Genomic DNA, 115,343 nt, shown 5'->3' with positions numbered 1-115,343 from the left:
GCCTGTAATGACCACATCCGTGTGGTCGGTCGCATGAACCTGTGAGGTGCATTGAGCGGATATCTAACTCGCTCGTGGCCGCCTCTTGCCTAGTTCAGGCGATTCGCTAAGCGTTACTCTGCTTTCAGGCCATCGGCCGATACAGCTTTAACGCCTTTGATTTTCTTGGTGATATTCACCGCGGTGGTTTTCTGCGCTTCAGTCACTGCGACGGTCGACGACAGGGAAACTACACCCTTGTTGGTTTCGACTTTGATGTCGGTGCCAGGAATGCCTTTCTCGGTTACCAGGTCAGCTTTCACTTTGGTGGTAATCCAAGTGTCCGAGGTGGACTCTTTGGCGTCAGCCGCTGCGCTTTTGGTTTTGTCGACGTTGTCAGCCTTGGTAGCGCCGCCAGCCATCAGGCCGTCAGCCGAAACGGCGGTTACGCCTTTGATTTTTTTGGTGATCGCTACAGCAGTGGCTTTCTGTGCGTCGGAGATAGCCACTGTCGAGGACAGGGAAACCACGCCTTTGTTGGTTTCAACCTTGATGTCCGAACCTGGAATACCTTTCTCGGTCAGCAAGTCGGATTTGACTTTGGTGGTGATCCAGGTATCCGAGGTAGCCTCTTTAGCCTTGGTCACTTCACCGGCTGCCAGAGTCATTGGAGCTTGGGAAGTCTGTGCAAAGGCCACGTTAGCACCCATGGCCAGGGTCAGAGCGGTAGCAGTAGCGAGAGCGAACTTCTTCATACGAGTAACTCCTGTTTTATTAAAAGTCTGCAGTGTGTGAACCTTGATGCTGCAGCGTTAACAGGGTTGTTGCAGGCAGTGTGCCAAGTCCCGAATCAATATTAAACCGTTATAAAACAACGACTTATAAAATCACCATTTTTTCGAAATCGTGCAACTTGCATGAATTCGATCGTGCCTGCATGCAAGTTGCGGCTTTTGGATTTTAGTAAGCACCTGATTTTCCGGCATTTTCCCGCAGACATAAAAAAAGGACTCCGAAGAGTCCTTTTTCAGCGTACAGCGACGGGGTGATTTAAACGCCCGAAGCCTTGGCTGCTGCTACGTCCTTGATGGACAGCTTGATACGGCCGCGGTTGTCCACGTCCAGTACCAGCACTTCCACTTCCTGGCCTTCTTTCAGGATGTCGGTCACTTTCTCAACGCGAGCATCGCTCAGCATGGAGATGTGAACCAGACCGTCCTTGCCAGGCAGGATGTTGACGAATGCGCCGAAGTCGACGATGCGCTCAACCTTACCGACGTAGATCTTGCCGATCTCGGCCTCAGCGGTGATACCCAGGACGCGCTGACGTGCCGCTTCAGCCGCTTCCTTGGTTTCGCCGAAGATCTTGATCGAGCCATCGTCTTCGATGTCGATCGAAGCCTTGGTCTCTTCACAGATCGCACGAATCGTCGCGCCGCCTTTACCGATAACATCACGGATTTTGTCGGTGTCGATTTTCATCGCGATCATGGTCGGAGCATTTTCCGACAGCTCGGTACGGGACTGGCCAATGATCTGGTTCATCTGACCGAGGATATTCAGGCGCGCTTCCAGGGCTTGGCCCAGAGCGATCTCCATGATTTCTTCGGTGATGCCTTTGATCTTGATGTCCATCTGCAGCGCGGTAACACCTTTGGCGGTACCGGCTACTTTGAAGTCCATGTCGCCGAGGTGGTCTTCGTCACCCAGGATGTCGGTCAGGATGGCGAACTTCTCGCCTTCTTTAACCAGACCCATGGCGATACCGGCAACCGGTGCCTTCATCGGTACACCGGCGTCCATCAGAGCCAGGGAAGCACCGCAGACCGAAGCCATGGAGCTGGAACCGTTGGACTCGGTGATTTCCGACACAACACGAATGGTGTACGGGAACACGTCGGCGGCAGGCAGCATGGCTGCAATCGAACGACGGGCCAGACGGCCGTGACCGATTTCGCGACGACCAGCGCCACCCATGCGGCCACACTCACCTACCGAGAACGGAGGGAAGTTGTAGTGCAGCATGAACGGGTCTTTTTTCTCGCCTTCCAGGGTGTCCAGCAACTGTGCGTCACGGGCAGTACCCAGTGTTGCAACAACCAGAGCCTGGGTTTCGCCACGGGTGAACAGGGCCGAACCGTGGGTTTTTGGCAGAACGCCGACTTCGATGTTCAGCGGACGTACAGTGCGAGTGTCGCGACCGTCGATACGAGGCTTGCCGTTAACGATGTTTTCGCGAACGGTGCGGTATTCGATTTCGCCGAAGGCTGCTTTGACTTCGCTGGAAGAAGGCTGGCCTTCTTCACCGGACAGCTTGGCAACAACCTGGTCCTTCAACTCACCCAGGCGAGCGTAGCGGTCGGCCTTGATGGTGATGGTGTAGGCGTCGGAGATGGCTGTGCCGAACTCGGAACGGATAGCGCCCAACAGTGCGGTAGCTTCTGGCTGAGGAGCCCAGGTCCAGGTTGGCTTGGCAGCTTCAGCGGCCAGTTCTTTAACAGCGTTGATCACAACCTGGAACTCGTCGTGAGCAAACAGTACCGCGCCCAGCATCTGGTCTTCGGTCAGCTCTTTGGCTTCCGATTCAACCATCAACACCGCTTCCGAAGTACCGGCAACGACCATGTCCAGGCTCGACGCTTTCTGTTGTTCGTAAGTCGGGTTCAGCAGGTAGCCGGTGCTTTCGTGGAATGCAACGCGGGCAGCGCCGATCGGGCCATCGAAAGGAATACCGGAGATGGCCAGGGCAGCCGAGGTACCGATCATCGCAGCGATGTCCGGATCGGTCTTCTTGCTGGTGGAAACGACGGTGCAGACAACCTGCACTTCGTTCATGAAGCCTTCTGGGAACAGCGGACGGATCGGACGGTCGATCAGTCGGGAAGTCAGGGTTTCTTTCTCGGAAGGACGGCCTTCACGCTTGAAGAAACCACCAGGGATCTTACCGGCAGCGTAAGTCTTTTCCTGGTAGTGAACGGAAAGAGGGAAGAAGCCTTTGCTTGGATCAGCGGTCTTGGCGCCTACAACGGTCACCAATACGGTGACGTCGTCGTCAACGGTGACCAGCACTGCGCCGGAGGCTTGACGGGCGATACGGCCTGTCTCGAGGGTAACGGTCGACTGACCGAACTGGAATTTTTTGATAACCGGGTTCACGGTGTCCTACCTTCTTTGTGGCTCTTGGGGAACTTGTCTTCTTGCGAAATTCTTGGGCAATGTCGGGAATCGGCCCAACGCCTGTCCAGGGTAAAACGTGTATCCAGATAAAACTTGAGGCTGGAAGCCTGCCATGGGCCAGCGGGAAACCCACTGACACACGACAGCCAACCAACCTCTAGCGCAATCGCTTATTAGCGACGCAGACCCAGGCGACCGATCAGAGTCTGATAACGACCCAGATCCTTGCCTTTCAGGTAGTCCAGCAGCTTACGACGCTGGTTTACCATGCGGATCAGACCACGACGGGAGTGGTGATCTTTACCGTTGGCCTTGAAGTGACCTTGCAGCTTGTTGATGTTGTGGGTCAGCAGTGCAACTTGCACTTCTGGCGAACCAGTGTCACCAACAGCTTGCTGGTAGTCAGCTACGATTTGAGCTTTTTCTTGAACGTCGAGAGCCATGAGGCAATCCTTTTTTCAGGAAACCACCCAAAGGGCGGTTTCAACAGGCCAGGGACAAATCCCTGTATCTAAAAATGAGTAGTGACCATGCCTGTTAACAGCCACCCTCGTTCGGTCATTCTGACCGAATCAGTCGACGCGGCGCGATGCGCCCGTCTTCGCTCACTTCACCGATACCGATAAAGCGACCGTTGTGATCTTGTACCCGCACCATGCCGAACTTCGGGGCATCCGGTGCACGTACTGGCTGGCCGTTAAGCCAGTAGAACGCGCTATGCTCCGAAAAGTGCAGCAATGGCCAATCCAGCAAACCGCTGTCCGATGGCATCAGGAAGCGATCAACCGCTTCGTTGCCGCCTTCGGCATGTACGGCTTCCAGCTCTTCCAGCGTGACCGTCTGGGCCAGGGTGAAAGGGCCTGCCTGGGTGCGTCGCAGTTCTGCAACGTATGCGCCACAGCCTAGTAGCTCACCGATATCTTCCACGAGGGTACGGATATAGGTGCCTTTGCTGCAGTCCACCGCCAACCGGGCAGTGTCGCCTTCAGCGGCGAGCAATTCCAAGCGCGCAATAGTAACAGAACGCGGTTCGCGCTCCACCACTTCACCTGCACGTGCCAGCTTGTAAAGAGGCTGGCCATCACGCTTGAGAGCCGAGTACATCGGCGGTATCTGACTGATTTGCCCACGAAAAGCAGGCAAAGCCGCTTCGATATCAGCACGACCAACGGTCACTTCGCGAACCTGCAGAACATCACCTTCGGCGTCTGCCGTGGTGGTGGTCTTGCCCAGTTGCATCAGGGTTTCGTAACCCTTGTCGGAATCGAGCAGGTATTGCGAAAACTTGGTGGCCTCGCCGAAGCACAACGGCAACACGCCGGTGGCCAAGGGGTCGAGGCTGCCGGTGTGCCCTGCCTTCTCGGCATTGAGCAGCCAGCGAACCTTCTGCAACGCCGCATTGGAGGTAAAGCCAATGGGCTTGTCGAGCAGAATGATGCCGCTGACGTTACGACGGATACGTTTGACCTGAGCCACCGATTACTCCTTGGCGTCTTCAGGCGTGGCGGATACCGGATGCTGATTGTCTTCAGCCACGGCCCGCTCGATCAGTGCCGACAGGTGCGCACCACGCACGACGCTTTCGTCGTAGTGGAAGTGCAACTGTGGAACGCTGCGCAGCTTCATTTCACGGGCCAACTGCATGCGCAGGAAGCCTGCGGCAGAGTTGAGCACCTTGATGCTTTGCGCGATTTCTTCGCTGCTGTCCTGGCCCATCACGGTGATGAAGATCTTGGCGTGACCAACGTCACGGCTGACCTCAACGGCGGTGATGGTGACCAGGCCAACACGTGGGTCTTTTACTTCACGACGGATCAGCTGTGCCAGCTCGCGCTGCATCTGATCGCCGATACGTTGGGTACGGCTGTATTCTTTTGCCATGTCTTGTTACCTGTTACTGCCACACGGTGAAACCCGTGGGGTCTGAAAGCGGCAAACGCCCGGCCTGACAAAAGCCAGACCGGGCGTTGCGTTTAGAGTCCGAACACGGCGCCAGGCATTTGCATGCCCGGGCGCCGCGTGGCCCTTGAAGTGCGCGAGTTAGAGGCTGCGAGCAACCTGAACCTTCTCGTAGACTTCGATCTTGTCACCCGCCTTGACGTCGTTGTAGCTCTTGACGCCGATACCGCACTCCATGCCGGCACGTACTTCGGAAGCGTCATCCTTGAAGCGGCGCAGGGATTCCAGCTCGCCTTCGAAGATAACGATGTCTTCACGCAGAACACGGATTGGACGGTTACGGTGCACAACACCTTCGATAACCATGCAACCGGCGATCGCGCCGAATTTCGGCGAGCGGAACACGTCACGCACCTCGGCCACACCCAGGATGTTCTCCCGAACGTCGCTGCCAAGCATGCCGGTGAGGGCTTTCTTGACGTCTTCGATGATGTCGTAGATGACGTTGTAATAACGCATGTCCAGGCCTTCCTGCTCGACGATCTTCCGTGCGCCAGCATCGGCACGCACGTTGAAGCCGAACAGTACAGCGTTGGAAGCCAGTGCCAAGTTGGCGTCGGATTCGGTGATACCACCGACACCGCCACCGACAACACGCACTTGCACTTCGTCGTTACCCAGGCCGTTCAAGGCGCCGTTCAACGCTTCGAGGGAACCACGAACGTCAGATTTGAGGACGATGTTAAGCGTCTTCTTCTCTGCCTGGCCCATGTTCTCGAAGATGTTTTCCAGCTTGCCGGCGTGAGCACGGGCCAGCTTGACTTCGCGGAACTTGCCTTGACGGAACAGAGCCACTTCACGGGCTTTCTTCTCGTCCGACAGCACGCTCATCTCGTCGCCAGCGTCCGGGGTACCGTCCAGGCCGAGGATCTCGACAGGGATGGAAGGACCGGCTTCCTTGATTGGCTTGCCGTTCTCGTCGAGCATGGCACGTACACGGCCATAGTTCGAACCGACCAGGACCATGTCGCCTTGGCGCAGGGTACCGTCTTGAACCAGAACGGTTGCAACCGGGCCACGACCTTTGTCGAGACGCGATTCAACCACAACACCACGACCCGGGGCCGATGGAGTGGCTTTCAGTTCGAGAACTTCGGCTTGCAGCAGAACAGCTTCGAGCAGTTCGTCTACACCGGTACCGACTTTCGCCGAAACCGAAACGAATGGCGTATCACCGCCCCACTCTTCGGAAGTCACGCCGTGAACCGACAGTTCGCTACGGATGCGATCAAGATCGGCGCCCGGCTTGTCGATTTTGTTCACTGCAACAACCAGTGGAACACCAGCGGCCTTGGCGTGCTGGACAGCTTCAATGGTCTGCGGCATTACGCCGTCGTCCGCTGCAACTACCAGGATCACGATGTCAGTCGCCTTGGCACCACGGGCACGCATGGCGGTAAACGCGGCGTGACCAGGGGTGTCGAGGAAGGTGACCATGCCGCGTTCGGTTTCAACGTGGTATGCACCGATGTGCTGGGTGATACCGCCGGCTTCGCCTGCAGCTACCTTGGCACGACGGATGTAGTCGAGCAGCGAGGTCTTACCATGGTCAACGTGGCCCATTACGGTCACGACTGGCGCACGGGAGAAAGTCTCGCCTTCAAACTTCAGGGACTCGGCCAGGGAATCTTCCAGGGCGGTGTCACTGACCAGGGTCACTTTATGGCCCAGCTCTTCAGCAACCAGTTGGGCAGTTTCCTGGTCCAGTACCTGGTTGATGGTCGCTGGGGTACCCAGTTTGAACATGAACTTGATGATTTCAGCAGCCTTGACCGACATCTGATTGGCGAGGTCGCCAACAGTGATGGTCTCGCCGATCTGCACATCACGCACGACAGGGCCGGTTGGGCTCTGGAAACCGTGGGCGTTGCGTTTCTTCAGCTTGGCCTTGCCGCGACCACCGCGACGGAAGCTGTCGCTTTCTTCGTCGGTAGTACGTGGAGCAACGCGTGGCGCTGGCGCCTTCTCTTTGACCGAAGCACGATGTGGAGCGTTTTTGCGCTCACCATCACCACTGCCACGACGATTGTTATCGTCGGCACGTGGTTTGTCCGGACGACGAGGTTCTTCGCGTTTGCGAGCGTCGGCTGCAGGAGCCGGCGCGGCGGCAACCGGAGCGGCCTCACGAACAGCTTCAACAGGCGCGCTAGGCGCAGCAACGGCCTCAGTGTTAGCAGGTTGCGCAGCAGCAGGCTGGCGACGCGCTTCTTCTTCGGCGCGACGCTTGGCTTCTTCTTCAGCCTTCTGACGAGCAGCATTTTCTACTGCGCGACGTTCTTCCAGTTCGCGTTTGCGCTCGGCTTCGATTTCTTCCGGGCTGCGCTGTACGAAGACTTTCTTCTTGCGTACTTCAACGCTGATGCTCTTGCTGCCAGCAACACGCAGGGTGCTGGTGGTTTTGCGCTGCAATGTAATCTTGCGCGGTTCTTCCACTTTCGCCTTGTGGCTGCTCTTCAAGTGAGTCAGCAAAGACTGCTTCTCACTATCGCTCACACCTTCGTCGGCGGCGGTGTGCGGCAGACCTGCCTCACGCATCTGCTGCAACAGGCGCTCTACCGGTGTTTTGACCTCATCGGCCAGTTGTTTCACCGTGACTTGCGTCATGCACTTCTCTCCTCAGGCCGCGCCTAATTACTCGAACCAATGGGCTCGGGCGGCCATGATCAACTTGCCGGCACGATCATCGTCAATGCCGTCGATGTCGAGCAGGTCGTCAATAGACTGCTCGGCCAGGTCTTCGCGGGTAATTACGCCGCGCACCGCCAGTTCCATCGCCAAATCCTTGTCCATACCCTCAAGCGAGAGCAGGTCTTCGGCCGGATGGGCGTCTGCCAGCTTTTCCTCAGTAGCGATGGCTTTAGTCAACAAACGATCCTTGGCCCGAGCGCGAAGCTCGTTGACGGTGTCTTCGTCAAAGCCGTCGATGTTGAGCATTTCTTCCAACGGTACGTAGGCAATCTCTTCCAGGCTGGTGAAGCCTTCATCTACCAGCACCTGTGCCAGGTCTTCGTCGACTTCCAGCTCGTCGATGAAGTTGCGCAGGATGTCACCGGTTTCTGCTTGCTGCTTAGCCTGGATGTCCGATTCGGTCATCACGTTCAGGGTCCAGCCGGTCAACTGGCTGGCCAAACGTACGTTCTGACCACCGCGACCGATGGCCTGAGCCAGATTGTCTGCGCCAACGGCGATGTCCATTGCATGGGCATCCTCGTCAACGATAATTGCCGCCACTTCAGCAGGCGACATTGCATTGATCACAAACTGCGCCGGGTTATCGTCCCACAGGACGATGTCCACACGCTCACCGCCCAATTCGCCCGACACTGCCTGGACGCGCGAACCGCGCATACCAATGCAAGCACCCTGCGGGTCGATGCGTTTGTCCTTGGAGCGGACCGCGATCTTGGCGCGCGAACCCGGATCGCGGGACGCAGCCATGACTTCGATCAGGCCTTCGGCAATTTCCGGCACTTCGATGCGGAACAACTCGATCAGCATTTCCGGCGCGGTACGCGACAGGATCAACTGAGGGCCGCGGTTCTCGGTGCGGATTTCCTTGAGCAGTGCACGCAAGCGCACACCAACCCGGAAAGTTTCGCGGGAAATGATGTCTTCGCGGGCCAGCAACGCTTCAGCGTTGTTACCCAGGTCGACGATCACGTTGTCGCGGGTGACTTTTTTCACGGTGCCGGAGATGATTTCCCCCAGGCGCTCGCGATAAGCGTCAACGACTTGAGCGCGCTCGGCTTCGCGGACCTTCTGCACGATGACTTGCTTGGCAGTCTGTGCAGCGATGCGGCCGAACTCGATGGATTCGATCTTTTCTTCGACGACATCACCGACCTGTGCGCCCGGATGCGTTTCAGCAACCTTGCTCGGCCAGGTTTCGATGGCCGGATCATCAAGATCGGCTTCTTCGACGACCGTCCAGCGACGGAAAGTCTCGTAGGCACCGGTGTGGCGGTTGATTTCCACACGCAGATCAACTTCGTCTTCAAAACGTTTTTTGGTAGCAGTGGCCAGAGCCAGCTCCAGCGCTTCAAAAATCACGTTTGCCGGTACGCCCTTTTCATTGGATACCGACTCAACAACCAGCAGTACTTCTTTGCTCATCGTACGCCTCGCCTTTCGCAAGCCATTGGATCCGCGGGATCCGCGTCTCAGTCAAAACTGGGAATAATGTTGGCCTTGTCGATCATATCGATCGGCAACAGGAACTCATGGTCTTCTACCTGCACCACGACGTCCTGCTCTTCTACACCGCGCAGAAGGCCCTGAAAGTTGCGTCGCCCTTCAAAGGGAGAGCGCAGCTTGATCTTCACTTGTTCACCGGCAAATTTTGCAAACTGATCAATAGTGAACAGTGGGCGTTCCATGCCAGGCGAGGAAACTTCGAGGGTGTATTCAACGGAGATCGGATCTTCAACATCCAGGACACCGCTGATCTGACGGCTGACAATGGCACAATCGTCCACCAGCACGCCGCCCTCTTTATCGATATAAACGCGCAACATTGAGTGGCGACCTTGAGCCGAAAACTCAATACCCCAGCATTCATAGCCTAGGGCCACGACCACCGGGGCCAACAAGGCCTGCAACTCTTCTAGCTTGCTCGACACCTGAACCCCCTCGTGCATGTATGTGCATGCTGTGCAAAATAAAAAAATGGGCGAAACGCCCATCCTTGAAACGCCGTCGAACAGCGGCGTTGAAAGTGTCCAGCTAACAAAAAGCCCCTTAAAAGGGGCTCCGCTAAAACTGGTTGCGGGGGCCGGATTTGAACCGACGACCTTCGGGTTATGAGCCCGACGAGCTACCAGACTGCTCCACCCCGCGACAAAGCTGGGGCGGAAGTATACGACCGATCCCTTACAGGGTCAATGTAACCTTCCACCTACAAGAAAGCCCGCAACAGCGGGCTCTCCTGATAATTGGTACCGAGAAGGGGACTCGAACCCCTACACCCTATGGGCACAACCACCTCAAGGTTGCGTGTCTACCAATTCCACCACCTCGGCAATACAGCGTTTACAACCTTCTTACTTCTGCTCTTGAGCTGGAGGTACGTCAGTCGCTGGAGTAGCCGACTTTTGCTCTTGAAGCACCGGGACATCATCAGAAGCCGGTTTTGCTTTTGGTACTTCCAACACTGCTGGGTTTGGGAGACCTACTTGAGTCAGCACATGAGCTTTCTCTTTAGCAAAGTAACCTAACCCTAAGCTGGTTATGAAGAAACCGGCGGCAAGTATAGCAGTAAACTTACTAAGAAAGGTAGAGGAACCTTGGCTTCCGAACACAGTATTTGAAGCACCTGCCCCGAAAGACGCACCAGCGTCCGCACCTTTACCCTGCTGCAGCAAAACCAGAGCAACTACGCCCAGTGCACCCAGCAGATGAAAAACAACGATGACTGTTTCCAGCATTTTTTCAGTTTCCCGCGGCGCGACAAATCGCACCGAACTCATCTGCATTCAGGGAAGCTCCACCAATGAGCCCCCCATCGATATCCGGCATGCCGAACAGTTCGACCGCATTGGCCGCCTTCACGCTGCCGCCGTATAGAAGCCGCACACCTTGCGCGACCTCAGAATTCTCTGCCGCCAACTGCGCGCGGATGGCTGCGTGCACATCCTGCGCCTGTTGCGGCGAAGCAGTCAGCCCGGTGCCAATGGCCCAGACCGGCTCGTAAGCGATTACTGCATTTGCAAAGGCACCGACTCCCAGCTCCTCGATGATGCTGCCCAGCTGACGCCCGACAACTTCAAGAGTTTTACCGGACTCACGCTGCTCAAGGGTCTCCCCTATGCACAACACCGGAATCAAGCCACAAGCCTGTGCCGCTGCGAATTTGCGATTCAGTGTCCCATCACGCTCGCCCATGATCTGGCGGCGCTCGGAGTGCCCAACAAGCACCAGGGAACAACCTGCATCAACCAGCTGACTCGGTGCAATCTCACCAGTCAACGCACCTTGCATGGATTCCACCGCAGAGTTCTGCGCGCCGACCTGGATCGACTTCCCTTTCAAGCCATCAATCACTTGATTGATATACAAACAAGGCGGGAATACCGCGACATCAACACCGCTAGGCAAGGCCAAGTGACGAAGGCCGTTGATCAGCTCAGCGACACTGGCGCGGGTACCGTGCATCTTCCAGTTACCAGCTACCATAGTGCGACGCATGCTGTACCTCGTCGGTCAAAGTGGGCGCAGATGTTACCCAACCACATCATCACTGGCAAGCCGAATTCAGGCGCAAACTTCAGTTACCAGTTTTGCCAGCTCTTCGGCATAGCCGCGAACCTGTGTTTCGTCCTCGCCTTCGACCATGACACGCACCAGAGGCTCTGTGCCCGACTTGCGCAACAAGACCCGGCCACGACCCGCCATGGCGGCAGTGACGCGCTCGCTGGCCTCTTTCACAGCCGGATGCTCGATAGGGTTGTCACCGCCTGCAAAGCGCACGTTGAGCAGTACTTGAGGGCACTTGCGCAGCGCCTGCCGTGCCTGGGCCAGGCTTTCTTCGCGACGACGCAGCGCCAGCAGCACTTGCAGCGCCGCGATGATCGCATCCCCGGTAGTCGTGTGCTGGAAGCAGACGATATGCCCGGAGTTTTCACCACCCACCTGCCAATTACGCTCCAGCAGATCAGCGATCACGTAGCGGTCACCGACATTGGCACGCACAAACGGAACACCCAGATCTGCCAGGGCCAGCTCCAGGCCAAGATTGCTCATCAAGGTGCCGACGACACCACCTTGCAGCTTGTTACGCTCGTGCAGATCACGGGCAATAATGAACAACAGGTCGTCACCATCAACAATTGCACCCGTATGATCGACCATCAAGACCCGATCACCATCACCATCGAACGCGATACCCAAGTCAGCATGCTCAGCCAGCACAGCCGCCTGCAACTGCCCCATATGGGTCGAGCCGCAATTGTCGTTGATGTTCAAGCCATTCGGCTGGGCGGACAGCACAGTAACGTTTGCGCCAAGCTCTTTGAACACACTCGGCGCCACCTTGTAGGTCGCACCGTGAGCGCAGTCGATGACGACTTTCAGCCCGGCAAAATTGGTACTGCTCGGCACGCTGCTTTTGCAGAATTCAATGTAACGACCAGAAGCGTCGTTAATCCGCGAAACCTTGCCCAGCTTGCTCGACTCGACGACGGTCATCGGCGCATCCAGCAACTCTTCGATCATGTGCTCGATCTCGTCCGGCAGCTTGGTGCCCTGGCCCGAGAAGAACTTGATACCGTTGTCATCGTGAGGATTGTGCGAAGCACTGATCACAATACCGGCTTCAGCGTGGAAGGTCCGCGTCAGGTAAGCGATCGCTGGCGTAGGCATCGGCCCCAGCAGCATCACATCAGCGCCGGCAGCGGACAGCCCTGCCTCCAGCGCCGACTCAAACATGTAACCCGAGATACGCGTGTCCTTGCCCACCAGGATGCGGCAGGCACCCATGCTGCGGAACGCCATACCGGCAGCCCAGCCCAGCTTGAGCATGAAATCGGGAGTAATCGGGAATTCGCCGACCCGACCGCGAATGCCATCGGTGCCAAAATACTTTTTAGTCATAAGTGCTCCATCATTCTTATTCGGCTGATTCAACCGCTGCGATCATTCGCACCACATCTATCGTCTCGGCCACGTCATGCACGCGCAAAATACGTGCACCCTTGACCACGGCAAGTGCCGCAAGTGCCAGGCCGCCATGCAGCCGCTCACCCACCGGACGATTCAAGGCCAGACCTATCATGCTCTTACGCGAAACCCCGACCAACAAAGGGCGACCAAGGGCATTCAGGGATTCCATATGCTTGAACAGGCTCAAATTGTGCTGCAAGGTCTTGGCAAAACCAAATCCGGGATCGAGGATTATCCGCTCGGGGGCAATCCCCACTGCGGCGCATTGAGCCATGCGCTCGGCAAGGAAATCTTTCACTTCACCGACCAGGTCGTCGTAATGCGGGTCGTCCTGCATGGTGCCCGGCTCACCGAGCATATGCATCAGGCAAACCGGCAACCCCGTGGCGGCAGCCGCATCCAGAGCTCCATCGCGCTGCAGGGAACGCACATCGTTGATCAACCCTGCGCCCAACCGCGCGGTTTCACGCATGACGGCCGGTGTCGAGGTGTCGACAGAGATGATGACATCCAGCTCTCGATGGATGCGCTCGACAATCGGCGCAACACGCTCCAACTCCTCAAGGGGAGAAACCGCGCGAGCCCCGGGACGGGTCGACTCGCCGCCCACGTCAATCAAGGTCGCCCCGGCAGCCACCATGGCTTCCGCATGGCGCAACGCAGCATCAAGCTGACTGAAGCGACCGCCATCGGAAAAGGAGTCAGGGGTTACGTTAAGAATGCCCATCACGTGCGTACGGGCCAAATCAAGAACCCGGCTGCCGCAAGGCAACCGGGTCGAGGACAACGCAGAAGTCATTTCAAACCTTAATGGTCAGCAGCCGGGCCGCCGATTGGAGCTTCAGGGCGTTCGTTCTGTACCACTGGAGGCGTGCCCGAAGTACCCGAACCACCTTCCCAATCGCGAGGCTCGCGAGGCGTACGACCGGCCATGATGTCGTCGATCTGATCGGCATCAATGGTCTCGTACTTCATCAGGGCGTCAGCCATGGCGTCGAGCTTGTCGCGGTTATCGGTGAGGATCTGCTTGGCCGTGCCGTAGCATTGGTCAATGATGCTGCGCACTTCGGAGTCGATCAGCTTGGCTGTCTCACCGGAGAAGCTGGCCGCTTGACCGCCACCGCCGCGACCCAGGAATACTTCGCCTTCTTCCTCGGCATACATCAAAGGACCGAGTTTTTCCGAAAGACCCCACTTGGTCACCATGTTCCGTGCAATCTGACTCGCACGCATGATGTCGTTGGACGCGCCGGTGGTAACACCATCAAAGCCCAGGGTCATCTCTTCCGCGATCCGGCCGCCATACAGCGAGCAGATCTGGCTGATCAAGGCTCGCTTGGAGAGGCTGTAGCGATCCTCTTCCGGCAGGAACATGGTAACGCCCAGCGCCCGGCCACGAGGAATGATCGACACTTTGTAGACCGGGTCATGCTCAGGCACGACGCGACCAACAATGGCGTGACCAGCTTCGTGATAGGCAGTGTTCTGCTTCTCTTTCTCGGACATGACCATGGACTTGCGCTCGGCGCCCATCATGATCTTGTCTTTCGCCAGTTCGAACTCTTTCATTTCAACGATGCGCTTGCCGGTACGTGCGGCAAACAGCGACGCTTCGTTCACCAGGTTGGCAAGGTCGGCACCGGAGAAGCCTGGAGTGCCACGGGCAATCACGGCCGGAGCCACGTCGTCGCCCATTGGCACTTTGCGCATGTGCACTTTCAGAATTTGTTCACGACCACGGATGTCCGGCAGACCGACCACAACCTGACGGTCGAAACGGCCTGGACGCAGCAGCGCAGGGTCGAGTACGTCTGGACGGTTGGTGGCGGCGATCACGATGATGCCGTCGTTCATTTCGAAACCATCCATCTCAACCAGCAACTGGTTAAGCGTCTGCTCACGCTCATCATGACCGCCACCCATGCCAGCGCCACGATGGCGACCAACGGCGTCGATTTCATCGATGAAGATGATGCAGGGCGCGTGTTTCTTGGCCTGTTCGAACATATCGCGAACACGGCTGGCACCGACACCGACGAACATTTCGACGAAATCGGAACCGGAAATGGTGAAGAAAGGTACTTTGGCTTCGCCGGCAATGGCCTTGGCCAGCAGGGTTTTACCGGTACCTGGCGGGCCAACCATCAGCACGCCGCGAGGAATACGGCCGCCCAGGCGCTGGAACTTGCCCGGATCACGCAGGAATTCAACCAGTTCGCCCACTTCTTCCTTCGCTTCGTCGCAACCGGCAACGTCAGCCAAGGTAGTTTTCACCTGGTCTTCGGAGAGCAGGCGTGCCTTGCTCTTGCCGAAGCTCATCGGCCCGCCCTTGCCTCCCGCACCACCTTGCATCTGGCGCATGAAGAACATGAACACGGCGATGATCACGAGGATGGGGAAGCTGGCCACCAGGAGCTGGGTCCAGATGCTCTGCTGCTCAGGCTGCTTGCCCTCGACGACTACGTGGTTATCCACCAGGTCGCCGATCAGGCCATTGTCCTGGATTGCCGGACGGATGGTCTTGAAGCTGTCGCCATCGTTGCGCTTGCCGGTAATCACGTAGCCATCAACTGCTACGCGCTCGACCTTGCCATCCTTAACTTGCTGGATGAAGTCGGAATAGTTGAGGGTCTGCGGCTCGTTAGGGCTGGAGAAGTTGTTCATCACCGTCACAAGGACAGCCGCGATGATCAACCACAGGATCAGATTCTTTGCCATATCGTTCAATTAACTACCCTCTGAAGCAAGCTCCGCTACTGGCGCGTGCTTCGCATGATATTCACCGGCCTAACTTACTACATTACCTACAACTCTGGCAGGCGCCGTCTGTAACCCTTTGTGAAACTTTGACTACACAATATTCGTAAAGCTTCGTGACGAAAGCGATATAAAAAAACCTATCGCCTCCGTCGAATTCCTCAAAAACGCTCTTCACTGGCAGCGCCTTCAATGCCACGGAACCCGCGACCCAGCAAATACTGCTCACGGGACCTGTCCCGGGAAGAGTCAGGCTTGCGTGTCTGTACCTTGTCGAACAGCTTGCGGATGTTCTTGTGATACTCGTCGAAGCCTTCACCCTGGAAGACCTTGACCAAGAAGTCACCACCCGGACGCAGTACCCGTCCCGCCAGATCCAGTGCCAATTCGCACAGGAACATGGCTCGCGGCATATCAACAGCCGGTAATCCACTCATATTGGGGGCCATATCGGAAATCACAAGGTCTACCTGCGAATTTCCGACCGCCTCGAGGATCTGTGCCAGCACTTCGTCCTGGGTAAAATCGCCGTGAACAAAGGTCACGTCGGGGATGCTGTCCATTTCCAGGATATCGGAAGCGATTAAACGACCTTGCCCACCAATCAGACGACTGGTCACCTGGGACCAGCCACCCGGGGCGGCACCCAGGTCGATAACACTCATGCCGGGGCGGATCAACTTGTCCTTTTCCTGGATCTCCAGCAGCTTGTAGCTGGCCCGGGAACGGTAGCCATCCTTTTGCGCCATTTTGACGTAAGGGTCGTTGAAATGCTCTTGCAGCCACTTAAGGCTAGTTTTGGAACGGGCCACGGGCCACCTCGAAAATAAAACGGGTCGTGATTAACTGGGCGGTCCCGGACTCGCTCGGGTAAACTGGCCGCCGCTTTTTACAAGATCAGACGCAGGGGTCAGATTATGCCGCTCACTCAAGAGCAGAAGAAACAGTACAAATCCATTGGCCACCATCTGAAACCAGTTTTGATTGTGGCTGACAACGGTTTGACTGAAGGTGTGTTAGCCGAGCTTGAACGCGCATTGGGCGATCACGAGCTGATCAAGATCAAGGTCAGCATCCTTGATCGCGAGGCGCGCCTGGCAGCCATTGCAGAACTGTGCAAGGCTGGCAAAGCGGACCTGGTTCAGGTCATCGGCAAGATGGCACTGCTGTATCGCAAGAACTTCAGCGCCAACAAGCAACTGTCGAACGTACACCGCTTCAAGTGAAACAAGGGTCACGGGCGTGCTTCGCACGCCCTGCCGCTCCATCCTGGCGCCGGCTGTACAACCAGCACCAATCCGGAAAACCCTAGCACAAGATAGCTGAACAGCTGCCAGCGCAACGCTTCCGGCAGAAAGATGCGTACCACGCAAAACATCGCGCACGCATACAGCGCCATCAACAGCAGTTGCCCGCGAATATCCCGCCACATACTCTCCAAGCCTTCGGCCTTGATCAGCACCAGCGCCTGAAGCGTCACGCACGCCGCTGCAAACCCCACCAGCAACGCGCTTAATAATCCGCTGACCTCATCGATCAGCAACGGTGCCAGGCCAATCAGGCCCAGCGCCGGCAGTACACCAATATGTAACAGCCATAGGCCGCCAACCCAAAGCATCTGGGCAAACTGCCAAAGCATGGCGCCCGCACGAAGCGGGCGCCGTCTTTCAGATGTGACGAACTTCGACAATCTCGTACTCGATCACGCCACCAGGCGTCTTGACGGCCACCACATCACCCTCTTCCTTGGCAATCAAGGCGCGAGCCAGCGGCGAACCGACGGAGATCTTGCCGAGTTTGAAGTCGGCCTCGTCTTCACCCACGATGTGGTAAACCACGCTTTCGTCAGTCTCGACGTTGGCGATTTCCACGGTGGTGCCGAAAATCACCTTGCCGGTATGCGGGATGGTCGTGACGTCGATAACCACCGAGTTCTGCAGGCGGCCTTCGATGTCACGGATCCGCGCCTCGACCATACCTTGCTGCTCACGGGCAGCATGGTATTCAGCGTTTTCCTTCAGGTCACCCAATTCCCGGGCCGTACCGATGTCCTGGCTCAGCTTCGGACGGACGACCTTGGTCAGGTGGGCGTGTTCTTCTTCCAGGGCTTTTGCGCCCTGGACGGTCATTGGGTATTTGATCATGCCTTCAATCCTGCGTGTAGATCCTGCAAGCGACGCACGGTTTTTTCAGGACCGAACTTGAGCGCTTCGCAGATAGCTTCGCCAGCAGCAATGGTAGTGGTGCAGTAGATCTTGTGCTGCAAGGCGTTACGACGAATGGAGTAGGAGTCCGCGATCGACTGGCGACCTTCAGTGGTGTTGATGATCAGGGTGACTTCGTCATTCTTGATCATGTCGACCACGTGCGGACGGCCTTCCGTCACCTTGTTCACGCGACGTACTTTCAGGCCGGCAGCCTCGATCAGCTTGGCGGTCCCGGCAGTAGCCACGACTTCGAAACCCAAGTTGATCAGATCACGAGCCACGCCTGCAACCAGTGGCTTGTCATCATCACGTACGCTGATGAACGCAGTACCGCCGGTCGGCAGCACTTCGCTGGCGCCCATCTGGGCTTTGGCGAATGCTTCACCGAAGGTATCGCCCACGCCCATCACTTCACCGGTGGACTTCATCTCCGGGCCCAGGATCGGGTCCACGCCAGGGAATTTGGCGAATGGGAACACCGCCTCTTTCACACTGTAGAAGTTCGGAATGATTTCCTTGGTGAAGCCGATTTCCTTCAAGGTCTTGCCGGCCATCACACGGGCAGCAATCATCGCCAGGGAAACACCGATGCACTTGGAAACAAACGGCACGGTACGCGAAGCGCGCGGGTTGACTTCGATGACGTAGATGTCTTCGCCTTGCAGCGCCAACTGTACGTTCATCAGGCCGACCACGCCCAGTTCCAGGGCCATTTTCTTGACCTGTTCGCGCATCTCGTCCTGGATGTGTGCAGGCAGCGAGTAGGGCGGCAGCGAGCACGCGGAGTCACCGGAGTGAACGCCAGCCTGTTCGATGTGCTGCATGATCGCGCCGATCACCACGTCGGTGCCGTCGCAGACCGCATCCACGTCCATCTCGATGGCGCAGTTGAGGAAGTGGTCCAGCAGCACCGGGCTGTCGTTGGACACTTTTACCGCATCACGCAGGTAACGCTTGAGCTCGTCTTCTTCGTAGACGATTTCCATCGCCCGGCCGCCCAGTACGTAGGACGGACGCACCACCAACGGATAACCAATCTTGCTGGCCGCGCGGATCGCTTCGTCTTCGCTGCGCACGGTGGCGTTTGGCGGCTGACGCAGGTTCAGACGCTCAACCATCTGCTGGAAGCGCTCACGGTCTTCAGCACGGTCGATAGCGTCAGGGCTGGTGCCGATGATCGGTACGCCAGCGGCTTCAAGTGCGCGTGCCAGTTTCAACGGGGTTTGGCCGCCGTACTGGACGATCACGCCTTTTGGCTTCTCGACGCGACAGATTTCCAGTACGTCTTCCAGCGTTACCGGCTCGAAGTACAGGCGGTCGGAGGTGTCGTAGTCGGTGGAAACAGTTTCCGGGTTGCAGTTGACCATGATGGTCTCGTACCCGTCTTCGCGCAGGGCGAGAGCGGCGTGTACACAGCAATAATCGAATTCGATGCCTTGGCCGATACGGTTTGGACCGCCACCCAGGATCATGATTTTGTCGCGGCCCGACGGCGCTGCTTCGCACTCTTCCTCGTAAGTGGAGTACATATACGCGGTGTCGGTGGCGAACTCGGCCGCACAGGTATCAACGCGCTTGTAGACCGGGAAGATATCCAGCTTGTGGCGATGCGTGCGCAGGTTTTTCTCGGTCACGCCCAGCAGCTTGGCCAAACGCATGTCGGAGAAGCCTTTGCGCTTGAGGCGGAACATCAGGTCGCGGTCGATAGAGGACAGGCCGAGGGTCTTGACCTTCTCTTCTTCCTTGATCAGATCTTCGATCTGCACCAGGAACCACGGGTCGATCATGTTCATGCCGAAGATGTCTTCGACGGTCATGCCGGCGCGGAAAGCATCGGCCACGTACCAGATACGCTCGGCACCCGGCACGGTCAGCTCGCGCTTGAGCACACTCATGCTTTCCGGATTGCTCAGGTCGAGCTTCTCATCCAGACCGCAAACACCCACTTCCAGGCCGCGGAGGGCTTTCTGCAGGGACTCCTGGAAGGTCCGGCCGATGGCCATGACTTCACCGACCGACTTCATCTGAGTGGTCAGGCGGGCGTCGGCTTTCGGGAATTTCTCGAAAGCGAAGCGTGGCAGCTTGGTGACGACATAGTCGATCGACGGCTCGAAGGAGGCCGGCGTTGCGCCGCCGGTGATTTCGTTCTGCAGCTCGTCCAAGGTGTAACCGATCGCCAACTTGGCAGCGATGCGCGCAATCGGGAAGCCGGTAGCTTTCGATGCCAGCGCCGAAGAACGCGATACACGCGGGTTCATCTCGATCACAACCATGCGGCCAGTGTCCGGGCAGATGCCGAACTGGACGTTGGAGCCACCGGTTTCCACGCCGATCTCACGCAGCACCGCCAACGAGGCGTTACGCATGATCTGGTATTCCTTGTCCGTCAGGGTCTGTGCTGGCGCAACAGTGATCGAGTCACCGGTGTGCACGCCCATCGGGTCAAAGTTTTCGATGGAGCAGACGATGATGCAGTTGTCCTTCTTATCGCGGACAACCTCCATCTCATACTCTTTCCAACCGATCAGGGATTCGTCGATCAGCAGCTCTTTGGTCGGCGACAAGTCCAGGCCGCGGGCGCAGATTTCTTCGAATTCTTCACGGTTGTAGGCGATACCGCCGCCGGTGCCGCCCATGGTGAAGGACGGACGGATGATGCACGGGAAGCCCAGGCGTTCGAGGACCGCATTGGCCTCTTCCATGCTGTGGGCGATACCGGAACGCGGGCAGTCAAGGCCGATGGATTTCATGGCCTTGTCGAAACGCGAACGGTCTTCAGCCTTGTCGATGGTGTCGGCATTGGCGCCGATCATCTCTACGCCGAACTTCTCCAGGACGCCTTCGCGCTCCAGATCCAGTGCGCAGTTCAGGGCGGTCTGGCCACCCATGGTTGGCAGCAACGCGTCCGGACGTTCTTTCTCGATGATCTTGGCAACGGTCTGCCACTTGATCGGCTCAATGTAGGTGGCGTCGGCCATGTCCGGGTCGGTCATGATGGTGGCCGGGTTGGAGTTCACCAGGATGACGCGGTAACCCTCTTCGCGCAGGGCTTTACAGGCCTGGGCGCCGGAGTAGTCGAATTCGCAGGCCTGGCCGATCACGATCGGGCCAGCGCCGAGAATCAGGATGCTTTTTATGTCTGTACGTTTTGGCATGGGTTTGTCACTCAAATCCGCAGGTCAGTCGGCAAGCCGTCTTGAACAATCTTTGAAGAGCCCGAGGGGGCCGCCGGTTTCCCGGGCCACCCTCGGGCCGCTCACTTAGCGTCGCTTGGCCATCTCATTGATGAAACGGTCGAACAGCGGCGCTACGTCGTTCGGGCCCGGGCTTGCTTCAGGGTGGCCCTGGAAGCTGAACGCGCTCTTGTCGGTGCGCTCGATGCCTTGCAGGGAACCGTCGAACAGCGACTTGTGAATCGCCCGGACGTTGCCCGGCAAGGTCGCTTCATCCACCGCAAAACCGTGGTTCTGGCTGGTGATCATCACGATGCCAGTGTCCAGATCCTGTACCGGGTGGTTGGCACCGTGGTGGCCGTGGCCCATTTTCAGGGTCTTGGCGCCGGAGGCCAGGGCCAGCAACTGGTGGCCGAGGCAGATACCGAATACCGGAATCTCGGTTTCCAGCACTTCCTTGATCGCCTTGATGGCGTAATCGCAAGGCTCCGGGTCACCGGGGCCGTTGGACAGGAACACACCGTCCGGCTGCAGGGCCAGTACATCGCTGGCTGGGGTTTGCGCCGGCACCACGGTCACGCGGCAACCGCGCTCGACCAGCATGCGCAAGATGTTGTGCTTGATACCGTAGTCGTAGGCCACAACGTGGTACGGCAACTCGGAAGCTTCGATGGTCGCGTGGCTGTCGGTCTTCAAGTCCCAGACAGTGGAGCGCCACTCGTACTTTTCCTGGGTGCTGACGACTTTCGCCAGGTCCATGCCTTTCAGGCCAGGGAAACCTTGGGCCGCTGCAATCGCTGCTTCTTCGGAGATGTTGTCACCGGCCATGATGCAGCCGTTCTGCGAACCTTTTTCACGCAGGATGCGTGTCAGGCGACGCGTATCGATACCGGCGATCGCCACAACGTTGTTGGCTTTCAGGTAATCGGACAGGGACATCGTGTTACGCCAGTTGCTCGCTACCAGTGGCAGGTCACGAATGACCAGGCCAGCCGACCAGACACGATCAGACTCGGCGTCTTCCGGTGTAGTACCGGTGTTGCCGATGTGCGGATAGGTCAGGGTAACGATCTGTTGGGCGTAGGAAGGATCAGTAAGGATTTCCTGATAGCCGGTCATGGCGGTGTTGAACACCACCTCTCCAACGGTCTGACCGTCGGCTCCAATGGCTTCGCCGCGAAAAATGCTGCCATCAGCAAGGGCGAGTATGGCTGGCTTAGTCAAGAAGACCTCCCGTAAATAAAGCCTGAAAGGGCGATCGCAGGTTGTAAAAAAGCGGAGTGACGTATGGACACGTCACCCCGCTTCTTCACTGAATTATTCTGCGCGCTTTTAGTGGACACACTAAAGCTGTAGCTTACAGAAAAAGGCTTTTTTGGTCCACCGCTAATGAGCCTTAAAGGCAGGGGAATGCGACAGGACGTCGCTTAGCGGGTAAAAACGGGGCCTTAGGATATTCCTGAGACCCCGTTTTAGCTACTTCTTAATGCAGATCCAGCACGTCACGCATGTCGTACAAGGCCGGCGTACGACCGTCCAGCCACAGCGCCGCACGTACGGCACCCTTGGCGAACGTCATGCGGCTCGACGCCTTGTGGGTGATCTCAAGACGCTCACCCTCGGTCGCGAACAGTACGGTGTGATCGCCCACCACGTCACCGCCGCGAACGGTGGCAAAACCGATGGTGTCATGGGCGCGAGCCCCGGTATGACCTTCACGACCATACACCGCCACCTTCGACAGATCCCGCCCAAGGGCATCGGCAATCGCCTCACCCATGCGCAACGCCGTACCCGACGGCGCATCGATCTTGTGCCGGTGATGAGTCTCGATGATCTCGATGTCAGCCTCATCACCCATCACACGCGCTGCCATATCGAGCAACTTCAGCGACAGATTGACGCCGACGCTGAAGTTGGCCGCGAACACGATAGGGATATCCTTGCCCGCCTCCATCAGCAGCTGCTTTTGCTCGGCGCTCAAACCCGTAGTGCCGATCACCATGGCCTTGCCCGCCTTGCGGCAGAACGCCAGGTTTTTCAGCATCACGTCCGGCAGGGTGAAGTCGATCAGCACGTCGAACTCGTCGGCAACCTGCTCCAGATTGCCGGACAACGAAACGCCGATCCGCCCCAAGGACGCCAACTCACCCGCGTCCGCACCAATCAAGGTGCTGCCGGGACGAACAATCGCCGCCGTCAACCCGGAGGCCGGCGAGCGGGCCTGCACAGCCTCGACCAGGGTCCTGCCCATACGCCCGGCAGCGCCCATCACCGCGATACGTCGCATACTCACTTCCTTACAGGTCGCCGAAGAAACGCTTTACGCCTTCGAACCAGCCAGTGGTTTTTGGCGAATGGGTATCATCGCCGGCCAGGGAGCTGCGGAACTCTTCCAGCAGTTCGCGCTGACGACGCCCCAGATTCACCGGAGTCTCTACCGCCACACGGCACATCAAGTCACCAGCACCACCGCCACGCACCGGCGCTACGCCTTTGCCGCGGATACGGAACTGCTTGCCGGTCTGCGTACCCTCAGGAATCTTCAGCTTGACCCGACCGTCCAGCGTCGGAATCTCAAGCTCGCCACCCAGGGCCGCGTCGACAAAGCTGATCGGCACTTCACAGAACAGATGCTTGCCGTCGCGCTGGAAGATCGAGTGCTCGCGCACATTGATCACCACGTACAGGTCGCCCGTCGGGCCGCCCTGAGTGCCCGCCTCGCCTTCACCCGACAGACGAATGCGATCACCGGTATCAACACCCGCCGGCACTTTCACCGAGAGAGTCTTGTACTCTTCGACACGCCCTTCGCCGTGGCACGAGTCGCACGGATCGGAAATGATCTTGCCCTGGCCATGGCAGCGCGGGCAGGTTTGCTGCACCGAGAAGAAGCCTTGCTGCATGCGCACTTGGCCGATACCGCCACAAGTCGGGCAAGTGATCGGCGAGGAGCCTTTCTTGGCGCCCGAACCGTCGCACGGCTTGCAATTGACCAGCGTCGGAACACGGATATTGACGCTGGTGCCACGCACCGCTTCTTCCAGGTTCAGTTCCAGGGTGTAACGCAGGTCGCTGCCACGCTGGGCACCGCCACGCTGGCCACCACGGCCGCCGCCAAAGAAGTCGCTGAACACGTCGCCGAAAATATCGGAGAAGTTCTGGCCACCAAAACCTGCACCGCCGCCGCCCATGCTTGGGTCGACACCGGCATGACCGTACTGATCGTATGCCGCACGCTTGTTTGGATCACACAGGCATTCGTAGGCCTCGTTGGCCTCTTTGAACAGCTCTTCGGATTCTTTGCTATCCGGATTACGGTCCGGGTGGTGCTTCATTGCCAGGCGACGGTAAGCCTTTTTCAGGTCCGCCTCGCTGGAGCCGCGCTCCACACCCAACACTTCGTAATAGTCACGCTTTGCCATAAGTCTTTGCACTCTTAAGGACGTCCGGCAAAACCCTCCTGAGCCTTGCCAAACTCGTTGAGCCCCAATACAGGCCCGGACCCAACTCACGTCAATTCAACGATCCTGGTCGTTACTGCTTTCAACCGGAAACCGGCCAAAAACGCGGTGACTGTCGTCCGGAAAGCAGGAGCATTCCCGATCACACCGCCAGCATCCGAACGTTGTCGCATGCTGTAAAAATTCGCGTACCCCAGACACGCCAACGCGGGAGCAAGCTCCCGCGCGGCGACATCCTACCAGTCACCGCTTGTGAGCGGTCAACCGGGCGACCAAGTTACTTGTGGTCTTTGACTTCTTCGAACTCGGCATCGACAACGTCGTCGTGCTTGGCTTCAGGTTCTGCCTGGTGTGCAGCACCGTCAGCCGGCTGGCCTTGTTCGGCGTACATTTTCTGAGCCACTGGCGCAGAGACTTTCGACAGCTCTTCAACCTTGGCTTCGATAGCAGCCTTGTCGTCACCTTTAACGGCGGCTTCCAGGGCAACTACTGCGGCTTCGATTGCAGTTTTCTCTTCGGCAGTCACTTTGTCGCCAGCGTCAGCGATCATTTTGCGCGTCGAGTGAACCAGTGCATCACCCTGGTTGCGGGCAGCGGCCAGTTCTTCGAACTTGCGGTCTTCGTCAGCGTTGGCTTCAGCATCACGGATCATCTGCTGAATTTCTTCCTCGGACAGACCAGAGTTTGCCTTGATCACGATCGACTGAGTCTTGCCGGTGGCCTTGTCTTTGGCGCCTACGTGCAGAATGCCGTTGGCGTCGATGTCGAAGGTCACTTCAATTTGTGGCACGCCACGTGGTGCTGGCGGAATCTCGGCCAGGTCGAACTTGCCCAAGGACTTGTTCTGACCAGCCTGCTTACGCTCACCTTGCAGCACGTGAATGGTCACGGCGCCCTGGTTGTCGTCGGCAGTCGAGAACACTTGCGATTTCTTGGTAGGAATCGTGGTGTTTTTCTCGATCAGCGCAGTCATCACGCCACCCATGGTTTCGATACCCAGGGTCAGCGGGCTAACGTCCAGCAGCAGAACGTCTTTCACGTCGCCGGCCAATACCGCGCCCTGGATGGCAGCACCCATGGCAACCGCTTCGTCCGGGTTCACATCTTTACGCGCTTCTTTACCGAAGAACTCGGTCACCAGCTTCTGAACCAGTGGCATACGGGTCTGACCGCCGACCAGGATCACGTCGTTGATCGCGCCAACGTCGATACCCGAGTCTTTCAGCGCAATGCGGCAAGGCTCGATGGTGCGTTGAACCAGGTCTTCTACCAGCGACTCCAGCTTGGCGCGGGAGATTTTCACGTTCAAGTGCTTAGGACCGGTGGCATCTGCAGTGATGTACGGCAGGTTCACGTCGGTCGAATTGCTCGAAGACAGTTCGATCTTGGCTTTCTCAGCGGCTTCTTTCAGGCGCTGCATGGCCAGCGGGTCACCTTTGAGGTTCATGCCGCTTTCTTTCTTGAATTCGTCAACGAGGTAGTCGATCAGACGAATGTCAAAGTCTTCACCGCCCAGGAACGTGTCACCGTTGGTGGCCAACACTTCGAACTGGTGCTCGCCATCGACTTCAGCGATTTCGATCACGGAAACGTCGAAGGTACCGCCACCCAGGTCGTAAACGATCACGGTGTGGTCGCCCTTGGCCTTGTCCATACCGTAGGCCAGAGCGGCTGCGGTTGGTTCGTTGATGATACGTTTTACGTCCAGGCCAGCAATACGGCCGGCGTCTTTGGTCGCCTGGCGCTGGCTGTCGTTGAAGTAGGCCGGAACGGTGATCACCGCTTCAGTCACTGCTTCACCGAGGTAGTCTTCGGCGGTTTTCTTCATCTTTTTCAAGATTTCAGCCGAGATTTGTGGCGGCGACATTTTCTGGCCGTTCACTTCAACCCAGGCGTCGCCGTTGTCAGCCTTGGCGATTTTGTACGGGACCATCTTGATGTCTTTCTGTACGACTTCTTCGTCGAACTTACGACCGATCAGACGCTTCACCGCGTAGAGGGTGTTATGCGGATTGGTCACAGCTTGACGCTTGGCGGACTGGCCAACCAGGATTTCGCCGTCGTTGGCGTAAGCCACGATGGACGGGGTGGTGCGTGCGCCTTCGGCGTTTTCAATAACTTTGGATACGCCGTTTTCCAGCACGGAGACGCAGGAGTTGGTAGTCCCCAGGTCGATACCGATAATTTTGCCCATGATTTACTCTCCCGAAACTTAGATTTTGTTGCCACAGCAGTGGTGGCTAACTGCGGCAGTACTTAAACGCTTGACTTATAGATGGGGCCGTTACGACTTATTTCAAGCCTGCTCATCAATAGAAGGTGCAACCGGTGCAGGAGCCTTGCTCACTACAACCATTGCCGGGCGCAACAAGCGACCGTTGAGCTGGTAACCCTTCTGGAACACCTTCAACACGCTGTTCGGCTCAAGATCAGCGTTTTCCTGCATCGCCATCGCTTGATGATGCTCGGCATTGAACGGCTCGCCGCCTTGTGGATCGATGGCTTCCAGCTGATAACGCTTCAGGGTGTCCTGGAACATTTTCAGGGTCAGTTCGATCCCTTCGCGCATTGGACGGATGTTTTCGTCATCCGGGTTGGACAACTCAAGGCCACGCTCCAGGCTGTCGATGATCGGCAGCAGATCACCGGCAAATTTTTCCAGCGCGAACTTGTGAGCCTTTTCTACATCCTGCTCGGCGCGGCGGCGGACGTTCTGCAGATCAGCGGCAACACGCAACGATTGATCCTGTGCGCCTGCCAACTGCTCTTCGAGCACTTGCACACGAGCAGCCAGGTCTTCACCTGCGGCCTGGTTGGCGTCTGGATTTTGCGTATCCTGCGTCTGTTCGTCAGCCATAGATTTCTCCTTTCAAAATCATGCGCGAACTCGACTCGCGCTTCTGTTTCGGTATATGGGGCCACAATTTTCAGGTTCAAGGGCTGGGCCGCTACCAAAAGTCTTTCAGTTGTCCTGGATCAATTTCTGCCGATCATTCCCTGTCGCACTTAAAAAGACAGTTATTCAAGCAAAACGGACTAAGCATCAGGATTGTCACCCCCAAACAAAACACTGTATAAATAACCAGACCTAAAGCCTGGGAGCGGCCGTCATGCTGGTGCACCTGTCCGTACATAACTACGCCATCGTTGAACATCTGGATCTTGAACTGGATCGCGGGATGAGCGTAATCACAGGCGAAACCGGCGCCGGCAAGTCGATCATGCTCGACGCCCTGGGCCTGACCCTCGGCGACCGAGCCGACAGCGGCGTGGTTCGCCCTGGCGCCGACAAAGCCGACATCCTCGCCACCTTCGACCTGGCCGACATCCCGGAAGCCGAGGCCTGGCTTGCCGAGCGCGACCTTAATAATGAAGGCCCATGCATCCTGCGCCGGGTGATCACTGCCGAAGGGCGCTCCCGCGGCTATATAAATGGCACACCCTGCCCCCTCGGCGACTTGAAAGCCCTGGGCGAACTGCTGATCGACATCCACAGCCAGCATGAACACCAGTCCCTGCTGAAAACCGACACCCATCGCCGGCTTCTCGACGAATACGCCGGCGCCACTGACCTTGCGCGCCAAGTGCAACTGGCCGCGCAACGCTGGCGCCAGACCCGCCAGGAGCTGGAGCGCCTCTCCAACTCCGGCGATGAGCAGCGTGCCCGCCACCAATTGCTCAGCTACCAACTGGAAGAGCTGGAAAGCCTGGGGCTCGGCGAGACAGAACTGGAGCAACTGGAACAGGAACACAAGAACCTCACCAACGCCGAAACCCTGCTGGGCATCTGCCGGCAAGTGGTGGAGCAGTGCAGCGAAAGTGATTCCGGCAATGTGCTCAACGCCCTGACGGCCAGCCTCAATCGCCTGTCCAGCGTGAACAACGCCTCCGGATCACTGAATGAAGCCACCACACTGCTGACCAGTGCGCAAATCCAGGTAGAAGAAGCCGTGGGCGAGCTGAACCGCTTCCTCGATCACTTCGATGCCGACCCGGCACGCTTGCAAGATATAGAAGAGCGCCTGGACACCATCTATACCTTGGCGCGCAAACACCGGATCCAGCCGACCGAAGTAGCAACCATGCAGCAAAAGCTACTGGATGAAATCGAAACCCTGAACGCCAACGATGAATCCATCGAGCGACTGGGTGAAGAACTAGCGTCGTTTGCTCGCCATTATCAAGAGAAAGCCCGAGAACTCAGCGACCTGCGCCATCAGGCAGCGACAGGCCTGGCCAGTGCAGTGGAACAAGAGATCCAGCGTCTGGGCATGCCCGGCGGGCGTTTCACCATCGAGCTGCACACCAACACCAGCAATGAGCTGCTGCCCAATGGCCTTGAACAGGTGGAGCTGCTGGTCAGCGCAAACCCGGGCCAGCCACTGAAGGCACTGGCAAAAGTAGCGTCCGGTGGTGAGCTGTCACGGATCAGCTTGGCGATCCAGGTGATCACCGCCCAAACCTCACGCGTGCCAACGCTGGTATTCGACGAAGTGGACGTAGGCATCGGCGGCCCGACTGCCGAGATCGTTGGCCAGCTGCTGCGCCGATTGGGCGATCGTGGCCAGGTGTTGACCGTTACTCACTTGCCACAAGTAGCTGCCCAAGGGCATCAACACTTGTTCGTGCACAAGGTACGTGGCAGCGATGCGACCCATACCGCCGTGTCCAAGCTGAACAAGACCGAACGGGTAGAAGAAGTGGCACGGATGCTCGGTGGCATTGACCTGACCAAGGAGTCCTTGGCTCACGCGAAGAAAATGGTGGTCACCGCGAAGGTCTGAAGCCCGGCTTACTGAGTATTTTCTTTCTTATAGAAAGCACGAAGGCGACCCTAGGGTCGCCTTCGATCGTTTCGCAGAGCGAATCTGCGTAGCTTTCTTACTTTTTCTTACGTATGTAGAGAACCAGATTGTGGTCCACCAAATCGAATCCATGCTGCTCAGCAATCATGTGCTGGAGCTTCTCGATTTCCGGACTGGTGAACTCGATAACCTCATTGGTATCCAGGTCAACCATGTGGTCGTGATGACCGCCGTCAGCCAATTCGAACACGGCATGACCGCCGTCGAAATTATGACGAACCACCAGTCCTGCTGCTTCAAACTGGGTCAGTACACGGTAAACCGTGGCCAGGCCGACGTCCTCGTTAGACTCCATCAGCGCCTTGTATACATCCTCGGCACTCATGTGGCGCTGCTCAGCAGAATCGAGCATTTGTAGAATCTTGACTCGTGGCAGAGTCACTTTAAGACCGGCTTTGCGTAGTTCGCTATTTTCAACCATGGTTAGCTTTCTCGCGGATGCTGCTTCGCAGCTTCTCTTAATACGGGTATGATCGGCGTTTACGTTGTCCCAGCCAAGATAGTGGAAGTCGCCCACCGATGCAAAACACCAAGCTCTTGCTAACCAGTTTCACCTTTGTGGGACTGCTCGCACTCGCCGGTTGTTCATTCCCCGGGGTTTACAAAATCGACATCCAGCAGGGCAATGTCGTCACGCAGGACATGATAGACCAGTTACGCCCGGGAATGACCCGACGGCAAGTACGGTTTATCATGGGCAATCCCCTGCTGACCGACACATTCCATGCCGATCGCTGGGATTATCTCTATAGCATCCAACCTGGTGGCGGTGAACGCCAGCAGGAGCGGGTCAGTGTCATCTTCAATGGCAATGACCAGCTCGTCAGCCTGTCGGGGGACTTCAAACCGGGTGTAAGCCGCGATGAAGCCTTGCTGGGCAAGGACAACGGCACCACTGCTCCTGCGCCCGCGCAGAACGAGGAGAAGCCGAAGTCCGAAGTACCGGCCAAGCCTGGCTCCTTGCTGGACGAGATCCAGAAAGGCGTCGACGGCGTACAAACCGTTCCAGTGCCGACTCCAGAACCTTTGGACTCGAGTCCGCAGTAAGTTTGTAACACGCGATAAAAAGCCCGGCATGCCGGGCTTTTTGTTGCCTGCTATTTAGCAAACTATGGGTTTTGCTGTTTTGCCTTGGCAGCCTTGGCCGCACGCAAGCGACGTATCTCCATCGGATCTGCCAGCAATGGCCGGTAGATCTCGATTCGATCTCCAGCCTGCACAACACGCACATCAGCGTCCGCTACCACCTTGCCGAAAATCCCCAAAGGGCAACTCACCAGATTCAGCTCCGGGAATTGCACAGCCATTCCCGAGCCCAACACCGCCGCCCTGAGGCTGCAGCCCGGCGCTACTGTCAGGCTCATCAACACCTGGCGTTCCACCGCGGCGTACACCACCTCGATTTCAACCAATGGCTCAGCCATGCATTTGCTTGGCGCGTTGGCAGAACGCGTCCACCAGGGTATTGGCCGCTTGATTAAACAACGGGCCCAAGGTGGCACGCACGATAGGGCCGGCATAGTCGAACGACAAATCCAGGCTGATCTTGCAGGCCTTCTCGTTCAACGCCTTGAACACCCACACACCGTGCAACTGAGTGAACGGACCCTCTTCGAGATTCATCTCGATGGACTGCCCGGGCACCAGCGTGTTGCGCGTGACAAAGTGCTGGCTCAAGCCGCCCTTCGCCACCCCCACGCTGGCAACCATATGCTCATCACTGCTCTCCAACACCTCGGCAGTCGAACACCAAGGCAGGAACTCCGGGTAACGCGCCACGTCGTTGACCAGGTCATAGAGCGCCTGCGCCGGGTAGGGCAGCAGGGCCGAACGTTGAATATGCGTCGTCATGTGAGCGTTATTTCCACAGCTGAGCGGCAAACATCGCGAAAGGACAACAGGATTCGCGAAAGAAAAAAATCAAAAACCAGCCTGCATTGTCCGGGATTCATTCAACACGCTCAAGCACGCAGGTTGACCGTAGCCGACGCGCTCGCAACTCCCTATAATGCCGCCCCTATGGCTAAACAAAAGAAACACCCAACAGGGACCATCGCGCAAAATAAAAAGGCGCGACACGATTACTTCATCGAACATCGGTTCGAGGCTGGTCTGGTCCTGGCCGGCTGGGAAGTAAAAAGTCTGCGTGCCAGCAAGCTGCAACTGGTCGACAGTTACGTGCTGCTCAAAGACGGTGAGGCATGGCTGCTCGGCAGTCATATCACGCCGCTGATGACCGCCAGCACCCACGTGATTGCCGACCCGGTGCGCACGCGCAAGCTGCTGCTCAATGCTCGCGAGCTGGAAAAACTCCAAGCTGCCGTGCAGCAAAAAGGCTACGCCTGCGTTTGCCTGTCGTGGTACTGGAGCAAGCACCTGGTCAAGTGCGAGATCGCACTGGGCAAGGGTAAGAAGGAATACGACAAGCGTGACACCGAGCGCGAACGCGATTCCAACCGGGAATTGCAGCGTGCCGTGCGTAACAAGGGCAAGGAAGACTGATTTTCTTGTGACTTGATGTGGCCGAGGGAGCCCGCTCCCTCGACCACAACAAACGCTACATCCCCTTGCGCCGCTCCGCCCGTGCCATGCGCTGAACCTCCTGACGCACTTCTTCCAGCACTTCCTGCACATACAGCAGGTGACGTGTTGAAACCTCCCGCGCCTGCTCGGCACGCCCTTCAATAATCGCCAGGTACAAATCACGGTGCTGATTGATCAGCATGTCCCGGGTCTCGGTACGCTGCTGATACATGCCACCGATGTTGGTCACCACGTTACGCTTGAGCAGATCGAACAGCCCGCGAATGGTATGCAGCAATACCGCGTTATGGCTGGCCTCGGCGATGGCCAGGTGAAACCTCGCATCCGCCGCGCCCTCTTCCGCCCGGCTCACTTCATCAGACCGCGTATAGCAATCCTGCAGCTCTTCGAAGGCCGCCGTCAGTCGCTCGCGGTCCACCTCAGTGGCGCGCAACGCTGCGTAGTACGCGCACGAAGCTTCCAGGGTCTGACGAAACTCCAAAAGGTCGCGCTGCGCCTCGGGATTATTTTCCAGCAGATGCAGCAGCGGATCGCTGAAGGTTGATCCCAGCGACTCCACCACATAATTGCCACCACCCTGACGGCTGATCAGCAAACCTTTGGCCGCCAGTTTCTGGATCGCCTCACGCAACGACGGACGCGACACCCCGAACTGCTCAGCCAGTGCGCGCTCGGCCGGCAAGCGCTCGCCTGACTTCAGCGTGCCCTCAAGGATCATACCCTCAAGCTGCTCGACGATATCGTCAGACAAACGGCGCTGACGCACCTGATCAAACCCCATAACTCACTCTCCACCATCCCGACCACTCGCCGGGCCCCTATTCTGGCGTATCGCCACGTATCCGGCACCTATCAGAACGCCCTTGTTTCATCCGATCAGTACCCGCTTACACCGACCTACGACCAAAGATTCACAAGCGGCAAATTGACACATCCCCCTGAAGGCTTTTAACCTAGCCAACAGCGATTGTAAATTGGTAATACCAATTATCCAAATCGCCTAAGCAGTGCCTGACCAACAACAATTAGGGGCCACCCCACATGCAAACCTGGCAACAGCTCTACAGCCCGCTCGGCAGCCTCGGCCTGTCCGCACTGGCCGCCGTTATTCCCATCGTGTTTTTCTTCCTGGCCCTGGCGGTGTTCCGCCTCAAAGGCCACGTTGCGGGCAGCATTACCTTGGCACTGTCGATCCTGGTGGCGATCTTTGCCTTTCAGATGCCAGTCGACATGGCGCTCGCCGCCGCCGGTTACGGCTTTGCCTACGGCCTGTGGCCAATCGCCTGGATCATCGTCGCCGCTGTATTCCTGTACAAACTGACGGTCAAGAGCGGCCAGTTCGAGATCATCCGCAGCTCCGTGCTGTCGATTACTGACGACCAGCGCCTGCAAGTGCTGCTGATCGGCTTCTGCTTCGGCGCCTTTCTGGAAGGTGCGGCCGGCTTCGGTGCACCGGTGGCGATTACTGCCGCATTGCTGGTAGGGCTGGGCTTCAACCCGCTGTACGCCGCCGGCCTGTGTCTGATTGCCAACACCGCACCCGTCGCGTTCGGCGCGCTGGGAATTCCGATCATCGTGGCCGGCCAAGTGACGGGCATCGACGCGTTCAAGATCGGCGCCATGGCCGGTCGCCAGTTGCCGCTACTGTCGTTGTTCGTACCGTTCTGGCTGGTGTTCATGATGGACGGCCTGCGCGGCGTCAAGGAAACCTGGCCAGCCGCACTGGTTGCGGGCCTGAGCTTCGCCGTTACCCAGTTCTTCACCTCGAACTTCATTGGCCCGGAACTGCCGGACATCACCTCGGCCCTGGCCAGCCTGATCTCCCTGACCCTGTTCCTGAAAGTCTGGCAGCCCAAGCGCAGTGCCGGCGCGCAAATCGCTGGCGCAACGTCCGGCACTGCCGTCACTGCCAGCGCCGGTGGCTTCGGCCAGCCTCGCAACACCCTGGCTTCGCCTTACAGCCTGGGGGAAATTTTCAAGGCCTGGTCGCCGTTCCTGATCCTGACTGTGCTGGTCACCATTTGGACCCTGAAGCCGTTCAAGGCGATGTTCGCCGCTGGCGGCGCGATGTACAGCTCGGTGTTCAACTTTGCGATTCCGCACCTGGATCAACTGGTGATCAAGGTTGCGCCCATCGTTGCTACGCCAACAGCCATCCCTGCGGTATTCAAGCTGGATCCGATTTCCGCGACCGGCACGGCGATTTTCTTCTCCGCCCTGGTGTCGATGCTGGTATTGAAGATCAATTTCAAAACTGGTCTGACCACCTTGAAAGAAACGTTTTATGAACTGCGCTGGCCGATCCTGTCCATCGGCATGGTGCTGGCCTTTGCCTTCGTCACCAACTACTCGGGCATGTCATCGACCATGGCCCTGGTACTGGCGGCTACCGGCGCGGCATTCCCGTTCTTCTCGCCATTCCTCGGCTGGCTCGGTGTGTTTCTGACGGGCTCCGACACCTCATCCAACGCGCTGTTCAGCTCACTGCAAGCCACCACCGCCCACCAGATCGGCGTCAACGACGTCTTGCTGGTGGCGGCGAACACCAGCGGCGGCGTAACCGGCAAGATGATTTCGCCGCAGTCGATTGCCGTGGCATGCGCCGCGACGGGTCTGGTGGGCAAGGAATCCGACCTGTTCCGCTTCACCCTCAAGCACAGCCTGTTCTTCGCGACGATTGTCGGGCTGATCACCTTGGCCCAGGCCTACTGGTTCACCGGTATGCTGGTGCACTAAGACCTGCACGTAATAGGGTAAGAACCGACGCCGGACAGCGATTCCGGCGTCAGCTATTTCTGGAGGACCGATGAGCCTGCCTGCTGCTTTTCTGAGCGACGCCGCACAACTGATCCCGCAAGATCGCCGTTTCGACGATCCACTTTCCACCCTCGCCTTCGGCACCGACGCCAGTTTTTACCGACTGATCCCACAATTGGTGATCCGGGTTGAATCGGAAGATGAAGTGGTGGCCCTGCTGCAACTGGCCCAGCGCGACCGCGTACCGGTGACCTTTCGTGCGGCGGGCACCAGCCTTTCGGGCCAGGCCATCAGCGACTCGGTGTTGATCGTGCTGGGGGACAATTGGAACGGTCGCGAGATTCGCGGCCAGGGCACACAAATCCGCTTGCAGCCCGGCGTGATCGGCGCGCAAGCCAACGCCTGGCTGGCGCCGTTCGGGCGCAAGATCGGCCCGGACCCGGCGTCGATCAATGCCTGCAAGATTGGCGGCATCGTCGCCAACAATGCCAGCGGCATGTGCTGCGGCACGGCGCAGAATACCTATCACACCCTGGCAGGAATTCGCTTGGTGCTGGCCGACGGCAGCCGCCTGGACACCGAAGATCCGGCCAGTGTTTCAGCCTTTCGCCAACGTCACGGTGACCTGCTTGAACGCCTGGCGACCTTGGGCCGCGAAACACGGGCCAATGCCGAACTGGCTGCAAAAATCCGCCACAAATACCGTCTGAAAAACACCACCGGATTGTCACTCAACGCCCTGGTGGATTTCGACGAGCCGCTGGATATCCTCAGCCATCTGCTGGTGGGCTCCGAAGGTACCTTGGGCTTTATCAGCGCGGTGACCTACGACACGGTGATCGATCACCCGAACAAAGCCTCGGCCCTGATCGTGTTCCCCGACGTGGAAACCTGCTGCAACGCGGTGACCGCCCTCAAAACCCAACCTGTTTCAGCGGTTGAGCTGCTGGACCGACGCAGCATGCGCTCGGTGCAGGACAAGCCCGGCATGCCGGCTTTCGTACAACAGCTGTCGGAAAATGCCTGCGCCCTGCTGATTGAATCCCGCGCAGCCTCGCCCTCACTGCTGCATGAGCAACTGACGCTGATCATGGCCTCCCTGGCCAGCTTCCCGGTGGAGAAACAGGTCGACTTCACCGAAGACCCGATTGAAAACGCCCGCCTGTGGGCGATCCGCAAAGACACCTTCCCCGCCGTGGGCGCCGTGCGTAAAACCGGCACCACCGTGATCATCGAAGACGTGACCTTCCCGGTGGAACAACTGGCCATTGGCGTTAATCGCCTGATCGAGTTGTTCGACAAACATCACTACGACGAAGCGATCCTTTTCGGACACGCCCTGGAAGGCAATCTGCACTTTGTGTTCACCCAAGGCTTCAACAGCGCGGAAGAAGTCGCGCGCTACCAGGCGTTCATGGACGACGTCGCGCAGTTGGTGGCCGTGGAGTTTGGCGGCTCGCTGAAGGCCGAGCACGGCACCGGTCGCAACATGGCGCCCTTCGTCGAACTGGAATGGGGCAGCGATGCTTACCAGTTGATGTGGCAACTCAAGCGCCTGCTCGACCCCAACGGCATTCTCAATCCGGACGTGGTGCTCAGCGACGACCCACAGATCCACCTCAAGCACCTCAAGCCACTGCCCGCCGCCGACGAACTTGTGGATAAGTGCATCGAGTGCGGCTTCTGCGAACCGGTGTGCCCGTCGAAAGGACTGACCCTGAGCCCGCGCCAGCGCATCGTGATCTGGCGCGATATCCAGGCCCGGAAACGTGCCGGCATGGACACCACCGAACTGGAAGCGGCCTATCAATATCAGGGCATCGACACCTGCGCGGCCACCGGGCTTTGCGCCCAACGCTGCCCTGTGGGAATCAATACCGGCGACCTGGTGAAAAAGCTGCGCAGCCGCGACGCCGACCGTACGAAAACAGCTGAATGGCTGTCGACGCATTTCGCTACCGCCTTGCAAGGTGCGCGCTTCACCCTGCACGTGGCCAACGGTGCGCGCATGCTGCTGGGCGCGCCGCGACTGGCGAAACTCTCGGCCACGGTGACCCGGCTGTCCAAGGGGCAAATTCCCCAGTGGACCAACGCCATGCCACAACCGGAAAAGGCCATTCGTTTCAGCCCCGCCGTGAGCGATGAGCGACCACGGGTGGTGTACCTCGCTGCCTGCGTATCACGCGCGATGGGCCCGGCAGCCGGTGATCACGAACAGATGTCGCTATACGAAAAAACCCGCAACCTGCTGGAAAAAGCCGGTTACCAGGTAGTCTTTCCCGACAATCAGGACAACCTCTGCTGCGGCCAGCCTTTCGCATCCAAGGGCTACGCCGAACAAGCCGAACACAAGCGCCAGGAACTGATCGGCGCCCTGCTCCACGCCAGCCGTGGCGGCCTCGACCCGATCTACTGCGACACCAGCCCGTGCACCCTGCGCCTGGTCCAGGACCTGGCCGAAACCCGTCTCGACCTCTACGACCCCGTACGTTTTATCCGCACCCACCTGATGGACCGCCTCGACTTCACCCCCCAGGAAGCCCCGATCGCCGTGCATGTCACCTGCAGCACCCAACACCTGGGAGAAAGCCAGGCCCTGATCGACCTGGCCAGACGCTGCAGCAAAAACGTGATCATCCCTGAAGGCATTCATTGTTGTGGTTTTGCCGGCGACAAGGGCTTCACCACACCGGAGTTGAATGCCCATTCACTGCGCAACCTGAAGGACGCCGTGCAGTATTGCAGCGAGGGCATCTCCACCAGCCGTACGTGTGAGATCGGCCTGACGCAACATGGCGGGATTGATTACCACGGACTGGTGTACCTGGTGGACCGAGTGACCCAGCCGCGCGCTCATTAGCGCTGCCCTCTTTGGGTGCAAAACCTAATGATTTCCGGGTTTTTCGACTAATCCAGCGACAAAACAGAACCCCGGCGCGCCGGCGTAGTCATCTGCATACGCCTCGACAAACGAGGCTCATCAGTGACCTCGCTGGCTGCACGGAAAACCGGCAGCATCGAGCCTATTTGCACAAGGAGATACCCATGAAGCGTTCCGCTCTTGCTGGTTTGTTCATTACCGCTGCGATGCTGGCGTCCCCCGCGTTTGCCGCCGGAACAAAAGACGATCTGTGCCAAATCAATCTGGACAAAATCAACAACGGGAAAGCCTTGCTCGCCACCGATACCAGCGGCAAATCTGGCGAAATCGACACCGCCGTCTCCCAAGCCAAGGCAGCCCATGCGGCAGGCGATGACAAGAAGTGCATTGAGATCACCTCCAAGGCCCTGCAAAGCCTGCAAGACACGGACAAAGGCGGTAATCAGTAACCTGTCACCGCTCAAGGCCAACCTTCGGGTTGGCCTTCTGTGACCGATTGGCGTACACTGCACAGGCTTGTCACTCACTAAGAAACAACGAGTTACAAGCACGGGGCCGTTTAGGATTCGACGCCGGTTGCGAAACTTTAGGTGCATGCCGAGTTGGTAACAGAACTCGTAAATCCACTGTTGCAACTTCTTATAGTTGCCAATGACGAAACCTACGGCCAGGAATTCTCTCTCGCTGCGTAAGCAGCTTTAGATCCTGAGCTTCTGGTACCTTCGGGTCCAGCAATCACCAGGGGATGTCTGTAAACCCAAAGTGATTGTCATATAGAACAGAATCGCCGTGCAGTACGTTGTGGACGAAGCGGCTAAAACTTACACAACTCGCCCAAAGCACCCTGCCCTTCGGGTCGCTGAGGGTTAACTTAATAGATACGGCTAAGCATGTAGTACCGACAGCGGAGTACTGGCGGACGGGGGTTCAAATCCCCCCGGCTCCACCACTTCAACATCTAAAGACGTCCACGGACGTCTTTTTTTGTGCCTGGAATCCAGTAAATACGGGGGCTTCAGGGCTATTGCGGGCTTTAGAGGTTTTTAGAGTTCCAGGCAATTTGGTATTCCCAATGGTATTCCCGGCTACCCGGCGCTAATCTTGGGAATACCAAAAGGTGTCATGGAGTACTTCTCATGTGCGCTCAAACCACTCGCCTCTCCGACCGTCAGCTCAAGGCGGTCAAACCGAAAGACAAAGATTACGTCCTCACCGATGGCGACGGGCTCCAACTGCGAGTCAGGGTCAATCGCTCGATGCAGTGGAATTTCAACTACCGGCATCCCGTCACCAAGAATCGAATCAACATGGCACTCGGCTCTTATCCCGAGGTTTCTCTTGCGCAAGCGAGGAAGAAAACCGTTGAGGCCAGAGAGCTGCTTGCGCAGGGCATCGACCCAAAAGCTCAGCGCAATGAGCTGCAGGAAGCCAGACGAGCGGAAACGGAACATACGTTCGAGAACGTAGCCACCGCGTGGTTCGAATTGAAGAAGGACTCCGTTACCCCGGCGTATGCCGAAGACATCTGGCGCTCGCTCACACTGCATGTTTTTCCAAGCATGAAATCAACGCCGTTATCGGAAGTGAACGCGCCGATGGTCATCAAGCTGCTTCGTCCGATTGAAGCTAAAGGCAGCCTCGAGACAGTTAAGCGAGTGAGCCAGCGCCTTAACGAGATCATGACCTACGGGGTCAATTCCGGAATGATCTTTGCCAACCCTCTCAGCGGCATTCGAGCGGTGTTCAAGAAACCTAAGAAAGAGAACATGGCAGCGCTACCACCAGATGAGCTTCCGGAGCTCATGATGGAAATCGCGAACGCCAGCATCAAGCGGACGACCCGCTGCCTGATCGAATGGCAGCTACACACTATGACCCGCCCTGCCGAAGCGGCGACTACCCGATGGGCAGACATCGACTTCGAAAAACGCATCTGGACCATCCCTCCAGAGCGAATGAAAAAGCGTCGTCCGCACACAATCCCGCTGACCGAACATGCACTCTCGTTATTGGAGACGCTTAAGCCCCATAGCGGCCACAGGGAATATGTGTTCCCGTCAGATAGAAATCCGCGCACCCACGCGAATAGCCAGACAGCCAACATGGCGTTGAAGCGCATGGGCTTTCAGGACCGCTTGGTCAGCCACGGCATGCGCTCAATGGCCAGCACAATCCTGAACGAGCGTGGGTGGGATTCGGAACTAATCGAAGTCGCGTTGGCTCATGTCGATAAAGACGAGGTTCGAAGCGCCTATAACCGGGCGGATTACATCGAACGCCGGCGTCCGATGATGGCTTGGTGGAGTGAACATATCCAGAAGGCGGCCACCGGCAGCCTGTCGGCAGCCGCGATCAATCACACTAGAGACCTCAACATCGTACCGATACGCGGAGTATCCTGAGGCCGGTAGCACCGGCGAAAAACGGTGTAACCGCGTCTTACAGTATGGCGACAGACTTCACGACTATCGCCAAATCTCTCGTACGCCTGCGCTCCTTAGTCAAAGCCCCTGAGTATGGGAAGGCTCCGCATTCCCATACTCAGGGGCTCACGCTTAAAAGATCTATCAGCCAACCACGACTTGCGCCTTTCTGCGGCGGATCAACCCTGCTGTTAACTCAAAGTAGTACACGGTCGCGCGGGCAGAGCAGCGCAGAGAGTGCTCCAAAAACCATCTCACGTGCTTTTCCTTCCAGGACCAAGGAGTCGCACAACCCCAGCGCTCACCAATCGCCTCTTGCATCCTTTCCGCTTGCCTGATGTGCCGCTGCCGCGTGGCATGCGAACCTTTGAGCACGGGACTCAGAAACAACGCCATGTCGAACTCGGACGTCATCGCCGACCTCCGATGTAGGCACTCACCACATCGATGCGGTTATGTCCCAACTCATGGCTGATCTGCTGGCGGGCTTGCCGATCAAGCTCTCGATCTTCTCGATGGCCACGACCGCCATTGACGGGTGCCGAGAAGCCCGTCAGTTGCTCATAGCGCTCACAGGCATAAGCCGCACGCAGCTCATGAAAGCCTTTCAATCCCTGCTCATGCAGAATGTCCCGCGCAGGACGCACAACTGTCTGTAAGAAGACTTTGTAGCTTTCGTCGGGCGCTAATAGATTCCGACTGCCGTTGGGTGAGGCTTCGCTTGCTCTGTAGAGGGCATCGCGAACTTGATCCGTGACCGCAATCCAACGCTGCGCGGAAGCGCCTGATCGACCGCCTTTGGTGCCGTCCTGGATGTTGATCTTGCCCAGTTGCCGGGCCTCACGCTGCAGCCGGGGCAAGTCCGCCAAAATCGCCTCACGCAGGCGCATGCCGGTCTCCCGAGTCAGATGCACAATTGCGCTTACTCGCTGCTGGCTTCGCTCTGACAACGCCCGTGCGACTTGCTCGACCTGCACACGGTCTTGGCCTTGCGGTGCATCGCTACGCACGCCTGAGCGCTGCAGACACAGCGCCTTACTCGGACTGGGGATTTTGACGTACTGATCACCGCGCAGCGCGGCCATCGTCCGGTTGAGGCTGGACAGGCGGTTCTGCGCGGTGGCGATGCCGACCTTGCCCTGATCAACCAGCCCCCTCACATAAGTGGCGTACCGCATGAGGATCTCGCGATCAATCTGTCGCGCATCATAGAGCCTCGGACCTTCTTCCGATCGACACCAACGTACGAATGCCTGCCAGCGATCGCTATGGGCTTTAACGGTCGCAAAATGGCCGTCGCCAAACAGATATTTCAGTGCTTGGGGCCCGGCATAGCTGAGCTGGCGACCGAAGCCGAAATTGCGCCCAGATCGCTTACCGACGCGAGCCATTGCTTTGCTCCTGGTCGACTGCGCTTAACTCATGCAAAAGGGCTCGCCAGTGCGCACTCACGATGGCGAACTGACCCCAGTTAGTCGGACGAAAACACAGCTTGTTGTCGGTGACGTAGAGATGCGCGCCCTCCTCTTTCAACCATCGAATGATGGCTATCGTCGTGGCGTTGGTTTTATTGAGGGTGGCGACATCGGCGACAGCGGCGACAACTCTTGCTCTGCCGGGCTTTGAGCGTGGCGACAAAGTGGCGACACTCGCGGCGACAAATCGCGCTTTGGGCTCTTTTTGGCGCTGAGCCAGATGATTGCGCAGCGCGTCATCGAGATTGAACATGGCGCACCTCGAAGGTCTGGCCATCAGTGATCAGCCACTGATGATCAATCAGCTCGACCAACAGCTTGGTGGCATGACGGCTGCTCTTACGGGCAAAGCGGGGGCCGTTGCGATTTAGCTCTCGAACACTGAAACGCTTCCAACCCTTGACCTGAAGCCAACGCAGCAACCGATCCGCTTCTTCCTTTACCCGGCACACCGGCTCCTGTTCGGTCAGGCGCTGAATCTCGGTGAGGTAGTAGCCCATCAAGGTCGAGGCGCGTTGGATATGGTCGACCTCCACGACGCTGCTCTCCTCTACCACGGCCAAAATACCGGCGACGCGCAACAGGTTGTCGGCAGCCTTTGATCCACTCGGCCGCACATTGGCCAGCTCCCCAAACTCACCCAACTGGGCCTCGATGGCGTCATGCAGATCAATCCATCGACGACGAGCCAGCAGACTGAGGCTCAGCGTTGAAAGCAACAAAGCACCGTCAGCGGAAAGTGACCAAGGCTGATGAAACAGGGCAGAAAGGCGGTGGTGATAGCGCTTCAGGGCGGGATCTTTGGACAAGTCGACAGACTGATAGCTACGTTGCCCGGCGAGGCTAGTGGGCCAGGTCATCAGGCAGCGACCAAGGATGCCTTGCCCCTGCAGCAACGGGTCACTGAGTAACTGCACGGCCAAGTACGGTTGCAGCATCAAGTGCAGACTCAAACGCCGGTCATAAGCCCGCAAGCTTTCACCGGCCATAGAGCGAGCGCGATCTATCGGGCTGCCATCCCAGAGTGACGACAGGGCCGTGACCGCTTTCAAACGGTTATCCCGACTCATGGTGCTGCTACCGAGGAACTGTCCGCCTTCGTCGCAAAATAGGCCCATGCTAGGCAGGTCATGACAGAGCCCCTTGATCAGCGCCTCGATAGTCGGGTCCGTGGTGATCAACCTAGGGGCCGAGGGCTCCGCCTCTACGAAAGTGCGGTTTGCGGAGTCAGGATCGTCAGGATTAATACGCTGAGCCTGTTTTTGTACGGCACGGTATCGAGCAAGTTGTTCGCGATAGCGTTGCCACTGCTCACGTTCCCATTGCCGTGCAGGCAGTAATGCACATCGATCTGCTGCCGTTTTACGATCACCGGACGCGGCCACCGTAATCAGGTACAGCGACAGAGGGTAATTTCTCCCGTCGAGCTGTAAACCCGCATGACCTTGGGTGGCCAGCGCCGAGGCAGCCAACACCGATTGAGCGGCCAGCGCCTGGGGCAAGCCGATCACCTCGGCCATGCGCTCGACCGCAGGCCCAAGAATCCCTCCCAGTGCCTGCACCGGATAAGGCTGGGCCACGGGATTCGACTCAATCAGCGGTCGAGGTGGTTGTGGTAGTTCAAACTTCGGATCTAACTGCTGCATGGGCCCTCTCCTCGTTCATTGCTGGTTGTCCTCACGTAGCCCCGCCACGGGTGTTGAGTGTTATCAGGGATCAAGGCCCCTGCGGCCTGTGAGGTGTTCACTGACGCGGAACGAACGGCTCCTTACGACCGGGAGCGAGGGCATGACCCCATAAATCTGGCCTCCTTGGCGCATCCGAAAATGCGGGCGGGTGGAGGCTGTGCCGACTGACGAGTTCGGCACCTGGAGATCCTGGGTGGGAGAAAGCAAAGACCTGGACACCTGGTGCATGCCTGACTGTCAGTCAGGTGCAGCCCTTCCATGGGCTGCGGCACCGGTGCCTGTGTCGTTGCGGAGGGCGACGAATCGGATTTGTCAGGCCGATTGTCACGAGGAGAGTTGCGGCAATGCCTTGTACGACATGGATTGCAGCAGTGGTACGAGCGCCCGTCTCTTTCCAGGAGAAAGAGACGGGCGAGATCTGGCGCAGCGGAGTGTGCCGAAAGGTGAGGTTGCTGCAGCGCAGCGAGGTAGGCACATCGTCTGCCGCAATGGGCAGATCAGTCGAGTAGGCATCCATCACTCTTCGGGAGTGACCGTGCGAGCCGCCGGACGCTAATCGCACTTGGGGAGGAACCACCACACAAGTGGCGTAGCCTTAAAGGTTCTGGCTACCTGGGCTGGAGCTGTCAACGACAGCGATCCGTGCGCTAATTGTTATACTCGCTCGAAAAGGCGGTCAAGCGTCACGGCCAAAGCGCTCCAAAAGTGGCGACTGTCGCCACTTTTGTCGCCACGCTCCAGCCCATGTTCTACGTGAGTTGTCGCCGCTGTCGCCACACCTATATCCATGCCCAACGACAAGATGCGCTTTGACACTGAAACGGCTCTGCGCCCGATACAGATCAAGAGCAATTACTGACGGGTAAAAGAAGGCTGGCGCTAATAAAATTTGAAATGAATGGCGGTAACGCGATGACTGCAAGAAAAAGCGAGTGAACCCTCCGATCAGCGCGATCAAAGATCGCTTGATCGGAGGGTTTGGCGGGAAAAGCAAATCTCAAACGTCAATTACAAACTCAGGCATCGAAGCTCGTTGATTGGGAAGTGACTGCCTCACGTCGCATGATCAGCGTCTGCTGCAACCGAAGCAGAAAACCTGCTTCAAATGCTTCTTGGGGATCACCTGGACGATGATGCTTTCGGTTTTGCGCCAGTGCCCACCACAGCGGCAATGATGAGCCATCGAGCCAGGTCTCAGCGCACCGAACGCCGTCCTCAATCATCGGGCGGAATTCATTGCCCCATGGTGTTCGAAGACCGGGACAGCCTTCAGCGGAAGGAACAGAGACGTACTCACCAACCTGTTGATGGACGCGCTGAGCTGGGATACCGGACAAACATCGAAACGCCTTGTCAAAAAACACAGCCGCGTCATCCAACAGCTCCACAGCCAGCTCAACATCCTGTGGAAAATGAAGCAGGATGCTCTGTGCACCATTAAGCCGAAGCATTGCAGCCTGCCGTAGTTTAATCGCTGCATCTTCAAGGGTAAGCGATGAAGTATCGATACTGTTGGGTTTGGGGAGGCCGATTAGAAGCGAGAGATCAAACATCGCGGAATCCTCCGAGATAGTTTGACGTACGAAACAGATGGCCAAGGTGGCGCACGAGCTTAAAAGGGGGACATGCCATTTTCCTTATCTCCTTGGTTTGATTAAGGAATGCCATCCACCGTTGCGACACGAATGGGTGGCACACCGTACAGGGGTCGCAAACCGGAAACCAAGGAACCCGGCCAGGCAAAAGCCTGCCCTGCACGGTGCGCCATAGAAAAGCAGCAGCTAGCACTCGAAGTACTGGCTGTGCGATATGGCACGTACCGCGCCTTGGTTTCGATTCAGGTTGCGACACCCGGTCGCGGGATTGACCGCGACGAAGCAAAGCGTAAATGTGAAGCCGCAGGAACACAAGCATGCGGATAAATAAGCTCGGCATCCTGAATGAAGGCTTATCTGTGTTTCTGTCAGCTTAGGTCACGCCACCTCGCACCATCACGAGTCGCTTACATTTTCCGCCTTTACGCAGACAAACCGTCTCCAGGAAACCTGGTACGTACCAAATTAAGACATAGCCGCCGAATGCGTCTTCGCCTATTACCGACCTGGGAGCTCGACCACGTGGTCAGACACTGATTAAATGCGCCCACGCCACCGACGCCAGATCCCAGAGCATCAAGCCGTGAGGCAGCTAACTGGCTGGCGTAAAGCCATAGGAAAAGCAAGTGACATCTACCGCAGAACAAATCGAGCATTTCATCGCCACTTTAGCCTCGCTTGGGGGCAGTGCGGGTAATCAGCGACTGCTTGAGGCTCTGGCGTGGCCGGAAAGCACCTATCAGCGTATCAAGCAACAACTCATTGAAACAAAACGCATTAATCCAGGAAGAGGCCGCGGGGGGTCAGTGACACTCGCGCCGACTGAGGATACGGTCGTGCATATTGAGAAGTTCGGGGCCCAACCTACGCAACCAAAAACGAAAGATTTGCAGCCCAACCAAGCCCCCAATCCCGAGATTGACTATGCGGATGCCTTGTGGAAAGCAGCAGACAAGCTACGCGGGAATATGGAACCAAGCGACTACAAACATGTTGCATTGGGTCTAATATTTCTCAAGTATATCTCCGATTCTTTCGAAGCCCGACACGCCGAACTGTTGGAGGAGGATCCATTAGCAGCGGAAGATAAGGACGAATACATTGCCGATAACATCTTTTGGGTGCCAAAAGAGGCTCGCTGGTCGCATCTGAAAGCAAATGCCAAACGCCCACAGATTGGTACTTTAGTCGACGATGCTATGAGGGCAATTGAAAAAGATAACGAATCACTGAAAAGCGTTTTACCTAAAGAATATGCTCGCCCTGCGCTCAACAAGGTAATGCTGGGTGAACTAATTGATCTCATTTCAGGAATAGCGCTGGGTGAAGGTGAAAACAAGTCCAAGGACGTACTTGGACGAGTTTATGAATATTTCCTCAGTCAGTTTGCGGGTAGCGAGGGTAAGCGCGGGGGAGAGTTCTATACACCGCGCTCAGTAGTCCGACTTCTGGTGGAGATGCTTGAACCCTATCAAGGACGAGTATACGACCCATGCTGCGGTTCAGGGGGTATGTTTGTTCAGAGCGAAAAGTTCGTGCGAGAGCATGGCGGGCGCATCGGCGATATAGCTATTTATGGCCAAGAGAGCAACTACACAACATGGCGATTAGCAAAAATGAACTTAGCTGTTCGCCGCATCGACGCCGACATATCGTGGAATAACGAAGGCAGCTTTCATAAAGACGAATTTGCGGCTAAACGTGGCAACGATGGTGCGCCTATAAAAGCTGACTTCATACTTGCTAACCCCCCGTTTAACATCTCTGACTGGGGGGGCGAACGGTTGAAGGACGACGTGCGCTGGAAGTTCGGTATACCACCTGCCGGAAATGCCAATTACGCCTGGCTTCAGCACATATACCATCACCTTGCACCGTTTGGAACCGCTGGAGTGGTGCTGGCCAATGGCTCGATGAGTTCAGGCCAAAGTGGCGAAGGAGATATCCGTAAAGCCATGATTGAGGCAGATACAGTGGACTGTATGGTCGCTCTGCCGGGACAGTTGTTTTATTCAACGCAAATTCCCGCCTGTCTATGGTTTTTAGCACGCGACAAATCCAACGGCAAAGCAGGAAAATCGCATCTAAGGGATCGCCGTGGCGAAGTGCTATTTATAGACGCCCGAAATATGGGACAACTGGTGGATCGTACCCGCCGCGAACTTACAGATGACGATGCACTGAAGATCGCAACCACTTATCATGCTTGGCGCGGGGAGCAAAATGCCGGTAACTATCAAGACATACCTGGTTTTTGCAAATCATCTACATTGGAAGAGATTCGCGAGCATGGCCATGTACTAACGCCTGGGCGCTACGTCGGTGCCCAAACAGCGGAAATCGATAGTGAAGTATTCTCCGAAAAAATGCAGCGATTGAGCGCTGAGTGGAGACAATGGCAAAAGGAAGCTACGAGACTGACGACCGTAATCGAAGCCAATTTGAAGGAGCTTGGATATGGCGGGTGAGTGGCAGGATGTTTCTCTTGGTGATTTATTTAAGGTAAAGCACGGCTTCGCTTTTAAAGGCGAACATTTTACCAACGAGAAGCACAAAACCGTTCTCGTCACACCCGGAAACTTTGCTGTTGGCGGGGGATTTAAGGACGAAAAACGAAGGTATTACCGCGGCCCGATTCTTGGCGACTACATACTGAAACCGGGTCAGATTGTCGTTACAATGACGGATCTCAGCAAGGAAGCCGACACCTTGGGTTTTGCTGGTCGTATCCCTGACGACTCCAACACTTGGCTTCATAACCAGCGAGTTGGGCTTTTGGAGTTCAAGCATAAGGCGCCTGCTATTCCTCGATTTGTCGAATATCTTCTGCGATCCCATGAATATAGATCATGGGTAATCGGTTCGGCTACAGGAACAACTGTGAAGCACACGTCTCCAGGTAGAATTGAGAGTTTTACCACCCGTATTCCTCCGCTAGCCGAACAACGGGCTATTGCCTACATCCTAGGATCTTTTGACGACAAGATCGCACTTATCCGCCAAAGAAATCAGACATTAGAGTCTATGGCTCGTGCGCTTTTTCACGACTGGTTCGTCGACTTCGGTCCAGTCCGCGCAAAAGTGGAGGGCCGAGGGCCCTATTTGCCCACTGAAATCTGGAAAATTTTTCCCAAACGCTTCGATGCGAGTGGTAAGCCAGAAGGTTGGGATGAAAAACCGCTAAGTTCAATGTTTACCATTATCGGTGGTGGAACACCAAAAACCTCTGTCACAGAATATTGGGGCGGTGATATACCTTGGTTTTCGGTAGTCGATACACCATCGGCTAGCGATGTATTCGTGATCACAACCGAGAAGTCAATTACAGAACAGGGGTTAGCAGAGAGCTCCGCCAGGCGTGTTCCGAAAGGTACAACCATTATTTCCGCCCGGGGCACGGTTGGAAACCTCGCGATTACTGGATGCCCTATGACATTCAATCAATCATGCTACGGCTTACAAGGCGTTGCGGGCATAGGTGACTATTTTGTTTACCTAACGGCACAGCAGATGGTGGATCAACTTAAGTCGATGGCACATGGCTCCGTTTTTTCTACTATTACTCGACAGACATTTGAAGCAATTAAACGTCCGCTCCCGCCTCCCGAAATAATTAAAAAATTTGAGGCCTTGGTTTTAGAGTGGTTTGAAGAGATTTTTTCCAGCGTAGAAGAGTCTCGCACCCTCGTCTCCCTCCGCGATACGCTATTGCCAAAGCTGATTTCAGGCGAGCTTCGTATTAAAGATGCCAAGCGTTTTATAGAAGACAATATATGAATTTGGACTGGTGCCCCGGTATACGCGACGCTTGCATGCACTGGCGTGATGCAGAGATGCTGCAACAGACATTCGAGGCGTTGGAACGAACCCTAGAACAAGACAATGACGCATGTATTGACTGTGCAAAGTCAATCGTCGAGGTATTCTGCCGCATAATCGTAGACGAACTTGATTCTCCAACCCACCCTATTAAACCTAAAGCGAGTGCACCAGACTTCGGGGAATGGGTTGGCGCTGCAGTGCGCGTTTTGAAACTTGGCGAAAATCAGAACAACAAATTTCTAAAGCTGGTTTCGCAGCATCACAAGTTGACTACCGCTCTAGGCGACCTCCGCAATGAGTCAGGCCCGGTAAGCCATGGACGAGACGGCTTTCTTAATAAGCTTTCAATCCATCATAGGCGTTCGTCGATCTTGGCGGCCGACGCCCTCGTAACTTTTTTACATCAGGCATACCTAGAAACCCACCTCGACCCTGTCAATTCTCGCGAGCCATGGGAACGATTTGAAAGTTTTAATCAACTAATAGATGAACATGTAAGGTTAACGCTGGAAATAGACGATGATGGAGACTCAACGCTTCAGATTCTCTTACCTAGCAATGAGTCTCTGTCTCTAAACATACCTATCAGCCGACTGCTTTATCTACTTGATCGCGATGCGTACATCGAAGCCCTGATCGCTGCGCGCGGCGTGCCTGTCACGATCGCGGATCAAGCCAAAGAAGCAGGAGAACTCTAATGGCTTTTCTATCAGAGGCTCAATTAGAAACAGCGCTACTTGGTCAACTAGCTGCATTGCAATACGTCTGTATATCAGATGATTTGATTGGCCCGGATAGCAAACAGCCGGAAAGAGAATCATATGACGAGGTGGTACTTAAGACGCGTTTCACCACAGCAATAGCTCTACTTAATCCTAGTTTCCCTCCCGAAGCACAGGCAGATGCTGTACGTCGCGTAATACAATCTGAAATGCCCAACCTGCTGGATGAGAACCATCGCCTTCATCGTCTGCTAACGGAAGGTGTTGATGTTGAATATTATGCCGAGGATGGTACTTTAACTGCGGGCAAAGTTCGACTAATCGACTTTGATGACCTGACGAGTAATGACTGGCTGGCGGTGCGGCAATTCGTAGTAGTATCAGGGCAAATAAAGCGTAGGCCGGATGTGGTGATATTCGTCAATGGCCTGCCATTAGTAGTAATTGAGCTAAAAGCGCCTAGTAGCGAGAACGCATCTTTAATCGGCGCTTTTAATCAGCTACAAACATATAAATTGCAAATCTCGGCGCTATTTCGTACAAATGCATTTCTCGTGACCTCGGACGGACTTTCGGCTCGAATTGGATCGCTTTCCGCCGATCTAGAACGATTTATGCCATGGCGCACTGTTGACGGCCAGGAAATTGCGCCGCTAGGAACTCCGGAACTGACAACCTTAATTGACGGTGTTCTCGATCAATCGCGGCTACTTGAGTTGCTACGGAACTTCACAGTTTTCGGTAAAACCAGCGGAGGCTTGAATAAGATAGTCGCTGGTTATCATCAGTTTCACGCGGTGAAGAAGGCTGTCGCTTCCACGCTCCGAGCGAGCTCAACCAGTAAGGTTGCCCCGTCATCAACCCATGATTTGACCAACGTCGCGAACCAAGCGTCGGGGAATCATAAGGCTGGAGTGATTTGGCACACTCAGGGTTCAGGGAAGAGCCTGCTCATGGCTTTTTACGCAGGCGTTTTAGTAGTAGAGCCACAAATGGCCAATCCTACTCTAATAGTACTCACAGATCGCAATGACTTAGACGATCAGCTTTTTGCTACGTTCGCGATGTGTGAAGATTTAATCCGACAGACTCCTGTACAGGCCGAGAGCCGAAAACATCTCCGCACACTACTAAGCAGGGCCTCTGGGGGAGTTATTTTTACTACCTTGCAGAAATTTTCCCCTCCTGCGACAGAGACTGATTACTCACCACTTACAAATCGCTCAAATATAGTTGTCATTGCTGACGAGGCACATCGTAGTCAGTATGGTTTCAAAGCAAAGTTCGCAAGCAAAACTGGTGAGATAGCCTACGGGTTTGCCAAACACCTACGAGACGCTGTACCCAATGCATCTTTCATTGGTTTCACGGGCACGCCAATCGAAGCTACCGACGTTAACACACCAGCAGTCTTTGGTGACTACATCGACATCTACGATATTAGTCGTGCAGTAGAGGACGGCGCAACTGTACCAATCTACTATGAGTCAAGGCTGGCCCGTATCGAACTAGATGAAAATGAAACGCCACATATTGATGAGGAAATAGAGGCGCTTCTAGAAGATGAAGAAGAGTCCGATGCAGAGCGTACTAAACAGAAGTGGAGCACCGTAGAGGCCCTTGTAGGCAGCGAAAAGAGGCTGACTTTAGTGGCCACCGATTTAGTGCATCACTTTGAAGATCGTATTGCAGCACTTGATGGTAAAGCGATAATTGTATGCATGAGCAGAAAAATCTGCATCGACCTCTACGACTCAATCGTAAAGCTGCGCCCAAGTTGGCACAGTACAGATGATAATGCTGGCACAATCAAAATCGTCATGACGGGCAATGCCTCCGATCCCGCTGAATGGCAACAACACATTGGTAATAATGCTCGTAGAGATTTACTTGCTAAACGTGCGCGCGATGCAAGTAACTCACTCAACCTTGTGATCGTATGCGACATGTGGTTAACCGGCTTTGATTCCCCAAGTATGCATACTATGTATATTGATAAGCCCATGCGTGGCCACGGCTTGATGCAGGCAGTCGCTCGCGTTAACCGCGTGTACCGAGATAAGCCGGGGGGGCTTATCGTAGACTACATTGGTATCGCACAGAATCTAAAGTCCGCGCTAGCGCAGTATTCGAAACACGATCAAGACAAGACGGGAATAAACGAAGCCGAAGCTATAGCCGTGATGCAGGAAAAATACGAAGTAGTTAGGGATATGTTCCATGGGTTTGATTACCGCACAGTTTTGGACGGCTCGCCCAGTGAACGCCTAAAAATGATGGCGGGGGCCATCGAGTGGATTCTTAACAAACAGCAGCAATGGGCCTCTGTGGAAAAGACACATGAAGCCAAAAGAAAGGCACAGCGACGCTTTGCAGATAGTGTTCTTGCGCTTTCTAAATCATTTGCCTTGGCAGCCAGTTCGGATGAAGCAAGGGTTATCCGGGAAGAGGTGGGATTTTTCCAGGCAATTCGTATTGCATTGGTGAAGACTGCTTCTGGCACCGGCGTGCTAAAGCAGGATCGGGAGTTAGCTATCCAGCAGATTGTTAGCCGCTCAGTGGTTTCCACTGAGATAGTCGATATTTTGGCTGCCGCAGGCTTACAGACTCCGGATATATCCATTCTCTCGGACGAATTTCTTGCAGAAATTCAACAAATGGACAAGAAAAACTTGGGATTGGAGGCCCTTCGTAAGTTGCTTAACGATAGTATTCGTTCCCGAACTCGGACAAACGTAGTAGAGACGCGTGCCTTCAGTGAAAGATTAGAGGATGCTATATCACGTTATCACGCGAACGCCATTACCACCGCTGAAGTTCTTCAGCAATTAATAAACCTTGCACGAGATATCCGCGCCGCACGAAGCAGGGGCGAGGAACAGGGATTGTCCGATGAGGAAATTGCTTTTTACGATGCTCTGGCCGAAAACGAATCAGCGTTGCAGGTGATGGGAGATGAAAAGCTGCGTTTGATTGCTTATGAATTATTGGTCAGCCTGCGTGAAAATGTTTCCGTAGACTGGGCACATCGTGAGTCAGCTAGAGCTAGGCTTCGTGTACTAGTCAAGCGCATCCTTCGTAAATACGGCTATCCCCCAGATTTGCAGGATGTTGCAGTGCAGACGGTGTTGCAACAAGCAGAAGCACTATCATCCACATGGAGCCATAACTAAGTCAGAGGCCATCAATAAATGGTCTCTGGATGACTAAGATACGACGCGGTAGGGACCACAATCACCTACCGCCCCGTACAATCCCTACGTTAGTCGCTCCCTCACGTGGTGCCTGTCTCAGGCCAAGTCGTCTCGACAGCTACTCAAATGATCAGAGGCGTGCGAACAAGGCTAGTACTTTGCTGAATCGCGCCTGGCTTTGTAGAGATCGTGGAGGGCCTTAAATGGGCAAGCTGCTCGTCTACCCCATGCAATTCCGCATGGTATTCCAATCGGTATTCCAATTAAAACCAAGTCTTTACATAAATCATATAAATCAATAGCTTACTAAACTAATTCAACTTACCCCGGCCACTACATACGAAGCACCACCAAAACCCGCTTCGTGCAGGTTTTGCTGTTTCTGGGCTCCTGGAAACACACCGCCGAATGAGCCTTCGGATTTTTCCCGCAAGCCATCGCGCCCTTGATGAACTGGTGCTCATCAATCGACACGACTAGCCTTGAAACGTCGCTGCAAAATCAGCGACCGGGTTTAGCAGCTCGGTTAATATCAAGGCATGCAATGCCACCATCCGTTCAAGCGAAGCATCTTGCGTCCGCTTGTCCGCGTTATGGCGGCTGTGCGTGGGGCACTTTCGAGTGCGCTGGGTTCCTTGATTCCTGGTCTGCTAACCCGCGTACGGTCGCCACCCTTTTCGTTTAGCAGCGATGTCTGGCGACTCCACCAATCAAGGAGTTGCACTCATGAAAAAGAACAGTCCCAATCCTCCGAGCCCGGGCCAATCCTGCACGGACATCTTCTGCATCGCTCAAGGCATCGACCCCGAAACCCTGCTCGTACAGGCCTGCGAAACCCTCGCCTCACTAAACGTGCTCACTACTGACCTGGCTTTCGAACTTGACGGCGCCTTTCGCCATAAACTTCTGGCCACTCAGCAATTGAGTGTATTGGGCGAGTTGCTAGTAACTCGCGCACTGGACATTCTCGTGCCAACGGCAGACTCGAAACCGCAGGGAAGGACGTCTTCCGAGTATTAAAAAATAGCGATCCAGCGGGAAAGCGCCAAAAAGTAAAAACAGGTAAGCGGGCTATTTTCTTCGAAAATAAATCCGTCACCTTTTTCCAAATACGAAGCACCACCAAAACCCGCCTCGTGCGGGTTTTGTTGTTTCTGGGCCCCTGGAAACACACCGCCGAATGGGCCTTCGGATTTTTCCCGCAAGACATCGCGCCCTGCATGAACTGGCGCATGCCCCCCCACAAAGATAGCCTTCCCTGGTTGCTGCTCATCAGCAACCGGCTTTGACAGGCCGAAAAGTGTAACCTTTCACTCCCCTTGATACGTCGGCATGCTTCGCGCATTCCGCCTCGTTCATGGCGGCTGTGCGTGGGGCATCTTCGGGTGCGCCGGGTTCCTACACTTCCGGTCTGTCAACCCGCGTACAGCTGCCACCCAAACCTGTTTGACAGCAGGGGATGGCAGCTCCCGTCACCAGTGTAGGAGCGTCACCATGAAAAAGATCACTCCCAATCCCCCATGCCCAAGCCAATCCGGCGCGGATATCTTCTGTATCGCCCAAAACATCGACCCCGAAACCCTGCTCGTACAGGCCTGCGAAACCCTCGCCTCGCTGAACGCACTCACAACTGACCTGGCTTTCGAGCTGGATGGCGCCTATCGCCATAAGCTTCTGGCCACCCAGCAACTGAGCGTCTTGGGTGAGTTGCTGGTGACGCGCGCACTGGACATTCTTGTGCCAACAGCAGATTCAGAAGCAGCGGGAAGGACCGCTTTCCAATCCTGAAATAGCCATCCAGCGGGGACGCACCAAAAGTCAGAAAAAGGTGAGCGACCAATTTCCCAACAATAAGGCCGCCACCTTTTTCCGAACGACGAATAATCAGGCTTTCAGAAAAATTCTCTTCGCCAGTTCATGGACGATTGACCCACTAAAATTAAAACACTTCTCAATCGCTCACAAAACAAATTAGCCAGCTAACTTTCTAATATCCATTCGAATAGACGAACAACAATACTTTAACTTTTTTGACACGCCCCGCCTAAATACCCTCTTTATTTTCACAAATATTTTACATAGCCCTTTTTAAGATGATTCCACTACGACATTATCGTCATGCGAGTCGCTTAAGGAGTGGATATGGCAGGCTTAATGGCGTCAGTTAACAGTCGCACCCAGCTGGTAGGTCAAAATCGCCTGGAACTATTGCTATTCCGATTTAACGACCGCCAACTGTACGGAATAAATGTATTTAAAGTCCGGGAGGTCATTCGCTGCCCAAGGCTATCGATACTACCTAAGTCTAATATCAATATTTGTGGAGTAGCGAATATTAGAGGCACCAGTATTCCAATACTGGACCTGGCGATGGCGACCGGACTGCCGGGCGTCAAGGACACTGAAAGTGCCTTCGTCATTCTTACGGAATATAACAGCCGCGTGCAGGGCTTCCTGGTGTATGCCGTTGAACAGATTGTCAATTTGAACTGGGAAGACATACATCCGCCGCCCAAGGGCAGTGGCGAAAACAACTACCTGACGGCTGTTACGCACACAGGCAACCAACTGGTCGAGATTATTGATGTAGAAAAAGTCTTGACCGAGATATCGCCATCGTCCGAGGAAATCTCATTGGGTGTAGTCGATGACGAGGTGAGCCGGTTGGCGCGACAGTTACGCGTTCTGACCGTAGACGACTCCATGGTGGCCCGTAAACAGGTCACCCGTTGCCTGGAAACCGTCGGCGTTGAGGTCGTCGCATTGAATGATGGTCGACAGGCTCTGGACTATCTTCGCGCAATGCTCGAGGAAGGCCGCAAGCCGGATGAAGAGTTTTTGATGATGATTTCAGACATCGAAATGCCAGAGATGGACGGCTACACATTGACTGCCGAAATCCGCAACGACCCTCGTATGGCGAACCTGCACATTGTGCTGCATACCTCGCTGTCCGGTGGGTTCAACCAGGCCATGGTCAAGAAGGTGGGCGCCGATGACTTCCTGGCGAAGTTTCGTCCCGATGACCTGGCTGGCCGCGTGGTAGCCCGTATCAAAGCAACCAGCGTCTGTTGATTTCAAAGATCGTACGTTCGAGACAAGGAGGCTTTATATGTATATAACACCAAGAACCGTCGACCTGAACGATCCATCACAGAAAGATCAACTAGCTGCACGCGTTCCCGCCCAGCGTTATGGCTTTAAAAACACCGAGTCACTATGGCTCGAAGATAATGCAGTGCATGAACACGTTTAACCTAGCCCCCAAGCTGTACCGTCAACTGTAGCTGGACTTTCAAGTAACAGCTCAGCGACGCAAGCAGCAGATGATTATTTAGCCGCGCGTGCAAAACATATTGGCTTGTCAACATCAGAGGATGCTGGCAACTATTACTGTGGGCGGGAGACATCATGAAATTCAACTCATTGCAGACTCGGATCTGTTTCACTGCAGGCATCTGCCTGTTTATATCATCGGCGAGCCTGGTGCTATATGGACTGTTCTCTTCCACGGCCAGCGAAAAATACGTAGCCGGCGAAGTATCTGCACTTATTGAGAATTCAACCATACGCGAAGTGCAGAACCTGGCAGAGTCACGGGCCAACGCTATTCAGGCAAAACTGCAAAGTGCACTGGATGCGGCGAGAACACTGGCCAATGCATTTGCGGCCAGCAAAACCGCACAAAGCTCACTTTTATTAGGCCGTGAACAGATCAATACGATGTTGCTCAGCGTGCTTAAAGATAACCCCGACTTCAACGGCACTTATTCCTGCTGGGAGCCGGACGCCTTGGACGGTCAGGATCAGGCGTTTCGCAATGGCGAAGGCGGCAATAACCCACTGACCGGGCGCTTCACGCCTTATTGGACACGCAGTTCGGACGGCCATATCGCGGTTCAACCCTTGGTGGAGTATGACTCCCAGGCCCGTCATCCCAATGGCGTCCCCAAAGGCGGCTGGTACACGGGGCCCCGCGACACCCAGAAAGAAAGTGTATTGGACCCCATCCCGTACGTCGTTCAAGGCAAGAACGTGTGGCTGACCACGCTTTCAGTGCCGATCACCGCCAATGGCAAATTTTATGGGGTAGTCGGCGCAGACTTCGATATTGCCTTCATCCAGAAGCTCAGCGAACAAATGTCAGCCGACCTTTACGGCGGCAAAGGTTCCGTCTCGATCCTGAGCAATCAGGGGCTGGTGGTTGCAGACAGCCAGAGGACCGATCTGATCGGCCAACCCTTGAAGGGGCTGTTGCCCGATACCTGGGAAAAAACCCTGGCCGATATCCAGAGCGCGCGCGGTGTCGGGCAGTTCAACAAGGACAGTCAGAACATCGAAGTGTTGATGCCGATTCAGCTGGGCCGCACGGGCAAGCCATGGGCCATATTGATTCGCCTGCCCAAGGCCGTGGTGATGAGCCAGGCGATCGCCCTGGAGCAGGAAATGCAATCGCGCAGTGTCAGCAACAGTGTCTGGCAGGTGTCGGTGGGCGTAGTCATTTCCTTGCTGGCCCTGGTGGCGCTGTGGTTTGCCACCGCAAAAATTGTCGGGCCGATTCGTGAGGCAGCCGCGTTGGCGGCGAGTATCAGCTTGGGTGATTTCTCACGCCGTCTGGTTCAAAAGTCTGAAGATGAAGTCGGACAGTTATCTTTTGCCCTGAATGACATGTCAGAAAGTCTGCAACGCCAGGTGCGAATCGCCGAGCGCATTTCCGAAGGTGACCTGGACCTGGAGGTTCGCCTCTCATCCCCCCAGGACGCCCTCGGCAAATCATTGGAGAAAATGGTCAGCAACCTGAATAACCTGATTTCGGAAGTCCAGGTCAGCGCGACTCAAATCACCGGCAGCTCCGCCCAAGTCACCGAGTTGAGTCAGTCGCTGTCCGATGGGGCGTCCAATTCGGCTTCGTCGATCACCGAAATCAGCGCCGTGATGACGCAGATGGCCGCACAGACCACCGACAACGCCGCCAATGCGAGGAAGGCTGACGAACAGTCCCAGGCTTCACGGGCCGACGCTGGCGAAAGTGACAAGTTAATGAGCGAGCTGATTGCCGCCATGGCCGAAATTGACAACTCCGGCAAAGACATCACCGCCATCATCACCACCATCGACAACATCGCGGCCCAAACCAACCTGCTGGCGTTGAACGCTGCGATTGAAGCGGCCAGAGCCGGAGAGCTTGGCCGGGGATTTGCCGTGGTCGCCGACGAAGTCCGCAGCCTGGCGGCACGCAGCGCCGAAGCCGCTCAGCAAACCGCCGCCCTGATCGCCGACTCTTCAGTCAAGACCCAGCGCGGCATGGTCATTGCCGGCCGTACCGCCGACTCGCTGAGAAATATCGTCAGCGGAACCAGTGCGGTTTCGAGCCTGGTGTCATTGATCTACCAGGCATCAAGCGAGCAGGCATCCGGCTTGCAACAGGCCAGCATCGGCCTTGAGCAGATCGATGAGGTGACTCAGCAGAATCAGTCCAACTCCCAGGAGTGCGCGGTGGCGGCCAAGAACCTGTCGGAACGGGCAAATACCATGCAACGCGGTCTCAGCCGCTTCAAAGTCAAAAGTTCCTAGCAGGTCGGTTACCGTCAAGGAGGAGCTATGCCTGAACCAAAAAACTACAAGATCAGCTTTATCCATCAGGGTCAGGAGAGGGAGATCTACCTCACTTTGATGGATTGTCACGATGCCTACAAATGGCGATACATTGCCGATAGCCTGGGCATCAACTATTGCAGTTCCGACGGGCGCTTCATGCTTTCACATGCCATAAAAAACCTTGTAGAAGCCAAGGGAGTCAGCAAGGTCGTGGTACAAACAATGCCAGAGTCGAGCGACCACTGACCCGGGACAGGCTGACCATTGTCGCCCGCGCCCTGGCCCTCCATCGGCGCCGGCTTCGTACGCAACGCCGTGTGGGATCACCTGCACGGTCCCCCCCCTGGCGCCACTGACCGGTACCTCCTCCCACAAAAACCTCACACTCATTCACGAATTATTAAGAATCCCCCTCGTATACTCACCGATTGCCCGGACCGTTCCCCCGAACGGTCCCCTGCCCCGGTAGCCAGAATCCATGACGCGTTCCGCTCCTCTGCTGCTCCTGCTTACTGCGCTGTTGTTCTTCTTCGCCCTTGGCAATCACGAGTTGCAAGGCTCGACCGAGGCCCGTGTGGCCGGGATCGCCATGGCCATGCACCTGGATAACGATTGGGTGGTGCCGCGATTGTTCCGTGAACCCTTCCTGGAGAAACCGCCGCTGAGCCTGTGGCTCGACGCCGGGGCGATCCGGCTGTTTGGTGGCACCACGTGGGCAGTGCGCCTGGCGTCGGCGTTTGCCGGGCTGTTCAGTGTGATGCTGCTGTACGGGATGCTGCGCAAGTTTGGCCGGCCCAAGACCCTGGCGTTTGTCGCGGCGCTGATGCTGGCGACCATGGCCAGTTACTGGAGCAACGTACGCGGCGTCGGTGAAGATTCGCTGCTCACCCTCGGGGTCACCATGGCCCTGCTGGCGTTCTATCAGGCCAACCGCCCCGCCTCGGAGCGCGACCGTTCGAACCTGGGCACCTGGTTGCTGTTTACCCTGGGGATGGTGATCGCCACCTTGAGCAAAGGTGTGCTGGGCCTGGCCATGCCGGGTATCGTGATCTTCGTCTATTTGGCCAGCACCAGCCTGATGGATAAACAATTCAAGCTGGGCGACTGGGTCAAACCCGGGCTATTCACGCTGCTGGCGCTGGTGCCGCTGATGATCTGGCTGGGTTTCCTGTACCAGCGCGACGGGCTGCAAGCGGTACGTGAAGTGCTGTTGACCAACAGTGTCGGACGCTTCAGCGGCTCGTTTGTCGAAGCCGGTCACTACGAGCCGTTCTATTACTACATCGTCAAACTGCCCGAAGCCTTTTTGCCCTGGAATATTCTGGTGTACCTGGGGCTGTGGCACTTCCGTAAAAGCCTGGTGCGCAACCGCTACCGGCTGTTTTTCAGCGTGTGGCTGGTGGCGCAGTTCACCCTGCTGACGCTCGCCTCCAGCAAGCGCACGGTTTACCTGATGGCACTGACGCCCGCCGCCGCAGTGCTGGCCGCCGAGTATGGTGGCGTCTTGCTGGGCTGGCTGAAAAGCCGCGGGCAGGTTTCCAACGTTGCCGAACACGTTTATGCCCATCGTCGCGGCCTGGTCGGTGGTTTTTTCACCCTGGTGATTGCCTGCTACCTGATTGCCGCTTTCTGGTTCGCGCCCAAGGCCGATGTGCGTCAGTCGTTTGTGCCGGTGATCAGCCAGATCCAGGCGATGCAGGCGCAGGGCAAGGAAGTGGTGCTGTATCAGGCCAACGAGCGAATCGCCGGCGCCGGGGTGTTCTACATGCAGGCCTATTTGACGATTCTGCAAACGCCGGAGGAACTCAAAAGTTACCTCGCGGCCAAGCCCGGCAACGTGGCCCTGGTGGACAATACTGACCGGCTGAACGTACCCGTGACGGTGGTCAAGGAGATGGCGATCAACCGTCAGCCGTACTATTTCGTCGAGCAGTAAGGCCTGTCACCACAGCGCCAGGTCGTACGTGAGGTAGACCCGGTAGTTGTCACGATCGCTCGCATAGGTCGAGCGATACGTGGCCTTGCGCAACTCGATACCTACACCTTTGAAGGTGCTGTCCTGGATCACGTAGCGCAGGTTGGTGTCCGACTCCCACTCGCGGGCTTCGCGCCCTTTGAAGTCACCGTTCTGGCCCTTGTAGTAGCGGGTCATGAAACTCAGGCCCGGCAGTACGGCGGCAAAATCGTAGTCATAGCGCAGCATCCAGGTTTGCTCACCGGCCTGGATGAATTTGCCGACACCGGCGTTGCTGAAGGAATACACCGTCGACACGCTGGCGTAGGGCAACGCGGTATCGCCGGTGACTTTCTGATAACCCACGCCCAACGCCTGCGGCCCTAGCCGGTAGGTGAACAACCCGCTGAACATGTCGCTGTCGACCTTGCCATTGCGCGCCTCGCCGGCTTCGTTGCTGATGAAGTAACGCAAGTCGCTGGTCAGGCTGCCGGTACCCACTGGCTGCTTGTGCACCAGGCCAAAGAACTGCTGGCGATAGAATTCGCGCATTTCGCCGTAGTACCAGGTGCCGCTCAGCTTGGGTGTGAAGGCGTAGGTGGCGCCGGCGAAATCAAAGTCGCTGCCCTTTTTGCCGCTGTAGCCCTGGGGGTAAATATCCACGCTGTCGGTCGAGTTTCGCAGCTTGAACTTGTCCAGATGCCCGGCGTGCACGTACAGGTTACGGACGCCGCTGTACTCGACTTGAGTGCCCTGGAACGTTTGTGGCAACAGCCGGCCATCGTTGTACACCAGCACCGGAATCTTCGGCAGCAGCGTGCCGGTTTTCACCACGGCTTCACCGATGCGCATCTTGGCGGTCACGCCCAGGCTTGAGAATTCGCTGGCCGCGCGGCCATCGTCGTGCACCGGCAACAACCCGGTGCCGGCATGGGCGCGGCTGGAGTCGAGCCTGATCCCCGACAACCCCAACGCATCAAGGCCGAAACCCACCGTGCCTTCGGTATAACCCGATTGCAGGTTGAGCAAAAAGCCCTGGGCCCACTCCTTGCGGTCCTCGCCGCCGTCGCGGTAACCGTCGTTGAAATAGTAATTGCGCAAGGTCAATTTGCCGTGGGAATCCTCCCAGAAACCCTGGGCCATCAGTGCCGGTGACAGGCTCGCCAGCAAGCCCGTGCACACCACCCCTCCCCTCGTGAAAAGCTCACGCATAACCGTCTCCCGAATGCCGTATTGTGGTTTTTTATGGGCAGTTGCTGCCTGCGATACGCTGGACGGCGCGTCGCATTGCGGCGGACACTAACGGCTCCTCGAACGCCCGGCAACGTTATGCGAGAAGCGCATCAGGCTATGCGCAAAGCCCTCAAACCACAGGAAAATCACGGTGAATCTCAAGCAGCTCGAAGCCTTCAAGGCGATCATGTCCACCGGCTCGACCATCGGTGCGGCGACCCGCATGGGCCTGTCGCAATCCGCGGTCAGCCGGTTGTTGAGCCAGTTGGAAGAGGCATTGGGTTTCGCGTTGTTCCTGCGCAAAAAGGGCCGTTTGATGGCGACCCCGGAGGCTGAAGAACTGCTTGCCGAAGTGGCCGGCCTGGTGGACGGCATGCAGCGTATCCAGCGCCTGGCAGATGAAATGCGCGTGGGCCGTTCGCGCAAGAGCCTGATCAAGGTCGGGGTGCCCACCAGCATGACCCAGGAGCTGCTGCCGCGGATCGTCGCCGAGTTTCTCAAGGGCCGGGAAGACATCGTCGTCGAGTTGCTGACCGGTTCCTACGACATGATCGAACGGGCCGTGCTCGACCGCTCTGCCGACCTCGGTTTTGTGCGCTTGCCTACCGAGATTCCCGACTTCGAGATTGAACCGGTGCTGGAAACCGAAGGCGTATGCGTGATGCCCGCTGACCATCCGCTGACCCGCCACGCCTGCATCGAAGTGCAACACTTGCGAGACGTGCCGTTGGTGATGCTGGGCCGGCAACGGGCTCTGCGGGCGGAGTTGAACCAGGTGTTTCGCGCAGCCAACCTGACGCCACAGGTGCGGGTGGAAGTGCACTCGGTGGGCGCCGCGTGCAGCTTTGTCGCCGAGGGGCTGGGGGTGTCGATCGTCAATGGTTTGCTGGCCAGCCACTTCATGCATTTGCCGATTGTGGTCCGCCCGTTTCGACCGGCATTGCCCTATGCATTCGGCCTGGCGTTTCGCGCCGATGAACCCAGGTCCAAGGTGGTGACGGCGTTTGCACAGCACCTCAAGAGCCGCCTGGCCGCACAAAACGCATAGCCCAACCCAGCCCGCGCATAACGTTGTCGCCGTTAAAACTTTGCCCTAGTGTCCGCTCCACAAGTGTCACCCGACACAACAATAACAGCGCACACCGGGGCAACCAGCATGACCGAACCGCAGATCGTCCGTACCCACTCGCCCACTGAAACGCCGGTGGCAACACCCGCGCAGCGCAAGCAGATCAACCCGGCCATCATTTTGTTGAGCATCGTGCTGCTGGCTGTCGCCTTCACCTACGCGGTGAACTCGGGCAAGTTCCAGCGCCAGAACGGCCTGGTGGTTCCGGGCTCCTATCAGGTGCTGGAAAAGCACGACTCCCTGGGCCAACTGTTCTCCCTGGAACCGCGCAAAGCCAGCGATACGGTCGCTCGGCCGGTATCGTTGATCGAGGGCTTCATGGCCATCCCCCAAGGCATCGAAAAACGCGCCGCGCTGATTTTCATGGTGCTGTTCATCGGCGGGATGTTCGGCGTGCTGAACAAGGCCGGTGTGATTGATGCCGGTCTTGAACGCCTGTTGGGGTTGACCCGGGGCAATATCTACGTGCTGGTGCCCAGCCTGATGCTGGTGTTTTCCGCCGGCAGCACCTTCATGGGCCTGGCCAAGGAATTCATCCTGATCGTGCCGTTGATGGTGGCCATGGCCAACCGCCTGGGGCTGTCGAACCTGATCGGCCTGGCCATCGTGACCATCTCGGTGAAGGTCGGCTACCTGGCCTCCATCTCCAACCCGGTTGCGCTGTCCGTGGCGCAGCCGATGGTGGGGCTGCCGATTTTCAGCGGCCTGAGCATGCGCGTCCTGGCCTACTGCACGTTCCTGCTGGTGGGCATCGCATTCGTGTTGTGGAGCATCCGCAAGCATGGGTTTGATGCCAGCGCGCAGATCACCTTCGAACGCAAACCGCTGCCCCTGCGCCACCTGCTGAACCTGATCGTGCTGGGGGCCGGCATTGGTTTCCTGGTTTACGCCTCGAACCGCTGGGCGTGGAAATACCACGAGCTGTCGGCGTTCTATCTGCTGCTGACCGTGGCGTTCAGCGTAATCGCCGGCCTGGGTGCCAGCACCGCCGCCAGCGCCTTTGTCGACGGCATGAAAAAGGTGCTGATCGCCGGTGTGTTGATCGGCCTGGCGACCGCCGTGGAAATCATCCTCAGCACCGGTCAGGTGCTCGACACCCTCGTCAACAGCCTCGCCAACCTGGTGGGCGATCATGGTCCGGTGGTTTCGGCCTACGGCATGTTCTTCGCACAACTGGGGCTGGATGTACTGATCCCGTCCACCTCGGGGCAGGCGGCGGTGACCATGCCGATCTTCGGGCCGTTGGGGCAACTCTCCGGTGTCAGCCCGCAAACCACAGTGTTCGCGTTTTTGATGGGCAACGGCCTGACCAACATGATCACCCCGACCTCCAGCGGCCTGTTGGTATTGCTGGCCACCGCCAACGTCGGCTGGGGCCAGTGGGCACGCTACATCCTGCCGCTGTTTCTGATATATGCGGTGCTGGCGATGGTGTTGTTGGCCATTGCCGTAGGCACCGGGTACTGAACCCATGAGTGTTTTCCCCATGCAGACGTTGCACAACCAGATGATCGCCATGCGCGACGGCATCCACCTGGCCACCGATATCTACTTGCCCCACGGCCCAGGCCCGTTTCCGGTGGTGATCGAGCGCACCCCCTACGACAAGAGCAAACCGTCGCGCTCGGAAGTCCAGCTCGACGGCCAGCACATTTCCCGCGAGCAAATGGCCGCGCGGTTCACGGCCCAGGGCTTTGTCGCGATCTTCCAGGATTGCCGCGGGCGCTATGCCTCCGAAGGCGTGTTCACCAAATACACCGCCGAGGGCGAAGACGGTTGCGACACCCTGGCCTGGATCGTCGAGCAGCCGTGGTGCAACGGCAAGATTGGCAGCATGGGCCTGTCCTACGCCGCCCACGCGCAACTGGCGATGGCCTGCCTGCATCCGCCGGGCCTCGCCAGCATGGTGCTGGACAGCGGCGGCTTCGCCAACGCCTACCAATGTGGAATTCGCCAGGGCGGCGCGCTGGAGCTCAAGCAGGCCACCTGGGCGTTTCGCCAGGCCAAGGAAAGCCCGGCGGCGCTGGCGGATCCGAAGATCCTCGAAGCCCTGGAACAGGAAGACATCCACCAGTGGTTCAAGCGCATGCCGTGGCAAGCCGGGCAATCGCCCCTGCGGCATGTGCCGGAGTACGAAGCCTATCTGCTGGAGCAGTGGGCCCACGGCGACTTCGGCCCATACTGGCAAGCGCCGGGCATTTACGCCGAGGGGCATTACCACGACCTGCCGGATATCCCGGTGCTGTTCATGTCCAGTTGGTACGACGCCTATGTCAGTTCAACCCTCGCCAACTACGCGGCGTTTTGCGCCAGCGGTACAGCGCAGCATCAGTTGATCATGGGCCCTTGGCTGCATGGTGATCGCAATATCACTCACAGTGGCGATGCGGAATTTGGTGCGCCAGCAGCCTTCGACGGGCAGGTGGCGAAAGACTGGCTGAGCTGCCGCCTGGACTGGTTTGAACGCACCCTCAAGGGTTCGCCGCTGCCCGTCTCCGCGGCAGTGAAGGTGTTCCTGATGGGCGGTGGCACCGGCGAGCGCGATCAACAGGGGCGCTTGCAACATGGCGGGCACTGGATCGACAGCCATCAATGGCCGCTACCGGATAGCCGGCAACTCACCCTGCACCTCACCGCACAACGCCAACTGCAACCTGAACCGCCGACCACCGAGGGCCAGCTCAGCTACCGCGCCGATCCGGCCGACCCGGTGCCGACCATCGGTGGCGCCCTGACCTCCGGCGCGCCGATTTTTGTCGGCGGCGCTTTCGACCAACGCGAGCGGGCGGATTTCTTCGGTACCCGGCGCGACCATCGCCCGCTGGCCGAGCGCAGCGATGTCTTAAGCTTCCAGACCGAGCCACTCAGCCACGACCTGATCGTCGCAGGCCCGCTGCGCGTGGAGTTGTGGATCGACAGCGATGCGCCCGACACCGACTTCACCGCCAAACTGGTCGACGTCTACCCGGACGGCTACGCCATGAACATTACCGACGGCATCCTGCGCACCCGTTACCGGAACACCTGGGAGCACCCCACCCTGCTGACCCCGGGTGAGCGGGTCAAGGTAGTGATCGAACCCTTCGCCACCTGCAATCTTTTCCAGCGCGGCCACCGGCTGCGCCTGGACATCGCCAGCAGCAACTTCCCGCGCTTTGACGTCAACCCCAACAGCGGCGAAGCACCCGGCCAGGCAGAACATCCCAGGGTGGCCCGCAATACGCTGCACCTGAGTACTGATTGCCCGTCACGCCTGATACTGACCGTGGTCGAGGCCTTGAGTAACTAACTACCGCCATCGATACGGCGAGACTGCGCACCCTCAGGGATCCATCAACCCTGAGGACCGGCCATGCCCGCCCAGCCCCCGAACACATCACCACTGCCCCCCGAACAACTGAACAACTACCTGCTGCAGATCGGTCATCGCTTGCAGGTTTTCCCCCACGGCCAGGCGCCCGCAGCGCAGTCCTCTGCCGAGTTGCTGGAGATGCAGGCGCTGCACGCGGCCCTGGCAGAAGAGAGCCGCTGGGGCCTGCAGAAGGTAAAAGTGCACTACACCGTACCCCGCAACTGGATGATCCACGGCGAGCAGGGCCTGTTGAACCGCACGCGCATCCGCACGGCGCTGCACAATAAACTGACCGCCATGGAAACAGAGCGGCGCCCCAACGGCCATTTGCGCAAAAACTGGATACTCGACAGCCATCAGTTGATGCTGGAGGCAGAGGCCAAGTTGAAGGTTGCAGATCGCTTGCTCAGCCCCGCCGACCAGTTGATGGTGACGAATATCGTCTTCGGCCCCGAGCGGCGCCCGGGCATCCATCGCCTGACGTTTCGCTACCGCCAGCAGACCATCGAGTTCGCCGGGATGTTCGTCCTCACGCGCAGCCAGACACCGGTCACCCACCTGGAGATCGAGGACGGTGATGTGTTGCTGTTCACCCCTTCCAGAGGCCTGGAGGCTTTCACCTCACTCAAACACCTGGACCGCACGCTGCAGGAGCGCATGAAGCAGACCGCCTGGCGCCAGGAACTGCTGCAACACCTGCCGCGCCGTTACCAGCACTTGCGCGCAGCGAGTATCTGGCCCCTGGTGCCAGAACCGATCGACAGCCTCCCGCTGAACGAACACACCTACAACGCCCTGCAGGACAAACAACATCAGGACATCGCGTTTGCCCTTGGCCTGGACGGCCACCCAGCGCCGGCAGACGTCGCCAGAATGACCCTCGAACTGGACCAGGCGCTGCGCTGCTCGCCTTGGGACCTGGCCTCGCGCCTGGAACTGCGCGCGCAACAATTACTGGAAAAACTGCTCCACGAATTCGCCCCCGACTGGTACCGCAGCGCCAATGAAGCTCAGCGCAAGACCCTCGCCGAACACCTGCGCACTTACGAACACCTCAGCCTGCAAGTGCTGGCGTTACTCGGCCCGGCGGCCTCGCCCGAGGCCATGGCACGTCTGCAAGTGCTTGAGCACCTGGATGACGACCTGGATATCCAGGGCCTGATCCCCGAGCAACTGCAGATCAGCACTGAGCGCACCCTGAAGTCAGGCAACTCGTACAACCAGCACAACAACCTGGTGCAATTGGCGATACGTGGCTTGCACCATGGCGATGAACAAACCGACTCCGAGTTTCTCAAACACACCTGGCTGACCTACGCCCAACAGCCCTTGCCGTCCGAGTTCCAGGACGTCACGCCGGCTTACCTGGCCGAGCTGTTGGCCAAGGTTCAACCAAGCCTGACCTTCGCCGAAGAACAAAAACGCGCCCACAGTCTGCCCGCCGTACAGGACGCCATGCAGCAGATGCTCGACAGCCGCCTGCACGCGCTGGCCTACAGTGCATCGTTGCAAAACCATATCAGCACTGACGACTACGCACTGCTGCAGACCCTCAGTGAAGGACCATCGCCCACACTCACCGCCTGCTGCCTGTTCCTGCACAAGGCGCCCCTCAAAGACCTGTGGGTGCTGCGCCAGACCGATGCAACGGGCGCGGTCAAACGCTTGCTGCTGTGCACGCCTCACGCCCCCCGCGCCGAACAGTTCCAGGCCTTTGGCAGCGAGCGGGAATTGCAGGCGCACATCCTCGGCTGGAGCCAGGAGGTAGCGTCCGTCCCCGGTTCGCGCAGCATGAAAGACTACCTGCTTGAACAACTGGTCAGCCGGATCCGGCCCAAATACAGCGCGATGCTTTCCGCCTTGGGTTTTACCCCGGCCAGCCTCGAGTATTTGATGATCAGTTTCGGCGCGCCCTCCACCTATGAAGCCTGCCTGGTGGAAATGAGTACCACGACGCTGGCCATGCAGGCCGATGAATACCTGCATCAGATGCCCAAGTGGCTGAGCCAGGCCTCGGTGGCGGACCGACAGAAACTCGCCGACCTCAAGGAACAGGCCACGGGCGCTGCACAGGCCTACGCCGCAAGCCCGGGTAGCCCGCAACAGTTTCCCGACTTCGACAGTTACTTGCACAAGGCGGCAAAAACCGCCCTCAATCAACTGCTCGGCCACCCGATCCCGGCGGTAGACCCAAACCTCGTGGGCGTGATCACCCCGCGCGAACGCGTCAGCTACACCACGCTGTACCGCAACGGCTACGACGCCAGCCTGGGCTTTATCAACCCTGACGCCAGCACCACCGCACAGTTCAAGGGACCGCCCGGCGTCGACCTGAGTCGACTCACCGCGCAAACGGTGAGCAACTCGGTCAGAGGCACCTGGATCGGTGATCGCTATGTCGCCGAGGTCGAGAAAACCCTGCTGGACCCGCAAGGCCCCCACTATGCATGGCGCCGCAGCATGGCCCTGGAGGTTGCCCAGTTGCACATGCGTGTCGCCGCGCTTGAGTGCTGCCTGCAAGGCTATCTGGCAACAACCGACCTGGCTTGGCTGGAAAAGAGCATCGACAGCCTGGCTGATAACAGCGAGGCCGTGCGCAATCGGTATCGGCTCTATCCGTTGCACATCAGCGGGCAAGTGATCGATGGCTGTTACCTGTTCCACCACGCCAACGACCTGCCCCTGCTCTACACCCCGCACGCACCGGACGGCATCGCCTTCAGGCCGCAACGGGAATTCAACGAACGCCTGAAAAACCTTGAAGGCATGGACACCTACTACATCAGCCGGGTCGCCAGCGCTGAGCGTGCGGCGTTCGCGCCGAGATTGAAAGCATTGCTGGCGGGCCTGCCGGCACAGCTCAAGGGCGTGTATTCCAAGCCGGTATTCGACGAAGTGCCTCGCACCGCACTGCCCCTCAAGAACCTGCATTACCACACCTACGACAAAAAGCTGCGCCACCGTATCGACGAAGTCAAAAGCACCACCACCGGGCGCTTGCAGATGATCATGGAACTGGTCAGCGTCATCGGTGAAATCACCATTGCCGTGCTGACCGCGCCCTTCCCGACACTGAGCCTGGCGTTGGGCGGGTTGCTGGTGTTCAAGGATTCGATGCTCGCCCTGCATGCCTACAGCCGCAACGACACCGCTGCCGCCCTGGGGCATTATCTGGGCGCGCTGCTCAATGCCGGCGGGGCACTGTTGACCGACCTGCGGCCCCTGCTGTTCGCCCCCGTCAAGCTTGCCCGTCCGCCGTTGCGCCATGTTGCCCGGGCGTCCAAGGATCAACAGGCAATGACCTTGATCAAGCAACTGCAGCCACAACCGCCATTGCCTCAGGGCATGCAGCCCGTGCTGTTTGCTGGCGACAACCTGTGGGCGTCCCACACCCCCGACAGCCTGGGGCGATTCCTGTTGTTTCGCTACGACAACACCAGCGGGCAATTGCGCTCCACCGGCAAGCTGGTGAACCAGACGGTGGACGGCCAGTGGCAGCGCTCCGGTGTCATCGGCGGTATGCCAGGCCCTGAAAGGCTTGGGCAGCCCTATGAATTATCGGAAAAGTTACGCAGGGACGTAGCGGCCGTCATCGCCCCCGAGGACAGGTCCGCGCTGTTCCAGCAGATCGCCTACCTGGATCGTGACCTTAATACCCACAGCATCTGGGTCTCGCGTCAGCAACTCGCCCCGGCACTCAAACAGCACCTGGACAACGTCAGGGCACTGACGGACGACGCCGACGCGTTTTTTGCACGGTTGCCCGCCGTGGTTCCCCGGGCCGAAACCTTGAACCCGGCGCCAGACATTGCCCTGCGTGATTTGCTCAAGCTGCTGATCGATGACGCCCACAACCTGGTGGTGGGCGAGGCACCGTTTTCCACCGTGGCTAAACAGGTGCTGATCGAAAACATGCAGTACCTGCGTGAATTCAACGTGACGGTTCTCTATATCGAGGCGTTGTGGCGCGACATCCACCATCTGAAAACCCACTCACGGTTTTCCAGTGGTTTCTCCAAACAGGCGGAGCGCCAGCTCAAATCCATCGACAAGGAAAACTACCGCGACCCCGAAGGGTTGCACGGCCACTGGATGCTGGTAAAAACCGCGCAACAGCACGGGATTGAAGTTAGACCGTTGAACGCCTCAAGCTCCTACGACCTGGAAAACACCCTGAGCCTGGTTGATTCACGCCCGGCCTCGATTCGCGCCAACAGGCTGACCAACTTTTACTCCCACACCCTCATTAACGACGACCAGGCCAAAAAACCGGGCGAGCGCTGGATAGCATTGGTTGATCAAAAACGCATGAGCACCTATCGCGGCACGCCGGGTCTGGCCGACCTGCAAAAGAGCATTGCCCTGCGGGTCGACGATGCCTTCAGCCAACCCACCCGAGTCATCGCGGATGTGGCAGGCGGTATTCCCGGCGATGTCCTGGCCAAGGGCGACCTGAAGCTGTCGTTGCACACGGCAAGCCAACCGGCGCCGCGCCCGGCCCCCTCGGTGGAGGGCTCACTCTCGCCACGGCCAACGCGCCCTCTGCCTGCTGAAGCGCCGCGCCACTTCAGCACCTTTGACCTGCCGCATGAACACCTGAACCTGATCAACGATGAAATCACCCTGCCGATAGGCACGCGTGAAGTGCTCTTCGCAACCGCCTACTGGGAGACCGTCAGCAGTCGTCGTGCGGCGCAAATCACCTTCGACCAGACCCGTAAAAAACTTCAGACCCAGGCCCAGGCATTTTTTACCGAACTCACACCGCCTACGCGAAAGGCACTGCCTGCGATCGACCCGACCCTGGATGAGGTGAAGTTTATCGATCAACTGCTGGACACCGCCGATGGCCTGGTGGTCGGCGAAGCCCACTCCAGTACGTCGAGCAAAGGCTTCCTCAGCCGGCACATGGAATACCTGAAGGGCCAGCGTGAAGTAAAAACCCTGTACATGGAGCAACTCACCACCGAGCTGCATCAAGCCGACCTGGATATCGTCCACAACCTGGGCTTTATGCCTGATGAGCTGTGGAGCTACCTCAACGCATTGGACAAAGGCCACGGCGTACCGGCCGACAGCCCCCACAGCTTTGTCAGCCTGGTGCAGGTGGCGATGAAGCATAACGTGCGGATTCGCGCACTCGATTGTGTCGCCAGCTTGCGGGTAGATGGCATGACCGGCTCCAGGACATCAATGCTCAACTACTTTGCGACCCAAGTGATCCGCTCGGATCAGCTTCAACAGGGGCCACACAAGTGGATCGCACTGGTGGGCGAAACGCACGCCAATACGTACCACGGCGTGCCGGGCATTGCCGAGCTCAACAACGGCATCAGTTTGCTGCTGGACGATGTGCCTCCCGGCTCGGCCAGCGGCTTTGTGCGTGAGCCCGCCAACCTCCAGGCGTTACCGCGCGAGCAACAATGGCCATTGGTGCGCTACGACTTCAAGAAAAGCGTCGAAGTCGCCGGTGCGCCATCGCCGCCACCTGTCATGCTGGCGCCAACCCTCAGCCTCGAACAACGCCTGCGGCGCAAAGGCGACTACCTGCTTCAGCGCACCCTGGACGACGGGTTGGAGATGGTCCATAAAAACCGCGACGGCGTACTGGTCCACACCGCGTTGCAGCAGGATGCCAGGGGTCACTTCGTCAATCGCTGGAACCTGGATGACCGCCGTTTCAGCAGCAGGGAAGCGTTGATCGACATCATCACCACCAGCAAAAGAATGCGCCAAGTCCACTGACCCTCGTACCGCCCTCTGCATGAGGGCGGTGCGACCGCTCGTCGCTCACGCTTCATAAATCCTGCCCTCACGAAAAAACCGTTTCAGCTCTCGCCAGGGCTGCCGATACCTCCTGACTACCCATCGGCTGGTCGCTACTTCCAGCAACCGGATGTACCCGCAAATCTGTTCCTGGAGGAATGCGATGAATAGTTGGTTCGGCAACATCAGCGTCAACATGAAACTGGGCCTGGGCTTCGGCCTGGTACTGGTACTCACCTCGATCCTCGCGCTCACCGGCTGGACCAGCCTGGGCGGCCTGATCGACCGCAGCAACTGGATGAGCGACATCACCCAGCTCAATGCGTCACTGACCAAACTGCGGATCGTGCGCCTGCAATACATGTTGGCCAACGGCGACGAAGCCGTGGCGCAAAACGTGCAGACCAGCCTCGACAATTTTGTGGCCCAGCAACAGAAGCTGCTGGACAGCTTCAAGAGCCCGGACAACCTCAAGCTGCTCAATGAGCAAAAGGCGATCATCACGGCTTACCAGCAGTCCTTGAACAAAATGCGCGAGGCCTACCGCAACGGTAACGCCGCGCGCCAGGTCATGGGCGACAAGGCTGACATCGCCAACACACAAATCGACGCCCTGGACTCCAGCGTGCGCCAGATGCCCGACAGCGCCGAGCGTTTTGCCCAGTTCGAGGCCGTGACCACCGCCAAGGAACAGTTCCAGTTGGCCCGCTACGAAGTGCGCGGCTACACCGGCAACGTCAACGCCGAGACTGAAGCCCGCGCTGCCGCGCAGATCGAGAAAGCCATCGACGGTTTGAAAGGCCTGCATACGGCGTTTGGCGCCAACCAACAGTCCGCACTGACGGCCCTGGAAACCGCCCTCGGGGCTTATCGCAGCGCGGTGCAGAACTACAAGGCGGCCAACGCCAACATCGTCTCGGCCCGTGCAGAAATGACCACCCAGGGCACCGACATCGTCACCATCAGCGACAAGCTGTACGACATTCAGCTGCAACGTCGTGACGCCGAAAGCGCCCAGGCCCGCAGCCTGCAACTGATCAGCACGTTGCTGGCGTTGCTGGTGGGCATCGTGGCGGCCGTCATTATCACTCGCCAAATCACCCGCCCATTGCGCGAGACCCTCGCCGTGGTGGAGCGCATCGCTTCCGGCGACCTGAGCCACAACATCCAGGTGACCCGCCGCGACGAACTCGGCGTGTTGCAACAAGGCATCCAGCGCATGGGCACGACCCTGCGTGAACTGATCAGCGGCATCCGCGACGGCGTGACCCAGATCGCCGCTGCCGCCGAAGAGCTATCGGCCGTGACCGAACAGACCAGCGCCGGGGTCAACAGCCAGAAGATCGAGACCGATCAAGTGGCCACCGCCATGCACGAAATGACCGCCACCGTGCAGGAAGTCGCACGCAACGCCGAACAAGCATCCCAGGCGGCCTCGGCCGCCGACGGCGAAGCCCGGGCCGGTGACAAGGTAGTGGCCGAAGCCATCGCCCAGATCGAGCGTCTGGCAGCCGAAGTGGCACGCTCCACCGACGCCATGACGCACCTGCAACAAGAGAGCAACAAGATCGGCAGCGTGATGGACGTGATCAAGGCCGTGGCCGAACAGACCAACCTGCTGGCGCTCAACGCCGCCATCGAAGCGGCCCGTGCCGGTGAAGCCGGTCGTGGTTTTGCGGTGGTCGCCGACGAAGTCCGTGGCCTGGCCCAACGCACCCAGAAATCCACCGAAGAGATCGAAGGCCTGGTGGCCGGTTTGCAGAATGGCACCCAGCAAGTGGCTGCCGTGATGAACAACAGCCGCAACCTCACCGACAGCAGCGTCGAACTGACGCGCAAGGCCGGTGTGTCACTGGAAAACATCACCCGTACGGTGTCGAATATCCAGTCGATGAACCAGCAGATTGCGGCAGCCGCCGAACAGCAGAGTGCCGTGGCGGAAGAGATCAGCCGCAGCATCGTGAATGTGCGGGACGTGTCGGAGCAGACCGCAGCGGCCAGTGACGAGACGGCCAAGTCGAGTGTGGAACTGGCGCGTTTGGGCGGGCAGTTGCAGCAGATGGTCAGCCATTTCCGGGTGTAAACACACCTTCAACGCAAGCACCCTCAAACTGTGGCGAGGGAGCTTGCTCCCGTTGGGCCGCGAAGCGGCCCCAGTCCAAACAACCGAGACCGTTCAGGTAAACCCTGCGCCTGGTTTTGGGGCTGCTGCGCAGCCCAACGGGAGCAAGCTCCCTCGCCACATTAGAACGGGTTTAAACCGCGACTTCCTCAACAAACACCAACCGATTCCCCGACGGGTCGCTGATGCTCATTTCGCGGCTGCCCCATGGCGTGTCTTCAATCCCCGGCTTGGCGTTGCGGTAATGCTTGGCCAGCAATTGTTGCTGGTACGCTTCCAGCCCTTGGGCCTGAATCCGCACCGCCGCACCCGGCGTGCAGTCACCATGGTGCTCGGACAGGTGCAGCACGCATTCCCCCAGCGACACCTGCAAGTACAGCGGAAAGTTGTCTTCAAACCGGTGCTGCCAATCGACCTTGAACCCCAGGAAATCGACGTAGAACGCCAACGTTTTGGCCTCGTCAAAACTGCGCAAAATGGGGGTGACTTTTCCTAAGTGCATGGCGCTTGCTCCGTGTTTGAGAGCGGCCACTATACGGCCGCAAACCCCTTACGCAAATCCCCGTTCCGCGCCAGGAATCGTCCAGGCCGCTGCCCGTTCGCTTGCCCGTCGCAGTAACTCAACACGCCATTGACCCACACACTGTCAATCCCTTCCGCCGCGCGCTGGGGCTCCTTGAAGTCCGCCACATCCCGCACCCTCAGCGGGTCAAACAGCACCAGGTCCGCCCAGTGCCCTTCACGGATTTCACCGCGCTCGGCCAGGCCAAATCGCGCCGCCGACAAGCCAGTCATCTTGTGCACGGCGGTGTGCAGCGGGAACAAGCCCAGGTCTCGGCTGAAATGCCCGAGCACCCGGGGAAACGCGCCCCACAAGCGCGGATGAGGAAACGGGTCTTCCGGCAAACCATCCGAACCAATCATCGACAGTGGATGCGCCAGGATGCGCTGCACGTCGGTCTCATCCATCCCGTAATACACCGCCCCGGCGGGTTGCAGGCGACGGGCTGCGTCCATCAGCGGCACCGCCCACTCGGCGGCGATGTCCTGCAAATCCCGCCCGCCCATTTCAGGGTGCGGCGTGGACCAGGTGATGGTGATGCGAAACGCATCGGTGACTTGCTTGAGGTCCAGGGTCGAAGAGCTGGCCGCATAGGGATAGCAATCACAGCCCACCGGATGCGTCTTCGCCGCATGTTCCAGAGAAGCCAACAACTGCGGGCTGCGTCCCCAGTTGCCAGCACCCGCGCACTTGAGGTGGGAAATGATCACCGGCGCCTGGGCATGGCGGCCGATCAGAAACGCCTCGTCCATCGCTTCCAGCACCGGTTCGAATTCGCTGCGCAAATGGGTGGTGTACACCGCGCCGAACGCCGTGAGCACTTCACTCAGTTGCAGCACTTCATCGGTCTCGGCGTTGAACGCGCTGGCGTACGCAAGGCCGGTGGACAAACCCAGGGCACCGTGCGCAAGACTCTCCTGCAACTGCACGCGCATGGCGGCAATTTCACCGGGCGCGGCAGTACGGTGCAAGTCGTCCATATGGTTGCTGCGCAGTGCCGTATGACCGATCAGCGCCGCCACGTTCACCGCCGGGTGGGCGTTTTCCACCGCCGCGCGGTAATCGGCAAAACGCGGATAGGCGAAGGCGTCGCGCTTGCCCAACAGGTTCATCGGGTCCGGCGGATCGGCCCTCAGGCTGACCGGCGAAGCACTGATGCCGCAGTTGCCGACGATCACCGTGGTCACCCCCTGGCTGAGCTTGGGCAGCATCTGCGGGTGACGGATCACCACCGTATCGTCGTGGGTGTGCACGTCGATAAACCCCGGCGCCAATACGCGCCCGGTGGCGTCGATTTCATGCTCGGCGCTGTCCCGGGACAGGTCGCCGATCTTCTCGATACGCCCCTCGTGCAACGCCACATCGGCGACATAACCGGGGGTGTTGCTGCCATCAATGATCAGCGCCTGGCGGACCAACGTGTGGTACTTCATTTCAATCTCCAAGCGGCAGGCTGTCGGGGCCGCCGCGATAATCGTCCAGGGCCAGCTTGATCCGTCGCAGGCGTTCCTGGTTGTCGTCCGGCATGGCCAAGGCCAGCTCGGTGGCGAGCACGTCGATGGCCAACAGCATTCCGTAGCGCGCCGCCGTTGGCTTGTAGATAAAACTGGTTTCCGCCGGTTGCAGCGGCAGCAGCACATCGGCCAACTGCGCCAGCGGTGAATCCGGCAAGGTGATGGCGATGATTTTTGCGCCGTAGTTACGCGCCAGCGCCACCACGCCCAACACTTCCGGGGTGATGCCGGTCAGCGAACACACAATCAGCGCATGTTCCGGGCCCAGGGTGGCGGCGGTCACGCGCATCATCACCGGGTCATGGCAGGCGGCGATCGAGTAGCCCAGGCGCACCAGGCGCACTTGCAACTCATCGCTGCACAGGCTCGATGGCCCGCCCATGCCGAACGCGTGGATCATCCGCGCATTGCCCAGCAGACTCACGGCGTCGACAAAGCTGCGCTGGTTGAAACCGGACAAATGCCGGCGCAACGTCGATTCGATATCGCTGAGAATCTGCCGGTGAAACGCCGACTGCTCAGGCAGGCCCGCCGGGTCGAGAAACCGGCTGCCGACGCCGCTGGCCTGGGCCAGTTGCAGGCGCAGGTCCCGCAAGTCGCGGCACCCGACGCTGCGGGCAAAGCGCGACAAGGTGGCGGTGCTGACCTCGGCCCGTTGGGACAACGCTTCCAGGCTGGCGGACGCAGCAAAGCCGACGTCATCAAGCATCAACTTGGCGATACGCCCTTCGCCGGCGCTGAAGGAATCCTGGCGGGCGCGGATCTGGTAGAGGATGTCCATCGGGTCGGCTCCGGGTTACAAAATGCAGGACAGGCCATAAGTCAGACCGAAGGCGACCACCGAAATCAGGGTCTCCAGCACGGTCCAGGTCTTGAAGGTCTGGATCACCGTCATATTGAAGTATTCCTTGATCAGCCAGAAGCCGCCGTCGTTCACGTGGGAAAAGATTACCGAACCCGCACCAGTGGCCAGCACCAGCAATTCCGGATGGGGATAACCCAGCCCCATCGCAACGGGCGCAACCACGCCCGAGGCAGTGGTCATGGCCACCGTGGCCGAGCCCGTGGCGATACGCATCAACGCGGCGAACAGCCACCCCATTACCAAGGGCGACAAGTTGAAGGCATGGGCCAGGCCGAGGATTTCATTGGTGACGCCGGCATCCACCAGAATCCGGTTAAGACCGCCGCCCGCCCCCACCAGCAAGGTGATGCTGGCGGTCGGTGCCAGGCATTCGTTGGTGAACTTAAGGATCGATTCGCGGTTGAAGCCCTGGGCCAGACCGAGGGTCCAGAAACTCACCAACGTCGCCACCAGCAGCGCGATCACCGAGTTGCCGATAAACAACAGAAACTGGTTGAACGCGGTGCCCGGTGTGGAAATCAGGTTAGCCCAGCCGCCGATCATCATCAGCACCACCGGCAACAGGATGGTGCCCATGGTCAGGGCGAAACTCGGCAAACGGGTACGCGGTTCGCGGTCGATGAACTGGTGTTCCAGCGGGTTTTCCGCTGGCAGGTGAATGTGCGGCACGATGAACTTGGCGTATAGGGGACCTGCAATGATCGCGGTCGGAATACCGATCAAAATCGCATACAACACCGTCTGCCCGACCGACGCGTTATAGGCCAACACCGCCATCATCGCCGCCGGATGCGGCGGCACCAACGCATGCACCACCGACAAGCCAGCCACCATCGGCAGTCCGACCATCAGGATCGATACGCCCACCCGCCGCGCCACGGTAAAGGCGATCGGCACCAGCAACACAAAACCGACCTCGAAAAACAGCGGCAGCCCCACCAGGAACGCGATACACACCATCGCCCAGTGGGCATTCCGCTCGCCAAACCGATTGATCAGCGTGCGCGCCACCTGCTCGGCGCCGCCGGACTCGGCCATCATCTTGCCGAGCATCGTCCCCAGCGCGACCACCAGCGCAATATGCCCCAGCGTCTTACCGACGCCGGCCTCGTAGGAGCCCATGATCGTATCCGCCGGCATCCCGGCCAACAGCGCCAGGCCGATGGACACCAGGGTGATGACGATAAACGGGTTGAGCCGGTAACGCGCGATCAATACGATCAATGCAATGATGGCGATGGCGGCGTAGATCAGCAGCCAATACCCCGGTGATGCGGCCATGCGGTACTCCTCGGAAAGGGTCACGTCGAATAGGTTGTGAAAGTCATAAATCATTACCGAGGTGGATTTTCAATTTTCATGAAAGTAATTTTCGCCCACAGACAAGCCCTGTCGCACAGGGATATGCCCCGGGTCAGTGGATGAAAATTCGGGGGGCGTTCTTACATGAAGATCGCCGGGCTGGAAACTCAACTGCGCAGGCCGAGTCTTAGACTGCACACCGACTCATGACCAGGAAAACCCAGAATGAATCGTAAACACCTGCTTGTTCCTTTCGCCGCCGGCGCGCTGTTGCTGGCCTTGGGCGGCACGGCGTCGGCCGACGAGAACGCGGCGCTGAAAAAATGCATGGACGGCGCCAACACCACCGCCGACATGGTCGATTGCAACGCCAAGGAAACCAAGGTGCAGGACGCACGCCTGAACACCGCCTACAAAGCCGCCATGACGGCGATGGAAGGCAACCGCAAGCAACAATTGCAAGACGTGCAACGCCAGTGGATCAAGTTTCGCGATGCCAACTGCGGCTTCATCGGCTCGGCCACCGGCGGCACCATTGATCAGGTCAACGGCTCGGGCTGCGTGCTGGACATGACCCAGACCCGCGCCCAGGAATTGGAAAACCTGGTCGGCCCATGATCGTCCCCACGCTCTGCGTAGGAATGCATCCTGTGACGCTCCGCGTCACGACTTTAAGAGCGGACGCGGAGCGTCCATAGCGGCATGCCCACGCAGAGCGTGGGAACGATCATCGCACCTCAACAACGGTCAGTCGTGCTGCACCCGCGCACGCTTGAGCAGTTTGCGGCAACGCTCGGACAGGTGCAGCACCCGCAGATGCTTGCCGGCCTTGGCGTAGCGCTCCCGCAGGGTCATCAACGCAGCAATCGCTGAATAGTCGACGAAGCTCAAGTGACGGCAATCCAGCGTCACCTGGGCCGGATCGTTCGCCGGGTCGAAACGGTTCAGGAATGGCGTGGTCGAGGCGAAGAACAACGTGCCGTGCACCCGATAGAGCTTGCTGCCGTCCGCTTCCATATGCTCATCCGCGTACAGCTCACGCGCTTGCTGCCAGGCAAAGTTCAGCGCCGCAATCACAATCCCGCACAGCACCGCCGTCGCCAGATCGGTGAACACGGTAATCACCGTCACCGCCATGATCACCAGCACGTCGTTGAGTGGCACCTTATTGATCACCCGCAGGGACGCCCAGGCAAACGTCTGCTGGGACACCACGAACATCACCCCCACCAGCGCCGCCAGCGGAATGCGCTCGATCAGCGGTGACAGAAACAGAATGAACAGCAGGATCATCACCCCGGCGAACACACCGGAAAACCGCCCGCGCCCGCCGGAGCTGAGGTTGATCACGGTTTGCCCGATCATCGCGCAGCCGCCCATGCCGCCGAACAAGCCCGAGACCATATTCGCCGCGCCCAGGGCCACGCTTTCGCGGTCGGGATAGCCGCGGGTTTCCGTAATTTCGTCGGTGAGGTTGAGGGTCAGCAGGGTTTCCAGCAGACCGACCATGGCCATCAGGATCGCGTAGGGCGCGATGATGTGCAGGGTTTCGAGGGTCCAGGGAATCTGTGGCAACGCAAAGGTCGGCAGGCCACCGGCGATGTGGGCCATGTCGCCCAGGGTTCGGGTCGGCAAGCCAAGCAGGTACACCGCCAGTCCCACGCCGAGGATCGCCACCAGGGCCGGCGGCACGGCACGGGTCAGGCGCGGCAGCAGGTAGACGATAGCCATGGTGGCAGCGACCAGCCCGGTCATCACGTACAACGGCGTGCCGCTGAGCCAGGTGTCACCGCTCTTGAAGTGCTCCAACTGCGCCAGGGCAATGATGATCGCCAGGCCGTTGACAAACCCGAGCATCACCGGGTGCGGCACCATGCGCACCAGCTTGCCCAGGCGCAACAGGCCGAAGGCGACCATGATCAAGCCGCCCAGCAACACCGTGGCCAGCAGGTACTGCACGCCGTGCTGCACCACCAGTGCAACGATCACCACCGCCATCGAACCGGCGGCACCAGAGACCATACCGGGCCGGCCGCCGAACATCGCGGTGAGGGTGCAGATGATGAACGCGCCATAGAGGCCCATCAGCGGGTTGAGGTGAGCCACCAGGGCAAAGGCGATGCATTCGGGCAGCAAGGCAAAAGACGTGGTGAGTCCGGCCAGGGCGTCGGCGCGCAGACGGGTGAGGTTCATTGAAGTACCGGGGGAGTTGCGAGGGATAAGGTGGGGGATGGTACGGAATTGGGCGGGGTGGGGCTAGTGTTGGGTAAGACAGTTAGACCGAGTCGCCCCTTTCGCGAGCAAGCCCGCTCCCACATTTGACCGCATTCCAAAGTTGGAACTCGGTTAAGTGTGGGAGCGGGCTTGCCCGCGATGGGCTCAACTCGGTATCAAGCGAACATCACACCATCTCGTTGCGAATCCACTCAACGACGGAGGTCCGCTTCGGCGCCCACCCCAGCAATTCCCGCGCATGCTTGCCACGCACCCGGCTGTTGGAACCCAGGCCATAGTTGGCCATTTCATAACCCCACTCGGCTTCGGCATCGGCCAATGGCCAATCCTGCGGTTTACCCAGCTTCAGCGCTTCGGCAATCGCGGCAGTCATGTCGACAAACGCCGCCTCGCCACTCTCCACAAAGTAGAAAGTGCCCGGCACATTCTTTTCCAGCGCCAGCAGGTACAGCGCGACTACGTCCTCAATGTGTACGTTGGACCAGATGTTCTGCCCGGTGCCTACATGACGAACCACGCCACTTTTACGCGCCTGTTTGAGCAAGCGCGGCAACTGCACGCTGTCGCGCTTAACGCCCAGGCTGTGACCGTAGATCAGGGTGTTGCAGATCACCGCCGAGTTCACACCATCTTGGGCGGCAGCAAGAATCAGGTTGTCGATGGCCACGCGAGCGGCCTTGTCGACAGTCGGCTCCGGCAAGTTGTCTTCGAAGTAGATGACATCGCTGGACTTACCGCCCGACGCATCGCCGACGATGCTCGAACCGCTGGTGTGCAGGAAGGTTTTGTTGGAACCGCGCAGCGCGGCCAGCAAGGTTTCCACGGCGCCGCGATGGTCGCTGCTGGCGGCGTTGATCACGGCGCCTGCTTTCTTCGCTTGCTCGGTCAACAGCGCACTGTCATCCAGCGTGCCGATCACCGGCGTGATGCCCAATGCGGTCATTTCTTCAGCCTGCTCGGCGCTACGCACCAGGCCGGTGACGTTATGGCCGGCCTTCACCAAGCCAGTGGCGATGGAGCCGCCGATAAAACCGGCAGCGCCGGTAATGAATACGTTCATGGAGGTGTCTCCCTGCGTGAGTAATGGATGGCGTCAGTATTGCGGACCTATCCATGCGGAATAAGTCCGTATTGCCCAATTCACTCTTGCGCAGGGGTCACGAATCAGCTGGCGTAGCTCGCCAGCTTGCCCTGGATAAAGTCCAGGAAACACTGGATGCGCAAGGCCAACTGCGAGTTGCGGTAGTACACCGCGTTGATCGGCTGGCGATAGCCGCTGTTGAACTCGGCCAGCACCGGTATCAGGCGCCCGGTCTGGATGTCCTGAGCCGTCATGAAGTCCGACAGACAGGTGATGCCCTGCCCTTCCAGTGCCAGTTGGCGCAGGGTTTCACCGCTGGAGGCGGCAACGCCCGGTTGGATCTGCCAGCGATCCCCGTGCACATGGCGCAGTGGCCAATGGTTCAGGGTTTCGGTCTGGGTGAAACCAAGCAAGGTGTGTTCGGCCAGTTCGGCAACGGTGGTGGGCGTACCGTGCTGTTTCAGGTAAGCCGGGCTGGCGAGGATATGCAGCGGGCTGCAACCCAATGAGCGGGCGTGAAGGGTCGAGTCGGCCAGGGCACCGATGCGGATCGCGATGTCAGTGCTCTGCTCCAGCAGGTCGATGATCAGGTCGTTGCTGTTCAGCTCCAGTTGGATGTCCGGGTACAGGCCACGAAACTCGGCGATGTACGGCACGATCGCATGCAGCATGAACGGCGACGCCGCGTTGATCCGCAGGCGCCCCGAGGGGGTTTGCTGGCGCGACGACAGGCGCTCTTCCAGGTCGTCCATTTGCTCGAGGATCACCTTGGCCCGCTCGAAGAAATACTTGCCCTCTTCGGTCAGGTCCATGCGCCGGGTGGTGCGGTTGATCAGGGTGGTGTCGAGCTTGGCCTCCAGGCGCGACAAGGTACGACTGACCGCCGACGGCGTCTGCCCGACCTGTTCGGCCGCGGCGGAAATCGACCCGCATTCAATCACGCAGACGAAGATCTGTAGCTCATCGGATCGGGCTTTCAACGTGAATCCTCTTATAGCGGCTGCACGGATACTAGCCGCATTACAGACTCAGGTTAAACACCTGTGCCAGATGCTGCTCATACCGCGCCACGTCGGCTTCGATGGCCGGGCGCTTCATCACGTCCACGCACAGGAAGGTTGGCAGGCCGGTCATGCCAAGGAATTCGTTGGCTTTGTGGAACGGGAAATACACCGCGTCCACGCCCCTGGCTTCGAAGAAGTCGGTAGGGTCGTCAAAGGCTTGTTGCGGTGCGTTCCAGGTCAGGGACAGCATGTATTGCTTGCCCTGGATCAGGCCGCCGCTGCCGTATTTCTGCGAAGCATCGGAGCGGGTGCGGCCGTCGCTGGCGTAGAGGCTGCCGTGGCCTTCGGTGAAGACTTCGTCGATGTATTTCTTGACGATCCACGGCGCGCCCATCCACCAGCCGGGCATCTGGTAGATGATCACGTCGGCCCAGAGGAATTTGGCGACTTCTTCGGCTACGTCGTAGCCGGCGTCGATGTGGGTTTCCTTGACATCGATGCCACCACGGTCGAGCACCGCCAGCGCCGCTTCATGCAGGGTGCTGTTGTAGCGGCCGTCGGAGTGAGCGAATTTTTTACCGCCGTTGAGCAAAAGAACTTTCTTCATGGGGCGTGCCTAAAGATTAAAAATGTCTGAAGGCAGCGTAACGAGGCTGATGCTTTGGAATAAGAGTCGGAAAGGCAAAATACATTTGATTAAAAAGCACGAATCGACATTTGATTATTAACCACTGATCAGCAGATGACCTCCCAGCGCAGCCATGCCGACAAAGAACACCCGCTTGAACAGCACGGCACTGATGCGCTGGCGCAGGGCCTGGCCCAGCCACATCCCGAGCAGCGCGGGAAGCAGCGCCAGCAACGAGGCGTTCAATTCGCCACCGCCCAGGCTGCCACGCCAGAACAGGCCGGCCGCCAGCGCCAGGGTCGACACGGTGAACGACAGCCCCAACGCCTGCACCAGTTGATCGCGATTCAAACCCAAGGCTTGCAGATACGGCACCGCCGGGATCACGAACACCCCGGTGGCCGAGGTGATAATCCCGGTCAGTACGCCGCACAACGGTCCCAGCCACCGCTCGGTGGCCGGGCTCACCTTGAAGGTCGCCAGAAACAACCCGCTTAGGGCATACACCAGCAATGCCCCGCCTAACGCCCGCACCACCCAATGCCCGCCGTCCATGCCCAGCCACAACGAGCCCAGCCCGGTGCCGAGGAAAATCAGCAGGAGCATCGGCCACAGGCGTTTGATCAAGGCACTCAAATGGCCGCCAAAGGCCAGTTGCCAGAGGTTGGTAACCGTCGACGGGATGATCAGCAATGCCGCAGCCTGCGCCGGCAGCATAGCCAGGCCAAGCATGCCCATGGCGACAGTGGGCAAGCCCAGACCGATGACGCCCTTGACCGTGCCGGCCAGCAGGAAGGTGCCGATCACCAGCAATGTCAGGGCCGGGCCGAGGTTTTGGTAGAACGTGATAAAAGTATTCATGGGCTGATTTTGCGCGCCTGGATGACGCCTGAAAATTCGCCATATACTGAGGCAGCCTCTTGTTTTTCATGAGGCTGATGACGTCATCGCGGGCAAGCCAGCTCCCACAGTTGATCGCATTCCAACTGTGGGAGCTGGCTTGCCTGCGATGAGGCCGGTCCATCCACTCGGAGATCCCCAGCCATGCACTTTGACCTGATCGACCTGCGCCTGTACCTGCACATCCTCGACACCGGCAACATCACCGCCGGCGCCAGCCGCAGCCACTTGTCCCTGGCGGCGGCGAGTGCGCGGATCCGGGCGATGGAAGCCTCCCTGGGCATCGAGTTCCTGGAACGTGGCCGCCGTGGTGTCACCCCGACTGCAGCGGGTAAAGCCCTGGCCCGTCACGCCCGCCTGCTGCTGCAGCAAGCCGAGCACCTGCAACAAGACCTCGCGGAATACGCCAACGGTGTCAAAGGCCAGGTACGCCTGCTGTGCAACACCACGGCCCTGAGCGAATACCTGCCGGAATTGCTGGCGGACTTTCTGCGGGAACACCCCAACCTCGATATCGACCTGCAGGAACTGCCAAGCCTGCGTATCACCCACGCCTTGCGCCAGGGTGCGGCAGACTTGGGGATCATTTCCGATGCGGTGGACACCCACGGCTTGCAGACCCTGCCCTTTCGCGACGACCCGCTGGTGCTGATCATGCCGCTGGATCACCCGCTGGCCGCGCGCACCGTGAGTTTTATCGACAGCTTGCAGCACGACTACGTAGGCCTGGCCGCCGACAGCGCGCTGGCGGTGTACCTGGAAGAACAGGCGCTGCACGCAGGCTTTCGCTTGCAGACCCGCATCCGCGCGGACGGGTTTGATGGGTTGATTCGCATGGTCGCCCGGGGCGCCGGGCTGGGGATCGTGCCCCTGGCCGCGCTGGAGCGCTGGCCGTTGGAACGGCGCTTCGAGGCCCAACCCCTGACCGAGGATTGGGCCTGTCGCAAACTGCTGTTATGCGCGCGCGAGTTCGAGCAATTGCCGGGTTATGCCAAAGCCTTGTTCGACGCCTTGGCCGCGCCCTTGCGGAAAAATACGTAGTACACCAGCGACAGAATCAGCAGGAATGGCACCCCGAACACCAGCGTCATCTTGAACGCATCGGTGAAGAACGTGGTGACCATCACCGCGCCCATCAGCACCAGGCCCAACAACGTGCTGTAGGGAAACAGCGCCAGTTGGAACGACAGCTTCGGCCCGCCGTGACGCGTGCGGTAGCGGCGGAAAAACAGGTGCGTGAGGAAGATCATGAACCAGGTGAAGATCGCGCCAAACATCGAGATCGCCATCATCAAGGTGAATGAGCTTTCCGGGTATACCACGTTCAGCAGGGTTGCCAGGGCAATACCCGAGCTCGACAGCAGCAAGGCGTTCAACGGAATCCCGCTCTTGCTCAAGGCGCCCATGGACTTGGGCGCGAAGCCGGCGCGGGACAGGCTGAACATCATGCGGGTGGTGATGTAGAGCTGGCTGTTCATCGCCGACAAGGCGGCGATCAGAATCACAAAATTCATCACCCCGGTGGCGCCGGGAATGCCGATGGTCTGCATCACCGTGACGAACGGGCTCTGGGCATGGCCGGCCTGGTTCCACGGTACGATGGCGAGCATCAGCGCCAGGGTCAGCAGGTAGAACACCACCAGCCGCACGATGGTCGCGCGAAAGGCTTTTTTCACCGCCTGTTCCGGATCGGCCGCTTCACCCGCGGCCACCGCGATCATCTCCACGCTCAGGTAGCTGAAGATCGAGACGATCACCGCGATCCACATGCCGCTCAACCCGTTCGGGAAAAAACCACCGTGGGCGGTGTAGTTCTGCACGCCGTAATCCGGGTTGCCGGAGCCAAACACCACATACACCGCGAGGATGATGAAACCGACGATGGCGCTGATCTTGATCGTGGAAAACCAGTATTCAAAGTTGCCGAAGGTCTTGACGCTGATGGCGTTGAGCACGATCAACACGCTGGAGAACGAGACGATCCACACCCATTCCGGCACGTTGGCGAACCAATACTTCATGTACATCGCCACCGCCGTGACCTCGGCGCCCACCGCCAGCACAATCGCCGCCCAGTAGGCATAACGCACCAGGAACCCCGCCAGCGGGCTGACGTAGAACTCGGCATACGCGCCGAACGAGCCCGAGGTGGAATGGGCCACGGTCATCTCCGCCAGGCAGCCCATCAACAGCAAGGTGATCAGCGCGCCAATGGCATAGCTGACCAGCACGCTGGGCCCGGCATAGCCGATGGCGTAGGCACTGCCCATGAACAGCCCGGTGCCGATGGCACCACCGATGGCGATCATGCTCATCTGGCCGGAAGTGAGCTGGCGCCGCAGGCCCAGTTCGCGATTGGTTATTTCGGCAAAGCCTTGGTCTGGCGTGGTCACGTGGCGTGCCCCTTTATTATTGTGATTGCACTGCTTTCTGGTTGAAACACTGTCCCCTGTGGGAGCGGGCTTGCTCGCGAAAGCGGTGTGCCAGTCAATACATCAGAGACTGATGGACCGCATTCGCGAGCAAGCCCGCTCCCACATTTTTTGCTCTGCGTTTACTCAGGTGACGCTGTGGCGCACTTTGAATTGCGGTTGATCCCAGGTTTCCTGATCGAGAATCTCACCCAGGATTTCCACCGCATCCCACACTTCAGCAAAGCTGGTGTACAGCGGGGTAAAGCCGAAACGCATGATGCGCGGCTCGCGATAATCACCAATCACGCCGCGAGCGATCAAGGCCTGGATAACCGCATAACCTTCCGGGTGTTCGAAGCTGACGTGGCTGCCACGTCGGGCATGTTCACGCGGGGTAATCAGGGTCAGGTCGTGGGCGGCGCAACGGCTTTCCACCAACGCGATAAACAGGTCGGTCAACGCCAGGGACTTAGCGCGCAAGGTGGCCATGTCGGTCTGGGCAAAAATATCCAGGCCACATTCCACCATCGCCAGCGAGGTAATCGGCTGGGTGCCGCACAGGTAGCGGGCGATGCCCTGGCTCGGCGCATAACGCGATTCCATAGCGAACTGGCGGGTATGCCCGAACCAGCCCGAGAGCGGCTGCGTGACCACATCCACCAGCGCCGGATTCACCCACACAAACGCCTGGGAGCCCGGTCCGCCGTTGAGGTATTTGTAGGTGCAACCAATCGCATAATCGGCACCGGCCTGATGCAGGTCGATCGGCACCGCGCCCGCCGAATGCGCCAGGTCCCAGATCGCCAGCGCGCCACATTCATGGCTCAACGCGGTCTGGGCCTGCATGTTGTACATGTAGCCGGTCTTGTAGTTGACGTGGGTGAGCATCACCACGGCCGTGTCCTGGTCGATGGCTTGGGGCAGTTCGTCCGGGCTGTTGACCAGCCGCAGGGAGTAGCCCTGTTGCAACAGTTCGGTCAGGCCTTCGGCGATGTACAGGTCGGTGGGGAAGTTGCTCGCTTCGCTGACGATCACCTTGCGGCTTGGCGCGCGTTCGCGCTGCACGGTCAGTGCCGCGCTGAGCACCTTGAACAGGTTGATGGAGGTGGTATCAGTGATCACCACTTCCCCGTCGCGGGCGCCGATCAGCGGGGCCAGGCGGTTGCCCAGGCGCAGGGACAGGTCGGCCCAGCCGGCGCTGTTCCAGCTGCGAATCAGGCCATTGCCCCATTCCTCGGCGATCACCGCTTGCGCCCGCGCCAATGCTGCCACCGGGCGCGCACCGAGGGAGTTGCCGTCGAGGTAGATCACCCCAGCGGGCAAGGCGAATTGATTGCGCAATGGCGCCAGCGGATCCTGGGCGTCGAGGGTCAGGCAATGGGTGCGGGTGGTCATGGTCAGTCCTGTTTTTGTAGTAACAATGAGCCAAATAATGAACGAAGCTTTAGAGAATTTTCGTGCAAAGTGGTGGGCAACAGGCTAATTAAGCTGTAGGAAATTCGAATTTAGCCCCCAAACACGCGGATTTATTCTAACCATGATTCTCGACGCTACCGACCTGCGCCTTCTGCATTTCCTGCAACAGGATGGCCGTATCAGTAACCAGGAACTGGCGGAGAAAGTCGCCCTGTCGCCGTCAGCCTGCCTGCGGCGTTTGCGCCTGCTGGAGAGCGAGGGAATCATCAGCGGGTACCGGGCGGTGCTGAACGCCGAGCAACTGGGGATCGAGCTGGAGGCCATCGTCCACCTGTCGTTGCGTCAGGATGTGGAGGACTGGCACGAGACGTTTATCAAGAAGGTGCAGGGGTGGCCGGAAGTGGCCAGTGCGTATGTGATTACCGGGGCAAGCAATTATGTGCTGCGGGTGCAGGCACGCAACCTCAAGCACTTTTCGGATTTCATTGTGAACCACCTGAACCGCACGGCGGGGGTGATGGATATTCGATCGGAGATCGTGTTGCAGAAGATCAAGGATCGGGATGATCTGCTCGACCTGGTTGTTCGCAAGTAGCACGAACACCCCACATCAAAGGTGGGAGCTGGCTTGCCTGCGATAGCGGTGTGTCAGTCACCACCGCTATCGCAGGCAAGCCAGCTCCCACCTTTTTTTACCGCGTTCAGTCTTCGAGTGCGCGCACTCGCTGCATGCGCTTTTGTTCTACCGGCGCTGCCGCAGGCTGCAACTCGAAGTCAAAATCAATCTGCGCAAACTGCCCTTCCACCCCAAATTCCTTCGCCAGATTCGCGTCCTCGCTGAAGCGAATTTCGGCGATCAATTCATCCCGCGTCGCATAGGCAAAATCATCGTGCAGGTACGGATCATCCGACAGGTTGATCTGCGTGGTCAGGTGCCGATGGCCCGGCGCCGAGATGAAGAAGTGGATATGCGCCGGCCGCTGGCCATGGCGCCCCAACTGGTCCAGCAACTGCTGGGTCGGGCCGGTCGGCGGGCAGCCATACCCCGACGGCACGATGCTGCGAAAACGGTAGTTGCCCTGGGCATCGGTCTCGATCCGCCGACGCAGGTTGAACTCCGACTGCGTGCCGTCAAACCACGAATAGGTGCCGCCCGTGTTGGCCTGCCACACATCGACAATCGCCCCCGCCAGCGGCTTGCCGTTGGTGTCGCGCACCTGGCCTTGCATGAACAGCGGCACGCCCGGATCGAGGCCGTCATCCAGCCGCGCTTCGTATTTGGACAGCGGCGCACCGGCCACATACAGCGGGCCTTCGATGGTGCGCGGGGTGCCGCCGGATTTGCCGGCTTCCTCGTCCGCGGCGTCCATCAGCATGTCCAGGTAATGCTCCAGGCCCAGGCCGGCGGCAAGCAACCCGGCTTCCTGGTGCTTGCCCAGTTCATTGAGGTAGTTGACCGCCCTCCAGAACTCTTCCGGGGTCACTTCCAGGTCTTCGATGATGTTCACCGTGTCCCGCAGGATCCGGTAGATCAGCGCCTTGGTCCGTGGGTTGCCGCCGTCGTTCAGGTTGCCGCTGGCTTCTTCGAGAAACTGTTGGGCGTGAGCAGTCTGGGAAAGTCGGATGGTCATGGTGCAATCCTCATCTTGTAATTATTAGGTGAAAAAACAGACTCAGCGATCATCCTCACGGATCGACGATGGGTGCCGGCACAGGGCATTCACTTCGATGGCCATGTAAGGATAAAGCGGCAGTTGCATCAGCAAGTCATGCAGTTCCTGCACGCTGTCGACATCGAACACGCTGTAGTTGGCATACAGCCCGGCGATGCGCCACAAATGGCGCCATTTGCCTTGCTCTTGCAGCCGCTGGGAGAAGGCTTTTTCTTCAGCCTTTAGGCCAGCAGCGCGCTCGGGGTTCATGTCGACGGGCAGGTTCACGGTCATTTTTACGTGGAACAACATCACAAGTGTCCTCGGGTTATTTATCGCGACGGAAGAACGCCAGGCGCTCTTCATCAATGGCCAGGCCCAGGCCCGGAGCGGTGGAGACATGCAGGTGGAAATCGCGGTACACCAGCGGCTCGGCGAGGATGTCTTCGGTGAGCAGCAGCGGGCCGAACAGCTCGGTGTCCCACGCCAGTTTGTTCAAGGTGAGAAAGGCATGGGCCGAGGCCAGGGTGCCGATACCGCCTTCGAGCATGGTGCCGCCGTACAGGCCGATGCCCGCCGCTTCGGCAATCGCCGCGGTGCGCAATACCGCGCGCGGGCCGCCGTTTTTGGCGATCTTCAGGGCGAACACCGAGGCCGCGCCTTCGCGGGCCAGGTTGAAGGCGTCTTCCACACATTCGATGGATTCGTCGGCCATGATCGGCGCCGGGCTCGACAGGTTGAGCCGGGCCATGCCGCCACGGTTGTTGCGCGAAATCGGTTGTTCAATCAGGTCGATGCCGTTGTCACCCAACACCTTGCAGGCGCGCAGGGCCACGGCTTCGTCCCAGGCCTGGTTGACATCGACCCGCACACTGGCGCGCTCGCCCAAGGCTTTTTTGATGGCGATGACGTGGGCCAGGTCCTGGCTGACTTCACCGGCACCGATCTTCAGTTTAAAGATGCGGTGGCGGCGCAGGTCGAGCATCTTCTCGGCCTCGGCGATGTCTTTTTCGGTGTTGCCACTGGCCAGGGTCCAGGCCACTGGCAAGGCGTCCCGCACGCGGCCGCCGAGCAGCTCGCTGACCGGCAAATTCAGGCGTTTGCCGAGGGCGTCGAGCAAAGCGCTTTCGATGCCCGACTTGGCAAAGGTGTTGCCCCGAATGCTGCGCTCCAGGCGCAACATGGCGGCATTGATGTTGCTGGCGTCCTGGCCAAGCAGCAGCGGCGCGAAGTGCCGGTCGATGTTGATCTTGATGCTGTCGGGGCTTTCATTGCCGTAGCTCAGGCCGCCGATGGTGGTGGATTCACCGATGCCTTCGATGCCGTCGGCGCAGCGCACACGGATGACCACCAGGGTCTGGTTCTGCATCGTGTGCATCGCCAGCTTGTGCGGGCGGATGGTAGGAAGGTCGACGATGATGGTCTCGATCGACTCGATGGCGCAAATCGGCATGGCAATACCCGTTGGGTTCTTTATAGATTTGGCCTGATTCTGTTCCGGATCTCTGCTGGCTTCCAATATAGAATGAGTCTCGAACAATACCCTTAAGGTATGAATGGAGTCCTTATGGAACTGCGCCATCTGCGTTACTTCCAGGTGCTGGGGGAAACCCTCAACTTCACCCGCGCCGCCGAACGCCTGCACATCGCCCAGCCGCCGTTGAGCCGGCAGATCCAGCAACTGGAGGACGAACTGGGTGTAGTCCTGCTGGAACGCGGACGGCCGTTGCGCCTGACCGAGGCCGGGCGGTTTTTCTATGAACACGCCAATGTGCTGCTGGAGCAGTTGGGCAAGGTGTGCGATAGCACCCGGCGCATTGGCTTGGGCGAAAAGACCTGGCTGGGCATCGGTTTTGCGCCGTCGACGCTGTATGGGGTGTTGCCGGAATTGATTCGCCGGCTGCGCAGCCATGATGGCCTGGAACTGGAGCTGGGCCTTTCCGAGATGACCACGTTGCAACAGGTCGAAGCCCTCAAGGCCGGGCGCATAGACGTGGGCTTCGGGCGGATTCGCATCGACGATCCGGCCATTGTGCAGCGGGTATTGGTAGAGGACCGGCTGGTGGCGGTGCTGCCGGCCGGGCACCCCTTGCTGGGTGCTCCGGCAACGCTTGCGCAATTGGCCGCCGAGCCCTTTGTGCTTTACCCCGGCAACCCGCGCCCCAGCTACGCCGACCATGTGATCGCGCTGTTCGACGCCCACGGTTTGAGCCTGAAGGTTTCGCAGTGGACCAACGAATTGCAGACCGCCATCGGCCTGGTGGGCGCGGGGATGGGCGTGACCCTGGTACCCGCCTCGGTGCAGGTGCTGCATCGGGCGGACATCGGCTATACGCCGGTGGTGGAAGCCACGGCCACTTCGCCGATCATTCTCAGCCGGCGGATCAATGACCAGTCGCCGGGGCTCAGTCATTGCCTGCACTTGGTGGAAGAGTTGATCTGAGATCTCACAACCAACACAAATCCCCTGTGGGAGCTGGCTTGCCTGCGATGGCGGTGGCTCAGCTTGTATCTTCTTGGCTGACCCACCGCTATCGCAGGCAAGCCAGCTCCCACATTTGATCTCCATTGTTTTTAAGTAGTGTGTTCATTGTTCAAGCCCCACGCATGCGCCGGGCGTCGTTGCGTTGCAAGGTCTGGCTGGGGGATTCGTCGAACAGCTTGCGGTACTCGGCCGAGAATCGCCCCAGGTGGGTAAACCCCCAGCCCAGGGCGATCTCGGAGATAGTGCGGGTGGAGCCGTGTTCGAGGATTTGCTGGCGCACGGCACCCAGGCGGTATTTCTTCAGGTAAGCCATGGGCGACAGGGCGAAGTATTTGCGGAAGGCATCGAACAGCTTGAAGCGTGACACACCCGCCGCCGCCTCAAGGTCCTCCAGGTGCACCGGTTCCCGGGCGTTGTCGTGGATGTACTGCCGCGCACGGATCAGATAGTGCGGCAGCTTCACCCCCAACACGTCACGCAGTTCTTCGGAATAATTATTCGGCTGGGCCAGGATCAGGCCCTTGATCAGCGAACTTTCCAGGTCCCGGGTAAACGCCACCTGGTCATACAGTTCGCTGCTGCGCTCCAGCTCGGCGATGAAATACCGCGCCATGCGCCACCACGACGCGGAAGCGCCGTCCACCGCGTCCATCGCCGACTCGAAGCGCAACGGCGCTTCAATCGGTCGCTGCAGCAAGCCTTCCAGGGATTCGCTCATCGCCGCGCGGGTGATCACCACCTGCAACTTGCGGCAGTCGCCGGAGATCTCCAGCACCTGATGTTCGTTGGGCGAGATGATCACGCCCTGGTCACGATTGGAACTGAGGCGTACGCCGTTCTTGCTCAACTCCTGCTCGCCCACCAGCGGCAAGGTCAGGCTATAGCTGCTGAAGTGCTCGGCGTCTTCGATGTCGATGGTGACGTCGGTGCCGTACTCGATAATCCCCAGCGTGGTGGCGCGGGACTTGAACACATTGGCACTGTGGTGAAAGCGGATGCGCTCCGGCGTCGCGGTTTGCAGGCGATGCGGCCCGCAAATGCCAGACATCCAGCTGCAAGCGCCTTCAAGGTCGAAGCGCTCGATACGTATATCGCGTGTATTGCTATTCATCACGGGGCACCCACGGCAATTGTGGCCGGCGCGCTCTGACGGCGCGTCCTGGTAGATCGACAGCAAGTTTTGCGCCACGCCAGCGGGATCGCCACTGGATGGATAGCAACCGTCGACTAAGTGGATAACAAGCAGACTTTTCCGACAATCGCCTTGCAAGACAGTAGCGCATTCCGCCACCGCCCCGCACCGCCGTGGGTATTTCGTGCCCAACTAAGTGGCCCACCTTCCCCCATTAACCGGATAGCCCGGTGCCCCGCCGCAGCCTCTTAATGGCCTACCCGTTTAGCCATTATCAAAAAGGTGCCTCCCATGAGTGGTGCAAGAAGCGTCGAACAGTGGAAAAGTTTTATCGAAGGCTGCCTGGACTTCCGCCCGGTGGATGAGGTTTTCCGCATCGCCCGGGACATGTTCACCGAGCCGGAGCTGTTTGATCTGGAGATGGAACTGATCTTCGAGAAGAACTGGATCTACGCCTGTCACGAAAGCGAATTGGCCAACAAACATGACTTCGTGACGATGCGCGCCGGGCGCCAGCCGATGATCATCACCCGCGACGGTGAAGGCCAGCTCAACGCGCTGATCAACGCCTGCCAGCACCGAGGCACCACCCTGACCCGGGTCGGCAAGGGCAACCAGTCCACCTTCACCTGCCCGTTCCACGCCTGGTGCTACAAGAGCGACGGCCGGCTGGTGAAGGTCAAGGCGCCGGGGGAATACCCGGAAGGCTTCGACAAAGCCACTCGCGGCCTGAAAAAGGCGCGGATCGAGAGCTACAAGGGCTTCGTGTTCATCAGCCTGGACGTGAACGGCACCAACAGCCTGGAAGACTTCCTCGGCGACGCCAAAGTGTTCTTCGACATGATGGTCGCCCAGTCGGCCACCGGGGAGCTGGAAGTGCTGCCGGGCAAGTCCGCCTACACCTACGACGGCAACTGGAAACTGCAAAACGAAAACGGCCTGGACGGTTATCACGTCAGCACCGTGCACTACAACTACGTGGCCACGGTGCAGCATCGCCAGCAGGTCAACACGGAAAACGGCACGGGCTCCGGCACCACCCTGGACTACAGCAAGCTCGGTGCCGGCGACGCGAATACCGATGACGGCTGGTTCGCGTTCAACAATGGCCATAGCCTGTTGTTCAGTGACATGCCCAACCCCACCGTGCGTTCGGGCTACGCCACCATCATGCCGCGCCTGATCGAAGAACATGGCCAGCAAAAAGCCGAATGGATGATGCACCGCCTGCGTAACCTGAACATCTACCCGAGCCTGTTCTTTCTCGACCAGATCAGCTCGCAGTTGCGGATCATCCGCCCCATCGCCTGGAACAAGACCGAGATCATCAGCCAGTGCCTGGGGGTGAAAGGCGAGTCTGACGCCGACCGAGAAAACCGCATTCGCCAGTTCGAGGACTTCTTCAACGTCTCGGGCATGGGCACGCCGGATGACCTGGTGGAATTTCGCGAAGCCCAGCGCGGCTTCCAGGGCCGCCTGGAGCGCTGGAGCGATATCTCCCGTGGCAGCCACCGCTGGGAAACCGGGCCGACGCCCAACAGCGAAGCCATCGGCATCCAGCCGGCGATGACCGGCACCGAATTCACCCACGAAGGGCTGTACGTCAACCAGCACCGCAACTGGCAGAAATTCCTGCTGGACGGGCTCGATGCCCAAGCCCTGAAACTGCGGGAGGTGAAATGATGAATGCGCAATTGCAGTACCAGATCGAGCAGTTTTTTTACCGTAAATCCGAACTGTGCGATGCCCAGGATTGGGACGCCTACGTGCAGTTGTTCGACCCGCAGAGTGAGTTCCACCTGCCGCAGTGGGACTCGGAACACGTCTACACCCGCGACCCGAAGCGCGAGATGTCGCTGATCTACTACGCCAACCGTTCAGGGCTGGAGGACCGGGTGTTTCGGCTGCGCACGGGCAAGGCCGCGTCGGCCACGCCGATGCCGAGGACGCTGCATCTGATCAATAACGTGCGGATTGCCGAGCAACCGGGCGGACTGCTGGAAGTGAAGCTGAACTGGCACACGCTGTTCTATCGGCTGGCGACGTCGGAGCAGTTCTATGGCAGCGCCACCTACAGCCTCAAGCCCGATGGCGACAGTTGGTTGATCACCCGCAAGCATGCGCTGCTGCTCAACGACACCATCAACTCGGTGCTGGATTTCTATCACCTCTGAGCTGATGCATTACACCTGTGGCGAGGGAGCTTGCTCCCGCTGGACCGGGCTGGCGCTCCAGTGCGTAGCGCTCCCGGTTTTTTGGGGCTGCTGCGCAGCCCAGCGGGAGCAAGCTCCCTCGCCACAAAAAGCTCACTCGCCAGGCATAACCATCAAACTCGCGGAGTTCTGCGAATGAATCACAAAGTGGCCTTCAGTTTTGCCGACGGCAAGACCCTGTTTTTCCCGGTGGGTACCCATGAGATCCTGCTGGACGCTGCCTTGCGCAACGGCATCAAGATCCCGCTCGACTGCCGCGAAGGCGTATGCGGCACTTGCCAGGGCCGTTGCGAGTCCGGCGATTTCACCCAGGACTACGTGGACGAGGAAGCCCTCTCCAGCCTCGACCTGCAACAACGCAAAATGCTCAGCTGCCAGACCCGGGTCCAATCCGACGCGGCGTTCTATTTCGATTTTGATTCCAGCCTGTGCAACGCGCCGGGGCCGGTACAAATCCGCAGCACGGTGAGCGATGTGCAGCAGGTTTCGGCCAGCACCGCGATCCTGCACCTGCAACTGGAAAGCTCATTGGACTTTTTGCCAGGCCAATACGCCCGCCTGTCGATTCCCGGCACCGACAGTTGGCGCTCCTACTCCTTCGCCAACCGCCCGGGCAATCAATTGCAGTTCCTGATCCGCCTGCTGCCCGATGGCGTGATGAGCAACTACATCCGCGAGCGCTGCCAGGTCGGCGATGAGTTGCTGCTGGAAGCGCCATTGGGTGCCTTCTACCTTCGGCATGTCACCCGGCCGCTGGTGTTGGTGGCCGGTGGCACTGGTTTATCGGCGCTGCTGGGCATGCTTGACGACCTGGCCGCCAACCGCTGCCAACAGCCGGTGCACCTGTATTACGGCGTGCGCGGTGCGGCCGATCTGTGCGAGGCCGCCCGCATCCACGCCTACGCCGATAAAATCCCCCATTTTCGCTACACCGAGGTACTCAGCGACCCAGCGCCCGACTGGGCCGGCAAGCGTGGCTACCTCACCGAGCATTTCGACCTGGCCGAATTGCGGGATCAATCGGCGGATATGTACGTGTGCGGGCCGCCACCGATGGTCGAATCCATCAAACAATGGCTGCTGGATCAGGCACTTGATGGCGTTCAGCTGTATTACGAAAAGTTTACCGAGAGTAATATCTGACCCCTCAGCGGTATGAGGGGCTGGTTCGGTGTGCGATCAACCCTGAAAAAAACAAGTAGAAGGGAATGTTAATGGCGGATGACATGGTTAACCCGGTGGGCCTCAAGCGTGGCCTGAAGAACCGGCATATTCAGCTGATTGCCTTGGGAGGGGCAATCGGGACCGGGCTGTTCCTCGGCTCGGCGGGCGTGCTCAAGTCGGCGGGGCCGTCGATGATCCTGGGCTACGCGGTAGCCGGTTTCATCGCGTTCCTGATCATGCGCCAGCTGGGCGAGATGATCGTCGAGGAACCGGTGGCCGGCTCCTTCAGCCACTTCGCCCACAAGTACTGGGGCGGTTACGCAGGCTTCCTCGCCGGCTGGAACTACTGGGTACTCTACGTGCTGGTGGGCATGGCCGAGCTGACAGCGGTGGGCAAGTACATCCAGTTCTGGTGGCCGGAAATTCCGACCTGGGTCAGTGCGGTGGTGTTCTTTGTGCTGGTCAACCTGATCAACACCCTCAACGTGAAGTTCTTCGGTGAGACCGAGTTCTGGTTCGCGATCATCAAGGTGGTGGCGATTGTCGGCATGATCGTGCTCGGCTGCTATCTGCTGTTCAGCGGCACCGGCGGCCCGCAAGCCTCGGTGAGCAACCTGTGGAGCCACGGTGGGTTCTTCCCCAATGGCGGCATGGGGCTGTTGATGTCCATGGCGTTCATCATGTTCTCGTTCGGCGGCCTGGAGCTGGTGGGCATTACCGCCGCCGAAGCCAGCGAACCCCGTAAGGTGATCCCGAAGGCGATCAACCAGGTGGTGTACCGGATCCTGATTTTCTACGTCGGCGCCCTCACTGTGCTGCTGTCGTTGTACCCATGGGACCAACTGCTGCAAACCCTCGGCGCGTCGGGCGATGCCTACAGCGGTAGCCCGTTCGTACAGATCTTCTCGCTGATCGGTAACGACACCGCCGCCCACATCCTTAACTTCGTGGTCCTGACCGCGGCGCTGTCGGTGTACAACAGCGGCGTGTACTGCAACAGCCGCATGCTGTTCGGCCTGGCCGAGCAAGGCGATGCGCCGAAAGCGCTGATGAAGCTGAACAAGCAAGGCGTGCCGCTGCGTGCCCTGGGCATCTCGGCCCTGGTGACGCTGCTGTGCGTGGTGATCAACTACGTCGCCCCGCATGACGCACTGGAGCTGTTGTTTGCACTGGTGGTTGCCTCGCTGATGATCAACTGGGCGCTGATCAGCCTGACCCACATCAAGTTCCGCAAGGCCATGGGCGAGCAAGGCGTGGTGCCGTCGTTCAAGACCTTCTGGTTCCCGTTCAGCAACTACCTGTGCCTGGCGTTCATGCTGATGATCATCTGCGTGATGCTGGCGATTCCGGGCGTGCGGGCGTCGGTGTATGCGATTCCGGTTTGGGTCGGGATTATCTATGTGGCGTACCGGTTGCGGTTGAATAACGCGAAGGCAGTAACAGCGCAATAACCCATGTGGGAGCGGGCTTGCTCGCGAAGGCGGTATGTCAGTCAGCACATGTGTTTATTGACCCACCGTCTTCGCGAGCAAGCCCGCTCCCACATTTTGATCGTATTCCAAATGAAAAGCCCCGGTACTGATGAGTACCGGGGCTTTTTGTTGGGCCTTGATTACAGCGTGGAACGCACTCGCCACAGCTCGGGGAACAATACGGTGTCGAGCATCTTGCGCAGGTAACCCACGCCTTCGGTGCCGCCCGTACCAGGCTGGAAGCCGATGATCCGCTCCACCGTGGTGACGTGGCGGAAGCGCCATTGGCGGAACGAATCCTCCAGGTCGATAAACTTTTCGGCCAGTTGGTACAGGTCCCAATAACGGCTCGGATCGCGATAAACCTCGCGCCACGCCGCCTCCACGGATTCATCGTGCACCGTCGGTGCCGTCGGGTCGCGTTCGGCGCGCTTGGGGTCGATCGCCAGGCCGGCCTTGGCCATCAGGTTGATCGCCTCGTCATACAGCGACGGCGTGGCAATCGCCACTTTCAGCTCGTTCAACAGGTCCGGACGATGGGCGTGGGGCCGCAACAGCGCCGCGCTTTTATTGCCGAGGATGAATTCGATTTCCCGGTACTGGAACGACTGGAAGCCCGACGACTGGCCCAGGTACGGGCGGATCGATTTGTACTCCGATGGCGTCATGGTCGCCAGCACGGCCCAGGCGTGCACCAGTTGGTCAAAGATCCGCGACACCCGCGCCAGCATTTTGAACGCCGGTGGCAACTCACCCAGGCGCACGTGTTCGCGGGCGGCCTTGAGTTCGTGGAGCATCAGCTTCATCCACAGCTCGGAGGTCTGGTGCTGGATGATGAACAGCATCTCGTTGTGGTCCGGCGACAGCGGGTGCTGGGCGCTGAGCACTTTGCCCAGGTCCAGGTAGTCGCCATAGCTCATGGACTCGGAAAAATTCAGCTCGGCGTTATGCCATTCTTCCGGCGGCTGGTAGTCAGGGGAGAAAGGACACTGGCTCATCGCGTGGGCTCCTTGAGCGGGCGGAGAATCGCTCGTACCGGGCTGGCATCGAGGTTGGCAAAACGCAGCGGCAGCGCGATCAACTCGTAATCGCCCTCCGGTACGTCGTCGAGAACGATGCCTTCGAGAATCGCCATGCCATGCCGGGCGACGGCGTTGTGAGAGTCCATGGTCTTGGACTGTTGCGGGTCCAGGGACGGCGTGTCGATGCCGATCAGGCGCACCCCGAGGCCGGCCAGCAGCTCGACGGTTTGCGGGGCGACGGCGGTGAAATTCGAATCCCAGGTATCCAGTGGCGCCTGTTGATAAGTGCGCAGCAGCACACGCTCCGGGAGGTTCTCCAGGCGGCCTTCCAACTGATATGGCTGCACCAGCGCCCCGCTGCCCAGGCAATGCAGCACCCGGCACGGGCCCATGTACACATCGAGGGACACTTCGCCGATGGGCGCACCGTCAGCGCTGTAGTGCAACGGCGCGTCCACATGGGCGCCGGTGTGGGGCGACAGGGTGATGCGTCCGACATTCACCGGGCACTCGGGGCCGAACTGCCACACGCGCTCTTCCTGAAACGGCGTATCACCCGGCCAGGTCGGGGTCGCGGTGCTCAAGGGCGGGCTGATGTCCCACCACGTTTTTATTGGATTCATTTCAAGGCTCTCGGTCGTTACTGGGGTGAATGATACGAGGGCCAGCTGTAAATATTCTTGCGAATTCCGGCGCAAAGCGGGAAATCTTTCGCACTTACTGCGAGGAAATGGCTGATTGGCGCACAGATATTTCGTACCGACTCAATCATTCAAACAACAAATATCCCCTGTGGGAGCCGGGCTTCCCCGCGATGAGGTCGGCACAGCTTGCCCTTCCATCGCCTGACACTCCGCCAACGCGGGCAAGCCCGGCTCCCACAGGGGTTGGCGGTGACTCACGGATGTGCAAATGACTGCGCTTCTGGGCATCCCGATGTCGAGTTCAGACCACTGGCGGGCCGCCCAAGGCGATAGGGTTCGGACTTCCCTTCCACTGCCTCGGAATCATCATGTCCAAGCCGATCACCGTACTGCGCGACACCCACCCACTGCCGGTGCTGGACGCCTGCAAATGGGAAAAGCTCGAAGGCGACCCACACACCGTCAACCTCAACGCCTACACCAGCGAAGACGGCAGCAAGATCATGGGCACCTGGATCTGCACCCCCGGCAAATGGCGGGTGGAGTACGTGAAGTGGGAATACTGCCACTTTCAGGAAGGCTACTGCGTGATCACCCCGGATGGCCTTGAGCCGATCCATTTGCGGGCTGGGGATATCTTTGTGGTGGAGCCGGGGATGAAAGGGACGTGGGAAGTGGTCGAGACGGTGCGTAAGTATTTTGTGTTTGCCTGACGGCCAAAAACCCGGGAACCCGCTTGAGGCAGGTTCCCGGAAAATCCCCTATTGGGGCTTGCGATAGCTGTTGATGATCGCCGAGAAGTCCTTGCCCCCTTCCCCACGCTGGCTCATCGATTGATACAACTGCTGCGCCACTGCGCCGAGGATCACCGGCTGGTGCGCCTGGCGGGCGGCTTCAGTGGCCAGCCCCAGGTCCTTGAGCATCAGTTCCGCACCAAACCCGCCGGTATAACCCCGGGACGACGGCGCCGTTTCGATAATCCCGGGCCATGGGTTGTAGGTGTCCGAACTCCAGCAGCGTCCGGTGGAGCTGTTGATGATTCCCGCCAGCACTTGGGTGTCGATACCCAACGCATCGCCCAGGGCCATGGCTTCGCTGACGCCGACCATGGTGATACCCAACAGCAGGTTGTTGCAGATCTTCGCAATTTGCCCGGTGCCGACTTCGCCGCAATGGACGATGTTACGGCCCATTTGCGCCAATACCGGTTGCAGGGTGGCGAACAGTTCCGGGGTGGCGCCGACCATGAAGGTCAGCGTCCCGGCCTGGGCGCCGCCGGTGCCGCCGGACACCGGGGCATCGGCCATCACCACGCCTTGTTTTGCTGCCGCCGCGGCTACATCGCGGGCGGTCTGCGGGTCGATGGTGCTGCAATCCACTGCCGGCACGCCTTTGCCGATGCCGGCCAGCACGCCATCTTCACCGAGCCACACACTGCGTACATGGGCCGCAGCCGGGAGCATGGTCACCACCAGCTCGACGCCTTCTGCTGCCGCGCGCGGTGAGGCGCTGATGGTGCCGCCCAGCTCGGCCAGTTCCTTGAGCACGGTCTGGTTCAGGTCGAACAGGTTCAACGCATGGCCAGCCTTGATCAGGTTGCGCGCCATCGGCGCGCCCATGTTGCCCAGGCCGATAAATGCAATCTTCATGGTCGTCTCCTCGATCAGCGCAGGTTGATGGTGGTGTTGACGCCATCATTGACGCTGTCGTCGTCGAACCAGCGGCTGGTGACGGTTTTGGTCTGGGTATAGAACTGCACCACTTGCTTGCCGTACGGGCCCAGATCACCGAGTTTCGAACCACGGGAGCCGGTGAAGCTGAAGAACGGCACTGGCACGGGGATCGGGATGTTGATGCCGACCTGGCCGACGTCGATTTCGCTCTGGAATTTACGCGCCGCCGCGCCGCTCTGGGTGAACAGGCCGGTGCCGTTACCGAACGGGTTGGCGTTGACCAGGGCGATGGCTTGGTCGAGGGTGTCGACTTCCAGCACCACCAGCACCGGGCCGAAGATTTCCTGGGTGTAGATCTGCATGTCGGTGGTCACGCCGGAGAACAGGGTCGGGCCGACGAAATTGCCGTCCTCGAAACCTGGAACCTTGATGCCACGGCCATCCAGTTCCAACTTGGCGCCTTCTTTCACGCCGCTTTCGATCAGGTCGAGGATGCGTGCCTTGGCGCGCTTGGAGATCACCGGGCCCACATCGGTGCCCGCTTCGCTGCCGGCATTCACCTTGAGTTTCTGCGCCAGGGCCTTGAGGTCTGGCAGCCATTGTTTGGCTGCGCCCACCAGCACCACCACGGACGTTGCCATGCAGCGCTGGCCGGCCGCGCCGAAACCGGCACCGACCAGGGCGTTGAGGGTTTGCTCGCGGTTGGCGTCCGGCAGCACCACGGCGTGGTTCTTGGCGCCCATCATCGATTGCACGCGCTTGCCGTGTTTGCCGGCGAGGTCGTAGACGTGAGTCCCCACGGCGGTCGAACCGACGAAGGACACCGCCTTGATATCCTTGTGGGTGCACAGCGCGTCCACCACATCCTTGCCGCCGTGAACCACGTTCAGCACACCGGCTGGCACGCCGGCTTCGAGCGCCAGCTCAACCAGCAGCAGGGTCGACAGCGGATCCTGCTCAGAAGGCTTCAGTACGAAGGTGTTACCGCAGGCAATGGCCATCGGGAACATCCACAGCGGAATCATCGCCGGGAAGTTGAACGGGGTGATGCCCGCGCACACGCCGATCGGCTGGCGCAGGGTATAGGTATCCACACCGCCGGCGACGTTTTCAGCGAATTCGCCCATCTGCAGGGTGCCGATGGAGCACGCATGCTCGACCACTTCCAGGCCACGGAAAATATCGCCTTCCGCGTCGGCAATGGTCTTGCCCTGCTCGGCGCTGAGGACCACGGCGATGCGCTTGGAGTGCTCGCGGATCAAGGCTTGCAACTTGAGCATGATGCGCATGCGCGCACCGATCGGCGTCAGCTTCCAGGTCTGGAAGGCGCGATGGGCGGCGTCAATGGCAGCGTTGACTTCTGCTGGGGTGGAAAACGGCACACGGGCCAGTACTTGCTGGGTGGCGGGGTTGACGATGTCTTGCCATTCGGTGGTCTTGGACTCGACCCACTCGCCGTTGATCAGCAGCTTGACCTGTTGCACGGAAATATCGGCAGATGCGTTCATGTGGTCTCCAATTCTTGTAGGTATGCAGAGAACCAAGGCGTTGAATCGCCTTGAGGATGAGGCGTTCGGACTGTTTTTGGAGTATAGATGTGCAAACTTCTAATAAGAACGCACATAAAAGCCGGTCTAATATGCAAAAAAACATCACGTCACTAGGCTCCCTGAACTGGGATGACCTGAAGTTTTTCCTCGAAGTCGCCCGCACCCGCAAGGCCAGCGTCGCCGCCAAACGCCTGGCGGTGGACTACACCACCGTGTCGCGGCGCATTACTTCCCTTGAGGGATCCTTGGGCACTCTGCTGTTTGAAAAGTCCCGGACCAACGGCTTCGTATTGACCACCGAAGGCCAGCGTCTGCTGGGTTACGCCGAGTCCATCGAAAGCACGTTACACATGGCCTGCGAACAGGTTTCCGGCTCCGGCGTGGCGTTGTCCGGCCACGTGCGCATGGGCTGCACCGAAGGGTTCGGCAGCTTCTTCGTCACCCCGCAACTGAGCCATTTCGTCGACACCTACCCGGCGATCTCCGTGGACATCCTGCCCCTGCCCCACTTCATCAGCCTGTCCAAGCGCGAGGCGGATATCGTCATCGCTCTCGAGCGGCCGGAGCATGGGCCCTACGTGTGCTGCAAACTGTGCGACTACAAGCTGCAGCTGTATGCGACCCAGGAATACCTGGACCAGCACCCGCCCATCCACCGGGCAGCGGATCTGGCCGAGCATCCGTTTATCAGCTACGTGGATGATTTGGCGTTCAGCTCGGAGCTGTTGTACCTGGCGAATGTGGTGCCCGGCGCCAGCGCGAGCTTGCGCAGTACCAGCGTGATTGCGCAGTACGTGGCGGCGCAGCAAGGACGCTCGCTGGCGATCCTGCCGTGCTTTTTGGCGGCGCAGGATCCGCGGTTGCTGCCGGTGCTTTCGAAGGAGATCAACATTACGCGGCAGTTCTGGATGTACTGCCGCGAGGATCTGAGGAAGTTGAAACGGATCACCCTGCTGTGGGATTACATCCGTGAGGTGACGGAGCAGAATCAGCCGTTATTGATGGGGGAAACGCGGGAGATGAGGTTTGCGGATTAAATAAAATGTGGGAGCCGGGCTTGCCCGCGATGGCAGTGTGTCAGTCACCCAATACATCAACTGATACACCGCCATCGCGGGCAAGCCCAGCTCCCACATTGATTGCATTCCAACTCGAATTGCCCGAAAGCCAGACTAGTCCGCAATCACCACAATCGACACCCGCCGATTCTCGGTGCGCCCCGCCGCTGTCGTGTTGGACGCCACCGGCTCGCTGCTGCCCAGCCCGCGCAGCTGTACGTTTTCTTCTTTCATGCCGACGCTGGTCAGCACGTTGGCCACGCTTTTTGCCCGGCGCAGGGAGAGTTGCTGGTTGTAGGTTTCCTTGCCCGAGGCGTCGGTGTGGCCGTCGACCCGCACGCGTTCAATGCCTACGCCCAACAGCGCCTTGCCGATGCGCTGGACGATCTCGGTGCTGGGGGCATTCAGGCTTTCGACGTCGCTGCCAAACAGCACCTTGCCCGACAGGCCGAAGGCCCAGCCCTCGTCAGTCAATTCGAAGCCTTGCTGTTTGAGCACGGCGATTTGCGCCGGTGTCAGGCCTTTGGGCGGCGGTGTCTGGCAGCCACTCAGGGCGAGCAAGGCCACGAGCAAGGTGATGAATAAAAAGCGTGCGGTCGAGAACAAGGGATCAACTCCTGTGTTGAACGTTGGCGGCGGGGGACTCGGACTCCGCCGTTTGCTGGCCACCCTGGGAGAGCCGTTTGGCCTGGTACATCGCCGCGTCGGCGGCGTTGAGCAGGTTACCGGGGGTGGCGCCATGATCAGGGTAGACGGCGATGCCGATACTGAGTGAGGTCAATACGTGGGCGTCGCCGGGCAGCGCAATGGGCGCGTCCATGCTGGCGATGATTTTTTCGGCAATGCGCTGGGCGTCCTCGAGTCTGTGCAGAGGTGACAGCAAGATGGCGAATTCATCGCCGCCCAGGCGTGCCACCAAATCGTCTTCGCGCAATTGCGCACGAATGCGCGCGGCCACTGCCACCAATACCGCATCGCCAGCGGCATGGCCGAAGTTGTCGTTGATGTCTTTGAAGCGGTCGCTGTCCAGGAACAATACCGCCACTTTCTCGTTGAGCTTGGCGGCGCTGCGCAAGGCGCGGATCAGCCGACCTTCGAAAAACGCACGGTTGGGCAGACCGGTCAGGCTGTCGTGGCTGGCCTGGTGGGCGAGGGTTTCGTTTTCGCTTTGCAGGTGGGTCTGCCAGGCTTCCAGTTCGTCGAGCAAGGCATTGAAGTCGTTGCCCAGGCTGTCGAGTTCGGCGATTTTCGCCGGCGGTACGCGCCGGTCAAACGCTCGCTCGCTGCGGGCGGCGTGGGCCACCGAGGCCAGGCTGTGCAACGGCACGGTGATGCCGCGTAACAGGCGCCGCGCCAGATACAGTGCAACCCAGGCGCTGAGGGCGGTGCACACCAGAATCCCGGCGAGGCCGCTGAGCAGGAAGCGCAACAGGCTGCCGCCGTGGCCGGTCAGGTGCACGCTGCCGATGACCTGGCCCTGGTGCAGGATCGGCTGGGTGATGGGCTGCTCGAGCAAGGCATGCGCCAGCTGCAGCTCAATCATCGACAGCATCCCGGTTTCCGGGCGCTCCCAATGTGCGAGTTGCTTGCCGTCGACGTTGAAGACCTCTGCCTCGGCCACCTCTTCCTCCGAAGCAATCACGGCCAATGCTTCAGTGGCCGCCGCGCTGTCGTTGAACACCACCGCCGCTTCCACGGTGTAGTTGATGGAGCGGGCGATCAGGTGCAGGTTGTGGTCGGCATACACCCGTAGCGCGAGGACGCCGAGCAGGGTCAGGGAGATACTGGCCATGCCGACTGCCAGCAGCGCCAGGCTCAGGTGTCCACGCCCGATCACCGAACGCAAGGTGGGCCGCACTGGCCCTTTATCGATACTCATGACCCCGGCGCTCGACGTCGGGACAGCTGCAGTACGCTCGGATGGATGCGCACACCGCTGCGGGCAACGGAGTCAAGGTTGACCTCGAACGACACCTGCTCGTCGGCCACCCGCAGACAGAACAGGCTGCCCACGGTGCATTGGTCGCCGCCTTCGCTGATGCTGAGCACCGGATGGCCGATCAGTGATGCGAACAGGCGGCTACGCTCGTCGCTGGTCAATTGGCCGATGTAAACGGCATCGCAGGCATTGGCGATGTCCGGATGGTCAGCCAGCAAACGCTGGACCACTACCGGACGGCCGGTAGCCTGGGTGGTGCCTTTGACCAGGTCATCGGTGTATTGGGTCGGCCCGACGATGCACAGGCGCAATTGCGCGGGCTCTACCGGCCAACGGGCGTAACTGAGGATTCCGAGGACCACCTGCGTGACCGACTTGGCTCGCTGATCAGCCATGCCGGCGGGGGGCTGGGCAAAAGCGAGAGGCGTGAAGATCCACAGAAGCGCCAACAGCAGCATTCGTCTCCAGCTCAAACTTCGCTCTGTGGGCGAGACAGCCACGTTCATGCAGCGATTCTCTTTGATCTTCTCGGGATGATGCCGCAACGATAGCACAACGGCGGAAAACCCCCGAGGCGACACCCAGGAGGATTCCGACATTTTATTAAGAAAAATCACACATTTGGATCAGAAAATTTAGATGACCCATCGGTCAACTTCTTGATCGATCAAGTGCCCAGTTCCAGCATCAGCCCACTCAAGCGCTTCACCTTGCGACTCACCGCCTCTTCAAATACGCCCCCCCGGGGTTCGATCAGGCTGAACCAGTCCTTGGCCCGGGTGATGCCGGTATAGATCAACTCTTTGGTGAGCACCGGGTTCAGGGCGTCCGGCAGAATCAGTGCGGTGTGGGTGAATTCAGAGCCTTGGGATTTGTGCACCGTCATCGCATAGACAGTTTCCACATCGTTGAGCCGGCTGGGCAGCACAAAGCGCACGCCGCCCTGCCCATCGTTACGCGGGAACGCCACGCGCAGCACCTGTGGCCCACCGTCGCTCTCGGGCAGTTTCAGAGCGATGCCGATGTCGCCGTTCATCAGGCCAAGGCCGTAATCGTTGCGGGTCATCAACACCGGGCGGCCTTCGTACCACTGCTGATCGCTGTCGATCAGCCGGGCCTTGAGCAGCGCGGCGGTGATGCGCAGGTTCAAACCCTCGACACCCCACGGGCCCTTGCGTACGGCGCAGAGCAGCTGGAATGCGTCGAAGGCTTTCAGCAGCTTTTGCGCCCAGAGCGTCCAGGCTTCGTCATCCCGTGGCGTGTCGAGGGATGGGCGCGCGGTCTGCAGCAGCTTCAGGTAATAGCGATAACCGTGGGCACCGTCACCGTGGCCGTCCAGCACCAGGCGCTCCAGGGCGTGGTCGTGCTCGCCCTTGAGGCTGACGCAAAACAGATCGGCATGGCTGCGGGCGGCCAGCAGTTTGCGGGCCTGTTCAGGGTTTTGCTGGTTGACCCAACGGGCCAATTGGCCGATGCCGCTGCCTTCGCCGAAACGCCGCGAGTAACGCAGCATTACCACTTGTTGCGCCAAGGGGTGGCTACCGTCGAGGTCTTCCTGCAAGCCGCTGGCGCCGAGGTCTTCGCCGCTGACCTGTTGCAGCCACTGGCGGGTGTGCGGGCTGTAGAAACCGGCTTCGGCATCGCGGCACAAATCACCCAGCACCGCACCGGCCTCAACCGAGGCCAACTGGTCCTTGTCGCCCAGCAGCACCAGGCGCGCGTGAGTCGGCAAGGCGTCCAGCAGGTTGGCCATCATTTCCAGGTCAATCATCGAGGCTTCGTCCACCACCAGCACATCCAGGGGCAACGGATTGCCGATGTGATGCCGGAAGTGTCGGGTGCCGGGCCGGCTGCCCAGCAACCGGTGAACGGTGGTGACCTGGGTCGGGATTTTTTCCTTCACCGCATCCGGCACTTTCAGCGATAGCACTTGCTGGCTGATGGATTCGGTCAAGCGCGCGGCCGCTTTGCCGGTGGGTGCCGCGAGGCGGATGCGCAAAGCGCTGCCCGCTTCCACGGCAGGTGCCTGCAACAGCGCAAGCAAGCGCACCACCGTGGTGGTCTTGCCGGTGCCCGGACCGCCGGTGACGATGCTGAATGCACCGCGGGTGGCCAAGGCGCAGGCGAGTTTTTGCCAGTCGACGACGCCGTCCGGCGGGGCCTGGTCGAACAGGCGATTCAAACGCTCGGGCAGATCGTTGGCAACGCTTTCGCGGGTGGCAAGTCGCAGGCGCAAAGCGCTGTCGATGCGCCGCTCGTAAGTCCAGTAGCGGCGTAAATACAGGCGTTTTCCCGACAGCACCAGTGGCCGGCTTCGCGCGTCCTCGCTGCCATCGACGGCCAGTGCCACCAGGCGGCTGGCGGCCAGGGCATGGCACCAATGGGCGCCGTCCAGGCCATCGAGCAATTGCGATGGCAACAGCATGACGCCGGTTTGCGCATCGCCTTCGGGCGGCAGCGACAGAGCAAAGTCCGGCGCCTTGAGGGTTTCGAACAGGTCCAGGCACACGTGGCCATGGCCCAGTTGGTGACTGGTCAGGGCGGCGGCCAGCAACACCAAAGGATCAGCCTGGGGATCAAGCTCATGGAGGAAGCCGACGAAGGCTTTATCCAACGCACGCAACCAGCCGCGCTGCACCCAGAGATCGAGCAATTGCACCAGGTCGGCGGCGCGGCTGAGGGGCGTCAGCGCCTCGAGCGGTAACGGCGACAGGCTCATAGCAGCTCTCCTTGTTCCCAGGCGGGCTCGGCCTTGGGTGGTAGCGGTTTGCCTTGGAACAGCAGGTCCAGGCTTTCGATCAATTCCCGGGGCGGTCGGGTGAAATACGCACCCTGGCTCGCGGAATGGGTGCCCCGCAGGAACAGGTACAACGCGCCACCGACGTGGCGGTCGTAGTCGTAATCCGGCAGGCGAGCCTTGAGCTGGCGATGCAGGGCCAGCAGGTAAAGGACGTATTGCAGGTCGTAACGATGATCGAGGATCGACAGCTCCATAGCCTGTTGTGTGTAGGCCGAATCGTCAGGACCGAGCCAGTTGGATTTGTAGTCCGCCACGTAGTAACGGCCTTGGTGTTCGAAGGTCAGGTCGATAAAGCCCTTGAACATGCCGTTGAGCAGCACCGGTTCGGCGGCCACGCGGGATACGCCATTGTGAGTGTGCTTGCACACCAGTTTGTCGAGCGCGAGGACATCGACCTTGTGACTGGCAAACCAGAATTCCATTTCGATCTGGTAGTGCTGCAACTCATTGAGGGCCATCTGCCCGTTGCCCAGCGGCAGCCTAGCTTGCAACAGGTGCCCGAGCCAGCCGCCGAGGGTGCCGATCCAGCCTTCCCAACCCCGTCGGTTGCAACGCCGGGCGACCGCATCTTCGATGGCCTCCGGAGCAACGTTGAAGCCTTCGCCGCCCGCCCACTCCAGCAGCCCATGGAGGAAGGTGCCGGGGTTCGGCCCGCGTGGAAAACGGTGAATATCGCCGCCGGAAGCCGGCACTTCTCGCGGGGCATCAGGGTCGAGGCGTTCGTCGTCGAACAGCTTCTGCGCTTGCGGGCTTTCCGGCGCTTCGAGGCTGGCGGCGCTCATGCTCTCGCCGATGCGCAGGGCACTGTAGGAGGCGATCCACCAGTTTTCTGCGGCCTTGCGTTTGGGCAACAGCGGCGCTAGCAAAGTGGCTTCGTTGCGTGGCGGGTGGAACATGACCGTATCGGCTTCAGGCATTTCTGCGTAATGCAGCGCCGGGCAACCTTCCTGCAGGTCGAGGAGCCAGCGGGCCAGGCCGGCGGACTCGCCCAGTGAAGCACCGCCGCCGAGCAAGTAGCCCAAGGCCGACAGGTGCAACACCGAGCTGTTGTTATTGCCGCGCTTCAGGTCAGCGATCCCAAGCCAGCAAGCGTGTTTGGCGCGGGTCAGCGCCACGTAAAACAGGCGCAAGTCTTCGGCCAGACGTTCATCGTCGGCCTGGGCGATCAACTCGGCGGTGGGCTTGAGGCTGACTTGGGATTTGCCGTTTGCGTCGTGGTAATGCAACGGCAAGCGGCTGCCATCCACCGGTTTTGCCGAGCAGATGAACGGCAGGAAGACCAGGTCGTACTCCAGCCCCTTGGACTTGTGGATCGTCACCACTTTGACCAGTTGCTCATCGCTTTCCAGGCGCAGGATCTGCTCTTCACCGGCCTGGCCGGAGAGCGCGAGATGTTCGGCCAGATGGCGAATCAATGCCTGCTCGCCGTCCAGCTCTGCGGCCGCCTGTTGCAACAATTCCGAGAGGTGCAGCAGGTTGGTCAGTACCCGTTCGCCATCGCTGCGGGTGATCAGGGTTTGCGGCAATTGGAAGTCGTGCAACAGGCGACGCAGCATCGGCAGCACGCCTTGGGTGCGCCAGATCGTGCGGTAGTCGCGGAACTGCATCACGCGTTTTTCCCACGCGAGTTCGTCCTGGTTCAGACGCTCCAGTTCCGGCAATGACAGGTTCAAGGTGACGCAGGCCAAGGCAGCGCGCAGCGGGCGCTCGACGTCCGGCTCGGCGCAGGCTTTGAGCCAGGCCAGCAGGTCGTGGGCTTCCTGGGCGGCGAACACCGAGTCTTTATCAGACAGGTAAACGCTGCGTACGCCACGGGCAGCCAACTCGCTGCGCACGGCTTGGGCCTCCTTGCCGTCGCGCACCAGGATGGCGATGTCTGACGGCAGCACGCCTTTGAAGCTACCGTCTTTGCTCAGGAATCCCGCAGTTCCCTGCTGGCCGCCGTTGAGTAATGCGACGATTTGACTGGCGCAGGTCGCGGCCAGTTGTTGGCGGTAGAGCACGCTGGAGATCGGCTGGTCGGTGGGCAAGTGCCAGAGGTTCAGCGCGGGCAACGTCTGACCGTTGACCTGCAGTTGTTCCTTGCGGCCTTGGGACAATACCGACTGAAACGGCACCGGATTCGTACCGTCGGGTTCGCGGAACAGGAATGCACCACGGCCTTTTTCGGCGCGCTGGAACACATGGTTTACCGCTTCGACCATGGCATGGCTGGAACGGAAGTTGGTGCCCAGGGTGTGATGGCGGCCGGTAGTGGATTGGCGCGCGCGCAGGTAGGTATAGATATCGGCACCACGGAAGGCGTAGATCGCCTGCTTCGGGTCGCCGATCAGGAACAGGCCGCTGTCGAGGTGGTTTTCTTCGATGCGGTAGATGCTGTCGAAGATGCTGTATTGCACCGGGTCGGTGTCCTGGAATTCGTCGATCAGGGCGACCGGGAATTGCTCGCGGATCACACTGGCCAGGCGCTCGCCGCCGTCGGCCTGCAGGGCGGCGTTGAGGCGGATCAGCATGTCGTCGAAACCCATTTCGGCGCGACGACGTTTTTCTTCTTCGAAGCGTTTTCCTACCCAGCCGGCGGCGTGTTGCAGCACGGCGGCATCCGGCGTTGGCAGGGCGTCGAGGCTGGCCTTGAGGCTGGCCATGGCGTCAATACCCGGATGGCTTGGTGGCTCGCCTTTCCAGGCTTCGGCCATGCCGTCGGGCGTCAGGCGGGTGAAGCCGGTGCCGATATCCAGTTGCTCGAGAGACTCATCAGCCGCCCAGGCGCTGATCTTTTCGAACCAAGGCTCGAAGTAACGCGCTTGCATCTTGCGACCATCGACGGCTTTGGCAGCGACGGCCTGCAGGCAAATGTTGCGCAGCTCTTCAGCCCATTGTTGCCAGGGCGCCTTGAGCGCGACGAGGGCTTGGCGGCGTTCTTGTAGGCATTCGTTGATCAGCTCGGCGGGGGCGCGAGTTTCATCCGTGGGCCGCTCGCTGTTGAACAACGCGCGTACCCGTGGCATCAGCGCTGCCGGGCCGCCCCAGTTGTTGCGCACCCAGTTCAATGCATCGTCGTGCATCGGGTAGCAGAACAGTCGCCAGTAGTCGCGCAGCACTTCGCCGAGCAGGTCGCTGTGGTCGGTTTCCAGGGTCTGGGTGAACAGGCTGCCGCTGTCGAAGGCATGTTCGCGCAGCATGCGCTGGCACCAACTGTGGATGGTCGAGACGGCCGCTTCGTCCATCCATTGGGCGGCGATGTCCAGGCGATTGGCGCAGCCGGGCCATTGTTCGAGGCTGTATTGGTCGCGCAGTTCGGCGATCAGTGCATCGGGTTCTTCAATTTCTTCACGGAAAAAACGCGCGGCTTCCGCCAGGCGGATACGGATACGTTCGCGCAGCTCTTTGGTGGCGGCGTCGGTGAAGGTCACGACGAGAATTTGCGGCGGCAGTAACTCGCGGCCGAAGCCCGATTCGTCACCACCGTGGCCGAGAACCAGACGCAGGTAGAGCGCCGAGATGGTGAACGTCTTGCCCGTGCCGGCACTGGCTTCGATCAGTTGGCTGCCTTTAAGCGGGAACGCCAGGGCCAGGGGTTTTGTGCCGCTCATGCGCTGGCCTCCGCGCTGGTGAGTGATCGCCAGGGGGCATTGATCAACGGTCGATACAGCGTTTCGCACCAACCCTCAAATTCTTCGCTGGCCATCAAGGCGGCGTAGTCGGGGAACTGGCGGGTGAGCGCGGGACTTTCACGGCGCTCGCCGTCGGTGGTTTGGCCGTCGCCTTCGTAGGCTTTGCTGGCGGCGGCTTGCGCTTTGGCCGGGTCGGTTTGGCCGAGCCAGGCGAACGCTGTTTTAACGGCGATCGGCAGTGGCTCGCTCATGCCGGTTTTCCAGGCGAGCAGCAGGTTGCCAAGGAGCTCTTGGGCGGTGGCTTGCTCCAGTGGGGCCAGCAGCAGCGTGTCGTCGCTGGCGACCAGGCCGGTACTTAACGGGAGGCCGCAGGCGCAGGCCACCAAGTGGTTCACCCACGGGCGAATCAGGCGATGCCACTTGCGGGTCTTGATCGAGCCGATGCTGTTGGGGATGGCGGTGACGCTTAAAAGGCTGCCATCGCTGCGTTGGTGCAGGCCGCTGATCCAACCTTCCAGTTGGATGCCTTGATGCTCAAAACTGATCGGTTCAGCACTGGTGTGCGGAGTTGGCCAGAGAGCTAGGAGTTGCTGATAACGTTGCAGCAGATCCGGCAAGGGCTCGATCAGTTCTTTACGCAGGCATTCGCCGAAACCAACCATCGGCAACAAGCCACCGCCTTGCAGGCGCAGGGCCTGGGCGTTGAGGGCTTCGTCGAGGTTGTCGGGGCGAGTGAGTGCCGCCGTGAGCAAGCTGTCGCTCAAGCTATAGCGCTGCAGTGCGTCGAGGACGAAGGGTTCTTCATCTTCCAGCGGAACTTCGGCGGCTTCGAAAAACACTTTCAGGCGCTGGCTGAAGAAGTGTTTGACCGGGTTGCGCAAGAAGTCCTGCAGTTGGCCGAGGCTCAGCGGTTCTTCCTGGATGTAGGGCGCGAGGGTGCCGGTATCGGGCAGGCTGTCCGGGGTTGCGTGGAGCAACTGCCATTCGCGGGCGTAGCTGAACAGCTCGTCACCTTCGTGGAAGTAGCGGGCGCTGAAGGGCTGAAGCGGGTGTTCCTGGGTGGTGGCTTCCAGGAGGGGTTCGCCGCTGGTGGTGTGCCAACCGCTGGCGATGTGGTCGCGCAACTGGCCGATCAGGACGGATGCCGGACGATCACTGTTGTCGCGGATGCTGCGGCCGACCCAACTGATGTAGAGCTGATCGCGGGCCGAGAGCAGGGCTTCGAGCAGCAGGTAGCGGTCATCCTCGCGGCGTGATCGATCACCTGGGCGGTAGTCGCTGCCCATCAGGTCGAAGTCCAGCGGCGGTTGCGCGCGCGGGTAGTCGCCGTCATTCATGCCCAGCAGGCACACCAGCTTGAACGGGATCGCACGCATGGGCATCAGGGTGCAAAAATTGACAGCACCGGCGAGAAAGCGCTGGGACAGTCGGCCTTGATCGAGGCCTGCCAGCCAGGCCTCGCGGACGACGGTCAGGGGTAACTCGTCGTGCAAGCCGACGGACTCGCAGGTCTCCAGCCAGGTTTCTCTCAGTTGCTCGAGTTGGCCCAGGAGGTAGTCGTCATGCTCGTTGCTCGGGAGGAAAAACAGCTGCATCAGGTTTTGCAGGCGCTCGCCCCATTCTGTGGGCGCAGCGGGTTGTGACAGTGCCTGGTGGGCGTCGTGCAGCGCGTCGAGCAGCGCGACCAGCGGGCCGATCAAGGCAGCGTCGAGGCCGCCGATCTCATCGTAAGGCTCGATGCCGTCGCAGGCAGAGCCCGTGCCGACGGCATAGCCCAGGAGCATGCGGCGTAGGCCGAAACGCCAGCTGTTTTGCTCCAGCTCCTGGGGCAATCCGAGCCCCGCACGTTGTTCGGCGTTGAGGCCCCAGCGGATGCCTGCGCCTTCGATCCAGCGGTGCAGGGTCGGCAGGTCGCGCTCCTTGATGCCGAAGCGTTCGCGCAGGGCCGGTACGTCGAGCAGGTCGAGGATTTCGCTGACCGGGAAGCGGCTGTCGGGGAGCTTGAGCAAGTGTTCGACGGCGATCAGTAATGGATCGCGGCCGCGCTGGCCTTGGTCTGTAAGCGTGAACGGAATAAAGCGCAGGTCGTTTCTTTCAAGCTGGCCGAATACGGCACGAATATGCGGTGCGTAGCTGTCGACGTCGGGGACCATGACGATGATGTCCCGTGGGCGCAGCGTGGGGTCGGCGCTGAAGCGCTGGAGTAACTGGTCGTGGAGGATTTCTACTTCCCGCTGGGCGCTGTGGGCGATGTGGAAGCGGATGGAAGTGTCGCGCTTCAGGTCCACGCTTGGCCAGAGTTCGCGGGTTTCGTTGAGCGGGCGCAGTTCGAGGATGTCGTCCTGGAGCTGGTTGAGCAAGGTGGTGGGCTCGCTTTCGCTGAACAGGTCGATACGGCCGTCGCGGAATGCCGAGCGGTAACTGTTGGGGTCGTCGTAGCTGTCCAACAGGTTGATGTAGTCGCGACCTTGTTTCCCCCAGGCCGCGAGCAGCGGGTGGGCGTGCTGGTGCAGGGTTTGCGGGTCGATGGTAACCGGCATTCCGGCTTTGCGGGCCTGGCGTTTGTATTCGTTTCGGAGCAGGTCTTTGTCGGCAACGATGTCGGACCAGTGGTGGCGACAAGGGTTGTGCACGCACAGCAGCACTTGGCTGAAACGGGCGAGGCCGGCCAGCGCTTCCAGGGCTTGCGCCGGCAAGGAGGAAATACCGAAAACGATCACGCGCGAAGGTAGGCCGGCGGGCGCTTGTTCGAGGGTGTTGATGCGCTCGATAAAGCGCTGGTGAACGCCGGCGCGACTCTGGGCCATGCCCTCCTCTCCGACATCCAGCAGCAGGGCACGCCATAGTTCAGCTTGCCAGCAGTTGGCTGGGCTCAGGGGTTTGGATTCACCTCGACCATTGCGTAGTTGATGACGACCGGCAGCCCAGTCTTCCAGCCAGTCGGCACGGTAGACCTGGTATTGGTCGAAGAGGTCAGCGAGGCGTTCTGCCAGTTGGTAGCGTTTGCGCAGATCCGTGTCGTGGGTCAGGAAGCGTTGCAGGGGTTCGAAGTGGGGCTGGTTGATCAGCTCGGGAAGCAGGCGCATGAGACGCCAGGTCAGTGGGGCTTTATCCAGCAGGGACTTGGCCGGGATTTCATCTTTGCCCAGGACCATGCGATAGAGCTGCCACATGAAGCTGCCGGGAAGTTGTACGTCGATAGCCGCAGCGATGCCGCAACCGCCCATGTCGTCATCTTCAGGGTCTTCTGCCAGCGCCAGTTTGAGCCATTGGGCAATGCCGTTGCTTTGTACCAGAGCGATTTCGTTTTCGAGGGGAGCCAGCGGGTAACGACGCATCCAACTGACAACCAGGCTGCGCAGCTCATCCAGGCGGTTGCCGTGAACCACCATGAATCCAGCACTGAGGGACGTCGCATCCGGCATAACGGCTTCCTTGGGAAAAGCAAAATCGAGGAATGGACTTTAGCATTGAAGGCAACCGCAGGCTGCAAGTGAGGAACACTTGGGGAC

General features: G+C 59.0%; 91 protein-coding genes, 2 tRNA genes and 1 other RNA gene. 34 read left to right on the top strand and 60 right to left on the bottom strand.

Annotated features, from left to right (window positions below; translation table 11 throughout):
* Positions 1 to 113 precede the first annotated feature (113 nt).
* From LIY45_RS17870 to rlmE, 16 genes are all read right to left on the bottom strand, one after another.
* Entirely contained in the window at positions 114 to 734 is a 621-nt protein-coding gene (locus LIY45_RS17870) for a BON domain-containing protein (RefSeq protein ID WP_017478570.1), read from the bottom strand.
* A gap of 295 nt (positions 735 to 1,029) precedes the next feature.
* Entirely contained in the window at positions 1,030 to 3,135 is a 2,106-nt protein-coding gene (pnp, locus tag LIY45_RS17865; RefSeq protein ID WP_003212180.1) for a polyribonucleotide nucleotidyltransferase, read from the bottom strand.
* A 194-nt stretch (positions 3,136 to 3,329) separates the two neighbouring features.
* A complete protein-coding gene (gene rpsO / locus LIY45_RS17860) occupies positions 3,330 to 3,599 on the bottom strand; it encodes a 30S ribosomal protein S15 (protein ID WP_003177875.1) in 270 nt (89 codons plus the stop codon).
* A gap of 115 nt (positions 3,600 to 3,714) precedes the next feature.
* A complete protein-coding gene (gene truB / locus LIY45_RS17855; RefSeq protein ID WP_017478569.1) occupies positions 3,715 to 4,632 on the bottom strand; it encodes a tRNA pseudouridine(55) synthase TruB in 918 nt (305 codons plus the stop codon).
* Between the two features lie 3 nt (positions 4,633 to 4,635).
* Positions 4,636 to 5,037 (bottom strand): 30S ribosome-binding factor RbfA, encoded by a 402-nt coding sequence (gene rbfA, locus LIY45_RS17850; RefSeq protein ID WP_017478568.1) that lies wholly within the window; start codon positions 5,035 to 5,037, stop codon positions 4,636 to 4,638.
* Between the two features lie 159 nt (positions 5,038 to 5,196).
* A complete protein-coding gene (infB, locus tag LIY45_RS17845) occupies positions 5,197 to 7,719 on the bottom strand; it encodes a translation initiation factor IF-2 (RefSeq protein WP_003212186.1) in 2,523 nt (840 codons plus the stop codon).
* Positions 7,720 to 7,746: 27 nt separating this feature from the next.
* The gene (gene nusA / locus LIY45_RS17840) at positions 7,747 to 9,228 is read right to left on the bottom strand and encodes a transcription termination factor NusA (protein WP_003212187.1); all 1,482 of its coding nucleotides are present in this window, start codon (positions 9,226 to 9,228) and stop codon (positions 7,747 to 7,749) included.
* 47 nt (positions 9,229 to 9,275) lie between these two features.
* On the bottom strand, positions 9,276 to 9,734 hold the full coding sequence (gene rimP, locus LIY45_RS17835; protein ID WP_003235029.1) for a ribosome maturation factor RimP: 459 nt from the start codon (positions 9,732 to 9,734) through the stop codon (positions 9,276 to 9,278).
* A gap of 140 nt (positions 9,735 to 9,874) precedes the next feature.
* Positions 9,875 to 9,951, bottom strand: a tRNA-Met gene (locus tag LIY45_RS17830).
* Positions 9,952 to 10,047: 96 nt separating this feature from the next.
* A tRNA-Leu gene (locus tag LIY45_RS17825) sits at positions 10,048 to 10,133 on the bottom strand.
* Between the two features lie 21 nt (positions 10,134 to 10,154).
* Positions 10,155 to 10,538: a preprotein translocase subunit SecG gene (gene secG, locus LIY45_RS17820; protein WP_026078118.1), complete on the bottom strand. Its 384-nt coding sequence runs from the start codon at positions 10,536 to 10,538 to the stop codon at positions 10,155 to 10,157.
* 4 nt (positions 10,539 to 10,542) lie between these two features.
* The gene (gene tpiA, locus LIY45_RS17815) at positions 10,543 to 11,298 is read right to left on the bottom strand and encodes a triose-phosphate isomerase (RefSeq protein WP_026078117.1); all 756 of its coding nucleotides are present in this window, start codon (positions 11,296 to 11,298) and stop codon (positions 10,543 to 10,545) included.
* A 66-nt stretch (positions 11,299 to 11,364) separates the two neighbouring features.
* A complete protein-coding gene (gene glmM, locus LIY45_RS17810; RefSeq protein WP_226477080.1) occupies positions 11,365 to 12,702 on the bottom strand; it encodes a phosphoglucosamine mutase in 1,338 nt (445 codons plus the stop codon).
* 16 nt (positions 12,703 to 12,718) lie between these two features.
* Positions 12,719 to 13,570 carry a dihydropteroate synthase gene (gene folP, locus LIY45_RS17805; RefSeq protein WP_226477079.1) on the bottom strand — a complete coding sequence of 284 codons (852 nt, stop codon included), beginning with the start codon at positions 13,568 to 13,570 and terminating at the stop codon, positions 12,719 to 12,721.
* 8 nt (positions 13,571 to 13,578) lie between these two features.
* Positions 13,579 to 15,489: an ATP-dependent zinc metalloprotease FtsH gene (ftsH, locus tag LIY45_RS17800; RefSeq protein WP_017478564.1), complete on the bottom strand. Its 1,911-nt coding sequence runs from the start codon at positions 15,487 to 15,489 to the stop codon at positions 13,579 to 13,581.
* 200 nt (positions 15,490 to 15,689) lie between these two features.
* Positions 15,690 to 16,340: a 23S rRNA (uridine(2552)-2'-O)-methyltransferase RlmE gene (rlmE, locus tag LIY45_RS17795; RefSeq protein ID WP_003212203.1), complete on the bottom strand. Its 651-nt coding sequence runs from the start codon at positions 16,338 to 16,340 to the stop codon at positions 15,690 to 15,692.
* 105 nt (positions 16,341 to 16,445) lie between these two features.
* Between rlmE and yhbY the strand changes: the two genes are divergently transcribed.
* Entirely contained in the window at positions 16,446 to 16,754 is a 309-nt protein-coding gene (gene yhbY, locus LIY45_RS17790) for a ribosome assembly RNA-binding protein YhbY (protein WP_003212205.1), read from the top strand.
* An 8-nt stretch (positions 16,755 to 16,762) separates the two neighbouring features.
* Here the strand turns inward: yhbY and LIY45_RS17785 are convergent, their stop codons facing one another.
* The 8 genes from LIY45_RS17785 to grpE all read right to left on the bottom strand — a co-directional run bounded on the left by LIY45_RS17785 (position 16,763) and on the right by grpE (position 27,229).
* Complete coding sequence (locus LIY45_RS17785; protein ID WP_017478563.1) at positions 16,763 to 17,167, bottom strand: hypothetical protein; 405 nt, start codon at positions 17,165 to 17,167, stop codon at positions 16,763 to 16,765.
* 28 nt (positions 17,168 to 17,195) lie between these two features.
* Positions 17,196 to 17,672 carry a transcription elongation factor GreA gene (gene greA, locus LIY45_RS17780; protein WP_003212209.1) on the bottom strand — a complete coding sequence of 159 codons (477 nt, stop codon included), beginning with the start codon at positions 17,670 to 17,672 and terminating at the stop codon, positions 17,196 to 17,198.
* Positions 17,669 to 20,890: a carbamoyl-phosphate synthase large subunit gene (gene carB, locus LIY45_RS17775; protein ID WP_003212212.1), complete on the bottom strand. Its 3,222-nt coding sequence runs from the start codon at positions 20,888 to 20,890 to the stop codon at positions 17,669 to 17,671. The genes greA and carB overlap by 4 nt, the downstream gene beginning before the upstream one ends.
* A 105-nt stretch (positions 20,891 to 20,995) precedes the next feature.
* Positions 20,996 to 22,132, bottom strand: a complete 1,137-nt coding sequence (gene carA, locus LIY45_RS17770) for a glutamine-hydrolyzing carbamoyl-phosphate synthase small subunit (RefSeq protein ID WP_226477078.1) — start codon at positions 22,130 to 22,132, stop codon at positions 20,996 to 20,998.
* 259 nt (positions 22,133 to 22,391) lie between these two features.
* Positions 22,392 to 23,198 carry a 4-hydroxy-tetrahydrodipicolinate reductase gene (gene dapB / locus LIY45_RS17765; RefSeq protein ID WP_226477077.1) on the bottom strand — a complete coding sequence of 269 codons (807 nt, stop codon included), beginning with the start codon at positions 23,196 to 23,198 and terminating at the stop codon, positions 22,392 to 22,394.
* A gap of 10 nt (positions 23,199 to 23,208) precedes the next feature.
* Positions 23,209 to 24,333: a molecular chaperone DnaJ gene (gene dnaJ, locus LIY45_RS17760; protein WP_003212219.1), complete on the bottom strand. Its 1,125-nt coding sequence runs from the start codon at positions 24,331 to 24,333 to the stop codon at positions 23,209 to 23,211.
* A gap of 316 nt (positions 24,334 to 24,649) precedes the next feature.
* Positions 24,650 to 26,566, bottom strand: coding sequence for a molecular chaperone DnaK (gene dnaK, locus LIY45_RS17755; protein WP_017478559.1), 1,917 nt, complete (start codon positions 26,564 to 26,566; stop codon positions 24,650 to 24,652).
* Positions 26,567 to 26,668: 102 nt separating this feature from the next.
* The gene (grpE, locus tag LIY45_RS17750; protein ID WP_003212224.1) at positions 26,669 to 27,229 is read right to left on the bottom strand and encodes a nucleotide exchange factor GrpE; all 561 of its coding nucleotides are present in this window, start codon (positions 27,227 to 27,229) and stop codon (positions 26,669 to 26,671) included.
* Between the two features lie 253 nt (positions 27,230 to 27,482).
* Here grpE and recN point away from each other — a divergent pair, with 253 nt between their 5' ends.
* Positions 27,483 to 29,156, top strand: coding sequence for a DNA repair protein RecN (gene recN, locus LIY45_RS17745; protein ID WP_017478557.1), 1,674 nt, complete (start codon positions 27,483 to 27,485; stop codon positions 29,154 to 29,156).
* A gap of 97 nt (positions 29,157 to 29,253) precedes the next feature.
* On the opposite strand, the gene fur is transcribed toward recN, so the two are convergent.
* Complete coding sequence (gene fur / locus LIY45_RS17740; RefSeq protein WP_003212228.1) at positions 29,254 to 29,658, bottom strand: ferric iron uptake transcriptional regulator; 405 nt, start codon at positions 29,656 to 29,658, stop codon at positions 29,254 to 29,256.
* A 98-nt stretch (positions 29,659 to 29,756) separates the two neighbouring features.
* Here fur and LIY45_RS17735 point away from each other — a divergent pair, with 98 nt between their 5' ends.
* A complete protein-coding gene (locus LIY45_RS17735) occupies positions 29,757 to 30,284 on the top strand; it encodes an outer membrane protein assembly factor BamE (RefSeq protein WP_017478555.1) in 528 nt (175 codons plus the stop codon).
* Positions 30,285 to 30,346: 62 nt separating this feature from the next.
* Here LIY45_RS17735 and LIY45_RS17730 read toward each other — a convergent pair whose 3' ends face one another.
* A complete protein-coding gene (locus LIY45_RS17730; RefSeq protein ID WP_226477076.1) occupies positions 30,347 to 30,661 on the bottom strand; it encodes an RnfH family protein in 315 nt (104 codons plus the stop codon).
* On the bottom strand, positions 30,654 to 31,088 hold the full coding sequence (locus LIY45_RS17725) for a type II toxin-antitoxin system RatA family toxin (RefSeq protein WP_003212236.1): 435 nt from the start codon (positions 31,086 to 31,088) through the stop codon (positions 30,654 to 30,656). Before LIY45_RS17725 ends, LIY45_RS17730 begins: the two co-directional genes overlap by 8 nt.
* A 168-nt stretch (positions 31,089 to 31,256) precedes the next feature.
* Here LIY45_RS17725 and smpB point away from each other — a divergent pair, with 168 nt between their 5' ends.
* A complete protein-coding gene (smpB, locus tag LIY45_RS17720; RefSeq protein ID WP_017478553.1) occupies positions 31,257 to 31,739 on the top strand; it encodes an SsrA-binding protein SmpB in 483 nt (160 codons plus the stop codon).
* 55 nt (positions 31,740 to 31,794) lie between these two features.
* Here smpB and LIY45_RS17715 read toward each other — a convergent pair whose 3' ends face one another.
* The gene (locus LIY45_RS17715; RefSeq protein ID WP_226477075.1) at positions 31,795 to 32,562 is read right to left on the bottom strand and encodes an FCD domain-containing protein; all 768 of its coding nucleotides are present in this window, start codon (positions 32,560 to 32,562) and stop codon (positions 31,795 to 31,797) included.
* 260 nt (positions 32,563 to 32,822) lie between these two features.
* Between LIY45_RS17715 and LIY45_RS17710 the strand changes: the two genes are divergently transcribed.
* The 5 genes from LIY45_RS17710 (at position 32,823) to LIY45_RS17690 (ending at position 39,821) form a co-directional block, all read left to right on the top strand.
* Positions 32,823 to 34,517 (top strand): lactate permease LctP family transporter, encoded by a 1,695-nt coding sequence (locus LIY45_RS17710; RefSeq protein WP_226477074.1) that lies wholly within the window; start codon positions 32,823 to 32,825, stop codon positions 34,515 to 34,517.
* A gap of 70 nt (positions 34,518 to 34,587) precedes the next feature.
* A complete protein-coding gene (locus LIY45_RS17705; protein WP_226477073.1) occupies positions 34,588 to 37,398 on the top strand; it encodes an FAD-binding and (Fe-S)-binding domain-containing protein in 2,811 nt (936 codons plus the stop codon).
* Positions 37,399 to 37,583: 185 nt separating this feature from the next.
* Positions 37,584 to 37,868, top strand: a complete 285-nt coding sequence (locus LIY45_RS17700) for a hypothetical protein (RefSeq protein ID WP_003212250.1) — start codon at positions 37,584 to 37,586, stop codon at positions 37,866 to 37,868.
* A gap of 102 nt (positions 37,869 to 37,970) precedes the next feature.
* Positions 37,971 to 38,368, top strand: a transfer-messenger RNA (tmRNA) gene (gene ssrA, locus LIY45_RS17695).
* A gap of 187 nt (positions 38,369 to 38,555) precedes the next feature.
* Positions 38,556 to 39,821: an integrase domain-containing protein gene (locus tag LIY45_RS17690; protein ID WP_226477072.1), complete on the top strand. Its 1,266-nt coding sequence runs from the start codon at positions 38,556 to 38,558 to the stop codon at positions 39,819 to 39,821.
* A gap of 165 nt (positions 39,822 to 39,986) precedes the next feature.
* Here the strand turns inward: LIY45_RS17690 and LIY45_RS17685 are convergent, their stop codons facing one another.
* The 5 genes from LIY45_RS17685 to LIY45_RS17665 all read right to left on the bottom strand — a co-directional run bounded on the left by LIY45_RS17685 (position 39,987) and on the right by LIY45_RS17665 (position 44,558).
* Positions 39,987 to 40,256, bottom strand: coding sequence for a hypothetical protein (locus LIY45_RS17685; RefSeq protein WP_226477071.1), 270 nt, complete (start codon positions 40,254 to 40,256; stop codon positions 39,987 to 39,989).
* Positions 40,253 to 41,233, bottom strand: coding sequence for an integrase domain-containing protein (locus LIY45_RS17680; RefSeq protein ID WP_226477070.1), 981 nt, complete (start codon positions 41,231 to 41,233; stop codon positions 40,253 to 40,255). Before LIY45_RS17680 ends, LIY45_RS17685 begins: the two co-directional genes overlap by 4 nt.
* Positions 41,217 to 41,570, bottom strand: a complete 354-nt coding sequence (locus LIY45_RS17675) for a hypothetical protein (RefSeq protein WP_226477069.1) — start codon at positions 41,568 to 41,570, stop codon at positions 41,217 to 41,219. The genes LIY45_RS17680 and LIY45_RS17675 overlap by 17 nt, the downstream gene beginning before the upstream one ends.
* Positions 41,554 to 42,963, bottom strand: coding sequence for a YfjI family protein (locus tag LIY45_RS17670; RefSeq protein ID WP_226477068.1), 1,410 nt, complete (start codon positions 42,961 to 42,963; stop codon positions 41,554 to 41,556). The genes LIY45_RS17675 and LIY45_RS17670 overlap by 17 nt, the downstream gene beginning before the upstream one ends.
* Positions 42,964 to 44,021: 1,058 nt before the next feature.
* Entirely contained in the window at positions 44,022 to 44,558 is a 537-nt protein-coding gene (locus tag LIY45_RS17665) for a LasR-specific antiactivator QslA (protein ID WP_226477067.1), read from the bottom strand.
* Between the two features lie 929 nt (positions 44,559 to 45,487).
* Here LIY45_RS17665 and LIY45_RS17660 point away from each other — a divergent pair.
* The 5 genes from LIY45_RS17660 (at position 45,488) to LIY45_RS17640 (ending at position 53,358) form a co-directional block, all read left to right on the top strand.
* Positions 45,488 to 47,068 carry a class I SAM-dependent DNA methyltransferase gene (locus tag LIY45_RS17660; RefSeq protein ID WP_052199005.1) on the top strand — a complete coding sequence of 527 codons (1,581 nt, stop codon included), beginning with the start codon at positions 45,488 to 45,490 and terminating at the stop codon, positions 47,066 to 47,068.
* Positions 47,058 to 48,377: a restriction endonuclease subunit S gene (locus tag LIY45_RS17655; RefSeq protein WP_226477066.1), complete on the top strand. Its 1,320-nt coding sequence runs from the start codon at positions 47,058 to 47,060 to the stop codon at positions 48,375 to 48,377. The genes LIY45_RS17660 and LIY45_RS17655 overlap by 11 nt, the downstream gene beginning before the upstream one ends.
* 35 nt (positions 48,378 to 48,412) lie before the next feature.
* On the top strand, positions 48,413 to 49,120 hold the full coding sequence (locus LIY45_RS17650) for an abortive infection family protein (RefSeq protein WP_226477065.1): 708 nt from the start codon (positions 48,413 to 48,415) through the stop codon (positions 49,118 to 49,120).
* Positions 49,120 to 52,317, top strand: coding sequence for a type I restriction endonuclease subunit R (locus LIY45_RS17645; protein ID WP_226477064.1), 3,198 nt, complete (start codon positions 49,120 to 49,122; stop codon positions 52,315 to 52,317). Before LIY45_RS17650 ends, LIY45_RS17645 begins: the two co-directional genes overlap by 1 nt.
* Before the next feature lie 747 nt (positions 52,318 to 53,064).
* Positions 53,065 to 53,358 (top strand): DUF6124 family protein, encoded by a 294-nt coding sequence (locus LIY45_RS17640; RefSeq protein WP_226477063.1) that lies wholly within the window; start codon positions 53,065 to 53,067, stop codon positions 53,356 to 53,358.
* Here LIY45_RS17640 and LIY45_RS17635 read toward each other — a convergent pair.
* Positions 53,355 to 53,543 (bottom strand): hypothetical protein, encoded by a 189-nt coding sequence (locus LIY45_RS17635; RefSeq protein WP_226477062.1) that lies wholly within the window; start codon positions 53,541 to 53,543, stop codon positions 53,355 to 53,357. The two genes, LIY45_RS17640 and LIY45_RS17635, sit on opposite strands and share 4 nt — an antisense overlap.
* Positions 53,544 to 53,832: 289 nt before the next feature.
* Here LIY45_RS17635 and LIY45_RS17630 point away from each other — a divergent pair, with 289 nt between their 5' ends.
* The 5 genes from LIY45_RS17630 to LIY45_RS17610 all read left to right on the top strand — a co-directional run bounded on the left by LIY45_RS17630 (position 53,833) and on the right by LIY45_RS17610 (position 59,872).
* Positions 53,833 to 54,126 carry a DUF6124 family protein gene (locus LIY45_RS17630; RefSeq protein WP_226477061.1) on the top strand — a complete coding sequence of 98 codons (294 nt, stop codon included), beginning with the start codon at positions 53,833 to 53,835 and terminating at the stop codon, positions 54,124 to 54,126.
* A 354-nt stretch (positions 54,127 to 54,480) separates the two neighbouring features.
* Positions 54,481 to 55,413 (top strand): chemotaxis protein CheV, encoded by a 933-nt coding sequence (locus tag LIY45_RS17625; RefSeq protein ID WP_226477060.1) that lies wholly within the window; start codon positions 54,481 to 54,483, stop codon positions 55,411 to 55,413.
* A gap of 336 nt (positions 55,414 to 55,749) precedes the next feature.
* The gene (locus LIY45_RS17620) at positions 55,750 to 57,912 is read left to right on the top strand and encodes a methyl-accepting chemotaxis protein (RefSeq protein WP_226477059.1); all 2,163 of its coding nucleotides are present in this window, start codon (positions 55,750 to 55,752) and stop codon (positions 57,910 to 57,912) included.
* A 27-nt stretch (positions 57,913 to 57,939) separates the two neighbouring features.
* Positions 57,940 to 58,182: a hypothetical protein gene (locus tag LIY45_RS17615; RefSeq protein WP_226477058.1), complete on the top strand. Its 243-nt coding sequence runs from the start codon at positions 57,940 to 57,942 to the stop codon at positions 58,180 to 58,182.
* 232 nt (positions 58,183 to 58,414) lie between these two features.
* The gene (locus LIY45_RS17610) at positions 58,415 to 59,872 is read left to right on the top strand and encodes a glycosyltransferase family 39 protein (protein ID WP_226477057.1); all 1,458 of its coding nucleotides are present in this window, start codon (positions 58,415 to 58,417) and stop codon (positions 59,870 to 59,872) included.
* Positions 59,873 to 59,878: 6 nt separating this feature from the next.
* On the opposite strand, the gene LIY45_RS17605 is transcribed toward LIY45_RS17610, so the two are convergent.
* Positions 59,879 to 61,033 (bottom strand): OprD family porin, encoded by a 1,155-nt coding sequence (locus LIY45_RS17605; protein WP_226477098.1) that lies wholly within the window; start codon positions 61,031 to 61,033, stop codon positions 59,879 to 59,881.
* Between the two features lie 241 nt (positions 61,034 to 61,274).
* Between LIY45_RS17605 and LIY45_RS17600 the strand changes: the two genes are divergently transcribed.
* The 5 genes from LIY45_RS17600 (at position 61,275) to LIY45_RS17580 (ending at position 73,453) form a co-directional block, all read left to right on the top strand.
* The gene (locus LIY45_RS17600; RefSeq protein ID WP_226477056.1) at positions 61,275 to 62,171 is read left to right on the top strand and encodes a LysR family transcriptional regulator; all 897 of its coding nucleotides are present in this window, start codon (positions 61,275 to 61,277) and stop codon (positions 62,169 to 62,171) included.
* A gap of 108 nt (positions 62,172 to 62,279) precedes the next feature.
* On the top strand, positions 62,280 to 63,719 hold the full coding sequence (locus tag LIY45_RS17595) for a Na+/H+ antiporter NhaC family protein (protein WP_226477055.1): 1,440 nt from the start codon (positions 62,280 to 62,282) through the stop codon (positions 63,717 to 63,719).
* A 19-nt stretch (positions 63,720 to 63,738) separates the two neighbouring features.
* Positions 63,739 to 65,541 (top strand): CocE/NonD family hydrolase, encoded by a 1,803-nt coding sequence (locus LIY45_RS17590; RefSeq protein WP_226477097.1) that lies wholly within the window; start codon positions 63,739 to 63,741, stop codon positions 65,539 to 65,541.
* A 63-nt stretch (positions 65,542 to 65,604) separates the two neighbouring features.
* Positions 65,605 to 71,349: a membrane-targeted effector domain-containing toxin gene (locus LIY45_RS17585; RefSeq protein WP_226477054.1), complete on the top strand. Its 5,745-nt coding sequence runs from the start codon at positions 65,605 to 65,607 to the stop codon at positions 71,347 to 71,349.
* 184 nt (positions 71,350 to 71,533) lie between these two features.
* On the top strand, positions 71,534 to 73,453 hold the full coding sequence (locus tag LIY45_RS17580) for a methyl-accepting chemotaxis protein (protein WP_226477053.1): 1,920 nt from the start codon (positions 71,534 to 71,536) through the stop codon (positions 73,451 to 73,453).
* A gap of 172 nt (positions 73,454 to 73,625) precedes the next feature.
* Here the strand turns inward: LIY45_RS17580 and LIY45_RS17575 are convergent, their stop codons facing one another.
* The 4 genes from LIY45_RS17575 to LIY45_RS17560 are packed head-to-tail and all read right to left on the bottom strand — an operon-like array spanning position 73,626 to position 77,768.
* Complete coding sequence (locus LIY45_RS17575; RefSeq protein ID WP_017478513.1) at positions 73,626 to 73,994, bottom strand: glyoxalase superfamily protein; 369 nt, start codon at positions 73,992 to 73,994, stop codon at positions 73,626 to 73,628.
* Between the two features lie 29 nt (positions 73,995 to 74,023).
* Positions 74,024 to 75,487, bottom strand: a complete 1,464-nt coding sequence (locus LIY45_RS17570) for a D-aminoacylase (protein WP_226477052.1) — start codon at positions 75,485 to 75,487, stop codon at positions 74,024 to 74,026.
* 1 nt (position 75,488) lies between these two features.
* The gene (locus LIY45_RS17565) at positions 75,489 to 76,349 is read right to left on the bottom strand and encodes a MurR/RpiR family transcriptional regulator (protein ID WP_017478511.1); all 861 of its coding nucleotides are present in this window, start codon (positions 76,347 to 76,349) and stop codon (positions 75,489 to 75,491) included.
* 15 nt (positions 76,350 to 76,364) lie between these two features.
* On the bottom strand, positions 76,365 to 77,768 hold the full coding sequence (locus LIY45_RS17560; RefSeq protein WP_226477051.1) for a gluconate:H+ symporter: 1,404 nt from the start codon (positions 77,766 to 77,768) through the stop codon (positions 76,365 to 76,367).
* Between the two features lie 192 nt (positions 77,769 to 77,960).
* Here LIY45_RS17560 and LIY45_RS17555 point away from each other — a divergent pair, with 192 nt between their 5' ends.
* Positions 77,961 to 78,353 (top strand): lysozyme inhibitor LprI family protein, encoded by a 393-nt coding sequence (locus LIY45_RS17555; protein WP_017478509.1) that lies wholly within the window; start codon positions 77,961 to 77,963, stop codon positions 78,351 to 78,353.
* Between the two features lie 129 nt (positions 78,354 to 78,482).
* Here the strand turns inward: LIY45_RS17555 and LIY45_RS17550 are convergent, their stop codons facing one another.
* The 5 genes from LIY45_RS17550 to LIY45_RS17530 form a co-directional block, all read right to left on the bottom strand.
* Complete coding sequence (locus LIY45_RS17550; protein ID WP_226477050.1) at positions 78,483 to 79,928, bottom strand: SulP family inorganic anion transporter; 1,446 nt, start codon at positions 79,926 to 79,928, stop codon at positions 78,483 to 78,485.
* Between the two features lie 208 nt (positions 79,929 to 80,136).
* The gene (locus LIY45_RS17545; protein WP_226477049.1) at positions 80,137 to 81,030 is read right to left on the bottom strand and encodes an NAD-dependent epimerase/dehydratase family protein; all 894 of its coding nucleotides are present in this window, start codon (positions 81,028 to 81,030) and stop codon (positions 80,137 to 80,139) included.
* A gap of 104 nt (positions 81,031 to 81,134) precedes the next feature.
* On the bottom strand, positions 81,135 to 82,031 hold the full coding sequence (locus LIY45_RS17540; RefSeq protein ID WP_226477048.1) for a LysR family transcriptional regulator: 897 nt from the start codon (positions 82,029 to 82,031) through the stop codon (positions 81,135 to 81,137).
* A gap of 40 nt (positions 82,032 to 82,071) precedes the next feature.
* Complete coding sequence (locus LIY45_RS17535) at positions 82,072 to 82,662, bottom strand: NAD(P)H-dependent oxidoreductase (RefSeq protein ID WP_226477047.1); 591 nt, start codon at positions 82,660 to 82,662, stop codon at positions 82,072 to 82,074.
* 117 nt (positions 82,663 to 82,779) lie between these two features.
* The gene (locus LIY45_RS17530; protein ID WP_226477046.1) at positions 82,780 to 83,544 is read right to left on the bottom strand and encodes a sulfite exporter TauE/SafE family protein; all 765 of its coding nucleotides are present in this window, start codon (positions 83,542 to 83,544) and stop codon (positions 82,780 to 82,782) included.
* 183 nt (positions 83,545 to 83,727) lie between these two features.
* Between LIY45_RS17530 and LIY45_RS17525 the strand changes: the two genes are divergently transcribed.
* Positions 83,728 to 84,624 (top strand): LysR substrate-binding domain-containing protein, encoded by an 897-nt coding sequence (locus LIY45_RS17525; RefSeq protein WP_226477045.1) that lies wholly within the window; start codon positions 83,728 to 83,730, stop codon positions 84,622 to 84,624.
* Here the strand turns inward: LIY45_RS17525 and LIY45_RS17520 are convergent.
* Both LIY45_RS17520 and kynU read right to left on the bottom strand, forming a co-directional pair.
* Complete coding sequence (locus tag LIY45_RS17520; protein WP_017478502.1) at positions 84,570 to 85,976, bottom strand: amino acid permease; 1,407 nt, start codon at positions 85,974 to 85,976, stop codon at positions 84,570 to 84,572. The genes LIY45_RS17525 and LIY45_RS17520 overlap by 55 nt on opposite strands.
* Before the next feature lie 165 nt (positions 85,977 to 86,141).
* Entirely contained in the window at positions 86,142 to 87,392 is a 1,251-nt protein-coding gene (gene kynU, locus LIY45_RS17515; protein WP_226477044.1) for a kynureninase, read from the bottom strand.
* A 142-nt stretch (positions 87,393 to 87,534) separates the two neighbouring features.
* On the opposite strand from kynU, the gene LIY45_RS17510 reads away from it, so the two are divergent.
* A complete protein-coding gene (locus LIY45_RS17510; protein WP_003212305.1) occupies positions 87,535 to 88,008 on the top strand; it encodes an Lrp/AsnC family transcriptional regulator in 474 nt (157 codons plus the stop codon).
* A gap of 106 nt (positions 88,009 to 88,114) precedes the next feature.
* Here LIY45_RS17510 and catA read toward each other — a convergent pair whose 3' ends face one another.
* Genes catA through LIY45_RS17495 form a run of 3 tightly spaced genes read right to left on the bottom strand, consistent with a single transcriptional unit; the run spans position 88,115 to position 90,518 of the window.
* On the bottom strand, positions 88,115 to 89,044 hold the full coding sequence (gene catA / locus LIY45_RS17505) for a catechol 1,2-dioxygenase (protein ID WP_226477043.1): 930 nt from the start codon (positions 89,042 to 89,044) through the stop codon (positions 88,115 to 88,117).
* Positions 89,045 to 89,086: 42 nt separating this feature from the next.
* Positions 89,087 to 89,377 carry a muconolactone Delta-isomerase gene (gene catC, locus LIY45_RS17500; protein ID WP_003212310.1) on the bottom strand — a complete coding sequence of 97 codons (291 nt, stop codon included), beginning with the start codon at positions 89,375 to 89,377 and terminating at the stop codon, positions 89,087 to 89,089.
* Between the two features lie 16 nt (positions 89,378 to 89,393).
* Positions 89,394 to 90,518: a muconate cycloisomerase family protein gene (locus LIY45_RS17495; protein ID WP_226477042.1), complete on the bottom strand. Its 1,125-nt coding sequence runs from the start codon at positions 90,516 to 90,518 to the stop codon at positions 89,394 to 89,396.
* A gap of 114 nt (positions 90,519 to 90,632) precedes the next feature.
* Between LIY45_RS17495 and LIY45_RS17490 the strand changes: the two genes are divergently transcribed.
* On the top strand, positions 90,633 to 91,508 hold the full coding sequence (locus tag LIY45_RS17490) for a LysR family transcriptional regulator (protein ID WP_226477041.1): 876 nt from the start codon (positions 90,633 to 90,635) through the stop codon (positions 91,506 to 91,508).
* 151 nt (positions 91,509 to 91,659) lie between these two features.
* On the opposite strand, the gene LIY45_RS17485 is transcribed toward LIY45_RS17490, so the two are convergent.
* The gene (locus LIY45_RS17485; RefSeq protein WP_226477040.1) at positions 91,660 to 92,661 is read right to left on the bottom strand and encodes a helix-turn-helix domain-containing protein; all 1,002 of its coding nucleotides are present in this window, start codon (positions 92,659 to 92,661) and stop codon (positions 91,660 to 91,662) included.
* Positions 92,662 to 92,973: 312 nt separating this feature from the next.
* Between LIY45_RS17485 and antA the strand changes: the two genes are divergently transcribed.
* From antA to LIY45_RS17465, 4 genes are all read left to right on the top strand, one after another.
* Positions 92,974 to 94,365, top strand: coding sequence for an anthranilate 1,2-dioxygenase large subunit (gene antA / locus LIY45_RS17480; protein ID WP_226477039.1), 1,392 nt, complete (start codon positions 92,974 to 92,976; stop codon positions 94,363 to 94,365).
* A complete protein-coding gene (gene antB, locus LIY45_RS17475) occupies positions 94,365 to 94,856 on the top strand; it encodes an anthranilate 1,2-dioxygenase small subunit (RefSeq protein WP_017478495.1) in 492 nt (163 codons plus the stop codon). Before antA ends, antB begins: the two co-directional genes overlap by 1 nt.
* Positions 94,857 to 95,030: 174 nt before the next feature.
* Positions 95,031 to 96,038, top strand: coding sequence for an anthranilate 1,2-dioxygenase electron transfer component AntC (antC, locus tag LIY45_RS17470; protein ID WP_226477038.1), 1,008 nt, complete (start codon positions 95,031 to 95,033; stop codon positions 96,036 to 96,038).
* Positions 96,039 to 96,109: 71 nt separating this feature from the next.
* The gene (locus LIY45_RS17465) at positions 96,110 to 97,510 is read left to right on the top strand and encodes an amino acid permease (protein ID WP_003212324.1); all 1,401 of its coding nucleotides are present in this window, start codon (positions 96,110 to 96,112) and stop codon (positions 97,508 to 97,510) included.
* Between the two features lie 161 nt (positions 97,511 to 97,671).
* Here the strand turns inward: LIY45_RS17465 and kynA are convergent, their stop codons facing one another.
* Positions 97,672 to 98,529 carry a tryptophan 2,3-dioxygenase gene (gene kynA, locus LIY45_RS17460; RefSeq protein ID WP_063033266.1) on the bottom strand — a complete coding sequence of 286 codons (858 nt, stop codon included), beginning with the start codon at positions 98,527 to 98,529 and terminating at the stop codon, positions 97,672 to 97,674.
* Positions 98,526 to 99,176 (bottom strand): arylformamidase, encoded by a 651-nt coding sequence (gene kynB / locus LIY45_RS17455; RefSeq protein ID WP_226477037.1) that lies wholly within the window; start codon positions 99,174 to 99,176, stop codon positions 98,526 to 98,528. The genes kynA and kynB overlap by 4 nt, the downstream gene beginning before the upstream one ends.
* Positions 99,177 to 99,565: 389 nt before the next feature.
* On the opposite strand from kynB, the gene LIY45_RS17450 reads away from it, so the two are divergent.
* Positions 99,566 to 99,910, top strand: a complete 345-nt coding sequence (locus LIY45_RS17450) for a cupin domain-containing protein (protein ID WP_003212331.1) — start codon at positions 99,566 to 99,568, stop codon at positions 99,908 to 99,910.
* 48 nt (positions 99,911 to 99,958) lie between these two features.
* Here the strand turns inward: LIY45_RS17450 and mmsB are convergent, their stop codons facing one another.
* Together mmsB and LIY45_RS17440 are read right to left on the bottom strand one after the other, a co-directional pair.
* On the bottom strand, positions 99,959 to 100,846 hold the full coding sequence (gene mmsB / locus LIY45_RS17445; protein ID WP_226477036.1) for a 3-hydroxyisobutyrate dehydrogenase: 888 nt from the start codon (positions 100,844 to 100,846) through the stop codon (positions 99,959 to 99,961).
* Between the two features lie 14 nt (positions 100,847 to 100,860).
* The gene (locus LIY45_RS17440) at positions 100,861 to 102,378 is read right to left on the bottom strand and encodes a CoA-acylating methylmalonate-semialdehyde dehydrogenase (RefSeq protein ID WP_093202143.1); all 1,518 of its coding nucleotides are present in this window, start codon (positions 102,376 to 102,378) and stop codon (positions 100,861 to 100,863) included.
* 131 nt (positions 102,379 to 102,509) lie between these two features.
* On the opposite strand from LIY45_RS17440, the gene LIY45_RS17435 reads away from it, so the two are divergent.
* Entirely contained in the window at positions 102,510 to 103,457 is a 948-nt protein-coding gene (locus LIY45_RS17435; RefSeq protein ID WP_226477035.1) for a LysR family transcriptional regulator, read from the top strand.
* Between the two features lie 135 nt (positions 103,458 to 103,592).
* Here the strand turns inward: LIY45_RS17435 and LIY45_RS17430 are convergent, their stop codons facing one another.
* The 6 genes from LIY45_RS17430 to recC form a co-directional block, all read right to left on the bottom strand.
* Positions 103,593 to 104,084: an OmpA family protein gene (locus LIY45_RS17430; protein ID WP_226477034.1), complete on the bottom strand. Its 492-nt coding sequence runs from the start codon at positions 104,082 to 104,084 to the stop codon at positions 103,593 to 103,595.
* Positions 104,085 to 104,088: 4 nt separating this feature from the next.
* On the bottom strand, positions 104,089 to 105,357 hold the full coding sequence (locus LIY45_RS17425; protein WP_226477033.1) for a diguanylate cyclase: 1,269 nt from the start codon (positions 105,355 to 105,357) through the stop codon (positions 104,089 to 104,091).
* Positions 105,354 to 105,923 carry a YfiR family protein gene (locus LIY45_RS17420; RefSeq protein WP_226477032.1) on the bottom strand — a complete coding sequence of 190 codons (570 nt, stop codon included), beginning with the start codon at positions 105,921 to 105,923 and terminating at the stop codon, positions 105,354 to 105,356. The genes LIY45_RS17425 and LIY45_RS17420 overlap by 4 nt, the downstream gene beginning before the upstream one ends.
* Before the next feature lie 161 nt (positions 105,924 to 106,084).
* Positions 106,085 to 108,136: an exodeoxyribonuclease V subunit alpha gene (gene recD, locus LIY45_RS17415; RefSeq protein ID WP_226477031.1), complete on the bottom strand. Its 2,052-nt coding sequence runs from the start codon at positions 108,134 to 108,136 to the stop codon at positions 106,085 to 106,087.
* Positions 108,133 to 111,810: an exodeoxyribonuclease V subunit beta gene (recB, locus tag LIY45_RS17410; RefSeq protein WP_226477030.1), complete on the bottom strand. Its 3,678-nt coding sequence runs from the start codon at positions 111,808 to 111,810 to the stop codon at positions 108,133 to 108,135. Before recB ends, recD begins: the two co-directional genes overlap by 4 nt.
* Positions 111,807 to 115,256, bottom strand: coding sequence for an exodeoxyribonuclease V subunit gamma (gene recC / locus LIY45_RS17405; RefSeq protein WP_226477029.1), 3,450 nt, complete (start codon positions 115,254 to 115,256; stop codon positions 111,807 to 111,809). Before recC ends, recB begins: the two co-directional genes overlap by 4 nt.
* Between the last annotated feature and the right edge of the window lie 87 nt (positions 115,257 to 115,343).

Source organism: Pseudomonas sp. MWU16-30323 (assembly GCF_020515595.1).
Taxonomy (GTDB): Bacteria; Pseudomonadota; Gammaproteobacteria; order Pseudomonadales; family Pseudomonadaceae; genus Aquipseudomonas; species Aquipseudomonas yamanorum.
The sequence above is the reverse complement of the archived record's forward strand: the minus strand, read 5'-3'. Positions and strand labels throughout refer to the sequence as shown.

Coding starts and splice junctions, on each gene's coding strand:
- LIY45_RS17555 (WP_017478509.1), top strand. CDS start 77,961: ATGAATCGTAAACACCTGCTTGTTCCTTTCGCCGCCGGCGCGCTGTTG.
- recD (WP_226477031.1), bottom strand. CDS start 108,136: ATGAGCCTGTCGCCGTTACCGCTCGAGGCGCTGACGCCCCTCAGCCGC.
- mmsB (WP_226477036.1), bottom strand. CDS start 100,846: ATGAAGATTGCATTTATCGGCCTGGGCAACATGGGCGCGCCGATGGCG.
- LIY45_RS17680 (WP_226477070.1), bottom strand. CDS start 41,233: ATGGCTCGCGTCGGTAAGCGATCTGGGCGCAATTTCGGCTTCGGTCGC.
- LIY45_RS17560 (WP_226477051.1), bottom strand. CDS start 77,768: ATGATTTATGACTTTCACAACCTATTCGACGTGACCCTTTCCGAGGAG.
- LIY45_RS17670 (WP_226477068.1), bottom strand. CDS start 42,963: ATGCAGCAGTTAGATCCGAAGTTTGAACTACCACAACCACCTCGACCG.
- kynB (WP_226477037.1), bottom strand. CDS start 99,176: ATGAATCCAATAAAAACGTGGTGGGACATCAGCCCGCCCTTGAGCACC.
- carB (WP_003212212.1), bottom strand. CDS start 20,890: ATGCCAAAACGTACAGACATAAAAAGCATCCTGATTCTCGGCGCTGGC.
- LIY45_RS17435 (WP_226477035.1), top strand. CDS start 102,510: ATGCAAAAAAACATCACGTCACTAGGCTCCCTGAACTGGGATGACCTG.
- LIY45_RS17550 (WP_226477050.1), bottom strand. CDS start 79,928: ATGAACCTCACCCGTCTGCGCGCCGACGCCCTGGCCGGACTCACCACG.
- LIY45_RS17675 (WP_226477069.1), bottom strand. CDS start 41,570: ATGTTCAATCTCGATGACGCGCTGCGCAATCATCTGGCTCAGCGCCAA.
- LIY45_RS17485 (WP_226477040.1), bottom strand. CDS start 92,661: ATGAATAGCAATACACGCGATATACGTATCGAGCGCTTCGACCTTGAA.
- LIY45_RS17425 (WP_226477033.1), bottom strand. CDS start 105,357: ATGAGTATCGATAAAGGGCCAGTGCGGCCCACCTTGCGTTCGGTGATC.
- LIY45_RS17605 (WP_226477098.1), bottom strand. CDS start 61,033: ATGGCCCAGGGTTTCTGGGAGGATTCCCACGGCAAATTGACCTTGCGC.
- LIY45_RS17565 (WP_017478511.1), bottom strand. CDS start 76,349: ATGGACATCCTCTACCAGATCCGCGCCCGCCAGGATTCCTTCAGCGCC.
- LIY45_RS17490 (WP_226477041.1), top strand. CDS start 90,633: ATGGAACTGCGCCATCTGCGTTACTTCCAGGTGCTGGGGGAAACCCTC.
- LIY45_RS17625 (WP_226477060.1), top strand. CDS start 54,481: ATGGCAGGCTTAATGGCGTCAGTTAACAGTCGCACCCAGCTGGTAGGT.
- LIY45_RS17570 (WP_226477052.1), bottom strand. CDS start 75,487: ATGAAGTACCACACGTTGGTCCGCCAGGCGCTGATCATTGATGGCAGC.
- LIY45_RS17725 (WP_003212236.1), bottom strand. CDS start 31,088: ATGACGACGCATATTCAACGTTCGGCCCTGCTGCCCTACCCGGCGCAG.
- LIY45_RS17705 (WP_226477073.1), top strand. CDS start 34,588: ATGAGCCTGCCTGCTGCTTTTCTGAGCGACGCCGCACAACTGATCCCG.
- LIY45_RS17630 (WP_226477061.1), top strand. CDS start 53,833: ATGAAAAAGATCACTCCCAATCCCCCATGCCCAAGCCAATCCGGCGCG.
- LIY45_RS17690 (WP_226477072.1), top strand. CDS start 38,556: ATGTGCGCTCAAACCACTCGCCTCTCCGACCGTCAGCTCAAGGCGGTC.
- antB (WP_017478495.1), top strand. CDS start 94,365: ATGAATGCGCAATTGCAGTACCAGATCGAGCAGTTTTTTTACCGTAAA.
- infB (WP_003212186.1), bottom strand. CDS start 7,719: ATGACGCAAGTCACGGTGAAACAACTGGCCGATGAGGTCAAAACACCG.
- nusA (WP_003212187.1), bottom strand. CDS start 9,228: ATGAGCAAAGAAGTACTGCTGGTTGTTGAGTCGGTATCCAATGAAAAG.
- LIY45_RS17870 (WP_017478570.1), bottom strand. CDS start 734: ATGAAGAAGTTCGCTCTCGCTACTGCTACCGCTCTGACCCTGGCCATG.
- LIY45_RS17685 (WP_226477071.1), bottom strand. CDS start 40,256: ATGACGTCCGAGTTCGACATGGCGTTGTTTCTGAGTCCCGTGCTCAAA.
- LIY45_RS17580 (WP_226477053.1), top strand. CDS start 71,534: ATGAATAGTTGGTTCGGCAACATCAGCGTCAACATGAAACTGGGCCTG.
- LIY45_RS17715 (WP_226477075.1), bottom strand. CDS start 32,562: ATGGGGTTTGATCAGGTGCGTCAGCGCCGTTTGTCTGACGATATCGTC.
- LIY45_RS17735 (WP_017478555.1), top strand. CDS start 29,757: ATGCAAAACACCAAGCTCTTGCTAACCAGTTTCACCTTTGTGGGACTG.
- antC (WP_226477038.1), top strand. CDS start 95,031: ATGAATCACAAAGTGGCCTTCAGTTTTGCCGACGGCAAGACCCTGTTT.
- LIY45_RS17495 (WP_226477042.1), bottom strand. CDS start 90,518: ATGCCGATTTGCGCCATCGAGTCGATCGAGACCATCATCGTCGACCTT.
- yhbY (WP_003212205.1), top strand. CDS start 16,446: ATGCCGCTCACTCAAGAGCAGAAGAAACAGTACAAATCCATTGGCCAC.
- dnaJ (WP_003212219.1), bottom strand. CDS start 24,333: ATGGCAAAGCGTGACTATTACGAAGTGTTGGGTGTGGAGCGCGGCTCC.
- LIY45_RS17710 (WP_226477074.1), top strand. CDS start 32,823: ATGCAAACCTGGCAACAGCTCTACAGCCCGCTCGGCAGCCTCGGCCTG.
- recN (WP_017478557.1), top strand. CDS start 27,483: ATGCTGGTGCACCTGTCCGTACATAACTACGCCATCGTTGAACATCTG.
- folP (WP_226477079.1), bottom strand. CDS start 13,570: ATGACTTCTGCGTTGTCCTCGACCCGGTTGCCTTGCGGCAGCCGGGTT.
- recB (WP_226477030.1), bottom strand. CDS start 111,810: ATGAGCGGCACAAAACCCCTGGCCCTGGCGTTCCCGCTTAAAGGCAGC.
- LIY45_RS17640 (WP_226477063.1), top strand. CDS start 53,065: ATGAAAAAGAACAGTCCCAATCCTCCGAGCCCGGGCCAATCCTGCACG.
- LIY45_RS17785 (WP_017478563.1), bottom strand. CDS start 17,167: ATGCTTTGGCAGTTTGCCCAGATGCTTTGGGTTGGCGGCCTATGGCTG.
- LIY45_RS17420 (WP_226477032.1), bottom strand. CDS start 105,923: ATGAACGTGGCTGTCTCGCCCACAGAGCGAAGTTTGAGCTGGAGACGA.
- LIY45_RS17590 (WP_226477097.1), top strand. CDS start 63,739: ATGCAGACGTTGCACAACCAGATGATCGCCATGCGCGACGGCATCCAC.
- catA (WP_226477043.1), bottom strand. CDS start 89,044: ATGACCATCCGACTTTCCCAGACTGCTCACGCCCAACAGTTTCTCGAA.
- LIY45_RS17645 (WP_226477064.1), top strand. CDS start 49,120: ATGGCTTTTCTATCAGAGGCTCAATTAGAAACAGCGCTACTTGGTCAA.
- dapB (WP_226477077.1), bottom strand. CDS start 23,198: ATGCGACGTATCGCGGTGATGGGCGCTGCCGGGCGTATGGGCAGGACC.
- catC (WP_003212310.1), bottom strand. CDS start 89,377: ATGTTGTTCCACGTAAAAATGACCGTGAACCTGCCCGTCGACATGAAC.
- glmM (WP_226477080.1), bottom strand. CDS start 12,702: ATGACTAAAAAGTATTTTGGCACCGATGGCATTCGCGGTCGGGTCGGC.
- tpiA (WP_026078117.1), bottom strand. CDS start 11,298: ATGCGTCGCACTATGGTAGCTGGTAACTGGAAGATGCACGGTACCCGC.
- LIY45_RS17585 (WP_226477054.1), top strand. CDS start 65,605: ATGCCCGCCCAGCCCCCGAACACATCACCACTGCCCCCCGAACAACTG.
- LIY45_RS17650 (WP_226477065.1), top strand. CDS start 48,413: ATGCACTGGCGTGATGCAGAGATGCTGCAACAGACATTCGAGGCGTTG.
- LIY45_RS17620 (WP_226477059.1), top strand. CDS start 55,750: ATGAAATTCAACTCATTGCAGACTCGGATCTGTTTCACTGCAGGCATC.
- LIY45_RS17535 (WP_226477047.1), bottom strand. CDS start 82,662: ATGAAGAAAGTTCTTTTGCTCAACGGCGGTAAAAAATTCGCTCACTCC.
- antA (WP_226477039.1), top strand. CDS start 92,974: ATGAGTGGTGCAAGAAGCGTCGAACAGTGGAAAAGTTTTATCGAAGGC.
- LIY45_RS17595 (WP_226477055.1), top strand. CDS start 62,280: ATGACCGAACCGCAGATCGTCCGTACCCACTCGCCCACTGAAACGCCG.
- kynA (WP_063033266.1), bottom strand. CDS start 98,529: ATGAGCCAGTGTCCTTTCTCCCCTGACTACCAGCCGCCGGAAGAATGG.
- ftsH (WP_017478564.1), bottom strand. CDS start 15,489: ATGGCAAAGAATCTGATCCTGTGGTTGATCATCGCGGCTGTCCTTGTG.
- LIY45_RS17545 (WP_226477049.1), bottom strand. CDS start 81,030: ATGAACGTATTCATTACCGGCGCTGCCGGTTTTATCGGCGGCTCCATC.
- LIY45_RS17700 (WP_003212250.1), top strand. CDS start 37,584: ATGAAGCGTTCCGCTCTTGCTGGTTTGTTCATTACCGCTGCGATGCTG.
- fur (WP_003212228.1), bottom strand. CDS start 29,658: ATGGTTGAAAATAGCGAACTACGCAAAGCCGGTCTTAAAGTGACTCTG.
- recC (WP_226477029.1), bottom strand. CDS start 115,256: ATGCCGGATGCGACGTCCCTCAGTGCTGGATTCATGGTGGTTCACGGC.
- LIY45_RS17530 (WP_226477046.1), bottom strand. CDS start 83,544: ATGAATACTTTTATCACGTTCTACCAAAACCTCGGCCCGGCCCTGACA.
- kynU (WP_226477044.1), bottom strand. CDS start 87,392: ATGACCACCCGCACCCATTGCCTGACCCTCGACGCCCAGGATCCGCTG.
- LIY45_RS17655 (WP_226477066.1), top strand. CDS start 47,058: ATGGCGGGTGAGTGGCAGGATGTTTCTCTTGGTGATTTATTTAAGGTA.
- grpE (WP_003212224.1), bottom strand. CDS start 27,229: ATGGCTGACGAACAGACGCAGGATACGCAAAATCCAGACGCCAACCAG.
- LIY45_RS17615 (WP_226477058.1), top strand. CDS start 57,940: ATGCCTGAACCAAAAAACTACAAGATCAGCTTTATCCATCAGGGTCAG.
- LIY45_RS17465 (WP_003212324.1), top strand. CDS start 96,110: ATGGCGGATGACATGGTTAACCCGGTGGGCCTCAAGCGTGGCCTGAAG.
- LIY45_RS17510 (WP_003212305.1), top strand. CDS start 87,535: ATGATTCTCGACGCTACCGACCTGCGCCTTCTGCATTTCCTGCAACAG.
- LIY45_RS17450 (WP_003212331.1), top strand. CDS start 99,566: ATGTCCAAGCCGATCACCGTACTGCGCGACACCCACCCACTGCCGGTG.
- secG (WP_026078118.1), bottom strand. CDS start 10,538: ATGCTGGAAACAGTCATCGTTGTTTTTCATCTGCTGGGTGCACTGGGC.
- LIY45_RS17730 (WP_226477076.1), bottom strand. CDS start 30,661: ATGGCTGAGCCATTGGTTGAAATCGAGGTGGTGTACGCCGCGGTGGAA.
- smpB (WP_017478553.1), top strand. CDS start 31,257: ATGGCTAAACAAAAGAAACACCCAACAGGGACCATCGCGCAAAATAAA.
- rbfA (WP_017478568.1), bottom strand. CDS start 5,037: ATGGCAAAAGAATACAGCCGTACCCAACGTATCGGCGATCAGATGCAG.
- LIY45_RS17575 (WP_017478513.1), bottom strand. CDS start 73,994: ATGCACTTAGGAAAAGTCACCCCCATTTTGCGCAGTTTTGACGAGGCC.
- LIY45_RS17525 (WP_226477045.1), top strand. CDS start 83,728: ATGCACTTTGACCTGATCGACCTGCGCCTGTACCTGCACATCCTCGAC.
- LIY45_RS17665 (WP_226477067.1), bottom strand. CDS start 44,558: ATGTTTGATCTCTCGCTTCTAATCGGCCTCCCCAAACCCAACAGTATC.
- LIY45_RS17610 (WP_226477057.1), top strand. CDS start 58,415: ATGACGCGTTCCGCTCCTCTGCTGCTCCTGCTTACTGCGCTGTTGTTC.
- rpsO (WP_003177875.1), bottom strand. CDS start 3,599: ATGGCTCTCGACGTTCAAGAAAAAGCTCAAATCGTAGCTGACTACCAG.
- LIY45_RS17440 (WP_093202143.1), bottom strand. CDS start 102,378: ATGAACGCATCTGCCGATATTTCCGTGCAACAGGTCAAGCTGCTGATC.
- dnaK (WP_017478559.1), bottom strand. CDS start 26,566: ATGGGCAAAATTATCGGTATCGACCTGGGGACTACCAACTCCTGCGTC.
- greA (WP_003212209.1), bottom strand. CDS start 17,672: ATGATCAAATACCCAATGACCGTCCAGGGCGCAAAAGCCCTGGAAGAA.